This window comes from Cupriavidus sp. FW306-01-F10A (assembly GCF_058782785.1).
Genome location: NZ_JBYSYA010000025.1, coordinates 681 through 90,053, shown reverse-complemented (window position 1 = coordinate 90,053; position 89,373 = coordinate 681). Strand labels below are relative to the sequence as shown.

Annotated in this window: 74 protein-coding genes; 35 read left to right on the top strand and 39 right to left on the bottom strand. The window is 66.9% G+C overall.

Annotated elements, in window-relative coordinates; all coding sequences use genetic code 11:
* Positions 1-522: 522 nt before the first annotated feature.
* Positions 523-1,383, bottom strand: coding sequence for a LysR substrate-binding domain-containing protein (locus AC3WLF_RS26505; protein WP_492320261.1), 861 nt, complete (start codon positions 1,381-1,383; stop codon positions 523-525).
* A 107-nt stretch (positions 1,384-1,490) separates the two neighbouring features.
* Between AC3WLF_RS26505 and AC3WLF_RS26500 the strand changes: the two genes are divergently transcribed.
* On the top strand, positions 1,491-2,786 hold the full coding sequence (locus AC3WLF_RS26500; protein WP_492340326.1) for a DUF3422 family protein: 1,296 nt from the start codon (positions 1,491-1,493) through the stop codon (positions 2,784-2,786).
* A 17-nt stretch (positions 2,787-2,803) separates the two neighbouring features.
* On the opposite strand, the gene AC3WLF_RS26495 is transcribed toward AC3WLF_RS26500, so the two are convergent.
* The 11 genes from AC3WLF_RS26495 to AC3WLF_RS26445 all read right to left on the bottom strand — a co-directional run bounded on the left by AC3WLF_RS26495 (position 2,804) and on the right by AC3WLF_RS26445 (position 16,951).
* Positions 2,804-3,715, bottom strand: coding sequence for an ATP adenylyltransferase family protein (locus AC3WLF_RS26495; protein WP_492359046.1), 912 nt, complete (start codon positions 3,713-3,715; stop codon positions 2,804-2,806).
* 15 nt (positions 3,716-3,730) lie between these two features.
* Positions 3,731-5,335, bottom strand: a complete 1,605-nt coding sequence (locus tag AC3WLF_RS26490; RefSeq protein ID WP_492357597.1) for a GMC oxidoreductase — start codon at positions 5,333-5,335, stop codon at positions 3,731-3,733.
* A complete protein-coding gene (locus tag AC3WLF_RS26485) occupies positions 5,332-7,215 on the bottom strand; it encodes a preprotein translocase subunit YajC (RefSeq protein ID WP_492359045.1) in 1,884 nt (627 codons plus the stop codon). The genes AC3WLF_RS26490 and AC3WLF_RS26485 overlap by 4 nt, the downstream gene beginning before the upstream one ends.
* Positions 7,216-7,423: 208 nt before the next feature.
* Complete coding sequence (locus AC3WLF_RS26480; RefSeq protein ID WP_492320256.1) at positions 7,424-7,888, bottom strand: (2Fe-2S)-binding protein; 465 nt, start codon at positions 7,886-7,888, stop codon at positions 7,424-7,426.
* The gene (locus AC3WLF_RS26475) at positions 7,857-10,181 is read right to left on the bottom strand and encodes a xanthine dehydrogenase family protein molybdopterin-binding subunit (protein WP_492320255.1); all 2,325 of its coding nucleotides are present in this window, start codon (positions 10,179-10,181) and stop codon (positions 7,857-7,859) included. Before AC3WLF_RS26475 ends, AC3WLF_RS26480 begins: the two co-directional genes overlap by 32 nt.
* Before the next feature lie 295 nt (positions 10,182-10,476).
* On the bottom strand, positions 10,477-12,843 hold the full coding sequence (locus AC3WLF_RS26470; RefSeq protein WP_492353377.1) for a DNA polymerase II: 2,367 nt from the start codon (positions 12,841-12,843) through the stop codon (positions 10,477-10,479).
* 91 nt (positions 12,844-12,934) lie between these two features.
* Complete coding sequence (locus AC3WLF_RS26465) at positions 12,935-13,189, bottom strand: RNA-binding protein (RefSeq protein ID WP_492320253.1); 255 nt, start codon at positions 13,187-13,189, stop codon at positions 12,935-12,937.
* A gap of 80 nt (positions 13,190-13,269) precedes the next feature.
* Positions 13,270-13,761, bottom strand: a complete 492-nt coding sequence (locus AC3WLF_RS26460) for a VOC family protein (protein ID WP_492320252.1) — start codon at positions 13,759-13,761, stop codon at positions 13,270-13,272.
* Between the two features lie 253 nt (positions 13,762-14,014).
* Complete coding sequence (locus AC3WLF_RS26455) at positions 14,015-14,620, bottom strand: glutathione S-transferase family protein (protein ID WP_492357360.1); 606 nt, start codon at positions 14,618-14,620, stop codon at positions 14,015-14,017.
* 91 nt (positions 14,621-14,711) lie between these two features.
* Positions 14,712-15,923 (bottom strand): aminotransferase-like domain-containing protein, encoded by a 1,212-nt coding sequence (locus AC3WLF_RS26450; RefSeq protein WP_492359044.1) that lies wholly within the window; start codon positions 15,921-15,923, stop codon positions 14,712-14,714.
* 35 nt (positions 15,924-15,958) lie between these two features.
* Complete coding sequence (locus AC3WLF_RS26445) at positions 15,959-16,951, bottom strand: Bug family tripartite tricarboxylate transporter substrate binding protein (protein ID WP_492293480.1); 993 nt, start codon at positions 16,949-16,951, stop codon at positions 15,959-15,961.
* 166 nt (positions 16,952-17,117) lie between these two features.
* Between AC3WLF_RS26445 and AC3WLF_RS26440 the strand changes: the two genes are divergently transcribed.
* On the top strand, positions 17,118-18,047 hold the full coding sequence (locus tag AC3WLF_RS26440; RefSeq protein ID WP_492320248.1) for a LysR substrate-binding domain-containing protein: 930 nt from the start codon (positions 17,118-17,120) through the stop codon (positions 18,045-18,047).
* 17 nt (positions 18,048-18,064) lie between these two features.
* Here AC3WLF_RS26440 and AC3WLF_RS26435 read toward each other — a convergent pair whose 3' ends face one another.
* Positions 18,065-19,468: an aminotransferase-like domain-containing protein gene (locus AC3WLF_RS26435; RefSeq protein ID WP_492359043.1), complete on the bottom strand. Its 1,404-nt coding sequence runs from the start codon at positions 19,466-19,468 to the stop codon at positions 18,065-18,067.
* 158 nt (positions 19,469-19,626) lie between these two features.
* On the opposite strand from AC3WLF_RS26435, the gene cyoA reads away from it, so the two are divergent.
* From cyoA to AC3WLF_RS26400, 7 genes are read left to right on the top strand one after another with little or no spacing between them, the layout of a single operon-like run.
* Positions 19,627-20,619, top strand: a complete 993-nt coding sequence (cyoA, locus tag AC3WLF_RS26430; RefSeq protein WP_492320246.1) for a ubiquinol oxidase subunit II — start codon at positions 19,627-19,629, stop codon at positions 20,617-20,619.
* A gap of 2 nt (positions 20,620-20,621) precedes the next feature.
* Positions 20,622-22,598 carry a cytochrome o ubiquinol oxidase subunit I gene (cyoB, locus tag AC3WLF_RS26425; RefSeq protein ID WP_492340324.1) on the top strand — a complete coding sequence of 659 codons (1,977 nt, stop codon included), beginning with the start codon at positions 20,622-20,624 and terminating at the stop codon, positions 22,596-22,598.
* 2 nt (positions 22,599-22,600) lie between these two features.
* Positions 22,601-23,233 carry a cytochrome o ubiquinol oxidase subunit III gene (gene cyoC, locus AC3WLF_RS26420; RefSeq protein WP_492320244.1) on the top strand — a complete coding sequence of 211 codons (633 nt, stop codon included), beginning with the start codon at positions 22,601-22,603 and terminating at the stop codon, positions 23,231-23,233.
* Positions 23,230-23,607, top strand: a complete 378-nt coding sequence (gene cyoD / locus AC3WLF_RS26415; RefSeq protein WP_492320243.1) for a cytochrome o ubiquinol oxidase subunit IV — start codon at positions 23,230-23,232, stop codon at positions 23,605-23,607. The genes cyoC and cyoD overlap by 4 nt, the downstream gene beginning before the upstream one ends.
* 27 nt (positions 23,608-23,634) lie before the next feature.
* Entirely contained in the window at positions 23,635-25,374 is a 1,740-nt protein-coding gene (locus AC3WLF_RS26410) for a nitrite/sulfite reductase (RefSeq protein WP_492359042.1), read from the top strand.
* A complete protein-coding gene (locus AC3WLF_RS26405; protein ID WP_492320241.1) occupies positions 25,367-25,906 on the top strand; it encodes a DUF934 domain-containing protein in 540 nt (179 codons plus the stop codon). Before AC3WLF_RS26410 ends, AC3WLF_RS26405 begins: the two co-directional genes overlap by 8 nt.
* Complete coding sequence (locus tag AC3WLF_RS26400; protein ID WP_492353182.1) at positions 25,887-26,183, top strand: hypothetical protein; 297 nt, start codon at positions 25,887-25,889, stop codon at positions 26,181-26,183. Before AC3WLF_RS26405 ends, AC3WLF_RS26400 begins: the two co-directional genes overlap by 20 nt.
* Before the next feature lie 50 nt (positions 26,184-26,233).
* Here the strand turns inward: AC3WLF_RS26400 and AC3WLF_RS26395 are convergent, their stop codons facing one another.
* Positions 26,234-26,614, bottom strand: a complete 381-nt coding sequence (locus AC3WLF_RS26395) for a hypothetical protein (RefSeq protein ID WP_492320239.1) — start codon at positions 26,612-26,614, stop codon at positions 26,234-26,236.
* A gap of 361 nt (positions 26,615-26,975) precedes the next feature.
* Here AC3WLF_RS26395 and AC3WLF_RS26390 point away from each other — a divergent pair, with 361 nt between their 5' ends.
* Together AC3WLF_RS26390 and AC3WLF_RS26385 are read left to right on the top strand one after the other, a co-directional pair.
* Complete coding sequence (locus AC3WLF_RS26390) at positions 26,976-28,169, top strand: MFS transporter (protein WP_492320238.1); 1,194 nt, start codon at positions 26,976-26,978, stop codon at positions 28,167-28,169.
* 123 nt (positions 28,170-28,292) lie between these two features.
* Positions 28,293-28,868, top strand: coding sequence for a hemerythrin domain-containing protein (locus tag AC3WLF_RS26385; RefSeq protein WP_492320237.1), 576 nt, complete (start codon positions 28,293-28,295; stop codon positions 28,866-28,868).
* On the opposite strand, the gene AC3WLF_RS26380 is transcribed toward AC3WLF_RS26385, so the two are convergent.
* A complete protein-coding gene (locus tag AC3WLF_RS26380) occupies positions 28,865-29,767 on the bottom strand; it encodes a LysR family transcriptional regulator (protein ID WP_492320236.1) in 903 nt (300 codons plus the stop codon). The two genes, AC3WLF_RS26385 and AC3WLF_RS26380, sit on opposite strands and share 4 nt — an antisense overlap.
* Positions 29,768-29,881: 114 nt before the next feature.
* On the opposite strand from AC3WLF_RS26380, the gene AC3WLF_RS26375 reads away from it, so the two are divergent.
* From AC3WLF_RS26375 to AC3WLF_RS26350, 6 genes are all read left to right on the top strand, one after another.
* Positions 29,882-31,135, top strand: a complete 1,254-nt coding sequence (locus AC3WLF_RS26375) for an aromatic ring-hydroxylating dioxygenase subunit alpha (RefSeq protein WP_492320235.1) — start codon at positions 29,882-29,884, stop codon at positions 31,133-31,135.
* A 4-nt stretch (positions 31,136-31,139) separates the two neighbouring features.
* Positions 31,140-31,610 (top strand): aromatic-ring-hydroxylating dioxygenase subunit beta, encoded by a 471-nt coding sequence (locus tag AC3WLF_RS26370; protein WP_492320234.1) that lies wholly within the window; start codon positions 31,140-31,142, stop codon positions 31,608-31,610.
* 12 nt (positions 31,611-31,622) lie between these two features.
* Positions 31,623-31,937: a non-heme iron oxygenase ferredoxin subunit gene (locus AC3WLF_RS26365; protein WP_492320233.1), complete on the top strand. Its 315-nt coding sequence runs from the start codon at positions 31,623-31,625 to the stop codon at positions 31,935-31,937.
* Positions 31,938-31,968: 31 nt separating this feature from the next.
* On the top strand, positions 31,969-33,222 hold the full coding sequence (locus AC3WLF_RS26360) for an NAD(P)/FAD-dependent oxidoreductase (RefSeq protein ID WP_492353184.1): 1,254 nt from the start codon (positions 31,969-31,971) through the stop codon (positions 33,220-33,222).
* Between the two features lie 39 nt (positions 33,223-33,261).
* Positions 33,262-34,635, top strand: a complete 1,374-nt coding sequence (locus AC3WLF_RS26355) for an MFS transporter (RefSeq protein ID WP_492359041.1) — start codon at positions 33,262-33,264, stop codon at positions 34,633-34,635.
* A 69-nt stretch (positions 34,636-34,704) separates the two neighbouring features.
* Entirely contained in the window at positions 34,705-35,025 is a 321-nt protein-coding gene (locus AC3WLF_RS26350; RefSeq protein WP_492353186.1) for a hypothetical protein, read from the top strand.
* Positions 35,026-35,078: 53 nt separating this feature from the next.
* Here AC3WLF_RS26350 and AC3WLF_RS26345 read toward each other — a convergent pair whose 3' ends face one another.
* A complete protein-coding gene (locus AC3WLF_RS26345; protein ID WP_492340323.1) occupies positions 35,079-35,924 on the bottom strand; it encodes a class II glutamine amidotransferase in 846 nt (281 codons plus the stop codon).
* A gap of 327 nt (positions 35,925-36,251) precedes the next feature.
* Here AC3WLF_RS26345 and rpoD point away from each other — a divergent pair, with 327 nt between their 5' ends.
* The 7 genes from rpoD (at position 36,252) to AC3WLF_RS26310 (ending at position 47,537) form a co-directional block, all read left to right on the top strand.
* The gene (rpoD, locus tag AC3WLF_RS26340) at positions 36,252-38,222 is read left to right on the top strand and encodes an RNA polymerase sigma factor RpoD (RefSeq protein ID WP_439671651.1); all 1,971 of its coding nucleotides are present in this window, start codon (positions 36,252-36,254) and stop codon (positions 38,220-38,222) included.
* 56 nt (positions 38,223-38,278) lie between these two features.
* Positions 38,279-38,863: a DUF2760 domain-containing protein gene (locus tag AC3WLF_RS26335; RefSeq protein ID WP_492320228.1), complete on the top strand. Its 585-nt coding sequence runs from the start codon at positions 38,279-38,281 to the stop codon at positions 38,861-38,863.
* Positions 38,863-40,710, top strand: a complete 1,848-nt coding sequence (locus AC3WLF_RS26330) for an Hsp70 family protein (RefSeq protein ID WP_492359040.1) — start codon at positions 38,863-38,865, stop codon at positions 40,708-40,710. The genes AC3WLF_RS26335 and AC3WLF_RS26330 overlap by 1 nt, the downstream gene beginning before the upstream one ends.
* Entirely contained in the window at positions 40,703-43,510 is a 2,808-nt protein-coding gene (locus tag AC3WLF_RS26325; protein WP_492359039.1) for an Hsp70 family protein, read from the top strand. The genes AC3WLF_RS26330 and AC3WLF_RS26325 overlap by 8 nt, the downstream gene beginning before the upstream one ends.
* A 72-nt stretch (positions 43,511-43,582) precedes the next feature.
* A complete protein-coding gene (locus tag AC3WLF_RS26320; RefSeq protein ID WP_492359038.1) occupies positions 43,583-44,362 on the top strand; it encodes a protein-L-isoaspartate(D-aspartate) O-methyltransferase in 780 nt (259 codons plus the stop codon).
* A 32-nt stretch (positions 44,363-44,394) separates the two neighbouring features.
* Positions 44,395-46,845 (top strand): spermidine synthase, encoded by a 2,451-nt coding sequence (locus AC3WLF_RS26315; RefSeq protein ID WP_492359037.1) that lies wholly within the window; start codon positions 44,395-44,397, stop codon positions 46,843-46,845.
* Positions 46,846-46,931: 86 nt separating this feature from the next.
* A complete protein-coding gene (locus AC3WLF_RS26310) occupies positions 46,932-47,537 on the top strand; it encodes a J domain-containing protein (protein ID WP_492320223.1) in 606 nt (201 codons plus the stop codon).
* A 52-nt stretch (positions 47,538-47,589) separates the two neighbouring features.
* Here the strand turns inward: AC3WLF_RS26310 and AC3WLF_RS26305 are convergent, their stop codons facing one another.
* The 3 genes from AC3WLF_RS26305 to AC3WLF_RS26295 form a co-directional block, all read right to left on the bottom strand.
* Complete coding sequence (locus AC3WLF_RS26305) at positions 47,590-47,892, bottom strand: hypothetical protein (protein ID WP_010811581.1); 303 nt, start codon at positions 47,890-47,892, stop codon at positions 47,590-47,592.
* 30 nt (positions 47,893-47,922) lie between these two features.
* The gene (locus AC3WLF_RS26300) at positions 47,923-48,375 is read right to left on the bottom strand and encodes a PA2169 family four-helix-bundle protein (protein WP_011615190.1); all 453 of its coding nucleotides are present in this window, start codon (positions 48,373-48,375) and stop codon (positions 47,923-47,925) included.
* Between the two features lie 210 nt (positions 48,376-48,585).
* On the bottom strand, positions 48,586-49,014 hold the full coding sequence (locus tag AC3WLF_RS26295) for an ACT domain-containing protein (protein ID WP_010811579.1): 429 nt from the start codon (positions 49,012-49,014) through the stop codon (positions 48,586-48,588).
* Between the two features lie 205 nt (positions 49,015-49,219).
* Between AC3WLF_RS26295 and acs the strand changes: the two genes are divergently transcribed.
* Positions 49,220-51,277 carry an acetate--CoA ligase gene (acs, locus tag AC3WLF_RS26290; RefSeq protein WP_492359036.1) on the top strand — a complete coding sequence of 686 codons (2,058 nt, stop codon included), beginning with the start codon at positions 49,220-49,222 and terminating at the stop codon, positions 51,275-51,277.
* A 35-nt stretch (positions 51,278-51,312) separates the two neighbouring features.
* Here the strand turns inward: acs and AC3WLF_RS26285 are convergent, their stop codons facing one another.
* Positions 51,313-54,042, bottom strand: a complete 2,730-nt coding sequence (locus tag AC3WLF_RS26285) for a UPF0182 family membrane protein (protein WP_492359035.1) — start codon at positions 54,040-54,042, stop codon at positions 51,313-51,315.
* 279 nt (positions 54,043-54,321) lie between these two features.
* Between AC3WLF_RS26285 and AC3WLF_RS26280 the strand changes: the two genes are divergently transcribed.
* The 3 genes from AC3WLF_RS26280 (at position 54,322) to AC3WLF_RS26270 (ending at position 59,021) form a co-directional block, all read left to right on the top strand.
* Positions 54,322-57,738 (top strand): adenylate/guanylate cyclase domain-containing protein, encoded by a 3,417-nt coding sequence (locus AC3WLF_RS26280; RefSeq protein WP_492359048.1) that lies wholly within the window; start codon positions 54,322-54,324, stop codon positions 57,736-57,738.
* A 182-nt stretch (positions 57,739-57,920) separates the two neighbouring features.
* Positions 57,921-58,496 carry a cysteine dioxygenase family protein gene (locus AC3WLF_RS26275; protein WP_492320219.1) on the top strand — a complete coding sequence of 192 codons (576 nt, stop codon included), beginning with the start codon at positions 57,921-57,923 and terminating at the stop codon, positions 58,494-58,496.
* Between the two features lie 66 nt (positions 58,497-58,562).
* The gene (locus tag AC3WLF_RS26270; protein WP_010811575.1) at positions 58,563-59,021 is read left to right on the top strand and encodes an Lrp/AsnC family transcriptional regulator; all 459 of its coding nucleotides are present in this window, start codon (positions 58,563-58,565) and stop codon (positions 59,019-59,021) included.
* 32 nt (positions 59,022-59,053) lie between these two features.
* Here the strand turns inward: AC3WLF_RS26270 and aspT are convergent, their stop codons facing one another.
* The 13 genes from aspT to AC3WLF_RS26205 all read right to left on the bottom strand — a co-directional run bounded on the left by aspT (position 59,054) and on the right by AC3WLF_RS26205 (position 74,264).
* The gene (aspT, locus tag AC3WLF_RS26265; RefSeq protein ID WP_492359034.1) at positions 59,054-60,751 is read right to left on the bottom strand and encodes an aspartate-alanine antiporter; all 1,698 of its coding nucleotides are present in this window, start codon (positions 60,749-60,751) and stop codon (positions 59,054-59,056) included.
* A 31-nt stretch (positions 60,752-60,782) separates the two neighbouring features.
* Positions 60,783-62,168 (bottom strand): BatD family protein, encoded by a 1,386-nt coding sequence (locus AC3WLF_RS26260; protein WP_492359033.1) that lies wholly within the window; start codon positions 62,166-62,168, stop codon positions 60,783-60,785.
* Positions 62,165-63,811 (bottom strand): VWA domain-containing protein, encoded by a 1,647-nt coding sequence (locus AC3WLF_RS26255; RefSeq protein ID WP_492359032.1) that lies wholly within the window; start codon positions 63,809-63,811, stop codon positions 62,165-62,167. Before AC3WLF_RS26255 ends, AC3WLF_RS26260 begins: the two co-directional genes overlap by 4 nt.
* Positions 63,811-64,848 (bottom strand): vWA domain-containing protein, encoded by a 1,038-nt coding sequence (locus AC3WLF_RS26250; RefSeq protein ID WP_492359031.1) that lies wholly within the window; start codon positions 64,846-64,848, stop codon positions 63,811-63,813. Before AC3WLF_RS26250 ends, AC3WLF_RS26255 begins: the two co-directional genes overlap by 1 nt.
* Complete coding sequence (locus AC3WLF_RS26245; RefSeq protein ID WP_492357258.1) at positions 64,835-65,374, bottom strand: DUF4381 domain-containing protein; 540 nt, start codon at positions 65,372-65,374, stop codon at positions 64,835-64,837. The genes AC3WLF_RS26250 and AC3WLF_RS26245 overlap by 14 nt, the downstream gene beginning before the upstream one ends.
* Positions 65,371-66,393 carry a DUF58 domain-containing protein gene (locus tag AC3WLF_RS26240; protein ID WP_492359030.1) on the bottom strand — a complete coding sequence of 341 codons (1,023 nt, stop codon included), beginning with the start codon at positions 66,391-66,393 and terminating at the stop codon, positions 65,371-65,373. The genes AC3WLF_RS26245 and AC3WLF_RS26240 overlap by 4 nt, the downstream gene beginning before the upstream one ends.
* A gap of 18 nt (positions 66,394-66,411) precedes the next feature.
* Positions 66,412-67,389, bottom strand: a complete 978-nt coding sequence (locus AC3WLF_RS26235) for an AAA family ATPase (protein WP_492357256.1) — start codon at positions 67,387-67,389, stop codon at positions 66,412-66,414.
* Between the two features lie 66 nt (positions 67,390-67,455).
* Positions 67,456-69,165 (bottom strand): arylsulfatase, encoded by a 1,710-nt coding sequence (locus AC3WLF_RS26230; RefSeq protein ID WP_492357265.1) that lies wholly within the window; start codon positions 69,163-69,165, stop codon positions 67,456-67,458.
* A gap of 128 nt (positions 69,166-69,293) precedes the next feature.
* Positions 69,294-70,391: an HAD family hydrolase gene (locus AC3WLF_RS26225; RefSeq protein ID WP_492359029.1), complete on the bottom strand. Its 1,098-nt coding sequence runs from the start codon at positions 70,389-70,391 to the stop codon at positions 69,294-69,296.
* A gap of 51 nt (positions 70,392-70,442) precedes the next feature.
* Positions 70,443-71,672 carry a formylglycine-generating enzyme family protein gene (locus tag AC3WLF_RS26220; protein ID WP_492359028.1) on the bottom strand — a complete coding sequence of 410 codons (1,230 nt, stop codon included), beginning with the start codon at positions 71,670-71,672 and terminating at the stop codon, positions 70,443-70,445.
* Between the two features lie 147 nt (positions 71,673-71,819).
* Positions 71,820-72,215, bottom strand: coding sequence for a hypothetical protein (locus AC3WLF_RS26215; protein ID WP_492320207.1), 396 nt, complete (start codon positions 72,213-72,215; stop codon positions 71,820-71,822).
* A gap of 69 nt (positions 72,216-72,284) precedes the next feature.
* Entirely contained in the window at positions 72,285-73,448 is a 1,164-nt protein-coding gene (locus AC3WLF_RS26210) for a BamA/TamA family outer membrane protein (RefSeq protein WP_492352337.1), read from the bottom strand.
* A gap of 30 nt (positions 73,449-73,478) precedes the next feature.
* Positions 73,479-74,264 (bottom strand): hypothetical protein, encoded by a 786-nt coding sequence (locus AC3WLF_RS26205; protein ID WP_492357253.1) that lies wholly within the window; start codon positions 74,262-74,264, stop codon positions 73,479-73,481.
* Positions 74,265-74,576: 312 nt separating this feature from the next.
* On the opposite strand from AC3WLF_RS26205, the gene AC3WLF_RS26200 reads away from it, so the two are divergent.
* Both AC3WLF_RS26200 and yihG read left to right on the top strand, forming a co-directional pair.
* On the top strand, positions 74,577-75,533 hold the full coding sequence (locus AC3WLF_RS26200) for a SphA family protein (RefSeq protein WP_492320204.1): 957 nt from the start codon (positions 74,577-74,579) through the stop codon (positions 75,531-75,533).
* Between the two features lie 231 nt (positions 75,534-75,764).
* Entirely contained in the window at positions 75,765-76,667 is a 903-nt protein-coding gene (gene yihG / locus AC3WLF_RS26195) for a 1-acylglycerol-3-phosphate O-acyltransferase, YihG family (RefSeq protein WP_492320265.1), read from the top strand.
* A gap of 7 nt (positions 76,668-76,674) precedes the next feature.
* Here the strand turns inward: yihG and AC3WLF_RS26190 are convergent, their stop codons facing one another.
* The 3 genes from AC3WLF_RS26190 to AC3WLF_RS26180 are packed head-to-tail and all read right to left on the bottom strand — an operon-like array spanning position 76,675 to position 80,060.
* Positions 76,675-78,519: an NAD(P)/FAD-dependent oxidoreductase gene (locus AC3WLF_RS26190; RefSeq protein ID WP_492320203.1), complete on the bottom strand. Its 1,845-nt coding sequence runs from the start codon at positions 78,517-78,519 to the stop codon at positions 76,675-76,677.
* Positions 78,520-78,526: 7 nt separating this feature from the next.
* Positions 78,527-79,861: a c-type cytochrome gene (locus tag AC3WLF_RS26185; RefSeq protein WP_492359027.1), complete on the bottom strand. Its 1,335-nt coding sequence runs from the start codon at positions 79,859-79,861 to the stop codon at positions 78,527-78,529.
* A gap of 13 nt (positions 79,862-79,874) precedes the next feature.
* Entirely contained in the window at positions 79,875-80,060 is a 186-nt protein-coding gene (locus AC3WLF_RS26180; protein WP_010811552.1) for a DUF2970 domain-containing protein, read from the bottom strand.
* 152 nt (positions 80,061-80,212) lie between these two features.
* On the opposite strand from AC3WLF_RS26180, the gene AC3WLF_RS26175 reads away from it, so the two are divergent.
* Positions 80,213-81,628, top strand: coding sequence for an aminotransferase-like domain-containing protein (locus AC3WLF_RS26175; RefSeq protein ID WP_492320201.1), 1,416 nt, complete (start codon positions 80,213-80,215; stop codon positions 81,626-81,628).
* Here AC3WLF_RS26175 and AC3WLF_RS26170 read toward each other — a convergent pair.
* The gene (locus tag AC3WLF_RS26170; RefSeq protein ID WP_492359047.1) at positions 81,625-83,079 is read right to left on the bottom strand and encodes a glycine betaine ABC transporter substrate-binding protein; all 1,455 of its coding nucleotides are present in this window, start codon (positions 83,077-83,079) and stop codon (positions 81,625-81,627) included. The two genes, AC3WLF_RS26175 and AC3WLF_RS26170, sit on opposite strands and share 4 nt — an antisense overlap.
* A gap of 247 nt (positions 83,080-83,326) precedes the next feature.
* Between AC3WLF_RS26170 and AC3WLF_RS26165 the strand changes: the two genes are divergently transcribed.
* Genes AC3WLF_RS26165 through AC3WLF_RS26150 form a run of 4 tightly spaced genes read left to right on the top strand, consistent with a single transcriptional unit; the run spans position 83,327 to position 86,965 of the window.
* Entirely contained in the window at positions 83,327-84,337 is a 1,011-nt protein-coding gene (locus tag AC3WLF_RS26165) for a LysR family transcriptional regulator (RefSeq protein ID WP_492352344.1), read from the top strand.
* Positions 84,330-85,805: an FAD-dependent oxidoreductase gene (locus AC3WLF_RS26160; RefSeq protein WP_492359026.1), complete on the top strand. Its 1,476-nt coding sequence runs from the start codon at positions 84,330-84,332 to the stop codon at positions 85,803-85,805. Before AC3WLF_RS26165 ends, AC3WLF_RS26160 begins: the two co-directional genes overlap by 8 nt.
* Before the next feature lie 30 nt (positions 85,806-85,835).
* On the top strand, positions 85,836-86,372 hold the full coding sequence (locus AC3WLF_RS26155) for a CMD domain protein (protein ID WP_492320198.1): 537 nt from the start codon (positions 85,836-85,838) through the stop codon (positions 86,370-86,372).
* Positions 86,369-86,965, top strand: coding sequence for a peroxidase-related enzyme (locus AC3WLF_RS26150; RefSeq protein WP_492359025.1), 597 nt, complete (start codon positions 86,369-86,371; stop codon positions 86,963-86,965). Before AC3WLF_RS26155 ends, AC3WLF_RS26150 begins: the two co-directional genes overlap by 4 nt.
* Before the next feature lie 34 nt (positions 86,966-86,999).
* Here the strand turns inward: AC3WLF_RS26150 and AC3WLF_RS26145 are convergent, their stop codons facing one another.
* Together AC3WLF_RS26145 and AC3WLF_RS26140 are read right to left on the bottom strand one after the other, a co-directional pair.
* Positions 87,000-87,335: a cupin domain-containing protein gene (locus tag AC3WLF_RS26145; RefSeq protein ID WP_492359024.1), complete on the bottom strand. Its 336-nt coding sequence runs from the start codon at positions 87,333-87,335 to the stop codon at positions 87,000-87,002.
* A 33-nt stretch (positions 87,336-87,368) separates the two neighbouring features.
* On the bottom strand, positions 87,369-89,373 hold a 2,005-nt coding region (locus tag AC3WLF_RS26140), incomplete at its 5' end, for a DNA translocase FtsK (RefSeq protein ID WP_492359023.1).

Sequence of the window (89,373 nt, the reverse complement as noted above, 5' to 3'; positions counted from 1 at the left end):
GTGTGGAAGCCTCGCGGCTCCCTCGCTCTTTCGAGCGGTCGCTCACTCTCAGAAAACTGACTGACCAGATCCAAAGATCCAGTCACGTTTTGCTGTGCGAGCACTGTATAACTTGTAAAGCTAAAAGACCGAAGTCTTCCGCATCCGTTATCAAGCGCCCACACTTATCGGTTGTTTGATTGTTAAAGAGCCCGCCCTTTCGGGCCGCATCCGGCTTTGCCGTTTGCGTTGCTGCGTTTTGTCTGCAGCGGAGAAACGAGACTATAAAGAAGTTTCTGCGATTAATCAATCATTTTCGAGAAATTCTTTATCCTGGGAGGCTCACTCTTGCGAGTCGAGTTAATCCTGGCAAGTCTCCTTGCCAGTCTTTCCCAGCCCCGCTGCGCGGTGCCTTGCGAACGAGGGGGCGAATATTAATGCCTGGATGCCTGCCTTGCAAGCGTTTTTGAAAAGAACCTCGAAGAGCCTCTTTTGTCACTTGATCACGCCGACCAAGACCTGCCGACGAGGGCAATCGCCACATTAAGCTTGCCAGCGCTGCAACTCGGACAGGATCTGTTCAGCGAGGAAGTCGCAAGGCGGCCGCTTCGACTTTGCACTGCGCGCCAGCACCAGTTCCAGCCCGGCTAGCTCGGGCAGCCCGTGGGCCTGGCCAAGGATGGTGAAATGCGCCGGGACTGCACATCGCGCGAGCGGCGCCACTGCCAGTCCCGCTTCGACCATGCTGAGCAGGCCGAGCAGGCTGGGACTTTCATAGGACATGCGATAGGCGATCCTGGCCTGCTCCAGGCTGCGGATCGCAATGTCGCGGGCGACGCTGCCCGACTGGAACACGGCAATGGGCAGCGGCCGCTCGTTCCAGATTTCGTGCGCCCCCGGCGATGCGGCCCACACCATCGGTTCCAACCGGATGAACTCGCCGGACAACCCCTTCACTCGCGTTGCGCAGACCAGGTCGACCGATCCGTCCTTGACCATGGGCGCCAGGGCCACGCTCGGCAAGCCAATGACCTGGATCTCGACCTTGGGGTAGGTCGCCGAGAACTTCTTCAGGATCGCGGGCAGCAGGGATGAGGCATAGTCGTCCGGCATGCCGAGCACCACGCGCCCGGTCACGTCGGGGCGGACCACGGCCGCCCAGGCCTCGTCGCGCAGGGCCAGCATGCGGCGCGCGAAGCCCAGCAGTACTTCGCCTTCCAGGGTCAGCACCACGTTTCTCGGCTTGCGCACAAACAGTGGCTTGCCCAAAGCCTGTTCGAGCGCCTTGATCTGCATGCTGACCGCCGACTGCGACCGGTGCACGAGTTCCGCTGCACGGGAAATATTGCCCGTATCGGCAACCGCCACCATCATGGCCAGCACATCGAGGTCAAGCGCTTTCATTGGTATCAGAAAAACTGAAGCAACAGATCAATATTACGCGTTTTTCTTAATTATTGGCCCTCGGGCATACTGGCCAAAAACGTTGACGACCTATGCCACAGCCGATCATGGACCACCCCTTGCGCGACAGCCTTGCGCGCGAACTGCATGCCCGCCCCTTCCTGCGCATCGGCGGCTCCGCCTCGCTGACGCACTTCGCCATCTATGCCGACGGCGATACCGCCGTTCACCATGCCTTGCTGGCCTCCTTGTGCCGGCTGACCGGGCTGGAAGACCCGGCCGACGGCGTGACCCACTATTCAGGACGATGGGGCGATGACAAGCAACTGAAGTGGGAGCGGCACACCGAGTTCTCCACCTTCACGTTCGTGGCGCGCCGTGGTGACGCGGACTACTTCTCCGACCTGGCCACCTCCCATATCCCGGCCGACTGGTTCGACAGCTTCGCCGGCAAACGCCTGGTGGCGCTGCGCATGGAACTGGTCTCGGGCGAGGCCGCGGCCCATGCCCGCGACAACGTGAGGCAATGGATCGACGGCCCCATCCTGGCGGGCAGCCACGTGCTGGGCGGCGGTGAGGTGTTCTGCGACTGGACCATCCCGCCCGACGGCTTTTCGCGCTTCCTGGTCATCGACAACGGCTTCCGCGAAGTGCAAGGCGGACGGCTGCTGCAGCGGCTGTATGAAATCGAGACCTACCGGATGATGGCGCTGCTGGCCTTGCCGGTGGCGCGTGACCTGGGCCGCAGCGTGGACAACCTGCAGCGTTCGCTCGCGCCGCTGATGCGCAGCATGGACACCAGCCAGGGCGGCCGCCACGATGCCGAGTTGCTGGGGCGGCTGACGCACCTGGCGGTCCGCATCGAGGCACTGGCGGAATCCGGCAACCGCTTCAGCGCGTCGCGCGCCTACGAGAAGCTGGTGCTGGCGCGCATCCAGGAATTGCGTGAAGAGCGCATCGAAGGCATACCGACCATCGCCGAATTCATGGAGCGCCGCTTCGCGCCTGCCATGGAGACGTGCAGGTCGGTCTGGGCGCGGCACGAGCAGTTTGCCGGCCGCGTGGCGCGCGCGCTCGACCTGCTGCGCACGCGCGTCAACCTGGCGCAGGAGCAGGACACCACGCGCCTGCTCGAAGGCATGGACCAGACCGCGCGCAGCCAGCTGCGGCTGCAGCACGCGGTCGAAGGCCTGTCGGTCGCGGCCATTTCCTATTACGTGCTGTCGCTGGCGGGTACGGGGCTCAAGGCGCTGCATGCGGTGCACCTCCCGCTGGACCCGGAACTGATCAAGGGCGTGCTGATCCTGCCAGTGGTGCTGCTGGTGCTGCGTGCAACCCGGCGCAGCAAGCATGCCGGGCAGAAAGCGGCCGCGCGGCAGCCGGCTGCGAATCAGGCCGCGTAGGGTCGCGTCAGGGGCAGCTAGGCGGCTGCCCCGCCCTGCCCTGCGGCTGCCGCCGCTCGCCGCAGGAGACGCATCGGGCCAAGGCCCTCAATGGTCCGCATCTGCGCTGCATCCCGGACAAAAAGCGAACCGGCGAACGCCAGGGCATTGACCGATATGCCTTCCACGCACTCCCCGGATCTCGGCACCAGCAACAGCCCTGCGGACATGACCAGCAGGTTGTACGGCGCCGACTGGTGCAGCCCGCCCTCGACACCGACCGCCCGCACCCCAACCGCATCAAGCAGCGCGCGGTAGCGCTCGCACGCCGTGCGCGCCACCTCTTCGACGGGTGCCGCAAACAGATCCAGCGGCGCGAACGCATGCGCGAATGCCAGGCCGGGAATGGTACCGATGGCGCCGGCGATCCGCGCCGACGCCAGCAAGGGGTCAATTGGCAGCGCCGGGCCACCCTCGGCGAACGGCAACGGCACGATCTGCAGATGTTTGTGGGCCTGGCTCGCTCCCGCGGCGGCCCCGCCGTTGTAGAAACCCAGGCTCGGGAACTCCGCCATGCAAGCCAGCAGCGCTTCAAAGTCAGCCACGGTCAGCAGGCATTCCTGCGGTTCGAAGCGCCGGGTGACGATGAGCAGATGATGCGCGATGACATTGAACTTGTTGAGCAAGGCCACATGGGTGTCGGAGATATCCGCAACAAACAGTTCCGGGTCATAGGGCAGGAATGGATTGCCCCCGGCGCTGCTCGTCGTGTATGCCTTGTCCTTGCGAGCCAGGCTCGATACCTGGCGGACCAGAAACCGCATGCCGCCGTCCTCGATCGCCACCTGGGCAGTTTCGATCGGGCACAATGCCCCGCTCTGCAGGGCGTGCGCCGTCCGGTGCAAGACAGCCGGCCACAGCGTGCCGGGTTGAAGGTGTCGATGGTCCATGGTCGGCGAAGAGATTCAATCCTGCTCGCGCAAGAGCATCGCCACATTGCGCTCCGCGAGCGCCGCAATGGTGCGCGAAGGGTTCAGGCCGAGCGGACGCGGGACGATCGCACCGTCCATGACATACAGTCCCTCGCAGCCAAATACCCGGCCCCATGCATCGACGACCCCGTCTGCAGCGGACGTCCCCATATTGCAGCCGCCCAGCGGGTGCGGCGTGATCAGGTTGTGCCACCGTCGCCAGGTGAGCGGCACCCACGGATCTCCGCCAGTCGCTGCCGAGAGCTGCGTATGGGCTGCAATCATGGCCTCGATGACGGCCACCGAGGCCTGATAAGACCAGTCGAGCCGCAGCACACGGCGCCACGGTGCGTACCACGTGCGGCCCAGCCTCAGTTGGCCATCGCCAGGGTCCACGCCTTGCCCGAACCAGGGCATCATCTGCTCGACCGGGTCGCCGTCGTCAAACAGTCCCCCGACCTCCTTCCACACGGCGCGCAGCTTGCGGGAACGCGTTCGCTTCATATGGCGCCGAATGAAGTTGCCTGCGAGATTAGGGATTCCACCGTCCTCCACGAAGAGCGCCTGTCCGTTCGGGCCGCTGTGGTCCAGCAGGTCGATCGCTGCGGAGATGGTTACGCCATGAGACGGAGAGATCGTCCTGTGGGCATAGTAGGCCGGCGTCACGAAGTCGCCATTGTGCGCCCAGCCATGTCCCAACCGCGGCGAAAGCCCGGGCAGGGTGCGATGTTCGTCCCGACAGCGCAGCAGAAGCTCGGTGCTGCCGATAGAGCCGGCGGCCAGTATCACCCTGGCGGCCGTGACTGTGCCAGGGCTCGTCGTTTCGTTTGCCGGGTCGATCTTCCTGAAGCAAACGCGCCAGCCCTGCTGCAGCGGTTCGAGCCGGTCTACCAGGTGCAACGGAAGAATCTCGGCGCCATTGTCTTCAGCCACCGCCAGGTAATTCAGGTCCAGCGTATTCCTGGCCGATACCTGGCACCCCACGTCACAGTTGCCGCAGTGAACGCAAGTGCCTTGCAACCTGCCGTGCTGGTTCAGGAATGTCTGTGAATGACGGTCATCGCGGGGGTCTTGCCGTGTGGGATCCCAATGCTCGGAAAACGTCACCGCCAGCGGCAACTTGCGGAAGCGCCCGCCCCATCCGCAGGCTTCCGCGCCCTCGCGCAACAGCCGGGTCCGCTCGCTCAACTGGTTATCCGGCACTTCGCTCACCGCGAGCATGCGCCCGACCTCCTCATAGTGGGCCTGCAGGCCGGCATAGGTAACCTCTTTCGGCCAGCCCTGCTGGAACGCTTCCGGCTTGGCTTCCACGGAAACGTTGGCATAGATCAGCGAGCCGCCGCCGACCCCGGCCCCGGCGATGACCCATACGTCGGAGAAGGTCCGGATATCGGCCCAGCCATTGAAGCGGTTGGCGCGCTCCTGGTTCCACAGCCAGGGGTCGCTCTCGTCGCGCGGGTAAGTCGCGGGGCTCCAGCGCCGGCCGCGTTCCAGCACCAGCACTTTGCGGCCGGCCTGCGCGAGCCGGCAGGCCGAGACCGCGCCACCGAAGCCGCTGCCGATGACGACGACGTCGTAGGCAAGCGTATTGCCCATCATGACGCTCCCTGTCGTTGGATGATGATTGGCTTCTCTTCGATCATCCGCACCGCCTCCGGCGGCGATACCTGGCCGTCTGCAGGCACGAAGCGAGGGCCGGCCGCGCCGGGTTGCGCGCGCACGCGCCAGGTGCTGTTGACCTTCGCCAGTTGCTTGACGCCCTCGCCCAGCTTCCAATGCCGGCAGACCTTCTCCAGCTTGAGCGGGTAGATCGTCAATTGCCCACCCTCGAACCGCATCCGCAGGAAGCATTTGTAATCGGCGATGCGCTGGGAGGAGAACACCTCCTCGGGGTGCAGACGCCACAGGGCATTGCCCAACACCATCCAGACCCCAAACAGCAGGCCGCCGAGGGCGCCGCCCAGCAGCATGGCCTCGACCAGAAACAGCAACACGGGGGGCGCGTTGTCCGCGCCAAAGACATGGAAGTTGAGGCGCAAGACGAGCCATAGCAGCGCGACCGCCAGTGCCAGGTGCAGCAGCCCGTGCAACGCGCCGACAACGCACGCGAGCCGGACGCCGCGCCTGACATCCCTGGTCGACAGCGCAGCGCAAGTAAAGACAATGGCCGCTGCGAACACCACCGACGCCGGACTGTGCGCCATGACCCGGAACAGTTGATGGAACACCTCGCCGGTATTCCCGAATGTCATTTCGAGGCCGGCCAGCCTGTCGACGAAGCTGCGTTGATCGCGCCCGGGAACAGATACCAGGCTCGCGCTTTGAATGATCCAATCGAACAGCAAGTACAGGACCGCCACCAGCGCACAGAACGAGAGGTTGCGCGCAGGCAGCTGCCACGCACGATTGCGCAATTGCCGGGAGACCGCCTGTTCCGGATACGCTGACTTCAGCTCGTAGAACTGTCTGGCCGGGCCCACGACGATAGGCCTCGGCGGATCTGGCAGCAGGTGCGTGCCGTGAAGAAATGCGCCGCCGCCTCCGCAGGTGATGCGATGCGGTCCCGCCGTGCCCGCTCGCGGCACGTAATGCGCGTAGTGGTGCGAGTTGCCGGCCAGCACCAGCGCGAGCCGGTCGCCCAGCATCCCCTCGATCTCGCTCAGGCTCCGGAAGCGCGGCGTCTTGGCCTCGATCGAAGGCACGGCCCGCCGCTCGCCGCGGCGCACGCGCTCCATCTCGTCAATCCAGCTGGCCTCCGGCGCGCACAATACGACGCGGTCGCCAGGCTGCAGCGCCGTGTGTATCTTCTGGAAGTACTCGCGCTGCGGTCGGTCGATTTCCGATTCCAGTTGCAGGTCCAGGCCCCAGATCCACCAGCCGTCGGGCAACTGCAAGGCATAGTAGCCAGTGCGCTGGCGTGTCTCCCAGCCGCCCACTGGCTTGCCGCTGCAGAACAGGCGGGCAAAGCCACGCAGGCCATCGTACCAGTCGTGATTGCCAGGCGTGGCGACCATCCACGGCGCATCCGGCAACTTGATCGGCTGGTCACTGTATACGGGGTGTGCGGTCTCGACCGGCGCAGGGAATGCCGCCCGGAAGGGATCGACGAAGCGGGTCCGATAGCCCTCATGGGCAGGGGTCGGATACACCTGGTCGCCACCCAGCAGCAGCACCTTTGCCCGCGGCAGCGTCACGCCTTGGTCGCGCAGCGTCACCGCGTGACTGACGCACAACGCCATGGAGTAGGTCGAGTCCCAACCGTCGCCGGTGTCGGCCAGATAGTCGACCCAGACACCGCCGTGTTCGTCAGCGGGCACCGGCAGCGGTGGATTCGGATTCAGCGTGGTGAGTGCCGCCTGCACCATGCGCTGGTCGGCAAAGGCGCCGATTGCCATCGCCACGGCAACGCGCATGGCGGTGAACGGCAGCTGTAGCGGGCTCAGCCAGTTCACCATGGTTCTCTGGGTGTAGAGTTCCATGCGCCCGGTCGCGGCAGGCGCGGAAGCGATCGTCGCGGAGCCGGCAGCATCGGCCGCAGCTTGCGAACCACCCGGATATAGCGACTCTGGTGCTGACCCGGAATGTTTCATCGCCTTCCCCCTAAGACTTCCAGCTCGCCAGCAAGGATCGGGGCACTCGCGCATGTTTGCGCGAGTGCCAGCCGTTTCCAATGCCCCCCCTACGCCCTCACCCCCTCAACATCCCCATCGCTTCCGCAATCGCCCTTCTGATCCGTGTGTACGTGCCGCACCGGCAGATCACGCAGCTCATCTGGTCGGCGATCTCCGCCTCCTTCGGATTCCGGGTGCGCTTGAGCAGCGCGCTCGCCGCCATCAGTTGCGCGCTCTGGCAGTAGCCGCACTGCACCACCTCGTGCTTCAGCCAGGCCGCCCGCAGGGCGCTGGCCTCGGGGCCGTCGAGTCCTTCGATGGTGACGATCTTCTTCCCTTCCATCTCGCTCGCCTGGTGCTGGCACGACAGCAGCATCTTGCCGTTGACATGCACCGCGCAGGCGCCGCACACCCCCACGCCGCAGCCGAACTTGGTGCCCGTCAGCTTGAGCTCGCAGCGCAGCACCCACAACAGCGGCGTGCAGCCGTCCGAGCGGACGTCGACACTCTTACCGTTGACACTGATCTGATGGTCTGGCATCGCAGGCTCCGGAAGGCGGCAGGGTCTTCATTAGCGGCAGGTCGCGCAGGCGCTCGCCGGTCGCATGGAACAAGGCGTTCGCCACCGCCGGGGCGATCGGCGGCGTGGTGGATTCGCCCACGCCCTGTGGCGGGCGCGTCGAAGGCATCACGTGTACCTGGATGTCCGGGCAGTCTCGCAGGCGCATGGCCGGAAAGGCGGTGTAGTAGTCCTCCTTCACCTTGCCTCGCTCCAGCGTGATCTTCTGCCACAGCGCTGCCGACAGCCCGAACACAATGCCGCCCTCGACCTGCTGCTCGATCAGGGTCGGGTTGACCGGCATGCCGCAATCGATGGCGCAGAACACGCGATCCACGCGGACCTGCCCCATGTTGCCTACCGACACCTCGGCGACCTGCGCCACCACGCTGCCGAACGACTCGTGCAGGGCCACGCCGCGCCCCACCTTCACCACGCCAGGTTGCTTGCGCAAGGGCTGGCCCCAGCCCGACATCTTTCTTGCCTGCTCCAGCACCGCGCGCTGGCGCTCGCCCCTGAGCAGGCTCATGCGGTAGTCGAGCGGGTCCACCCCGACTGCCACCGCCAGTTCATCGACAAAACTCTCCATGAAGAAGGCGTGGTGCGAATGCCCCACCGAGCGCCAGTAGCCCACGGGGATGGCGAGGTCCACGGTCTGGTGGCCGACCCACACGTCCGGCCAGTCATAAGCCTGGTCGAAGGCGCCCTCCGCCGTGGACTTGTCCAGCCGCGACAGGAAGATGTCGGGCAGGCCGAAGTTGCGCTTCGCGACGCCCTCCAGCACTGACTGGCTGGCCGAGATATTGCGCACGGCGATGACCTTGCGTTTTTCGTCGAGCCAGGCCTCGAAGCGCGACACGCTGGCCGGACGGTAGAAGTCATGCCGCATGTCCTCGGGGCGCGACCAGATCGTCTGCACCGGCACGCCCTTGCGCTTGGCGGCAATGGCGGCCGCCTGGCAGATGAAGTCGACTTCGAGCCGGCGCCCGAAGGCACCGCCGATGAACTGCTGGCGCAGCTCGACCTTGTCCGTGTCCAGCCTGAGCGTCTTCGCCACGCAGCGGCGAGCCAGCCCGGGCATCTGCGTGGCAGCCCACACGATGGCGCGGTCCTCCTGGACCAGCACCGTGCAGTTGACCGGCTCCAGCGCGGCGTGAGCGAGATAAGGCGCCGAGTACAAGACCTGGATGGCGGGCTTGCCCTGCTTCATGGCGCGCCCGTTGCCATGCTCGTGCCAGACACGTGGGCCGGAAGCGTCGAGCGCCTTCACCAGCGTATCGCGGATGCCGTCGCTCGACAGCTTCGCCGCCTCACCCTCGTCCCACTTGCACTGGACCTTCTCCACCGCCTGCATCGCGATCCACGCATCGCTGGCGATCACCGCCACGCCGCCGCTGCCGCCATGCAGCGGAGCGAGCGTGACCAGGTCGAGCACGCCGGGCAACTTCTTTACGTCGTCGGGCGGGGATCCCTGCAGCGTGCCGCCCAGCGTCGGACACATCTGCACGCTGGCGTAGACCATCGCGTCCGCCACCACGTCGATACCGAAACTGGCTCTGCCGTGGAGCTTGGCAGGGGCATCAAGGCGCGCCGCGCGGGTGCCGATGAGCCTGTAGCTGGCAGGGTCCTTCAGTTCGACCTTGCGTGGCAAGGGCTCACGCGCGGCTGCGGCGGCCAGTTCGCCGAAGGTGGCACTGCGCCCCGACGGATGCACCACCTTGCCGGCCTGCGCGCGGCACGCTTCGGCCTTGACGTCCCACTGCTTCGCCGCTGCCGCGCACAGCATCATGCGCGCGGCGGCGCCGGCCTCGCGCATCGGATTCCACAGGTCCCTGATGCTGGTGGAGCCGCCGGTGAACATCAAGCCCACCTCGCGCACGCCCTTGCGCGTGAACCATTCGGCGGCGCGCCTGGGCCACCCCTTGTCGTCCGGCCGGAACGGCAGGTTGGCGACCACGCCCTCGATGTTGTTGTACAGGTTATCGATAAGCGACGGCTCGACCCGGATCTGCGACCAGTCGGCCTCCATCTCCTCGGCCAGCAGCATCGCCGCGCCGGTATGCACGCCCTGCCCCATCTCGGCCTTGTTCATGACCACCGTGACGGTGTTGTCGGACGCCACCTTGACCCAGCCGTTCAGCGCAAACTGCCCGTCGCGCGCTGCCAGCGGCTCGCCGCCCGCCAGGCGCTGGCGCGGCGGCAGCCAGGCCCATCCGATCACCAGCGCACCGGCAGCGCCCGCACCGCCGAGCAGGAAGGCTCTGCGCGTCAACATGGCAAGACTGGCGGATCGATCATCATGGAAGGCCCCGTGCCGCCGATGGCATGGCCTATATTAGGTCGGGAAGTGCCGCAGCGCGAATGCGAGCACGTGGCTGGCGCTATCGCGCAACACCCGACATGGCCATGCTGCGCTGATACCCCCAGCAGTCGCAGGTCGAACTGCTCCGTGACGGGTGCCCGCGTTCCGGCAGATCCTTGAGCTTGAGAACAAGCACCTGATCGACTTCAACGGACCGTGCCGCAGCCCCATCCATCAAGCAATTCCCCATTAGAATCAGCAGCTTATGCTACTGCGGGAAGAGTGCCATCTGCCCAGCCAGCAGCGTCTCGAAATCGTCGTCCAGGAACGGCAGGATCGCATCGGCGATCGGCTGCAACTGCTTGTTGACGTAGTGGCCATAGTCAATCGGCGCCGACCGGGTCTCAAGCGGCTCCGGCCCTGAAACGGTCATCACGTAGCTGATCCAGCCGCCATGCTGATACTGGCGCGGACGTCCCTGGCGCTCGTTATAGGCATCGGCGATACGGGCGGCGCGGACGTGCGGCGGCACGTTGCGCTGGTAATCATCGAGCTTGCGGCGCAGCCGCTTGCGATAGACCAGTTGCTCGTCGAGCTCGCCGGCCAGGGTGCGGCGCACGATGTCGCGCACATAATCCGCGTACGGCTCGCGGTTGAAGATCTTTTCGTAAAGGGTCTGCTGGAAGCGCTGGGCGAGCGGCGACCAGTCCGTACGCACCGTTTCAAGCCCCTTGAACACCATCGCGGCCTTCCCGTCGGGCCGTTCCACCTGGCCGGCATAGCGCTTCTTGCTGCCAAGGTCTGTGCCGCGGATGGTCGGCATCAGGAAGCGCCGGAAGTGCGTTTCCAACTGGAGTTCCAGCGCGCTTTCCAGTCCATGGGTCTGCCAGAGGTGGTCGCGCCACCAGTCGTTGACGTAGGCGACCAGGCTGCGGCCGATCTGCCTGGCATCGGCTTCCGTGCGCGCGCGGCGCAGCCAGACGAATGTGGAATCCGTGTCGCCATAGATCACCTCGTAGCCGCGGGCCTCGATCAGCGCGCGGGTCTGCCGCATGATCTCGTGCCCGCGCATGGTGATCGACGACGCCAGCCGCGCATCGAAGAACCGGCAGCCGCTGGACCCGAGCACGCCGTAGAACGCGTTCATGATGATCTTGAGCGCCTGGGACAGCGGCTTGTTCCGGTCACGCTTGGCGGCCTCGCGGCCTTGCCAGACCTTGGCGACGATCGCCGGCAGGCAGTGCTTGGTCCGGGAAAACCGCGCACCGCGGAAGCCAGGCACCGAATCGGCATCGTCGGGATGCGCCAGGCCCTCGACCAGGCCGATCGGGTCGATCAGGAAGGTGCGGATGATGGACGGGTAGAGGCTCTTGTAGTCCAGCACCAGCACCGATTCGTAGAGCCCCGGCCGCGAGTCCATGACGAAGCCGCCGGGGCTGGCCTCGGGCGCGTTCTCGCCGAGGTTGGGCGCGACATACCCCTGGCGGTGCATCAGCGGCATGTAGAGATGCGTGAAGGCGGCGACCGAGCCGCCGTTCCGGTCGGCCGGCAGGCCCGTGACCGTGGCGCGCTCCAGCAGGAACGGCAACAGCTCCGTCTTTTCGAAGATCCGCGTCACCAGTTCGCAATCGCGCAGGTTATAGCGGGCCAGCGCCGGCTTGTCCTGCTCGAACATGCGGTCGATGGCGTCCATGCGGTCGTACGGGTTGTCGACCGCCTTGCCCTCGCCCAGCAGCGTCTGCGCCACCGATTCCAGGCTGAACGACGGGAAGCTCCACGTGGCGGAACGCAGTGCCTCGATGCCGTCGATGATCAACCGGCCCGGTGCGCTGGCGAAATAGTGCTGCTGGGCGTTGTGCTCGCGCCATTCCATCTCGGCTCCGCCGCGGCCGAGGCGCAGCGGAAGCTGGAACTTGCGCGCATGTTCGTGCAGCACGCGCAGGTCGAACTGGACCAGATTCCAGCCGATGATCGCGTCGGGATCGTGATCGGCCAGCCACTGGTTCAGCTTTTCCAGCAACTCGGGCCGCGTGGCGCAGTACTCGAGCGAGAAATCGACCTCGGCGGGCATTTGCGGCGCCGCACCCAGCATGTAGACCTGGCGCTGGCCGCAGCCTTCGAGCGCAATCGAATAGAGTTCGCCGAACGCGTTGGTCTCGATATCGAGCGAGACCAGGCGCAACTTGGGCCGGTAGCCCTCCGACGGCTTCATCTGGGCATTGCGCAGCGCGCCGCCGGGGTCCGGCTCGCCGTCGAACCAGACCGGGGCGGTGATGAAGCGCTCCATCAGGTAGCGTTCGGGCGGGCGGATATCGGCTTCGTAGACATCCACGCCGGCGTCGCGCAATGAGCGGCCGAGCTGGATCAGTTGCCGATGCTGGCGGCAGTACAGGCCCAGTACGGGCCGGCGCTGGAAATCCTGGAGCTTGAGCGGGCGCAGTTCGACCTCGCGCTCGCGGCGCAGCAGCGCCTCGGCACGCTCGCGCTGCGACTCGGGGATAAACGCGACTGACGGCTGACGGGACAGGTGCAGGTGGCGCGGACCATTATCGGTCGCCAGCCAGAATTCGACTTCGGTGCCGGCCGGCGTATCGCGCCAATGTCGGGTCAGGATGAAACCCTGCTGAAGTGCCACGTTAGGAACATTGGGAAACGGCTACCGGTCGGGATTCTAGCGGATGGGCCGGGTGCGTGAGCCGCGTAAGCCACCCCGAGGCTTCTTCAGCTCACGCAAAGCGGTCGTGCAGGATAGCAGCGGTCAATTCGCGCTTCTTCCAGTACATATGGTGGATGCGCTCCTGCAATTTGCCCAGCACCATGGGGTCGAGGGTGCCATAGGTCAGCAGCACGGCAGGCTGCGAGCCATCGCCTTCCTCATGTTCGAGACTGTCGAACGGGGGAAATCCGTACTTTTCCAGGAAGGCCGCGATTTCCTCGTCCGAGGTGCCAGGTTCGATGTTGCCTAGCAGCAAACGACTCATGATGGTCTCTCCCAGTCGATGAAGGAGCGGCCCTGCCCCAGCCCCCTTTGCGGTTGGCACTGAGACGCCCTACCTTAATTCTAGGATGGGCTTTTGCCCTGCTGTGCCGCCTCGATCGCGGCGATATCAATCTTTTTCATCGTCATCATGGCGTCGAATGCGCGCTTGGCCGCCGCACGGTCGGGGTCGGTGATCGCCGCGCTGAGCGCGCGCGGGGTGATCTGCCATGACAGTCCCCACCGGTCCTTGCACCAGCCGCATTCGCTTTCCTGGCCGCCATTGCCGACGATCGCATTCCACAAGCGGTCGGTTTCGGCCTGGTCGTCCGTCGCAATCTGAAAAGAGAAGGCCTCGCTGTGCTTGAAATGCGGGCCGCCGTTCAGCCCGAGGCAGGGAATGCCGGCGACGGTGAACTCGACCGTCAGGACATCGCCCTGCCTGCCGTCGGGATAGTCGCCCGGCGCGCGGTGGACGGCGCTGACTGCGCTGTCGGGGAATGTCTCGGCATAGAAGTTTGCGGCATCAAGGGCGTCGCGGTCGTACCACAAGCAGATCGTGTTCTTGCTTTGCATGATGTGTCTCCTGGAAAGTCGAGCACCGGGAATCCGCCACCGGGACTCCAATGTCTCATATTCCGGTGGCGGGCGCAGGCCGCGCAAGGGGTGGGCTGAGGAGCCGCGAGCGGCCTCTGTCCAAGGGGCGTCGCCGCTGCCCGGCGCCAGTGCCGACTATGCCAGGCTGGTGCGCTTCGAGACCCAGCGCTGGGGCGAGGTGATCAGCAAGGCGAACATCGCGCTGGACTGATGCCGCAGGACTTCTCGCGTCTCACTGGGCTTCCGCCGCGCGCACGAACGCGTCGCGCGCGGTGATCCGCTTGACGTAGTCCTGGATGCACGGGCTCTCACCAATGCGCGGCGCACCGAATCGGCCCGCCCAGGCCAGCGAGGCACCGAGATAGATGTCCGCCGCGCTGAAGGTCGCGCCGAGCACGAAGGGGCCGGGAGTCAGGGCTTTCTCGATGGCGTCGATCACATCGTCATAGTCGCCCCAGCCGACCGCCTGCTTCGGCAGCGGCGCCTCCTTGCGCATCATGCGGTCAGTCAGCGCGGGTTCGAAGCAACTGCCGCAGAAGAACAGCCACCGCAGCACCGTGCCGCGCGCGGACGAGCCTGCAGGCGGCATCAACCCGGCCTGCGGAAAGGCATCCGCCAGCCAGGCGATGATCGCGCCGTTCTCGGTCAGGACCGTGCCGTCCTGCAAGACCAGCGTTGGAATCTTCCCCATCGGGTTTATCGCCAGGAACTCCGGCGCGCGGCTCTCGCCCTTGGTGAAATCGATGTGCTGCAGCTTGTACTCAGCCCCGACCTCCTCCAGCATCCAGCGCGCCACCGAGGCGCGGCTTTGGGGGTTGTAGTAGAGCGTCATGGTCATACTGTCCTCCTGCCGCGTTCGGCCGTAATGTTTCGACCGCAGCAGGATAGCATCCGCCGGCTGCCACGAACCGCTTCCGTTGTGAAAGCCCTCACCCGGCCCGCTCGACCGCCCGCGCGAGCCGTGCGACGCCCTCCCCGATCTGCGCCAGGTTCGTGCTCGCGAACGACAGCCGGAATGTGGCGCGCTGGCGCTGCTCCACATAGAATCCGGCACCCGGCACGAACAGCACCTTTTCCGCGATCGCGTGCGGCAGCAGTGCGGCAGCATCGTCGATGCCATCCAGCGCGGCCCAGAGGAACATCCCTCCCGCCGGCGATGCGAAGCTGATGCGGTCACCAAAGGCCTGGCGCAGCGCCGCCGCGAGCTGGTCGCGCTTGTCGCGATAGGCCGCGACTTCCCGCGCGACCTGTGCCGGCAGCCGGCCCGCTTCCAGATACTGCGCCGCGGCCAGCTGGATCCATGGCGGCGTGCACAGGTCGGATACCTGCTTGGCAATCACCGCGCGGCGCACGATCCCGGGCGCGGCGACCATCCAGCCGATCCTCAGGCCGGGGGCCAGCGTCTTCGACAGGCTGGCCAGGTGCACGAGCCACGGCCGCGCCTCGGATACCGACGCGCACAGCGCCAGCAGCGAAGGCGGCGGCGCGCCATCGAAGCTGAGCGCCCCGTAGGGATCGTCCTCGACCAGCACCACGCGGTGCCGCGCCACCAGCGTCAGCAGCTGCAGCCGGCGTGCGGGCGACAGCGTGGCGCCGGTGGGGTTGGCGAAGGTTGGCACCGTATAGATCAGCCGGGGGCGCAACGACGGGTCGGCCAGCATGGCTTCGAGTGCAGCCACGTCCATGCCGTCGTGATCAGACGGCACGCCGCGTACGTCGGCGCCGGCGAGCCGCAAGGCCTGCAGCGTCGCGGAATAGGTCGGCTCCTCGACCAGCACCACGCTGCCGGGCTCGACCAGCGCGCGCACGAGGAAATCGAAGCCCTGCTGCGAGCCGCTGGTCACGAGCAGTTCGTCCTGGGTCACACGCGCGCCGCGCCCGGCCATCAACGACGCCAGCGCCTGGCGCAGCGCCGGCGCGCCTTCAGTGGCGCCGTACTGCAGGCACTCGGCGGGCCGCTCGCGCAGCACCGCCGCCGAGGCCGCGCCAATGCCTTCGACATCGAACAGCGCGGCGGACGGGTAGCCCCCGGCGAACGAGATCATCCCGGGGTCGGTCAGGTACTTGAACAGTTCCCGGATCGGAGAACCTGCCGGGTTGCGCAGCGCGGGGACGAAGGGATAAGCGGCGTCGGAAGTCATGAGCGGATGCAGAGCGTGCTGGACATGGGCGTGCTTCAGTCCACCGAAGCACCGGACAGGCGAACGATCTCGCCCCACTTCTGGCGGTCCTTCTTCAACACGTCGGCAAATGCCTCCGGCGAGCTGGGCGCCGGTTCCGCGCCCAGTTCGCGCATTTTCGCCTGCACGCCTGGCTCGTTGAGCACGCGCGTCAGGTCCTGGCTGATCTTCTGCGCCACCGCGGTAGGCACCCCGCGCGGCGCAAGCAGGCCGAACCAAGGGCTGGCATCAAAGCCGGGGACCGGGCCCGCGGCGGCGACCGTCGGCACGTTCGGAAGCGCCGACGAGCGCGCCGGCGTGGTCACGGCCAGCGGCTTGAGCTTGCCCGAGCGGATAAACGGCAGCGATGCCGGCAGGTTGTCGAACATCACGTCGACGCTGCCGCCCATCAGGTCGGCGATGGCCGGGCTGCTGCCCTTGTAGGCGACGTGGCTCATCTCCGTGCTGGTCATGCGCTGGAACAGCTCGCCCGCGAGGTGCGTGGACGTGCCGTTTCCGGCCGACGCCATGTTGACGCGCTTGGGATTGGCTTTCAGGTAGGCGATGAACTCGGGCAGCGTCTGCACGCGCGCGCGTTCCGCAAACGCCGGCGACAGCACCACCACGTTGGGTACGCGCGCCACCATCGCGACCGGCGCGAAGTCGGCGTCGGCATCATAGGGCAGCTTCTTGTACAAGGCCGGGTTGATGCCGAACTCGCCCACCGAGCCCATCAGCAGGGTGTAGCCGTCCGCCGTGGACTTGGCGGCCGTGCCGGTGCCGACGATGCCGCCCGCGCCGGGGCGGTTGTCGACCACCACCGACTGCTTCCATTGCGTGGCCAGTTGCTCGCCGATCAGCCGGGCCACCATGTCGGTGGTGCCGCCCGGCGGGTACGGCACGATGATGCGCACCGGCTTGGCCGGGAACTCGAGCGCGCCGGCGATGCCGGGCATGGTCGCGCCGAATGCAAGGGTGCCGGCGGCGAGCGCGCTGAACAAGTGTTTCATGCAGTCTCCTGTCTACCTGATGGTTGTCGTTATGAGGTTGTCGTGATGACGATGCCGGGAGGAGGCGGCAACGCAAGGAGCGAATGATTTCTCATCAACTCCAAGCTTTCAAGCGAGATTTCCGTATAGGATGATGACCTAAAATCATCAACTCAGCCCTTCCCCGATGCGGCAACGACTTCCCAGCCTGTCCAGCCTGCGCGCCTTCGAGGCCGCCGCGCTGCACCTGAACCTGCGCCGCGCGGCGGCGGACCTGTTTATCACCGAGAGCGCGGTGTCGCGCCAGATTGCGTCGCTGGAAGCGCTGCTGGGCGTGCAGCTGTTCCACCGCGCCAACCAGCGCATCACGCTGACGGCGGCCGGCACGCTCTACAGCGGACAGGTGCGGGAGTTGCTGCGCAAGCTGCAGCGCGACACGCTCGACCTGATGGCGCACGAGGGCGCGGGCGGCACTGTCGAGCTCGCCTGCGTGCCCACGCTGGCGGTCGAGTGGCTGATTCCGCGGCTGCCGGCCTTCTATGCGCGGCATCCGGGGATCGTGGTCAATATCAGCGCGCAGTCAGACATCTTCCTGTTCGACGGCACCCCCTACGACGCGGCGATTCACTTTGGCGAGGCGGTCTATCCCGGCGCGCGTGCCGACCGGATGTTCGACGAAGAGTCGGTGGCGGTCTGCCATCCGGACTTCTTCGGCGGCAGGAAGCGGATCAGCCCGCATGACATCGCCCGGTCGCCGCTGCTGCACCTCGCCACACGCATTCTCGGCTGGAAGCAATGGATGGAAGCGGCCGGCATCGACGACGTCAACGCCATGCGCGGCGCACGCTTCGACCACCATTCCATGGTCATCGCCGCCGCACGCGCCAGGCTGGGCGTTGGCCTGGTGCCGCGCTTCCTCGTGGGGGAATACCTGGCAAACTGCCAGCTGGTCATGCCCGTCGCCCATTCGCAGCGCTCCACGAGCGCGTATCACCTGGTCTCGCCGGATACCCGGCCGATGAGCGAGGCGATGCAGCGGCTGCGCGAGTGGCTGCTGGAGGCCGCGGGCGAGTTTGCGACAAGGCAGTCCGCGCCTGCGGACGAGGCTGGCAAGTAGCCGACCCACGCCGCAACTCACACCACCATTTCCAGCCCCGGCGTGGGCCGGCGCTCCAGCAATGCGGCCAGCCTGCGCAGCGCAGCCGATAGTTGCGCGCGGTCCTCCACGCCACCGAGCGAGATGCGGATGGCATTCGGCGCGTTTGGCCCCTCCCAGAACGCGTCGGACGGCGTCACGCGCAGGTCCTCCGCCAGCGCGGCCCGGGTGAGCTGCTGCGCCGACCAGTGCTCGGGCAAGCGGTGCCATGCGTGGATGGCGCTGGGCGGGAGCTGGCCGATCCCGCTCAGCCATCGGCTTGCCAGCGCGCATCTGGCCAACGCTTCGGTCCTGATGCCGTCGAGCAGCTGCATGGCCGAGCCATCGTGGATCCATTGGGTCGCCAGGGCGGCGGTCATCGGTGCCGCCATCAGCGCGAAGGCCCGCAGCGATGCCAGCAGATCGTCACCGCGCCTGCCCTCCGGCAGCATGACATACGCGGTCCGCAGCCCCGGACTGAGGGTCTTGGACAGGGTCGAGACATAGTACGTGCGCTCGGGAGCGAAGCTGGACAGCGGCGGCGGCGCTGACGGCGTCAGCAGCCAGTAGGGGTCATCCTCCAGCAAGGTGACATCACAGTGCGCCGCGGCCCTGGCGATAGCCTCCCGGCGTGAGGCCGGCATGGTGTGCGTAGTGGGATTCTGGGCGGTCGGATTGAGGTAGGCCAGCGTTGCACCGTCGGCACAGGCCACCTCGAGGGCGTCGGGGAGCATCCCGTCGGCATCGACCGGCGCGATGATCACGCGCCGCCCCAGTTGTGCCGCGGCCGCGCGAATGCCGGGGTAGGCCAGCGGCTCGCTCACGATCGCGTCACCCGGCCGGGTCCGGGCCAGGATCACGGCGGACAAGGCTGCCTGGGCGCCCGGGCACACCACCAGCCGTGCAGTGGCGACCTGGCCGAATATCTGCGCGAGCCAGAGGGTGCCGGCCGACCGGTCGGCAGCACTGCCGCCGCCGAGCTGGTAGGTCATCAGCAGGTGCGGGTCGCTGTGCAGCAGCACCTGCGACAGGCCGCGCCGCAACAGGTCCTGGAAATCCAGCCCCGCCGGTGGCGGCGGCACGTTCATGCTCATGTCGATCACCCGCGCCAGCTCCGCCCGCGGCGCGGCAATGAAAGTGCCGAGGGCCCCGCGGGCATCGATCAGATGCCGCCGCTTGGCCTCGTTGTAGGCACGCGTCACGGTGGTCAGGTCCACGCGGAGGGTCTTGGCCAGGCTGCGCTGCGGCGGTACGCGGTCGCCGGCTACCAGTCGGCCTTCGCCGATCGCCCGCTCGATGAAGTCCACGATCTGCAAGTAGCGCGCGCCGCCACCCGTTGTGATCTCAAGATCCCATTTGGTACTGACTTCGGCGCGGATATCGGTTCCTTGCATGGATTTCATCCGGTAGATTTCTTCGATGTATGGGTTTTGTCTTGCATTAGCATGCCAGACATCACCGAGGGAATCCATACAAACCACGCCCGCGCGGGGCTGAGCCAGCACTTGAATCGGAGCGCGTGGCCGGGAGCCTTCGGTGATCCGTAACCAAGGTGTCCGAAATGCTCAAACCTATTGCCGGGCCGGCAGACAAGAATCGACAAGGCCCGCTCCCCCGCCCATCCCCCGGCCCGCAGCGCCGTCTTCCCACACTGTTGCTGAGCGCCTGCCTGAGCGCGCTGCTGAGCGGCTGCAACCTCGAACTTCTCAATCCCAAGGGCAGCATCGGGGAACAGGAAAAGTCACTGATCCTGATCTCCCTGTTCGTCATGCTGATGGTCGTCATCCCCGTGATCGTCCTGACCCTGTGGTTCGCGTGGCGCTACCGCGAAACCAATACGAGCGCCACCTATGCCCCCAAATGGGCGCACTCCACCAGGATCGAGGTCGTGGTCTGGGGCATCCCCTGCGTCATCGTGGCCTGCCTGGCCGTGCTGATCTGGGATTCGACGCACAAGCTCGATCCCTATCGGCCGCTGGAATCGCAGGTCAAGCCGGTCCAGGTCGATGTGATCGCGCTGAACTGGAAATGGCTGTTCATTTACCCGGAATACGGCGTCGCCTCGCTGAACCAGCTTGCGATCCCGGTCGGCACGCCGATCAATTTCCGGCTGACCGCGGAATCGATGATGAACTCGTTCTTCATCCCGCAACTGGGCAGCATGGTCTACACCATGGCGGGGATGCAGACACGCCTGCACCTGATCGCCGACACGCCGGGCGTCTATCTCGGCCAGTCCGCCGCCTACAGCGGCCCCGGCTTCTCGGACATGCACTTCAAGACGCTGGCCACCTCGCGCGAGGAGTTCGATGCCTGGATCCAGGCTGCCCGCGCTTCGTCCCAGGCGCTGGACCTGAAGACCTACCGCACGCTTGAACTGCCCAGCAGCAAGGACCCCGTGACGCTGTACGCCGCCGTCGCGCCGAAGCTGTTCGACCAGGTCGTCGACAAATACATGCTGGCAAACGGCCAGATCTGCCGCGCGGACACCCCGGAATCTCTGCAGGCCTTCCAGCGCGTCCCGCCGGCGCCCGCTGGCCGCATGGAGCAATAAGAATGCTTGGAAAACTCAACCTGGACGCCATCCCTCTCCATGAGCCGATCATCATGGGGACGCTGGCCGTCGTGATCGTGCTGGGCATCGCACTGATGGGCGCCATCACGTACTACGGCAAATGGAAATACCTGTGGAACGAATGGATCTGCTCGGTCGACCACAAGAAGGTCGGCGTGATGTACATCATCCTGGCGCTGGTGATGCTGCTGCGCGGCTTTGCCGATGCCATCATGATGCGCGCCCAGCAGGCGATTGCCTATGGCGATGCCGCGGGCTACCTGCCGCCGCACCACTACGACCAGATCTTCACGGCCCACGGCGTGATCATGATCTTCTTTGTCGCGACGCCGCTGGTGCTCGGGCTGATGAACGTGATCGTGCCGCTGCAGATCGGCGCGCGCGACGTCGCCTTCCCGTTCGTCAATTCGCTGAGCTTCTGGATGTCGGCAATGGGCGCGGTGCTGGTGATGATGTCGATGTTCGTCGGCGACTTCGCGGCCACCGGCTGGGTCGCCTACCCGCCGCTGTCCGAGCTCGGCTACAGCCCCACGCCAGGGGTTGACTACTACATCTGGTCACTGCAGATATCCGGGCTTGGCACCACGCTGACGGGCATCAACTTCATCGTCACGATCCTGCGCATGCGCGCGCCGGGCCTGAACCTGATGAAGATGCCGGTCTTCACCTGGACCGCGCTGATCACCAATATCCTGATCGTGGCGATCTTCCCGGTCCTGACCGCCACGCTGGCCCTGCTCACCGCCGACCGCTACCTCGGCATGCATTTCTTCACCAACGAGCTCGGCGGCAACGCCATGATGTACGTGAACCTGATCTGGATCTGGGGCCACCCGGAAGTCTACGTGCTGATCCTGCCGGCGTTCGGCGCCTTCTCCGAGATCATCGCCACGTTCTCGCGCAAGCCCCTGTTCGGCTACAAGTCGATGGTGTACGCCACCTCCTCGATCGGCGTGCTGTCGTTCTTCGTCTGGCTGCACCACTTCTTCACCATGGGCTCGGGCGCGAACGTCAATGCCTTCTTCGGCATCATGACCTCAATCATCTCGATCCCGACCGGCGTGAAGCTGTTCAACTGGCTGTTCACCATGTACCGGGGCCGGATCCGCTTCCATACCTCGACCATGTGGACCATCGGCTTTATGGTGACGTTCGCGGTCGGCGGCATGACCGGCGTGCTGCTCGCCATCCCCGGGGCGGACTTCGTGCTGCACAACAGCCTGTTCCTGGTTGCGCATTTCCATAACGTGATCATCGGCGGCGTGCTCTTCGGCTGCCTGGCCGCAATCACTTTCTGGTTCCCGAAGGTGTTCGGCTTCAGGCTCAATGAGTTCTGGGGCAAGGTGTCGTTCTGGTGCTGGCTGGCCGGCTTCTTCCTGGCCTTCATGCCGCTCTACGTGCTCGGCTTCAAGGGCATGACCCGCCGGATGAACCACTATGCCAACGTCGACTGGCATCCCTACCTGGTGGTGGCGCTGGTCGGTGCCTTCGTCATCGGCGCCGGCATCCTGGCGATGTTGGTGCAGTTCGCGGTCAGTATCCGCGACCGCGAGCAGAACCGCGACCTGACTGGCGATCCGTGGGATGGCCGCAGCCTGGAGTGGTCGACGGCCTCGCCCGCGCCGTTCTACAACTTCGCCCACGTGCCGCATATCACCTCGCTGGAACAGCACTGGGACGACAAGGAAGCCGGCCGCGCGTGGCGCCAGCCCGCGCGCTACGAGGACATCCATATGCCCCGCAACACCTCGGCAGGCTTCATCGTGTCGGCGTTCGGTCTGCTGTGCTGCTTCGCGCTGGTCTGGCACATGTGGCTGGTCGCCGCCGTCGGCCTGGTCGGCGCCATCGCGACCTTCATCGTGCGCAGCTATGACCGCGACGTCGACTATTACGTGCCGGCGGCCGAAGTCGAGCGGATCGAGCGCGCGCGCTTTGCACAACTGCAGGAAGCTGCCTGACCATGACTCCGACTCTCTCCCCTACCCTGCACCATCCCGGGCACGAGGCCGCCCACGACGCGGCGCACCACCATCACGAAGCCGGGGCGCACACGCCGCTGGGGTTCTGGCTCTACCTGATGAGCGACTGCCTGATCTTCGCGGTGCTGTTCGCCACCTTCGGCGTGCTGTCCGGAAACACCGCCGGCGGCCCCGGCGGGCGGCAACTGTTCGAGCTGCCGTTCGTGTTCGCCGAGACCATGGTGCTGCTGCTGAGCAGCTATACCTTCGGCCTGGCCATGCTCAGGCATGGCGCCGACGACGCGCCGCGGATGATCCGCTGGCTCGCGGTGACCTTCGCGCTCGGCGCCCTCTTCATCGCCATGGAGGTCTACGAGTTCGCGCACCTGCTGCACCAGGGCGCGGGCCCCGGCGTCAGCGCCTACCTGTCGGCCTTCTTCACGCTGGTGGGCACGCACGGGCTGCATGTCACGTCGGGCCTGCTGTGGCTGGCGGTGATGATCCACCAGATCAGGCATTTCGGGCTGGACGATATCGTGCGCCGCCGCCTGGCCTGCCTGAGCCTGTTCTGGCATTTCCTGGACCTGATCTGGATCTGTGTTTTCACCTTTGTCTACCTGCGGGAGTTCGCATGAAATCGTCCCATCTTCATTCGGTGCATGCGGACCAGACGGCCGTGCACGGCAGCGTGCGCAGCTACACCATCGGACTGCTGCTGTCGGTCGCGCTGACGATGGCGTCGTTCGCGGCCGTGATGACCGGATCCCTGCAGACGCAAAGCGCGATCGCGCTGGTCGTCGGCCTTTGCGTCGCGCAATTGCTGGTGCAGCTGGTGTACTTCCTGCACCTGGGCACCGGTCCCGGCCGGCGCGGCAACACCGCCATCTTTGCCTGTACCGGCTTCCTGATCGTCATCGTCGTGGCCGGCTCGCTGTGGGTGATGCACAACGCCGATATCAACATGATGCCGACCGACATGTCCATCGAACGGGCACGGGCAAAAGATTAGGGCTTGCGCGCAAGGAGAGTTTCCACCATGTATGTCTATGACGCCATTGACCAGCAGCTCGTCGACGAACGCGTCGTGCAGTTCGCCGACCAGACCCGCCGCTTCCTGAGCGGCGAACTGACCGAGGATGAGTTCCGCGTGCTGCGGCTGCAGAACGGCCTCTATATCCAGCGCCATGCGCCCATGCTGCGCGTGGCGATCCCGTACGGCATGCTGGCATCGCGGCAGTTGCGCAAGCTCGCGGAGGTCGCGCGCCGCTGGGATCGCGGCTACGGGCATTTCAGCACGCGCCAGAACCTGCAGTTCAACTGGCCGCGGCTCGAGGATGCCCCTGCCATTCTCGCGGAGCTGGCCACGGTGCAGATGCACGCGATCCAGACCAGCGGCAACTGCATCCGCAATACCACCACCGACCACTTTGCCGGCATCGCGCCCGACGAACTGGTGAACCCGCTGGTGTGGTGCGAGATCGTCAGGCAATGGTCGATGCTGCATCCCGAGTTCGCCTTCCTGCCGCGCAAGTTCAAGATTGCCATCAGCGGCGCGCAGACGGACCGGGCCGCGGTCGGTGTCCATGACATCGGGCTGCAGGCGGTTGAACAGGACGGCCAGGCCGGCTTCAAGGTCTGGGTCGGCGGCGGCATGGGCCGCACGCCGATGGTGGGCAAGCTGATCAACCCCTTCGTCCCCTGGCAGGACCTGCTGACCTACCTGCAGGCCACGCTGCGCGTCTACAACCTGCACGGCCGCCGCGACAACAAGTACAAGGCGCGCATCAAGATCCTGGTGAAGGACCTGACGCCGGAGGTGTTCCGGGCGCAGGTGGACGAGCAGTGGCAAGGCATCCGCGGGGGCCCGGACACCGTGTCTGAAGGCTTTGTTGCGTCCATCGCCGAGCGCTTCACGATCCCGCCGTATGAAGCCGCTGCCGCCGACGAGCCGGACCAGTCAGCCGAACTGGCGAAGACCGACCGCGCCTTCCGCCTCTGGCTGAAAAGCAATGTGCACCGGCACCGGGTGCCTGGCTACGCCGCCGTCACGGCATCGCTGAAAGCCGCGGGCCAGGCGCCCGGCGACATCACTGCCGAGCAGATGGAAATCATGGCCGACCTGGCCGAGCGCCACGGCTTCGGCGAGCTGCGCGTATCGCATGAGCAGAACCTGATCCTCGCCGATGTCCGCCGCAGCGGGCTGCACGCCTTGTGGCAGGCGCTGGACGCCGCCGGGCTGGCCACGCCGAACGTGGGCCTGATCACCAACATCATCGCCTGCCCCGGGGGCGACTTCTGCTCGCTGGCCAATGCAGTCTCGATCCCGCTTGCGCAGGCCATCCAGGAGCGCTTCGACGACCTCGACCACGTGCACGACATCGGCGAGCTGGACCTGAACATCTCCGGCTGCATCAACTCCTGCGGCCATCATCATATCGGCCACATCGGCATCCTCGGCGTCGACAAGGCCGGCGAGGCCTGGTACCAGATCACCATCGGCGGCCGGCAGAACGGCGCCGACGGCCTGGGCCGCCCGGATGGCGTGGCGGCCGGCGGCGCAGCCATCGGCCGCATCATCGGGCCGTCCTTTGCCCAGGAGCAGGTTCCGGATGTGGTGGAGCGGCTGATCGCGACCTATTTGCTGCATCGGGACAGCGAAGCCGAACGCTTTGTCGACGTGGTTGGCCGTATCGGCATCGAACCCTTCCAGCGCGCCGTGTATCCGGACTCTGACAGCGGCGCGCGGCGCGCTCGCCAGGAGGTGGTGAATGCCTGACCATGACCATTCCCCGGGGCAGGACCGGCATAACGTCATCCGTGACGGACGACTGATCGCGGACAACTGGCTCGCCCACATCGGGGATGCGCACGGCGCCGACAACACATGCCCCCCCGACGCGCCCGGCTACCTGGTGACACTGGCAAACTGGACCGCCCACCGCCAACGGTATCGGCTTCGACAGTATCCGCTCGCGGTCTACCTGTCCCCGGATGCGGAGCCTCAGGCCCTGCTGGAACCAGGTGCCACGGCCGTTGATCCGACAGGCATCGCGATGATTGCCATCGATTTCCCGGTCTACACGGATGGCCGTGGCTATTCGATCGCACAGCTGCTCCGGCACCAGCTAGGCTGGACCGGAGAGCTGCGCGCCGTGGGTGACGTGATGATCGACACCGTGCACTACCTGGCGCGTTGCGGCTTCAACAGCTTTGCGCTCAAGCCCGGGCACGACCCGGCAGCGGCATTGCGCGCGCTGGCCACGTTCTCGTCGTCGTACCAGCGCAGCTATGGACCCGCAAGCCGATAGCAAGCGCCGCCAGGCGCCGATACGAAACATGCCCGTCCAGCCCTGCGCAAGGCCTGATAGCTTGTGGTCCGCTGTCGCCGAACTCACGGGCGAGCAGCTGCATACGATCATCGATATCGCGCAGCTGTCACCGAAGGCGACGACGGATATGGCTTCGTTCAGGGCGCGCATTCTCGGTGTCTTCGGAAACGTCGCCGGTTTTGACATCACACCGCCTTCGGAGTCCATGCTGCAAGAGCTCTGGGAAAGGTATCGCTCGACACTCTCCTCGTTCTAGCTGCGCGGATCATTCGAAAGCGAGGCCCGGCCTGGAGCGATGCCGCGCGCTCAGAAGTTGGCTTCGATGGCCATCCTGGCACCCTCTGGCACTTCGTTCGGAATGACCCGGTGCGCGAGGATCGCGTAGCTTCGTGCAGCCGCTACTGCCGTGGGATTCACCAGCCGCTTGGGGCCTCCCAGCCACGCGAAATGGTCTTTCCCATCGTCACTGCTGAACCACGCGAAGTCGCCGATGGCGTCCAGGCCGCGCTTCACCAGCTTCAGCAGCGCCAGGGCTTCCTCTGAAACCCCCAGGTGCCGCCCTGTGTCATGAATGACCGTGGCCAGGTTGCGAAGCTTGTTGGTGGAGGTGGCCTCGCCGTTCGCCTGGTCAGGTAACAGCTCGACGACCAGAATCCCCCTGTGCGCAGTGATGCGTGCGTGCTGCATAGATCCTCCCAGCGGATGGCTGTCGCCTTGCGACCCATACGCATTGACCAAGCAAGTTCCTGGCCAGGCGATGCCAAAAGTGCAGCTTACCGCCCGTTTATGACATTACGCCCCGGCATTGGCTGCGCGAGCGGCAGTTGAGCGCGGGCGCCGGTGCGGCGCTAATAGTCCGGTGTTGGTACCGGCCCGGCACATCCCGTGGACTGTTGGACCGAAGGCGACTCGCGAGACCCAATCGCACCTGCACAACCCGCCACTCCCATGGCAAGACGCTGCCCTATCCTCTATTGGAGGCTCCGCGCGGCAATCCGGCCGTCGGGCACTGGAATAAGCTGTTGGTCAATCCAGGCGGGTGGGCGGCATGCGCGCGTTGGTCTTCTGCTCTGTGCAGTTCCTGTTGGCGGTGACGTGGACCCTCTATGTGGCCTTCCTGCCGCAGCTGGCCGCACAGGCCGGCATCGCGCGCGCGCACGTCGCCTTGATCCTGCTGATGGACCAGTTGATCTTTGTCGCCATGGATTTCACGGTGGGCGTCGCGGCTGACCGTGTCGCCAACGCAATGCGCAGGCTGGGAGGCTGGATGCTGGGGCTGTCGGTCATCTCCGCGCTGGCCTTCGCGCTGCTGCCCCGGGTAACTTCACCGGCGCTGCTGCTGGGCCTGACCGCGCTCTGGGCGGCCACCTCTTCGGCGTTGCGCGCGCCGCCCATGGTGATCATTGCCCGGCGGCTGCCTGCGACCGCGTCGTCGTTCCTGGTGGGATGCTCGCTGCTCGGCGTCGGCCTTGCCGGAGCCGTGGCGCCGCTGCTGACCGTCCGGCTGCGCGATGCGTCGCCCATGCTGCCGTTCCTGGCAGCCAGTGCGGGGCTGGTGGTAGCCGTGGCCGCGCTGCGATGGATGGAATCCGGCCCGGCGCGCCACGATGCCGATGCCGCGCCCGCGCCGGCCGCCGGCGTTTCGCTCAAGCGCGTCTGGCTGCTGTTTGCCGCGGTCTGGGTGCTTGCGCTCGGCTTCCAGATCCACACCACCGTCAACTCCGCGCCGGCGTACCTGCGCTTTGTCACGGCTGCCGAGCTGGGGCGCGTGACGCCGGTGTTCTGGATTGGCTTCGCGCTGGGCGCGCTGCTGCCCGCGACGTCGTTGCTGCGGCGATATCCGCCCTATACGCTGCTGTTGACCGCCGCGGCCCTTGGCGCGCTGTCGTTGTTCGGCTTCACCGTCGCGGGCTCGCTCCGGGCCATCCTCGCCGTGCAGTGCCTTGCCGGCGGCCTGTGGGGAATCATGTTCGCCGCAACGGCCAGTGCGGCGCTCGACGCCGGTCACGTCGGCCGCGAAGGGAAGTACACCGGGCTGGTATTTGCCGCTTTGGCGGTTGCCGCGTTCATGCGCATTGCCCTGGTGTCATCGGGCGCCAGCAAGACCGCCATGCTGGCAAACCTGCTGCCATGGCTGCCGGCCGTGGCCTGGAGTGCCGGTGCCTTGCTGCTGGCGGCTTTCCTGTCAGGGAACCTGAGCTGCCTGATGACGCGCAGACAGGTGCTGCACCAGCATCCGTGAACTGATCTCTTGATCTATATCAGACCTACTCGGAAATTGGAGACTACTGTCCTACTTAAGGCTGACTGAAATCAATCGGCCTTCGAACAAGCCCTGTACTTGCCCATTCCCAAGGAGCGCGCCATGTCCAACCAACTTGCCGTATGGCATGCCGAGCACCTCAATTTCTCTCGTCTGCTCGACCTACTGGAAGAGCAGGTATGCGTATTCCACCAGGGAGGGCGACCGAACTATGAACTGATGGGTACTATCGTTTATTACATGCGGAATTTTGGCGATGGCATCCATCATCCTCGCGAGGACGTTGCCTATGCACGCCTCGTTGAGCGAGACCCCGGCATGCAGGTTGTGGTTAACCGGCTGCAGCAAGAGCATCGAGTGATTGCCACGGTAGGCGAAGAGCTCGTAAGCCGTCTCCACGAAGCGGAGGGAGACGCTATAAGTTCGCGAGCGGCGCTGGAGGCAGCCGCAGCCATGTACCTTGTGTACTACCGTAACCATCTCTCTACCGAGGAGAGACAGGCAATGCCGCGCGCTGCCCAGTTGCTGACACAAGAGGACTGGGCAGCCATTGCCGACGCGGCTCCCGAAAGCTCTGATCCTCTGTTCGGGCAAGAAGTGCAGGCGCGCTTCGCGACACTACGCAAGCAGATCGCGGCTGAGGCGAGCGTATCTACGCAGCAGCAGTGCTGCGCCTAATCCGAAAACAAGCCGATGAACTGCTCGCGCAGCCACTGATTCGCCGGATCGCGGTGATACCGGGCATGCCAGAACAGGTTGATCTGGATTTCCGGCAACGCGAACGGATGCTTGACGTACCTGAGCCCGAAGTACCTGGCGCATCGCTCCGCAAACGTCCAGGTCACCGTGGCGACCAGGTCGGTGGTGGCAATGATGTCCGCCAGTGCGACGAAATGGGGGACACGCAGCCGGATCTTCCGCTGCACGCCGTGCTGGGCGAGGATCTCGTCGACCCGGGCATGCCCCGTCCCCGCCGCCGTGACCACGATGTGCTCCGCCGCCTCGAAGTCGCGCATGCTGACCGTCTTCTTGTCCATGGCATGACCGGGCCGGAACAGGCAAACGTATTGCTGGCGAAATAGCCGCCGATGAAAGAACGTAGTGCCGAGTTCAGGAAGATGGCCAACCGCCAGGTCGATCTTTCCCTGGCTCATCTCTGCCGCAAGGTCCACTGCCGTATTACGCACTGTCGTTACCGTGACACCCGGGGCGCGGTCGCCAAGCGCGCCCATCAACGGCGGGATGAAGTGCACCTCGCCAATATCCGTCATGGCGATGCGGAATGCGCGCACGCTGCGCAGCGGATCGAACGACACCTTGTGGCTGAGCGCCGCCTGCAGCGACTCCAGCGCATAGGCAACCGGTTCCGCCAGTTCCTCCGCAAGCGGAGTCGGCAGCATGCCCTTGCTGCTTCGCACAAACAACGGGTCACCGAACAAGGTGCGCAGGCGGGCCAGCGCATTGCTGACCGCTGGCTGGCTGAGATTCAGGGTCTTCGCAGCACCGGAAACGGTGCCCTGCCGCAGCAGGTTATCGAACACGACCAGCAGGTTCAGATCGACGTCCTTGAGCTCCATCGCGCCGCCTCTTATTGATTTTATGAATATTCGCTATAGCCAGGATTCTATTGGTTAATTTTCCTCCGTGCACCATGATCCTTCCCATACCAAGAGACATAGCCGGAGACAAGCATGGCAACCGATTCCCTGCAAGCCGGCCCGGTGTGGGCCGACGACAGCATCAGCCGCATCCCGTTCCGCGTGTATACGGATGCGCAGCTATATCAGCGTGAACTCGAACGCTGCTTCTACCGCGGTCATTGGAACTACGTCGGGCTCGAGGCGGAGATCCCGAATCCCGGTGACTTCAAGCGCACCACGCTTGGCGAGCGTTCCGTGATCCTGGTGCGCGACCAGGACGGCGAGATCAACGTCGTCGAAAACGTGTGCGCCCATCGCGGCATGAAGTTCTGCCGGGAACGCAGCGGCAACCGGAAGGACTTCCACTGCCCCTACCACCAGTGGAACTATGACCTGAAGGGCAACCTGCAAGGCGTGCCGCTGCGCCGCGGGGTCAAGCAGGACGGCAAGGTCAACGGCGGCATGCCCGCCGACTTCACGCCGCAGGAGCACGGGCTCACGCAACTGAAGGTCGCGACACGCGGTGGTGTCGTGTTTGCCTCGTTCGACCATGAGGTTCCATCACTCGAGGAATACCTCGGGCCGGATATCCTGGGCTACTTCGACCGGCTCTTCAATGGCCGCAAGCTGAAGGTCCTCGGCTACAACAAGCAGCGCATTCCGGGCAACTGGAAGCTCATGCAGGAGAACATCAAGGACCCCTACCACCCCGGCCTGCTGCATACCTGGTTTGTCACGTTCGGCCTCTGGCGCGCCGACAACAAGGCACGCCTGGTGATGGACCCGCACTTCCGGCATGCCGCGATGGTGTCGACCCGCGGCCAGGGCGGCAAGAGCGACGTGACCTCCGGTGTATCCAGCTTCAAGGACCAGATGGCGCTGCACGACGACCGGATCCTCGACATCGTCCACGAACCGTGGTGGGGAGAGCCTACCGCCGTGATGCTGACGGTGTTCCCGAGCGTGATCTTCCAGCAGCAGGTCAACTCGGTCTCCACGCGCCATATCCAGCCCCATGGCCCGGATTCCTTCGATTTCGTCTGGACGCACTTCGGCTTCGAGGACGACACCGAGGAGATGACACGGCGCCGCCTGCGCCAGGCCAATCTCTTCGGCCCCGCCGGCTTCGTGTCGGCCGACGATGGCGAAGCCATCGAATGCTCGCAGGAAGGCTTCTCCCAGAAGCCCTGGCATCGCGTGATCGCCGAACTGGGCGGCAAGACCGCCGAGAACACGGACCACATGGTGACCGAGACCCTGATCCGCGGCATGTACGCCTACTGGCGCAACGTGATGGAGGTCTGACGCCTTGAACTTCTCTGACTACTACGCCCTGCTCTGCCTGTTCGCCGACTACACCAGCGCCGTGGACAACGGCGACTGGGACCGCTGGCCGGAATTCTTCACCGAAGACTGCCTCTACCGGGTCCAGCCCCGCGAGAACCACGAGCGTGGCCTGCCGCTGGCAACGCTCTCGCTCGAAAGCAAGGGCATGCTCAAGGACCGCATCTACGGCATTCGCGAGACCCTGTTCCACGATCCCTACTACCAGCGCCACATCGTCGGCGCGCCGCTGATCAGGGAGGCCGACGGCAACAGGATCGTGGCCGAGACCAACTACGCGGTGCTGCGCACCAAGCCGGACCAGATGACCGATGTCTACAACGTTGGCCGCTACCTCGACACCATCGTCCGGACGCCGGCGGGCTTGCGCTTCGCCTCGCGCATCTGCGTATTCGATAGCGAGATGATCCCCAACTCGCTGATCTACCCCATCTAGCAGGAGTGATTCATGACCGAAATCTGGATCGAGGCAGCGCTGCTGTCCGACGTCCCGCAGGACGATGTCATCGCCGTGGCCGTGCAAGGCCAGGAGATCGCCTTGTACGGCGTGGACGGCGACGTCTACGCGACCGACAACATCTGCACCCATGGCCATGCGCGCCTGTGCGAAGGCTTCCTGGAGGGACATGAGATCGAGTGCCCGCTCCACCAGGGCAGGTTCGATATCCGCAACGGCGCGGCGAAATGCGCCCCGCTGACCGAGAACATTCGTACCTACCCGGTCCGGATCGACGGCGACAAGGTGTACCTCGACCTCGGCTGAGAGGCCGCGTCACCAACCAGAGGAGACAGGCATGGATTCCAAGCGCTCAGACACCGCGACTGCCCTATCGCCAACCGCCACCATCGTCATCATCGGCGCCGGGCAGGCTGGCGGCTGGGCCGCCCAGACGCTGCGCAACGAGGGCTTCACCGGACGGCTCGTGCTGATCGGCGACGAGGCCCATCCACCGCATGAGCGGCCGCCCTTGTCCAAGGCCGTTCTGGCCGGCGAGGCCGCGCCCGCCAGCACGTGGCTGCTCAAGCCCGAAGCGTTCGCGGCGCTCGGGCTGGAGTGGTGGCTGGACACGCGGGTCACCCGCATAGACCGGGCCGCGAAGCAACTGGAGATAGCCAACGGAGAGATGCTGTCTTACGACAAGCTGATCCTGTGCACCGGCGGCAGGGCCCGCGCGCTCAACCTCCCGGGCGCTGGCACGGCACCCGTGCATACATTGCGCACGATCGGCGACGCCCTGGCCCTGGCGCCGGAGTTGCGGCCCGGGCGCAGCATCGTGGTGATCGGCGGTGGCTGGATCGGCCTCGAAGTCGCCGCCACGGCGCGCCGCAAAGGTGCCGAGGTGACCGTGCTCGAAGCCCAGAGCCGGCTGTGCGAGCGCACCGTGCCGCCGGAAGTCTCGGAACACCTGCTCGGGCTGCATGCCTCGCATGGCACCCGCGTCAGGCTCGGCGCCAACATCACCGGCATCACCCCCGGTACCGGCGGCCGGTCCGTCGTGACGCTGGCCGATGGCGGCACGCTGGCTTGCCACGCCATCGTCGCGGGTGTCGGTCTCGTGCCGAACGACGAGCTCGCGCGGGAAGCCGGGTTGGAGTGCGACGGCGGCGTGGTCGTCGACGCAAGTTGCCGCACGTCCGACCCCGACATCTTCGCCGCGGGCGACGTCGCGGTCACGACCAACCCGTGGGCCGGCCGGCGCCTGCGGCTGGAATCCTGGCAGAACGCCCAGGAACAGGGCATTGCCGCCGCGCGCGCGGCGCTCGGTCTCGCGGTCGACTATCAGCCGCTGCCTTGGTTCTGGTCAGACCAGTACGGCATGAACCTGCAGATCCATGGCATCCCCCTTCCCTCGCACCGCGTGGTGGCACGCGGCACGCCCGGCACGGACAGCTTCGTGCTGTTCTACCTCGACGGCGATGTGGTCAAGGCCGCGCTAGGGTCCAACGCCGCGCGCGACCTGCGCTTCGCGCGCCGCCACATCGAGCAGTGCAAGCCGGTCGATGCCAGCCGCCTGGCTGACCCGAACGTGCCGATGTCCAGGCAGTAAGCCCAACCATAAGAACAGACCGACCGGAGACAAGCCCCCATGCAGCAAATCGACATCCACAAGCTGGCCGACACGGCCCGCTTCAACCGCTTCCATGCGCTCGTGCTGTTCTGGTGCGCACTCATCGTCATCTTCGACGGCTATGACCTCGCGGTCGTGGGCATCGCGCTGCCTTCGATCATGAAGGACCTCGGCGTCGCCCCGACCCAGGCGGGGCTCATGGTCAGCTCCGCGCTGTTCGGCATGGTGTTCGGCGCGATCTTCCTCGGCACCATGGCCGACAGGATCGGCCGCCGCTGGACGATCGCGATCTGCGTCGCCCTGTTCAGCGTCTTCACCGCCGCGGCCGGGCTGGTCAAGGACCCGCTGCTGTTCAGCATGGCCCGCTTCCTGGCGGGGCTCGGCATCGGCGGCGTGATGCCGAATGTGGTCGCGCAAATGACCGAGTACGCGCCGAAGAAAATCCGGGCGACCCTGGTCACCGTGATGTTCAGCGGCTATGCCGTGGGCGGGGTCCTGGCGGCGCTGCTCGGCAAGAGCCTGATCGAGGCCTACGGCTGGCAGTCGGTCTTCCTGGCGGCCGGCCTGCCCGTGCTCCTCATTCCTGTCATTCTCAGGTCGCTGCCCGAGTCGATGCCGTTCCTGCTGGCCAGGGGCGACCACGAAGCGTTGCGGCGCATCGTCTCCAGGCTAGCGCCGGAGCAACGGTGGTCGGCCACCGACCGCTTCGCCGTGCCGGCGCAGGACAAGGCCGCCAGCGCGCCGATCCGGCACCTGTTCCACGAGGGCCGTGGCTTCAGCACCATCATGTTCTGGATCGCGTTCTTCATGTGCCTGTTCATGGTGTACGCGCTCAGTTCATGGCTGACCAGGCTGATGGCGGGCGCCGGCTACAGCCTGGGTTCCGCGCTGACGTTCGTGCTGGTCCTCAACCTCGGCGCGATGATCGGCGCCGTGGGTGGCGGCTGGCTTGCCGACCGATACCACATCAAGTACGTGCTCGCCGCCATGTACGTGCTGGCCGCGGTCTCGATCACGCTGCTCGGATTCAGGATGCCGACTGAACTGCTGTTCGTGGTGGTGGGCCTGGCCGGTGCGTCGACGATCGGCACGCAGATCGTCGCCAATGCCTACACCGGGCAGTTCTACCCGACCGCCATCCGTTCCACCGGCCTTGGCTGGGCACTGGGCATCGGCCGCAGCGGGGCCATCCTCGCGCCAATCGTCATCGGGGTGCTCGTCGCCATGGAACTCCCGCTGCAGCAGAACTTCATCGCGATCGCCATTCCGGCCGTGATTGGCATGGGCGCGGTCCTGCTGATCGATCACAGGCGCTCGGCATCGGCCCGCTACGACGAAATGAGCGGGCTGCCGGCGTCGCCGGTCGGGCTGTCCATCGCGGACCGGAACTGATTGCCCAGGCCGGCGCGGCCCGGCGGGCAGCGCTCCGGGGACAGGCGCGGGCACGGCTAGAATGTAGTCATGGGAACCACGTCGGGATCACTTCCAGGCCCCGACCCCGGTTCAGTCAGAATCGAAGAGGTTGTCGCGATGAAGGCAAGAGCCTCGGTCATTGCATTCGTATTGGTGACCCTGGCCACCCCGATGGCGCATGCGGGCGTGGCCGAGGACGCGCGCGGGCTCAAGAACGGCGTCAAGTCGGCTGGCAAGCAGGCCGGGCATGCGGTGCGCGACGGCGCGCATGCCATTGGCCGCGGCGCAAAGGCGGCCGGCCATGCGATTGCCGATACCACCAAACAGGGCTATCGCGCGACCAAGAAGGCCGTGAAGGGTCACGAGTAAGGACTTGTTCCGCGGAGCTGGATCCTGCCACGCTCCCTTGCTCCTTTACGCCCTCAGGCCGGCTGGGAAGGCAGCCGCGGCACGAAGCAGCTGCGCGCGATCTCGCCACCGCGGGCCACCAGGGTGGTCGCCTCTGGAATTTCCTCCCACACCCCCTGCACCTCGATCAGCGGCTCGGACAGCACCAGGAAGGCATTGTCGCCGGCGGCGATGATGCGCGGATCGTCCGGGTAAAGCGCGCGCAATTGCCGGAACGAGGTGCTGTGGAACAGCGAGCGCGAGTCCGTCTCGCTCGAATAGCGCACCGCCACGATCTGCTGGCCGTCGGTCACGCAGACGGTCATGTTGAGCGGAAACTGCACGTCGTAGCGGTGGCCCACGTCCTCGATCAGCCCGGCCATCTGCTCCAGCGCGCCGCCCGGGTCGCGCTCCAGGCCGAAACTCAGGGCCAGGAAGAACATCACCTCGGAATCGGTCGATCCCTCGATCCAGCGGAACAGGTGCGGCGCCACGGCCATCATCAGGTCGCGCCGCAACAGCGGGAATTCGCGGATCAGGCCGTTGTGGACGAACAGCCAGCGGCCGAAGCGGAACGGATGGCAGTTGGTCTCCTGCGTCGGGGTGCCGGTGGCTGCGCGCACGTGGGCAACGAAAAGTGGCGCTCTCACCGCCCGTGCAGTCTCGCGCAAGTTGGTGTCGCTCCATGCCGGGTGCAGGCAGCGGTAGCGGAACGGCACCTCCGAGTGACGTCCATACCACCCGACGCCGAACCCGTCGCCATTGGTCGTGGTATGACCCAGCCGCGAATTCAGGCTCTGGTCGATCAGCGAGTGTTCCGGCTGGAACAGCACCGTTTCCAGCGGAACGGATTTGCCCGAGTAAGCCAGCCAGCGGCACATGATGCTTCCTCCTTGACCGGTGCGGCCCGGTGGCTTCCGGCCCACACTTCCAGTTGTAGGACGACAACGCGCGAACGCAAAGCACGCGCAGGCAGTGGCGCACCGGCTACCCTCAACTGTGCGCCGGCTCCACCGGGATACGGCGAGTTGACGCTGCGAAGCAGCAATGGCTGTAGAATACGCGTCCTCCCCGATTCCAATGGTCACGGCGTCCGATATCGGCCCGCGCCGCACCGGTACCTCACGAGCCTTGACAGCAGGCCCGATAGCGCACGCACAGCGTGCGCGCTGCTGTCGAAACGCGATTCACGAAGGAAACAGTAGTAAATGACAAGCGGCGTACAACGAACGGCAGCTAAAACACGAGAAGCAGGCGCAATCAAGGACCCTGGCCAGACCAGCGCAGGGTCGACGGCGCAGCCTGATCCATCGACGGAAGCCGCCGCGCGTAGCCAGCAATTGCGTGCGCTGATCCAGCTGGGCAGGCAGCGCGGCTACCTGACCCACGCGGATATCAGCGACCACCTGCCGGAGAACTTCACTGACACGGCGGCGATGGAAAGCATCGTCAGCACGTTCGCCGAGATGGGCGTGAAGATCTATGAGCAGACGCCGGATGCCGAGACGCTGCTCCTCAGCGATGGCCCGGTGGTGGCCTCGGACGACCAGGCCGATGAAGAGGCCGAGGTAGCGCTTGCGACCGTGGACTCCGAGTTCGGCCGGACCACCGACCCGGTGCGCATGTACATGCGCGAAATGAGCTCGGCAACGCTGCTCACGCGCAAGCAGGAAGTCGAGATCGCCAAGCGCATCGAGGAAGGCCTGAACAATATGGTGCATGCCATCTCGGCCTGCCCGTTCACCATCGCCGCGATTCTCGAGCTGTCGGGCAAGGTCGCCAGCAATGAAATCAGCATCGACGACCTGGTCGATGGCCTGAGCGACGAGAGTATTGCCGAAGCAGCCGTGGCGGCGGCAGCTGACGAGACCGACGACAGCGTCGATAGTGCCGACGAGGCCGATGACGACTCCGAAGACTCCGACGACGAAGGCTCGACCCAGCAAAGCAATGAAAAGGCCCTGGCCCAGCTGCGTGAGGAATGCCTGAAGCGGTTCGCGCGCGTCACCGCGCAATTCGAGCTGATGTGCCAGGAAAGCGCCGCAAATGGCGCGGGCTCGGCAGCCTTCCTGGCCGCAAGGGATGCGGTGCGCGAAGAACTGCGCACGATCCGCTTTACCGCAAAAACCATCGAGCGCCTGTGCGCCAACGTCCAGGCCATGGTCGACGAGGTGCGCACGGTCGAGCGCCAGGTGGTCCAGCTGCTGGTCGAGCGCTGCGGGATGGAGCGCGAGGAGGTCATCGCCCGCTTCCCCGGCAATGAAACCAACCTGGCCTGGGGGCAGGAGCTGGTCGCCCAGTCCCGTCCGTACAGCGCGGCGGTCGCGCGGGCCCTGCCGGACCTCGAGGCGCACCAGCAGAAGCTGATCGACATCCAGGCCCGGGCGGCGCTGTCGCTGCCCGACCTGAAGGGCGTCAACCGCAAGATGCTGGCAGCCGAGCGGCAGATGCGGCAGGCCAAGCACGAGATGACGCAGGCCAACCTGCGGCTGGTGATCTCGATTGCCAAGAAGTACACCAACCGCGGGATGCTGTTCCTGGATCTGATCCAGGAAGGCAACATCGGCCTGATGAAGGCGGTCGACAAGTTCGAATACCGCCGCGGCTGGAAATTCTCCACCTACGCGACGTGGTGGGTGCGCCAGGCCGTGACGCGGGCGATTGCCGACCAGGCCCGCACCATCCGCGTCCCGGTGCACATGATCGAGCAGATCAACAAGCTCAATCGCCTGTCGCGCGAGATCATGCAGCAGACCGGCAAGGAACCCGATCCGGCGGTGCTGGCCGAGCGCCTGGACATGACCGAAGACAAGGTTCGCTCGATCATGAAGATCGCGAAAGAGCCGGTCTCGATGGAAACCCCGGTCGGCGAGGATGGCGATACCAGCCTGGGCGACATGATTGCCGACTCGGACACGGCCACGCCCGCCGACGCCGCATTGCAGGCGGGCCTGCGTGCCGTCGTGCGCGAGATGCTCGACGAGCTCACGCCGCGTGAAGCCAAGGTGCTGCGGATGCGCTTTGGCATCGATATGTCCACCGACTACACGCTGGAAGAAGTCGGCAAGCAGTTCGATGTCACGCGCGAGCGGATCCGCCAGATTGAAAGCAAGGCGATGAAGAAGCTGAGGCATCCCAGCCGTGCAGACCAGCTGATCACCTATCTGCGCGACGCCTGATACTCGCCGGCAACAGCCGCTTGGCCGACTGACACAGAGCAGACAGGAGCTTTCGGATGACTGACTCGAACCTATCTTTCTTCGGCAGGGTCTCGCTTGCCATGGGCACCTTCTTCGCCATCCTTGGCAACCGCGAACTCGCGGCCGGCGTCAGGCGCCTGCGTGACGGCGAGGGATTCGCCGCGGCGCCGGCGCCCGCGCCTGTATCGGCACCTGCTCCCGCCCCGGTGGCGGAGGCTGCCGCACCCGTGCTGAAGGAAGCCAGCCCGGTGGCGGCGCTGCAGTTGCTCGGACTGCTCCAGCGCGATGCACGCTTCATCGACTTCGTCGAGGAAGATATCGCGCGCTATTCCGACACGGAGATTGGTGCCGCCGCGCGCCTGGTGCACGATGGCTGCCGCGGCGTGCTGCGCGAGCACTTCACCATCCGGCCGGTGCGCGAGGAAGCCGAGGGCAGCCGCGTCACGCTGGCCGACGGCTTCGATGCCACCGCCATCCGCCTGACCGGCAACGTGGTAGGCAGCGCGCCGTTCCATGGCAGCATCAGCCACCGCGGCTGGAAGGTCGAGGAAGTCCGCCTGCCGCGCGTGGCCGAACGCCATGACGCCACCGTGATTGCCCCCGCCGAGGTGGAGCTTTGATGAGCGAAGCACGCTATGCCATCGGCATCGACCTGGGCACCACCCATAGCGCGGTCTCCTACGTCGACCTGGCCGCCAGCGATGGCGAGAAGACCAGCCAGCGCGTCCTGCCCATCACGCAGCTGACCGCGCCGGGGGCCGTCGAAGACCTGGACCTGCTGCCCTCCTTCCTGTACCTGCCGCACGCCAGCGAACTCGCCCCGGGCGACCTGGCGCTGCCGTGGAACGCCGCGCGCGACTTCGCCGTGGGCGAACTGGCGCGCAGCCGCGGCGCGGCCACGCCGATCCGCCTGGTGTCGAGCGCGAAGAGCTGGCTGTGCCATCCCGGCATCGACCGCCGCGCGCCGGTCCTGCCCAACGACGCACCGCCCGAGGTGACGCGCGTGTCGCCGCTGGAGGCTTCCGTGCGCTATCTCGCGCATCTGCGTGAAGCCTGGGACCAGGCCCACCCCGAAGCGCCGTTTGGCGAGCAGGACGTCACCGTGACGATTCCCGCATCGTTCGACCCAGCCGCACGGGAACTGACGGCCGAGGCGGCCGCCGCGGCCGGCTATGCCCGCATGACCCTGCTCGAGGAACCCCAGGCCGCGCTCTATAGCTGGATCCAGAAAAGCGCCGGCCAATGGCGCAAGCAGGTCAAGGTCGGGGACATCATCCTCGTCGTCGATGTGGGTGGCGGCACCACCGACCTTTCGCTGATCGCCGTGATCGAGCGCGACGGCAACCTTGAGCTGCACCGTATCGCAGTCGGCGACCATATCCTGCTCGGCGGCGACAACATGGACCTGGCGCTGGCCCACGTGGTGGCGCGCAAGCTGGCGGCCCAGGGCACCCAGGCGGATCCGTGGCAACTGCGCGCGCTGACCTATGCCTGCCGCGCGGCCAAGGAAACGCTGCTGACCGACCCGGATACCGATACCGTGCCGCTGGTGGTGCCCAGCCGCGGCTCCAAGCTGATCGGCGGCTCGATCCGCACGGACCTGACCCGCGCCGAGCTGACCCAGACCATCCTGGAAGGCTTCTTCCCGCAAGTCGAGGCCTCGGCCCGCCCGGTGAGCCGGGCACGCGCCGGCCTGACGCAGCTTGGCCTGCCCTATGCGCAGGATGCTGCCATCACGCGGCACCTGGCCGCATTCCTGGGCCGGCAGGTGGCGGCGCTGGCCGAAATCGAAGGCTTGCAGGGCGCACAGCCGGAAGGCGCGACCTTCCTGCACCCGACCGCCGTCCTGTTCAACGGCGGCGTGTTCAAGTCCGGCCTGCTGGCGGACCGCATCCTGCAGACGCTGAACGGCTGGCTCGCCGCGGAAGGCGCGGCCCCTGCCCGCCTGCTTGACGGCGCCGAGCTGGACCTGGCCGTGGCACGCGGCGCCGCTTACTACGGCTACGTGCGGCGCGGCAAGGGGGTGCGGATTCGTGGCGGCACCGCGCGCGCCTACTATATCGCCGTGGAATCGTCGATGCCCGCCGTGCCTGGCTTCGAACCGCCGATCCAGGCCCTGTGCGTGGCACCGTTCGGCATGGAGGAAGGCACCGAGGCCGCACTGCCGCCGCAGGAATTCGGCCTGGTGGTGGGCGAACCCGTGCACTTCCGCTTCTTTGGCTCGTCGGTGCGCCGCCAGGACCAGGTCGGCACCCTGCTGGACTACTGGGGGCCGGAGGAACTGCAGGAGCTGGAAGAAATCCAGGCGACCCTGCCGGCCGAAGGCCGCACCGCGGGCGAAGTGGTACCGGTCAGGCTGCATGCGCGGGTGACCGAGGCCGGCACCCTGGAACTCGAAGCCGTGCCCGGCGGCAGCGCTGAGCGCTGGAAGGTCGAGTTCGACGTGCGCGGCAGCGCCGATGCCTGAGCAAGCGGCCGGGCCGGCGACGAAGCAATACGTCGTCGGCATCGACCTCGGCACCAGCAACACCGTCGTCGCCTACGCGAAGGCCGGGTCCGACGAGATCCGCGTCTTCGATATCGACCAGCTGGTCAGCCCGGGCGAGGTCGCGGCCCGTCCCCTGCTGCCCTCGGTGCGCTACCACGCGGCACCGGGCGAGCTCAGCGGCGACGACCTGCAATTGCCCTGGCAATCCGCCGCCAGCGCCGCCGCGCGCCGGACCGTGTTCGGGCGCCTGGCGGCCACGCTCGGCGCGCAGGTGCCCGGCAGGCTCGTAGCCAGCGCAAAGAGCTGGCTGTCGCATGCTTCGGTCGACCGCACCGCGGCCATCCTGCCATGGGGCGGCGACGACGATCTCGACAAGATCTCGCCGGTGGTCGCCAGCGCCAGCTACCTGGGCTATGTGTGCGCGGCGTGGAACCACCGTTTTCCCGATGCGCGGCTCGAGGACCAGGACGTGGTCCTCACCGTGCCCGCCTCGTTCGACGAAGGCGCGCGCGCGCTGACGCTTGAGGCGGCGCGCCTGGCCGGTCTGCCCGCCCTGCGCCTGCTCGAGGAGCCGCAAGCCGCGCTCTACGACTGGCTGTTCCATCATCGCCAGAGCCTGGACACCGACCTGGCGCAAACCCGCCTGGTGCTGATCTGCGACGTGGGCGGCGGCACCACCGACCTCACCCTGATCCGGGTGGAGATGCAGGACGGGCAGCCGCAGCTGACCCGCATCGGCGTGGGCAACCACCTGATGCTCGGCGGCGACAACATGGATCTTGGCCTGGCGCACCTGGTCGAGGCGCGCCTCGGGGCCGGCGGGCCCGCGCAGCCGCGGCTGTCGGCGGCCGGCCTGTCGCAACTGGTCGCGCGCTGCCGTGCCGCCAAGGAGCAGCTGCTCGGCGCGCAGGCGCCGGACTCGGTCACGGTGACGCTGTTGGGCGCGGGCGCCAGGCTGGTCGGCGGCGCACGCTCGGTGGAAGTGAGGCGGCAGGAGGTCGAACAGCTGATCGTCGACGGCTTCTTCCCCAAGGTGCCGGCCAGTGAAAGGCCGGGGCGCGCACGGGGCGCGATTGTCGAGTTCGGCCTGCCATATGCGTCCGACCCCGCCGTGACCCGGCACGTTGCGGCGTTCCTGAGCCAGCACGCGGCGCAGTCGCGGGCGGCACTGGACGCACCACAGGCGCCGGCCGATGCCTTGCCGATGCCCGATACCCTGCTCCTCAACGGCGGCGTATTCAGGGCGCAGGCGCTGGCCGGCCGCATCGCCGACACGCTGGGCACGTGGCGCGGCGCGCCGCTGCAGGTCCTGCACAACGACAATCCCGACGTTGCCGTGGCCCGGGGCGCGGTCGCGTATGCCCGGGCCCGTGCCGGGCAGGCCCCGCGCATCGGCGGCGGCTCGCCGCGCAGCTACTTTCTGGTTCTCGATGATGGCGCGTCGGGGCAGCAAGGGATCTGCCTGCTGCCGCGCGGCACTGAGGAAGGCCACGAAATCCACCTCAGCGACCGCACCTTCGCCTTGCGGCTCGGCCATCCGGTGCAATTCCACCTGGCGTCCTCCGTCGCCGACACGGCCTATCAGCCCGGTCAGCTGACCGACCTGTCGGCGGGCGACTTCATCCGCCTGCCGCCGATCGCCACCGTCGTGCCGCCGCGCGGCGCCAGCGGCCCGCGGGAAACGCCGGTGCAGATCACCGCCTCGCTGACCGAGGTCGGCACGCTCGAGGTCCACTGCATCGACATTGCGGATGCCTCGCAGCGATGGCGCCTTGAGTTCCAGTTGCGTGGCAATGACACCCAGGCGGCACCGGCGCCCGATACGGCACACCCGTCCCTGCCCCAGGCCCTGGAGGCGATCGACCGCACCTTTGGCGCGCGCTCGCAGGACGTCGGCCCCAAGGAGGTCAAGCGGCTGCGTGCGCAGCTGGAACAGTTGCTGGGTGCGCGCGAGCAATGGGACAGCGCCGTGCTGCGCGAGCTGTTCGGCGCCTTCTGGGAACGCGCCCGGCGCAGGCGGCGCACTGCCGACCATGAACGCCTGTGGCTGAACCTGGCCGGCTATTGCGTGCGCCCGGGATTCGGCTATCCGCTCGACGAATGGCGCGTCGAGCAACTCTGGTCGCAGTACGACCAGGGCATCCAGTACGTCAACGAAAGCCAGAACTGGTCCGAGTGGTGGACGCTGTGGCGGCGCGCGGCAGGCGGGCTGGACGAAAGCGCGCAACTGCGCCTGCTGGAAGACATGGCCTTCTACCTGCAGCCACCCGGCAGCACCCGCTACAAGAAGCCCGCCGGGCCCGCCAGGGGCGGCTATGCCGATATGGTGCGCCTTGCCGGCTCGCTCGAGCGCATTCCCGCCGACGCCAAGATCGAACTGGCCGATTGGCTGCTGGCCCGGCTGCGCAAGCCATCCGAAAACAGCCAGGGCTGGTGGGCCGTGGGCCGCATCGGCGCGCGCCGGCCGTTCTACGGCAGCGCGCACAGCGTGGTGCCGGCCGGGACCGCCGCCCAATGGCTGGACGCGATCCTGGCCCTCGACTGGAAAAAGGTCGAGCCGGCAGCGTTCGCCGCCGTGCAGATCGCGCGCATGACCGGCGATCGCAGCCGGGACCTGCCCGACGAGATCCGGGCAACCGTGGTGCGCCGGCTGGAAGCCGCCAACGCGCCGCCAAGCTGGATTGCCATGGTGCGCGAAGTGGTGGAACTCAATACCGCGGACGAGGGGCGGGTGTTTGGGGAGGCGCTGCCCGCCGGGCTCAAGCTGATTGCGGGGTAGCGGACCAGCGCGAAGCGACTTGCAGGCGCCTCATTTGCCACTTATCTGCGCCAGCCAGACCGATGATCTACGATGACGGTAGGCTCCTTGCCTGCCCCACTCGTGAAGCCATCAGCGCCCCGCCCACCCCTCCCAATCCTGGTTGCCGCCATCGCGCTGGCCTTGCCCTGCTCGATCACCGCCGCCGACGACGCCCTTGCCCCGCAGCGCGCCGACATGGTCAGCGAGATCGCCGCGGTCGCGGCAGGGGCCGCCGCCCAGAGCGGCAGGCATGCCATCGACCCGCGCGTCATGGCCGTGATGGGCCAAGTGCCTCGCCACGAGTTTGTGCCGGACGCGCAGAAGCCGCACGCCTACGAGAACCGGCCGCTGCCGATTGGCCATGGCCAGACCATTTCGCAGCCGTATATCGTCGCCCTGATGACCGACCTGATGATGGTCAAGCCTGGCGACACCGTGCTGGAGATCGGCACCGGCTCCGGCTACCAGGCCGCGGTGCTGACCGGGCTGGCGCGCGCGGTCTATACCATCGAGATCATCGAGCCGCTGGGACGGCAGGCATGCGACCGCCTGAAGCGGCTGGCCTACCGGCAGGTGGCGTGCAAGGTGGGCGACGGCTACTACGGCTGGGACGAGCACGCGCCCTATGACGCCATCGTCGTCACCGCGGCGGCCAGCCACGTGCCGCCGCCGCTGATCCGGCAACTGAAGCCAGGCGGGCGCATGGTGATCCCGGTGGGCGCCCAGTTCCTGACGCAGTACCTGCTGCTGGTCGAAAAGGCCGCGGACGGCACCGTTTCCACCAGGCAGATCCTGCCGGTCAGGTTCGTGCCGCTGGTTGGCAAGCACTGAAGCGCGGCACATCAGCCCGGCCAGCTGACGCCATGCCACGCCCCCCGCTGTTCGCCCTGGCCTTGCTCTCCGCCACCGCGCTGGGCTACGAGATCCTGCTGATGCGGCTGCTTTCCATCATCCAGTGGCATCACTTCGCCTACATGATGATCAGCGTGGCACTGCTGGGCTATGGCGCGGCCGGTGCGCTGGTGGCGCTGGCGCAGCGAACGCTGGTCCGCCATTTCGTGCCAGTGTTCGCGGGCGGGGCCCTGCTGTTCGGCGTCAGCGCGATGGGTTGCTTCGCCCTGGCCCAGCACGTGGCGTTCAACCCCCTGGAGATCCTGTGGGAGCCATCGCAGCCGCTGCGCCTGTTGCTGATCTACCTGCTGCTGTTCGTGCCGTTCCTTTGCGCCGCCACCAGTATCTGCCTGAGCTTTTCCCGCTTCACCGGGCAGGTTCCCCGCATCTACAGCTTCGACATCCTTGGCGCCGGGCTGGGCTGCCTGGGCATCATCGTGGCGCTGTTCGTGCTGCATCCGGTCGATGCGCTGCGGCTGGTCGGCATGGCAGGCATGGCGGCGGCGGCGCTGGCATGCGTGGAATGCCGCTGGCACCGGCCCTGGCTGCCGGCGCTGCTGCTGTTGGCGGCAATCGCGCCGGCCGGCGTGCCAGGTGACTGGATTGCGCTGCGGCCGTCCGAGTACAAGGAGCTGAGCCAGGCCCTGCGCATCGGCAACGCGCGCGTGGTGGCGCAGCGCTCGAGTCCGCTCGGCCTGGTCACGGTGGTCGAGAGCCCTTCGATCCCGTTGCGGCATGCGCCCGGGCTGAGCCTCAATGCCAGCCAGGAGCCGCCAGCACAACTGGCCGTATTTACCGATGGCGACGGGCTCAGTGCGCTCAACCGCCATGACGGCCGGCGCGAACCGCTTGCCTACCTGGGCGACCTCACCTCTGCCGTGCCTTACCACTTGCTGCGCAATCCGAAGGTACTGGTGCTGGGCAGCGGTGCGGGGGCGGACGTGTTGCAGGCGGTCTATCACCAGGCCAGCGCGGTCGATGCCGTGGAACTGAATCCGCAGGTGATCGACCTGGTGCAGGGCCGCTTCGCTGCGTTTTCCGGCAAGCCGTACAGTGCCGCCGGCGTGCGTGTCTTTGCCGGCGAGGCGCGCGGCTTCCTGGCGGCCAGCACGGCACGCTACGACCTCATCCAGGTGGCCCTGCTCGATTCGTTCAGCACCTCATCGGCCGGACTGTACGCGCTCTCCGAGAGCTATCTCTATACCGTGGAGGCCTTCCAGGGCTACCTGCGCCATCTTCGGCCCGGCGGCCTGCTTGCGATCACGCGCTGGGTCACGCTGCCGCCGCGCGACATACCCAAACTGCTCGCCACCGCCGTGGCCGCCATGGAAGGCGCGGGCGTGCCCGAGCCGTCCCGGCGGCTGGCGCTGGTCCGTGGCTGGAAGACGGCCACGCTGGTGGTCAAGAACGGGGAATTCAGTGCAGCGGAGCTTGCCGCCCTCGCCGACTTCTGCCGCGCCCGTTCCTTCGACGTCGAATACTATCCCGGCATCCAGCCCGGCCAGGCGAATCGCTACAACGTGCTGGACCAGCCCTACTTCTTCGACGCCGCGCAGGCCCTGCTCGGCCCGGAACGCGACCGGTTCCTGTCCCGCTACAAGTTCGATGTGCGGCCCGCCACCGACGACAGGCCGTATTTCTTCCACTTCTTCAAATGGCGCACGCTGCCTGAACTGCTGTCGCTCAAGGCGCAGGGTGGCCTGCCCTTGCTGGAATGGGGCTATCCGGTGCTGGTGGCCACGCTGCTGCAGGCCACCGCCCTGGCATTGCTGCTGATCGTGGTCCCGCTCTGGATCCTGCGGCGGCGCCCCCGGCCGCAGCCCGCCGCGGGGCCTGGCGGCAATGGCGCAGCCGTGCGGCGCTTGCCCGAATGGCGAGCCGGCTTCTACTTCCTGGCGGTCGGCCTCGGCTTCATGTTCGTGGAGATCGCCTTTATCCAGAAATTCATCCTGTTCCTGAGCCACCCGCTCTATGCGGTCGCGGTGGTGCTGTGCGCCTTTCTCTGCTTTGCGGGACTGGGTAGCCGATACGCCCAGCGCATGCCCGCGCGCGCTGGCGATGACCGCGGCAGGCGGCAGGCGGCGCTGGCCGTCAGCGGCATCTGCGTGGCCGCGCTGGTCTACCTGGCGGCGCTGCCGACGGTCTTCAGGCTGTTGATCGGGTTGCCGGACCCGGCCAGGATAGGCGTCTCCGTGCTGCTGATCGCGCCGCTGGCGTTCCTGATGGGAATGCCGTTCCCGCTCGGCCTGGCCCGGGTCGAGGCGCGCGACGAAACGCTGGTGCCCTGGGCATGGGGCATCAACGCCTGCGCCTCGGTGGTGGCGGCGGTCCTTGCCACGCTGGTCGCGATCCACGTCGGATTCACCGCGGTGGTGCTGCTGGCGCTGCTACTGTACGCTGCCGCGGCGCTTGCGTGCCCTTGAACCGGGGCCGCTCTCCCATGCCATGGCTGCGGGTCACCCCGTGCTAGGATAAATGCCCGCCCGGAAGAACGACGCCCAATCGGCCCATGACCACCCTCTACACAACCCTCGGCGTGGCACCGGACGCCACCCTGGACGAGATCAAGCGCGCCTATCGCCGCGCCGCGATGAAGTGGCACCCCGACCGCAACCTTGGCCGCGAAACTGAGGCGCATGCGGCATTCCAGGAAATCCGCGACGCCTACACCATTCTCTCCGATGCCGGGCAGCGCCAGATCTACGACGAGGTATTCGAGCGGGAAATGCAGCGCTGGCAGGCCGAGCGCGAGGCTCAGGAAGAGCAGGAGCGCGAGGCGCAACGCGAGAGCCAGCGCATCGCGCAGGAACACTACGAGAAAATGCTCGGTATCGCGATGCGCTTTGCCGACGACGGCCACAACCGCGACGTCATCTTCGGCGTGCTGCTCGGCCGCGACTGCGAGGCGGAACTGGCGTCACGCATCGCGGACAGTATATGGGCGCTGCAGGAGTCGCGGCGGGCAAGTGCGCGGGCCGCGCACGCGCCGGACACCGAGGCCGCCCAGGCGCCCGACGGGGCGGCAGCGTCAAACCCCGACGAGGAAACGCGGCCCAGGCGTCATGCCGGCGCCTTCGATTCGTTCTGGCACGGCTTGTTCGGCATCCGCTCGTAGCGGCGGTGTTTTCAGGACTGCCCCCGCGGGCGCACAAGCCGGTACAAAAGCACTAGATGTCGGGTGCGACCAGGAGCCCGCTTTTCACCGTGTGGATCAGCGCAAGGCGGTCTTCCACCGCCTTGCGCAGGACCTCGCGTCCCCTGAACGGATCCGTCAGGTAACTGGCGTACTGGCTTGCCCGAATCTGCACCTTGAGATGCATCGTCGTCGGTCCGCTCTCCGGCCATGTCACCAGGAACGCCGGATGGCTGTCCGCGCACTCAACGAAAGCAGCGTCAGGGGACGGGAAACAGGAGTCGGCGCCCTGGGCAAGGAACTGTAGATCCTTGTCCTTGAACTCGTAGGTTGCCATGGCTTACTCCCATCGCGCGAAGCCGGGCCCTCAGTGAATCTGCATCCCGCGCATGGCATGAATCCGGCCATGATGCTGCGTCAACGCCTCATACTGGCGCTGCAGCGCCGCGCTGGCCTCTGGCGGCAGCGGCTTCATCATGACGGACTGATACTCGCGCCTGGCGGCATCTTCCTCGTGCTCGCACATGCCCAGCACGGCGTCGTCATTGTTCGGCGACAGCATGTGGCGGAATGCCATCCAGCGGCGGTACAGCATGCCATTCATGCTGCCCCGGTCAGCTGGCGCGCCGCCCATGGCGCTGACCATCGACTGCAGTTCCTTTACCGACGCCCGGTACGATTCCGCGGTGCTGGTCAGAATGTCGCGCAGCGCTGCATCGCGCACTTCGCTGGCTCCGCTCATGCAGGCCAGTTCGCTGTCCTTGCCAGCCTCGATCAGCTGGTTCAGCGCCAAGACAGCTTGTTGCTGGTTGTTGCCCATGGAATTCTCCCAATTTGCATGCCAGCGATGCGCAACTTCGGCGCAAGTCGCCAGGTCTCGCCAACGGACGGACCGCCACGGCGCAACCGGCCGCGAGGGGAACGTCGGAGACGCCATCAACATGAATCAGCCGGTTCGCGCCGGGCCCCATCTGCCTGCCCGTTCAGAGGCAAGGCGTGATTCCATGATAGGAGATGGCTGAACCTCGCTTCAGCCCTTGCCCAGGATTGCCATTGCCTTGTTCGCATCGTCGAGCGAGTCCACCGACACGTACGCGACAAACTGTATCCCGATGACGGAGGCAGAGAATCCGCGCAGGTTGATTCCGCCTTCCGCCAGCTTTCGGGTCAGTTCCGCCACGATGCCGGGCCGGTCCCCGCCCATGATTCGCACCGAATGCAGGCTGTGCGTGACGTTGAAGCCGACCTGGGCAGCTGCACGGATTTCCCTGTCATTCTGCAGCGGTGTCACGAACACGACACCCTTGCCGGGGTCCTCCGGCGTGCGGCGCGCAATCGCGAATTGCAGGTCCGCACCGGCATCGCGCAAGGTCTCCAGTACCTCGGCGAGGCCGCCGGGACGGTCCGGTATGGTTGCCGCCCACACGTCCACGCGTTCCACGAGAAGATCGTTGGTCATTGCTCATTCCTCCAATGCCCTCCTACGAATCTAGCTTATGGCGGCCGCCAGGCAAGCTCCGGGCTCGGCGGACAGCGGCAGGGCGAATTCCTGGAAACTCCCCGTGCCCGGACTTAATATGGACTAGTCGTTTCAGGCAGCTATCGCAGGATAGTGGCACCGACCATACCTGGATGGATGCCATGGAAAGTGAAGGGGGATCGTCATGTCTGAAGGCAAATCGCCACGCCATGCTGCCCAGCAGGAATTGGCCGATGTGTCCGAGGCCGAAATCGCGGTCCATTGGCCCGAGGAGGACTATGTCCCGCCGGCCGGCCAGTTCATTGCGCAGGCCAATCTGACCGATCCCCATATTTTCGAGCGCTTCTCCCTCGAACGTTTCCCCGAGTGCTTCAAGGAGTTCGCAGACCTGCTGGACTGGTACAAATACTGGGAAACGACCCTGGATACCAGCAACCCGCCTTTCTGGCGCTGGTTCGTCGGCGGCAGGATCAACGCCTGCCACAATTGCGTGGATCGCCACCTCGCTGCATACAGGAACAAGACCGCGATTCATTTCGTGCCCGAGCCGGAGGATGAGGCGGTGCATCACCTCACCTACCAGGAACTCTTTGTTCGCGTCAATGAGCTGGCCGCCCTGCTGCGCGAGTTCTGCGGCCTGAAGGCCGGCGACCGCGTCACGCTGCATATGCCGATGGTGGCCGAACTGCCCATCACCATGCTCGCCTGCGCCCGCATCGGCGTGATTCATTCGCAGGTATTCAGCGGCTTCAGCGGCAAGGCCTGCGCCGAGCGCATCGCGGACTCCGAGAGCCGGCTGCTGATCACCATGGACGCCTATCACCGCGGCGGTGAATTGCTCGATCACAAGGAAAAGGCCGACATCGCCGTGGCAGAAGCCGCCAGCGCCGGTCAGCAGGTCGAGAAGGTCCTGATCTGGCAGCGCTACCCGGGCAAGTATTCCAGTGCCGCCCTACTGGTGAAGGGCCGCGATGTCATTCTCAATGACGTGCTCGCCGGGTTCCGCGGCAGGCGTGTCGAGCCCGAGCCGATGCCGGCGGAGGCGCCGCTGTTCCTGATGTACACGAGCGGCACGACGGGCCGGCCCAAGGGCTGCCAGCATTCCACTGGCGGCTATCTGTCCTATGTGGCGTGGACCTCTAAGTACATCCAGGATATCCACCCCGAGGACGTCTACTGGTGCATGGCCGATATTGGCTGGATCACCGGGCATTCCTACATCGTCTATGGCCCGCTCGCGCTCGCCGCTTCGTCTGTCGTCTATGAAGGCGTGCCGACCTGGCCCGACGCCGGCCGGCCCTGGCGTATTGCGGAGAGCCTTGGCGTCAATATCTTCCACACCTCGCCCACCGCAATCCGCGCGCTGCGGCGCAACGGGCCCGACGAGCCGGCGAAGTACGACTGCCATTTCAAGCACATGACCACGGTGGGCGAGCCGATCGAGCCCGAAGTCTGGAAGTGGTACCACCGTGAAGTCGGCAAGGGCGAGGCGGTGATCGTGGACACCTGGTGGCAAACCGAGAATGGCGGCTTCCTCTGCAGCACGCTGCCGGGCATCCACCCGATGAAGCCCGGCAGCACTGGCCCGGGGATCCCTGGCATTCATCCGGTGATCTTTGACGAGGAAGGCAATGAGGTCCCGGCCGGCTCGGGCAAGGCGGGCAACATCTGCATCCGCAATCCCTGGCCGGGCATATTCCAGACCGTCTGGAAGGATCCGGACCGCTACGTGCGCCAGTACTATGCGCGCTATTGCAAGAATCCCGACAGCAAGGACTGGCACGACTGGCCGTATATGGCGGGCGATGGCGCAATGCAAGCGGCGGACGGCTACTTTCGCATCCTTGGCCGCATCGACGACGTGATCAATGTTTCCGGCCATCGCCTCGGCACCAAGGAGATCGAATCCGCAGCACTGCTGGTGCCGGACGTCGCCGAGGCGGCGGTGGTGCCGGTGGCCGACGAGGTCAAGGGCAAGGTGCCTGATCTCTATGTATCGCTCAAGCCGGGACTGTCGCCTTCCACCAAGATCGCGAACAAGGTCTCGGCCGCGGTGGTATCCCAGATTGGCGCGATTGCGCGTCCGCATCGGGTCGTGATTGTTCCCGACATGCCCAAGACACGCTCGGGCAAGATCATGCGCCGCGTGCTGGCGGCAATCTCCAACCACCAGGAGCCTGGCGACGTATCCACGCTTGCCAATCCGGAGGTCGTCGAGAAGATCAGGGAGCTGGCGACATAGGACGGCGCTCCTGCCGGCGGCTCCCGGCACGCCGCTCACTTCCGCTCATCGGCACCCCCTGCCCCGAGCGCCTCGAGCAGCGGCCGCAAGGCATCGAGTTCCGCGCCAAAGCCGCTCCAGTCCCCCGCCTTCAAACGCTCGACGGCGCGGTCATAGTGCGCGAGTGCTTCGCGCGCGCGGGCGTTCGCTGCGCCCTGCGCCGGAATCGCCGCCGGCGCGGATTCCTTGAACAGGGCCGCAAGCGCTGCGCCCAGGGTGTCCTCCATGACCACGCGATCGCCATAGGCGGCGATCACCCGCTTGAGTTCGGGCAACTGGCCGGACTCCGCACGCAGGTAGAGCGGCGAGACATAGAGGATGGAGTTCTCGATCGGCACGACCTGCAGATGGCCGCGGATGACGCGCGAGCCCATCTGGTTCCACAGCGAAATCTGCTGCGAGATCTCGGTATTCTGCTGGATGCGCGCCTCGATCTGGAACGGCCCGTAGACCAGCTTTTCCTTGGGGAAGGTGTAGGCGACGAGCTTGCCGTAGTTGGGGGGATCGGAGCGCGCAGCCAGCCAGGCGATCATGTTCTCGCGCTGGCTCGGCACCATCGGCAGCATCAGGACGAACTCGGCGCGCGGTTCGTCCGGCAGCCGCAGGATCATGTAGTAGGGCATCATCCGCGCGGCGGGCGTGTTCCCTGTGCTCATGCCGGTCAGCTGGCGAGGAAACTCCCACAGATCCTCGCGGTTATAGAAGACTTCTGCCGCTTCCATGTGGTAGGCGCGGTAGATCCGCGCCTGGATCAGGAACAGGTCCTCAGGGTAGCGGATATGCCGCTGCAGGTCCTGCGACATGGCGCCCAGCGGCCTGAACATGCCCGGGAAGATGCGCTGGTACACCTGCACGATCGGATCGGCCGGGTCGCTGGTGTAGAAGTCGACCGTGCCGTTGTACGCATCGATCACGACCTTGACGGCGTTGCGGATGTAGTTGGCGCCGCCACCGGTGCCGGGCTGCGAATAAGGGAACCAGCGGCTGGTGGTGTAGGCGTCCTGGATCCAGTAGAGGCGACCGTCGCTCACGACCACATAGGGGTCATGGTCGAGGCTGAGGAACGGCGCAATCGTGCGCACGCGGTCCCGGATATTGCGATGGAGCAGGATGCGGCTTTCCTGCGTGATGTAGCCGCTCAGCAGGATATTGGGATCGCCGAGATGCCAGGCGAACAGGGTCCGGCGCGCGATGCCGCCGATTCCGATGCCGTCGCGCCCGCGGTAGGCCGTATAGACGTTGTCCTTGCCCTTGGGGTAGTCGAACTCGGGCACGCTGCCTTTGACGATGACATAGCCTTTGCCGCCTTCACCGAAATAGAGGCGCGGCTCCTGGATGACCGGGCCGCCGTCGGAGAGCGGGGGAATGTCATGCAGATAGAGCGAGGGCAGGCCTTCGGCGGATTTCTCGGTGACCGGCGACATCACCACGCCATTGCCATGGGTGAACAACAGATGCAGGTTCACCCAAGTCTGGGCATTGGCCGGAATCAGTGCCGGCTCAAGCTCCCGCGCCGACAGCATGACCTGCTGGTAGCCTGCGCCGAGCTGGTAGCGGTCGATGTCCGTCGCGAGGAACTTGTAATAGGTCCTGATCTCCTGCAGCTGCGCATAGGTATCGCGCAGCGGCTGCAGGTCCCACAGGCGGATGTTGTCGATGGTCGGCCGATTGGCCTGGAGCGCGGCGAGATTCAGGTTCTGTTCGACCGGAAACGGCTTTACCTCGATCTGCGTCAAGCCATAGGCCTCGCGCGTCAGCGCAATATTGTGTTGGAGATACGGTGTCTCGAGTTGCAGCTCGTTCGGCTTGACATAGAAACGCTGGAACAGTGCCGGCCAGATCGTGCCGAGCACGATTGCGCTGCCGACCACCAGCAGCGCCGCGGCCGCAGGCACCCGGTAGTCCCGCCAGCGCATATTGGCCCACGAAGCGGCGGCAGCCGCGGCAGCCAGGCCGAATTGCAGCCACAGGAGCGGCAGCCCGACATGGACATCGGTATAGCTCGCGCCGACCACGACCCCGTTGTCGCCGTAGAGCAGCATGAAGCGGTCGAGCCAGTAGGACCACGCCTGCAGCGCGAAGAACAAGCCGAGCAATGCCGATCCATGGGTAGCGGCCGCCGGCGAAAGCCCGCGCGGCGACCGGACCAGCGCGATGTCGCCGCGCAAGCCGTAGACCACGCCGGCAACTACTGCGCTGCAGCACAGCAGCAGGAGCAGCCAGTTCCTCAGTGCAAGATACGCCGGCAGCGTGAAGAAGTAGAAACCGATGTCCTTGGCGAAGATCGGATCGGTCTTGCCGAAAGGCACCTGATGGAAATAGCGCAGCGCAATGGCCCAGCTCGACAGTTCACCGACTGCCATGAGCAGCCCCACCAGGACGGCGACGCCGGCAATGGCGGCGCGCCAGGGGACGCGCGCCGCAATCTCGCCAACCGGCTGGCCCAGGACCTCCGGCCTCCAGGCCTGCGCCTGGCTCGCGCTGCGGTGCGCCAGCCAGCCCGATAGCCAGAGCGCGCCTGCCGAAACGGCGAATACGGCAAGGAACAGAAGCGCCTGGGTGGCGAATATCGTGCGGAACACCCCGGCGTAGCCAACCGAGGCAAACCACAGCCAGTCAACGATGAGGCCGGCGACGCGGCCGACAGCGATCAGCGCGACGATGGCGGCAACAACCCAGGTCGCAAGGCGTCTCAGGCGCGTGGCGTCCCTCGCTGGCGAGCGCATCGATCAAGCTCCTTTGCGGCACCGTCGCCCGAGCTGCCGCGCAGCCATGCATGGGTCCGGGGCAAATCGTGCAGCCTGAATCATTGTAGGCGAGGCAATCAGGCCGGGTTGATGCTGCGTCTCACCGCCGCGGGGGCAATTCATCAAGTATCTTTCCCGGCAGGTCGACTTGCTTTTCGTGACGACGATTTCAGCTCAGTCGTCGGGCCAAAGGAGACCGCGTCGTTTGATAAAATTCAATCGTTGAGTCTTGCAAGTCCCGGAAAGGGGACAAGCCCTATGCGCTGCGCAAGCTGCGGGTTCGAGAATCCGGCAGGCGCCAAGTTCTGCGAGGAATGTGGCGCCAGGCTTGTGCGTGCCTGCCCGGCCTGCGGGCAAGAGGCTAGCGCGAGCGCCAAGTTCTGCAGCGAATGCGGCGCGCCGCTGACTCCGTCAAGCGCGACGCCCCCGATCACCACACTTGCGCCCAGCGCCCCCGTCGACTACACACCTTCCTACCTGGCCGAGCGCATCCGGGCGGCGCAGGCGGACCTGGAAGCCCGCGGCGAGGCGGACGGCGAGCGCAAGACGGTGACCGCGCTGTTCGCCGACATGGCCGGCTCGACCGCGCTAATCCATGACCTCGATCCCGAAGACGCGCGCCGCCTGATCGACCCGGTGCTGGCGCTGATGATGGAGGCCGTGCATCACTATGAAGGTTATGTGGCCAGGTCGATGGGCGATGGCATCCTGGCGCTGTTCGGCGCGCCGATCGCGAACGAAGACCATCCGCAGCGGGCCTTGCTGGCGGCGCTGCGCATGCAGGAGGCCATGCGCCGCTACGCCGATGGGGTGCGTCTGGCCCAGGGGATCGCGCTGCAGATCCGCGTCGGCGTCAACTCCGGCGAAGTGGTGGTGCGCGCGATCCGCACCGAGGATTTGCACACCGACTACGACCCGGTGGGCAATTCGATCCACATTGCTTCGCGCATGGAGGGCATTGCGGTGCCCGGCTCGATTGTCGCGAGCGAACACACCCACAACCTGACCGAAGGCTATTTCGCCTTCAAGGCGCTCGGCGCGACGGCGATCAGGGGGCTGCCCGAGCCGCTCGCGGTGTTCGAAGTCCTCGGCCTCGGCCCGCTGCGCACCCGGCTGCAGGTGTCGGCCAGCCGCGGGCTGGCGCGCTTTGTCGGCCGCGCTCGCGAGCTCGAGCAGCTGCGCGAAGCGCGCGCGCGGGCGCAAGCCGGACACGGCCAGATCGTCGGCGTGGTCGGCGAGCCGGGGGTCGGCAAGTCGCGGCTATGCCTCGAGTTCAAGCAGCTCGCGCCGCGCCAATGCCTGGTGCTGGAAACCTTCTCGGTATCACACGGCAAGGCCTATCCGTATCTGCCGCTGATCGAGCTGCTGCGGAACTACTGCGAGATCACGGCGCAAGACGATGAGCGCCGGCGGCGCGAGAAGCTGACCGGCAAGGTCCTGACCCTGGATCGCGCGTTGGAAGACACCCTGCCCTATCTGTTCCACCTGCTTGGTGCCGCCGAGCCGAACTCGGTGCTGGCGCAGATGGACGCCCAGGTCCGCCGGCAGCGTACTTTCGAGGCAATCAAGCGGCTGCTGGTGCGCGAGAGCCTGGCCCAGCCGCTGGAGCTGATCGTCGAGGATCTGCAGTGGCTCGACAGCGAGACCGAGGCCTTCCTTGGTTTTCTCGGCGAGAGCGTGGCCAGCGCCCGCATCCTGCTGCTGGTCAATTACCGGCCCGAGTACCGGCACGACTGGGGCCGCAAGAGCTACTACACCCAGCTGCGGCTGGATCCCCTGGACGAAGCCGACGCCCGGGAACTGCTGCGGGCCTTGCTGGGCGACTCCGCCGGACTCGCACCGCTCGAGCACCGGATCCTGGAACAGACCGAAGGCAACCCCTTCTTCATCGAGGAAGTAGTGCAGACGCTGATCGAGGAGAACGTGCTGCGCGGCGAGCGCGGTCATTACCGTCTCGAGCAGATCCCGACCATGCTGCACATCCCGACCACCGTGCAGGGGGTGCTCGCCGCCCGCATCGACCGCCTGCAGCCGGCCGAGAAAGCGCTGCTGCAGACCCTGGCGGTGGTCGGCAAGGTATTTCCCTGGAGCCTGCTCGCACGCGTCATCGAGCAGCCCGAGGACACAATCAAGAACCTGCTGACGCGGCTGCAAGCCGGGGAATTTATCTACGAGCAGCCGGCGTTTCCGGAGGTGGAGTACAGCTTCAAGCATGCGCTGACCCAGGAAGTGACCTACGGCTCGCTGCTGAGCGAGCGGCGCCGTGCGCTGCATGAGCGCACCGCCCAGGCGATCGAGGCCCTGTTTGAGGCCCGGCTCGAAGAACACTGCAGCGATCTGGCGCATCATTTCAGCCGCAGCGGCAACGCGCCGAAGGCAGTGGAATACTTGCATTGCGCCGGGCGGCAGGCGGCGCAGCGCTCTGCCAATGCCGAAGCGGTCGCCCACCTGACCAAGGCCCTCGCCTTGCTCAAGACGTTGCCTGATGGTCCCGAACGCGCACGGCAGGAACTTGCACTGCAGATCACGCTCGGTCCGGCCTGGATGTCCACCCATGGACTCGCTGCCCCGGAAGTCGAGGCGACTTACACCCGCGCGCTGGCACTGTGTCGACAACTCGGGGAAGCGAATCAGCTCTTCCCCGCCTTGATGGGGCTGCGCACGTCGCTCATCGTCCGCGGGGAGCTGTCGACCGCACACGAGTTGGGCAAACAACTCCTGACGCTGGCCCAGGAGGCGCAGGACCCGGCGTTGCTGGTACAAGCCTATCGGGCGGTGGGCGTCAGCTTGCTCGCTCTCGGCGAACTGGGCGCTGCCCGCACGCAGCTGGAACAGGCCCTGGTGCTCTATGACTCGGGCAAGTGCCAGTCGCCTGCCTTCTTCCTGGAGCCCGGTGTGCTGGCGCTGGCCTGCCTGGCCCTGGACCTGTGGCTGCTCGGCTATCCGGACCAGGCCCTCGCGCGCAGCCAGGAGATGCTCGCGCTGGCCCGGACCTTGTCCCACCCTCCTGACTCGGCCAATGCCCTGACCTTCGCCGCCATGCTTCGCCTGTACCGCGGCGAGACGCAGCCGATGCATGAACTGGTTGAAGCACTTCTCGCCCTCTCGACCGAGCACGGCTTCCCGTTCTGGCTGACTTCCGGAACCATCCTCTCGGGCTGGACGCTGGTCGCGCAGGGACGCACGGCGGAAGGCATCGAGACGATGCAGCAGGGCCTGAGCGCCTACCGGGCCACCGGGGCAGCGATTTGGCAGACACATTTCCTGGCGCTGCTGGCCGAAGCCCACGGGAAAGCGGGACAGGCCGAGGCAGGGCTGCAGATGCTGGCCGAGGCGCTGGCCGTGGCGGACCGAACCCACGAGCGCCTGTACGAGGCGGAGCTGTATCGGCTCAAGGGGGAACTGACGCTGCTGCAGCCAGGCTGCGCGGGCGCGGCGGGCACCGGCCGGGACGAGGCCGAGGCCTGCTTCCAGCAGGCGATTGCGATCGCGCGCCGCCAGGGCGCCCTGTCGCTGGAGCTGCGCGCGGTGATGTCCCTGAGCCGGCTGTGGCGGCAACACGGCAAGGAGGTCGACGCCCGCGAGATGCTGGCCGAGGGCTACGGCCGGTTCACCGAAGGCTTCGACACCGCGGACCTGCAGCAGGCCAAGGCGTTGCTCGCCGAGCTGGACTGAAGATCATGAGGGAGCTGTCCAACCACCTGCCCCAACCTGATTCGAGCATCTGATTCTAAGGATATACTGATCTGAGGAATAGAATTACAATTCCTGTCGATTTTGAACGACAGTTCGCACGCCTGTGCTCCTGCCCGCAAATATCATGGACACGTACCCAGAACAAGACCAAGGTGCCTGCCATGCCGACCGGATCTCCCCTGACTGCCGCCCCTCCGGCAACTCTCCCGCATCTCCCCTCGCCAGCCGCGCCGCTCGACCAGCTGGCGCTCAATCTCGAGGCCACCTTCGCCCACAGCGCGCGCATGGTGGCCGGCCACATCGCCATGCACCTGCCGGACACCGACACGCTGCTTGCAACACTGCCGCCAGGCGCCCTGCTCGGCAAGCCGGATACCTATGCCCGCCACCTGGTCCATGCCGACCCGCTGGAGCGCTTCTCGGCGATGGTGCTGGTCTGGCGCCCGGGCCAGGCCAGCCCCGTGCACGGCCATCGCACCTGGTGTGCCTACCGCGTGCTGCGCGGCACGCTGAGCGAGCAGCACTACCGGTGGGATCCCGCCAGCCGGCAGGCGCGCCATGCCAACACCGTCACGCGCATGGCCGGCGATACCTTCAGCGTGCCGGCCGGGCTGCAGCATATCCATGCGCTGGGCAATGCCAGCGACGAGATCGCCGTGTCCCTGCACCTCTACGGCGTGCACCGCGACCACATTGCCACCGGCGTGAACCTGCTGGTGGCGACCGCCGACGCCTAGCTTTTTCCGCGCGTAGCCGCGCCGCATGCGCGCGCCTGCCCACCCTCACCTGAACCGCTACGCGCCATGGACCGCTACGACAAACAGATTCTCGCCATCCTGCAGGAAGACGCCACCGTGCCGGTGGCAGAGATCGGCGAACGCGTCGGCCTGACCTCGACGCCATGCTGGCGCCGGATCCAGCGGCTGGAAGACGCCGGTCTGATCCGCAAACGCGTGGCACTGCTCGACGCCGACAAGCTCAATGCCGGGGTCACGGTCTTTGTCTCGGTCCGCACCAGCCAGCACAACGTGAAATGGCTGGCGCAGTTCCACGGGCTGGTGGCATCGATCCCGGAAGTGACCGAGTTCTACCGCATGGCCGGCGATACCGACTACCTGCTGCGCGTGGTGGTGCCGGATATTGCCGCCTACGACCGCGTCTACAAGAAGCTGATCCAGGGCGCCGAGCTGGCAGACGTCAGTTCCAGCTTTGCGATGGAGCAGATCAAGTACACCACGGCGCTGCCGCTCGATTATGCGTAGGCCGGCACCGGCCCTTCATGCGTACATGTCAGCTAAGTGAACTTGAACGCCAGCGAAATAATGATCGGCCCCAGCACCGGCAGCAGCACGTTGGCAATGGCATAGGTAATGGTGTAGCCCAGCAACGGCACCGAGCTGTGGCTGGCGGCCAGGATGGCGCTGATCGCCGGGGTGCTCACGTGCTGCCCGGCAATCGCGCCAACCAGCAGCGGGCCTTCGATCTTCAGGATCTTGTGCCCGATCCACAAGGACAGGCACGCCGGCCCCAGCGACACGGCCAGCCCGATCAGCGGCAGCACCGCGCCGTGCGCCCGGATCAGGGAGATCGCATCCGGCCCGGCGGACAAGCCGACGCATGCGACAAAGACCGCCAGGCCCAGGTCCTTCAGGATCTGCACGGCCGACCTCGGGAAGGTGCCGCGCGACGGCCTTCTTGAATTGATCCATCCGAACACCAGGCCGCTGAGCAGCGCCCCGCCCCCGCTGCCAAGCGAAATATGCATCCCGCCAAGGCTCAGGCTCAGGGTTCCCACCAGCAGGCCTGCCAGGATGCCCAAGCACAGGAAGACCAGGTCGGTGACCTCGGTTGCCTTCGCTTCCACGCCGATTCCGGCAATGGCTTCGGACAGCGACGGCTCCAGGCCGACGATGGTGACCACATCCCCATGCTGCAGCGGCGTGGAACGCGTAATCGGCAGCGACATCCCCGAGCGCCGCACCTGCAGGATCCAGACTTCACGCAGGCGGCGTGCGCCGGCCAGGCGGGCCAGTTCGCCGATGGTCTTGCCGTTGACCCTGGGCTTGTTCACGATGACCTGCTTTTCGACCAGCTGGATGGCATCCGTGTGGGCCTCGGGCAGCAGGACTTCGGGCCCGATCAGGGCTGCCGCCTTCAGCAGGTTGCTGCGGATCCCGACCATGGCCAGGATATCGCTGGCCTGGACCTTGTCGTCATCGCCAAGCTCGATGCTGGTGCCATCACGCAGCACCGTGACGATGGACGCCCGGCCACCCACCTGTTGCTGCAGCTCGCTCACCGTCATGCCGGCGGCCTGGTGCACGGAATAGGCGCGCCCGATCAGGCGCGGCAGCGCGGGTTGCGTCGCGACGTCGTCCTCGGACGCGGCATCCATCTTCGCGGCGACTTCCCTGGCGGCCTTGCGCAGATCGATGCCCAGCAAGGCCGGCGCGATCTGGCTGGTGAAGAACACAATGCTGATCAGGCCGACCAGGTAGGTCAGCGTATACGCCGTGGCGATATTGGCCTCGTAGCGGCTCACGGTGGCGGCGTCCAGCCCCAGGTGCTTCAGCGCTTCGGCGGCGGTGCCGACCACGGCCGATTCCGTCGCCGCACCGGCGGCCAGGCCGGCGGCGGTGCCGGGATCGAAGCCCAGGTAGGCGGCCGCACCGATGGCAATGGCGAGCACGACGATGGCTTCCACCACCGGCAGGACCATATAGCGCAGGCTCGACCGGTTCAGGTTGGCAAAGAACTGCGGCCCGCCGGAGTAGCCCATGGCGAAGATAAACAACGCGAAGGCCATGTCCTTGAGCTCGCCGTGCATCTGGCAACCGGTCTGCCCCATGAACAGCGCGACGATCAGCGTGCCGCAGACTCCCCCTAGCTGGATCGGGCCCACGCGTGCCTTGCCGATGAAGTAACCCAGGCCCACGGTGATGAAGAGCACCATCAACGGGTTGCCTGCAAACAGATCAACGGAGCATTTCATAGAGGGGGCGTCGTTTATGGGAACTTGATGGTCAGGGATTGAGCGGAGGCAGTGCGCGTATGGCTTGCCGGTGCCGGCGCACCGGCGCCCTGGCGGCATGGCGGCGCAGGGCCTGGGCCAACGGGGTGCCATTCCAGGCGGCCTGGGCCGGCAACGCGCCGTAGAGGTGGCGTTGCAGGCCGGTCACGGCATCGGCAAGGGCGGCATCGCCGAGCGACTCTGCCCACACTGCGGGGGTGGTGCCATGGGCGGCGCGCGTCCATGCCCCCAGCGCCTGGCTGGCGGCAGCGGCATTGCCTGCCTGGCAGGCTTGCAGCGTTGCTTCCAGCTGCGCGTCGGCACCTTCGGCGCGGGCGCGCTTGCGCTCGGCCAGCCGCTGGCGCAGCCGGGCCAGCGCCGGCCGCATACGCCACCACGACAGCCCGGCTGCCAGCACAGCCAGCAGCCCCACTGCCCCCCACAGCAACGTCCGCCAGGGCAAGCCGCCCTCGCCCGGAAGCGCGCCGGCAGACGGACCGCCCGGGGCCAGCGCGCTGCCCGCGCGCGCGGCAGCCACTACCACCTTGATCGCGGGCGCTTCGGACTTTGCCGGCTTGCGTGTGGTCGGATCGACCCAATCCACTGTCACCGCCGGCAGCGTGTAGGTACCGGTCCGCTCGAACACGTAGGTGATGGCATCCACGCGCATGCCGCCCGGCCCGGGCGCGTCCTGGGCGTGATCGGACAGCCGCGCATCGGCGCTGAAGACCCGCACCCCGCGCGGCGCCGCGGCGTGCGGTGGATGGATCATCATGGCCTGGGTCTGCGGCGCAAAGGTGGTGACGGTGCGCACCAGGGCATCGCCCGCGCGCAGCCGCACGGTGCCTTCGTCGGAGGCGTGGTCCAGCGCCTGCGTCACGGTGAGCCGGGCCACCGGCAGCAAGGGCCCTCCGGTTCCGGCGCCGGCCTTCACCGCGCCGCCGGCTCCCGCGCTGATCCGCGTGGGCGGGAAGGTCACGCTGCCCTCGCGCGGCGCGCCGTCGTCGCCTGCATAAGTGAAGCGCACGGTCGCGGATGGCAGCTCGAAGTCGCCCTCCTGCTCGGCGGTAAAGGCATAGGTCTTGCGGATGCCGGCGTAGGCAACGCCATCGATGGTTTCGATCGAGTTCAGCGCGCGCTGGTCAGGCATGGTGACGACGGCGCCCGGCACCTGGAGCACCGGGAAGGCCGGCGCCGACATGAAGAAGTTGGGCGCCAGGATGGTGACATCGATGCTGACCTGCTGGCCGACCAGCACCGGCTGCTTCGCGCCCACTTCCACGCGCACGATGGGCTCGGCGGCACGCGCCAGCAAGGGCAGCAGCAATGCCGCCATCAGCAAGACCAGCGGCGCAAGCTGCCGCAGCCACGCGCGCTGACACACGGCGCGGCCGCTCATGGCTGCCCCTGCTGCGGTGCGGCCTGCCCGCGCTGCAGCGCGAACTTGCGCCGCAGCAGGTCGGTCGGCGTGCTCTGGATCGCGCGCATCCACATCTCGGCGTCCTGCGTCAGGCCGATATGCATGGACTGGCCGCCCTGCTCCGGCGGCTTCGCGGCGTCGTACTTGATTTCATCCGGCGGCACGTCGGGGGGCTCTTCCTGGTCGTCGGGCTCTGGCTTGTCTTTCGGCTTCTGCTGCGCCAGCAGCTTTTCCATCAGTGCCAGGTTGGCCGTGGCCGCCGGCCATTGCGGCTGGCGCCTGAGGGCCTGGCGGTAGCGCGCGGCGGCTTGCTGGTACTGACCCTGCCGCGCCAGCGCATTACCCTGGTTGTAGTCGGCCTGCGGTGAATCGACCAGCGCGAAGCTCTGCACCGCCTGCGCGTACTGGCCGGCGCGATACTGGGCGACGCCGCGCCACATCGCATCGTCGAACAGCGTCGCGGCGCGCGCGAAGTCGCCCTGCTCGAAGGCGCGGCGGCCTTGCTGGTCATGCGTCAGCCACAGGTCGGCAAAGCGCCACGGCCGCGCGGCATCGGCCTGCTGTGCGCGCAAGCCCGGCTGCGGTGCGGCGAGCGCCAGCGCCAGCAGCAGGCCGGCGCTCCAGCGCACGGTCCAGCCCTTGCGGAACCACAGCATGGCCAGCAGCGTGACCGGCAGCACCAGCCACCAGCCTTCATCCTTCCAGCGCGTGCGGTCGCCAGCCTGCATCTGTTCGAGGTGCGACTGCACATGGCGCTGCACCCACGCCACGTCGTCGTCGCTGCCGGGCGTGAAGGTGGCGAGCGGTGCGCCGCTGTCGTCGCCGAAGCGCTTGAACGCCGCCACGTCCAGCCGCGCGAACACGCGCGCGCCGTCCTGTTCGACATAGCCGCCCTCTGCATTGCGCAGCGGCCCGCCCGGTTCCGTGCCGATGGCCAGCACCACCGGCTGGCTGCGGCCGCTGTCCGCCTGCGTGCGGAAGGCCCTGGCGGCGGCGGGGTCCACGCCGTCGGTCAGGAACAGGATGGTGCCGGGCACCGGCTCATGCGCCAGGTCGGCGTCGATGGTGCGCAGCGCCTGTGCCATGTCGCGCCCCGGCACCGGCATGATGCGGGTCTGCAGCGCATCGACAAAGGTCTGCAGCAGGTTGGTGTCGTCCGTCAGCGGCAGCACCAGGTGGGTGGAGCCGGCATAGGCATAGATCGCCGTGCGGCCGCCGTCGCGGCGCGCCAGCAGCGCCTTGATCTTGAGCTTGGCGCGCTCCAGCCGCGTGGGCGTGACGTCCACTGCGTCCATGGTGCGCGACAGGTCCACGGCGATCGCCAGCGGCGCCTTGTCGTCCAGGAACGGCGGGCGCTCCTGCCGACAGCTCGGCCCTGCCAGCGCGATGGCGCCGAGTGCCAGCAGCAGCGCGGTCAGGTGGACCGGGCGCAGCGCCACGCGGCGGCGTTCGCTGATCATCAGCGCGTCGAGCAGGTGCGGCGCGATGGTCTGGCGCCAGCGCCGCCGCACGTCGCCGCGGCGCTGCACCGCCCACACCAGCAGGGCTGCCGGCACCAGTACCAGCAGCCACCACGGGCGCAGGAAATGGAAGTGCGCAAGCGTGTCGAGCAGGGCTTGCATCAGCGCCCCTCCCCGCCGGCATTCACCATCTCGTCGGCGCTTTCAGCCGAATGGCGCGGGCGCGACAACCACGCCGAGTAGCCGAACATCAGCAACTGGTACGCCAGCACCAGCGCCAGCGCTGCCCCCAGCGGCCACATGAACAGCTCGCGCCGCGGCCGCCATGACAAGGTCTTCTGGTTGTGCGGCGTGATCCGGTCCAGCGTCGCGTAGATGGTCTCCAGCCCGGCCTGGTCGGCGCCGAAGAAGTAGCGCCCGCCGGTCTGCGCGGCCAGCCGCTGCAGTACGCCGAGATCGACCTTCTCCTCGCCCGAAGCATTGGGATCGCCGATGCCGATGGTATGCACCACCACCTTGCGCTCCCTGGCGATCCCCCCCGCGCGCTCGGGCGGCATCCGGCTGGCGGTGTCGTTGCCGTCGGTCAGCACGACCAGCACTTTCTCGGGCGCTTCGCTGTGCTCGAACATCTTGATGCCGAGCCCGATGGCATCGCCCAGCGCCGTGCTCGGCCCGGCCATGCCCGGCAGCAGGCCGGTGATCAGCGTCTGCACCAGCTGGTGATCCAGCGTGAACGGTGCCAGCGGGTACGGCGCGTCGCCAAACACGATCAGGCCGATGCGGTCGCCCGGGCGCCTGGCGACAAAACCGCTCACCACCTGCCGCACCGCCTGCACGCGCGGGATCAGCGCGCCGGACGGGTCGCGGAAGTCGCGCGTGTCCATCGACTGCGACAGGTCCAGCGCGATCAGCAGGTCGCGCGCCGGCTGCACCTTCTGGATCGGCGCCTCCAGGAACTGCGGCCGCGCCAGCGCCGTCACCACCAGCGCCCACGCCAGCGGCGCCAGCACCCATTGCAGCCGGTTGCGGCGCGGCACCACGGCCCCGGTGGCCGGGGTCAGGCCGGCGGCGCTGGCCACCTCGCCAAAGAACGGCAGGCGCACCGACGGGCTTTCCTCGCGGTACGGCGGCAGCCACCACCACAGCAGCAACGGCAGCGGCAGCAGCACGAAGAGCCAGGGGTATTCAAACTGGTACATGGTGCTCCGCAATCCAGCGCCGGCACGCGCCGGCCACCGCCTGCACCTGCGTCTCGGGCCATTGCGCCAGCACCGCGTCGTCGCGGTATTCGGCGTCCTGCACCAGCGCAGCCAGCAGCGGCGCGGCATCCTGGGCGCGCCCGGCGTGTGCCTGCAGGAATTCGGCCCAGCCGGCGCCGGCCAGGCTGGCAACCTGGGCGCGCGGCCACGCGGCCAGCGCCGTGCGCTTGAGCAGCGCCGCCATCTGCCGCAGCGCTGCGACGCGGTGCGCGGGGTCAGCGCCCAGCGGCAGTCCTGCCAGTTCGGCCAGCGCCTCGCGCCGGTAGCGGTTGGCGCGGTAGCGCCGCCACGCGCGCCAGCCGGCCCAGGCCAGGACCAGCAGCAGCAAGCCGCCGGCGATCGGCCAGCCGATGGTTTGCGGCACCCACGATGGGGGCGGCGGCACGGCTACGTCGGCAAGGGTGGCCAGCGTAGCGACGCCCGTGCTGTCTTCGACGCCCGCTGCGGTGCTGTGCGTGAGGCTCATCGCGCCGCTCCTGCGCGTTGCCGCACCGGCGTCTGCTGCAGCGGGCGGCCCAGCAGCCGGCGCAGCTGCAGCGCCGTTTCCTCTGCCGCCGACAGCGGCAGCAGCGGCACGCCGATGGCGTGGTGCCAGTCCAGCAGCGCCTTGGCGTGCGTATCGACAAACTCCGCAATGCTGCGTCGCGTGGCCGCATGGCCGAAGCCCAGCTCCACCTGCAGTTCGCCGTCGCTGACCACCAGCTGGCCGGACTCCGGCAACTCGCTCAGGAAGGGATCGTGGACCAGGATGGTCAGCACGTCGTTGCGCGCGGCCATTTCCAGCATCAGGTCGCGGGTGCGGTCGTCATGGCCGTCGAAATCGCTGATGACGATGACCAGGCAGTCGTGGCGCGCCATGCGCGCGGCGCGCTCCAGCGCCGCGTTCAGCTGCCCCGCGGCGCGCCGCGATGGTGCGTCGGCGCGCAGGGCCTGGTTGAAGCGCGCGATGCCGCCCAGCAGCTGCTGCACGGCTTCGCGGCTGCGGCGCGGGGGAAACTCCTCGGCCTTCGCATCGCCGAACACCACGCCGCCGACGCGGTCGCCTTCGGCCAGCACGCGCCAGGCGGCCAGCGCCGCGGCCTCGGCGGCGCTGACCGACTTCATCGCGCGCCGGCTGCCGAAGAACATATTGATGCGCTGGTCCACCACCAGCAGCACTGGGCGGTCCTTTTCCTCGGTGTAGACGCGCACGTGCGGCTGGCCGGTGCGCGCGGTCACGCGCCAGTCCATGCTGCGGATATCGTCGCCGGGCAGGTACAGGCGCAGTTCCTCGAAGGTCAGCCCGCGTCCGCGCACCTTGGAGGCGTGGCGGCCGGCCAGCACGCTGTGCACCGGCTGGCGCGGCAGGAAGTGGAAGTCGCGCGCGGCCACTTCCAGCGCGGCCAGTGCCGCTGCATCCACGCTGACGCCCGGCGTGGCGCGGCTGGCCGCGTCATGGGCGTCCGGCACGGGCGAGCGGGTCCGGGATCGAAGGTTGGCGCGCATGCGGTCGCCTCCGGCGGATCAGGCTACGGCGACCTGCTGCACCAGGCGGTCGATGACAGCGTCAGCCGTGATGCCGGCGGCATGCGCTTCGTACGACAGGATCAGCCGGTGGCGAAAAACTTCGTGCACGATGGCCTGCACGTCTTCCGGCGTGACGAAGTCCCGCCCGCGCAGCCACGCATGCGCCCGCGCCACCTTGTCGAGCCCGATCGACCCGCGCGGGCTGACTCCGATCTGGATCCAATTGTCGAGATCGTCGTCGACCTGCTTGGGCTCGCGCGTGGCGTGCACCAGTGCCACCACATAGCGCGCCACGGCATCGCTCACGTGAATCGCATGAATCTCGGCACGGGCCGCGAAGATGATGTCCTGCGCAAGCTTGTGCGCCTGCGTCGCCGTACCTGCAGCACCGTCGGCAACTTCCTCGCCGCGCGCCAGCCTGACGATCTCGCCTTCAGCATCCGCCTCCGGATAGCCAACGTTGACGTGCATCAGGAAGCGGTCCATCTGCGCCTCAGGCAGCGGATAGGTGCCTTCCTGCTCGATGGGGTTCTGCGTGGCCATGACCAGGAACAGCCGATCGAGCTTGTGCGTGGCGCCGCCGACGGTAACCTGCCGCTCTTCCATGGCCTCGAGCAAGGCCGCCTGCACCTTGGCCGGCGAGCGATTGACCTCGTCGGCCAGGATCAGGTTGGCAAAGACCGGCCCGGGCTGGAAGCGGAACTCGCCCTTGCCGGCCTCGCTGAAATAGACCTCCGAACCGGTAATATCGGCCGGCAGCAGGTCGGGGGTGAACTGAATGCGTGACAGCCGCGCATCCAGGTTTTTTGCCAGCATCTTGATGGCGCGGGTCTTGGCCAGCCCGGGCAGGCCCTCGACCAGCAGATGGCCGTCGGCGAGCAGGCCGAGCAGCAGCCGCTCGATCATGCGTTGCTGGCCGACGATGGATTCGCCCATGCGCTGTTGCAGGGCCAGTACGTCGTCGCGAATGCTCATCAGTAAGTCCCTGGGCTGTGGATGACCGTCGGCGGCCATGCAAGGCCGCCGACGGATCTTCTTTGCTTACTTCGCTTTGGAGGGCTGGTCCAGGCTCTTGGTCAGGGCCTCCATCATCTGGTCGATGCTGAAGCTCGCCGGACGCTGGGACGGCGGATAATCCTTGAAGGTCTGGAGGAACGGTGCCACCCGCCATACGCCGTACTGAATCAGATAGGCATTCTTGCCAAGCCAGTCATAGTACTGGTCGGACACGACGTCGGCGCGCTCGTAAGGATCCATGCGCAGATTGAAGACCTTCGGCGCCCGCAGGCAGGTGAAGGGATTGGACCATACCTCGAACCCGCCAGGCTTGCGCTGCTCGCAGAAGACAATCTTGAAGTCGTTGTAGCGATAGGCGACCAGCATGCCGTCGTCATTGAAGTAGTAGAAATCGCTACGCGGTCCGGTCTTGGACTGCCCGGTGAGGTACGGCACGAAGTTGTAGCCGTCCAGATGCACCTTGAAGGACTTGCCGCCAACGCTGGTCCCCTTCAACAGGCGCTCCTTGATGTCGGTATCGCCGGCCGCTGCGAGCAGCGTGGGGAACCAGTCAAGGCCCGAGATCATCGTGGTAGATACCGTGCCAGGCTGGATGCGTCCCGGCCAGCGAACCATGGCCGGCACGCGGAACGCGCCTTCCCAGTTGGTGTCCTTTTCACTGCGGAACGGCGTGGTGGCGGCATCCGGCCATGACCACTGGTTCGGGCCGTTATCGGTGGTGTAGATGACGATGGTATTTTCGGCCAGCTTCAGGTCATCCAGCGTCTTGAGCAGTTTGCCGACGTGGCCGTCATGTTCGATCATGCCATCGGCGTAATCGTTGCCGGCCATGCCGCTCTGGCCCTTCATGGAAGGCCGCACGTGGGTGAACAGGTGCATGCGCGTGGTGTTCATCCACACAAAGAAGGGCTTGTCGGCCTTCGCCTGCTTGGTGATGAAGTCGGCTGCCGCCTGCGTGGTTTCGTCGTCGATCGTCTCCATCCGCTTCCTGTTCAGTGGGCCGGTATCTTCGATCTTGCCATCCGCAAAGGAGTGAAGCACACCACGCGGAGAGTTCCCCTTGGTGAAGTTGGTGTCGTTCTTGGGATAGTAGGGTTGCTCCGGCTCCTCTTCCGCATTCAGGTGGTAGAGATTGCCGAAGAACTCGTCAAAGCCATGCGCCGTCGGCAGGTATTCGTCGCGGTCGCCGAGGTGGTTCTTGCCGAACTGGCCAGTTGCATAGCCAAGCGGCTTCAGCGCCTGGGCGATCGTCACGTTCTGCGCCTGCAGGCCGACCTTCGCGCCGGGAATGCCAACCTTCAGCAGGCCGGTGCGCAGGCCCACTTCACCAGTGATGAAGGTGGAACGGCCCGCCGTGCAGCTGTTTTCGGCGTAGTAGTCCGTGAACATCATGCCTTCGCGGGCAATGCGGTCGATGTTTGGCGTGCGATAGCCCACAACGCCGTGACTGTAGGCGCTGATATTGGTCTGCCCGACGTCGTCACCGAAAATCACCAGGATATTGGGCTTCTTGCCTGAGGCAGCTCCGGCCGGGGCCGCCGGCGCGGAGCCGGTGCCCGCGGGAGTCGGGGCTTCCAGGGCAACAGGCGGATTCTCTTTGGCCGGTGCCGGCGCCGCCGCGGTGGGCGGTGCACCGGACGGCTGCGCCGCAGCCGGCGCCTCCGCAGGCGCCTTGGCTTCCTCAGCCTTTTTGCAGCCCGCAATGGTCAGAATGGCGACTGCCATCACGGCCATAGCAAAGCGGCACCCCTGCCTCTTCCCGTTTGCTTCCTTCGCTTGACTCATTTCCGCCTCCAATTGACAGGCCAACCATCACTTTGCTTTCCGTGCGCGCGAATGCCTGCCGGGCAGGCAAACCCTGCTCACTGCGGCTTGTTCCCGGGATAAATCCGCTGCCAGTCCTGCTTCATGCTGACCACCGTCCAGCCCTTTGCCGCGGCGGCATCGAGCGCCTTGTCGAGCTTGCCGACCTTCGATTCGCGGTCGTAGGCGAACTCGCGTTCGGCGTCGTCGTGGCGCACCAGCACCGCCATGCGCGGCCCATCGCCGCTGGTGGTGTACTCCAGCATCTGCAGGTCGCCGTCGGAATTGCCGACGGCGAGGATCGGGCGGCGGCCGATATTGCGGTAGATGCCGACCGGCTTGCCCGGACCGTCATCGACGAAATCCATCTTCGGGTCGCGCACCAGCGCCCCTTTGCCGCCTCGCGTCACATAGCGGATCGCCTGGGAGGAGCCGATCACCTGCTCGGGCGGAATGCCGTAGGTCTTCGCGGTCCAGGGCCGCATGAATTCGATCGTGCCGCCGGAGACGATGTAGGTCTTGAATCCGTTTGCACGCAGGAAGGCGAGCAGTTCCAGCTGCGGCTGATAGACCAGTTCCGTGAAGGGACGCTTGAACTTCGGGTGCTGCGCCTTCGCCAGCCAGTCACGGATGGTGCGGTCGTACTCTTCCACCGTCATGCCGCTGTTGGCAGTCATGATCAGCGCGGTGAGTTGCTTTTCATTGCGCATCAGGCCCTGCATGTCGTTGGCCATCAGCGCCTTGAAGGCGGGGTTGTTCTTCCATTCCGGGTGCTGGGGCGCCGCCGCCCTGACCTGGTCGAGCAGGAAGAAGAACTGGAAGTACAGCGGCTGCTCGCTCCACAGCGTGCCATCGTTGTCGAAGACGGCAACGCGCGCTTCTGGCGGGACAAAGGCGGGCGAGCCCGGCCGCGTGACATCGCTGACGAACTTGACGATCGACTGCCTGACCGGACCGTCGCGCCACGACGGCAAGGCCTCGGCGGCGCTGATTTCGGGCGCCGGCGCATAGGCGGACTGCCTGTCACCAGCGGCCGCAGGCGGCGTCGTGCAGCCAGTGAGGCTCGCGCCGGAGACGGTCAGCGCCAGCGCCAGGGCGGCCAGCGCCGGCCGTGGCAGCCACGCGCGGCGAGGCAGGGCAAGGGTGGGATGGTCCATGACGCGAGTTCCTGTCGTTGCTCGGATACGGTTGCGGAAGTCCCGGCAGCGCTACGGCTGCCGCGCCATCGCCACGGCTTGCTGCTGGCGCATTTCCGCCCAACGGCTGTCATCCATCACCAGCCGGAAGCCCAGGTGGGACATGCTGTTGTACGGGTCGGTCCCGCGCCGCGCGCTGGGCCGGTAGCTCAGGCAGTAGTCCTCGTTGCAGAGGAAGGAGCCGCCGCGCGTCACGCGCTTTGGCGCATCGACGGGTATGCCGGGCTCGCCCGGGTCCCAGGAGACGGCCGGGCCGGTCGGGTTCTCGACCAGGCGATTCGCGCTGGCCTCGCGCCGGAACTGGTCGGCGCGATACCAGTCGGCCACCCATTGCCAGGCGTTGCCGGTCATGTCGGCCAGGCCATAACCATTGGGCGGGAAGGTGCCGACCGGGCTGGTGCCCAGCGCGCCGCCAGCCTTGGGGCTGACAACCGGGAACGGCTGGTTCTGCTGGCCCTGCCAGACATTGGCCATCTGCTTGCCCTCAGGCGTGAATTGCTCGCCCCAGGCATAGGTGGCCTGCTCCAGGCCGCCGCGGGCGGCGAACTCCCATTCGGCTTCAGTCGGCAGGCGCTTGCCGGCCCATTTGGCGTAGGCTTCGGCATCCTCATAGGAGACCTGCACCACCGGGTGGTCGTCCTTGCCTTCGATCGAGGTGCCCGGGCCGCCCGGATGGCGCCAGTCCGCGCCCGGGACATAGCGCCACCAGCGCGAGTAATCCCGCAACGGCACGGGACGCGGCGTCCCGACGAACACCATGCCACCCGCAACCATGGCGCTGGCGGGCGGCCTGGGCGTGCCCGGGGGCAGCTGGACTCTCAGGGTTTCCCACTCGGGCGGCTTCTCGGCGGTGCTCACGTAGCCAGTGGCTTCGACGAACTTGCGGAATTCCGCATTGGTGACGTGGTGCTGGTCCATCCAGAAGGCGTGTACACGCACCTTGTGTGCCGGCTTCTCGTTGACCTGGGCCATCTTGCTGTCGCTGCCCATCAGGAATTCGCCGCCGGGCACGCGCACCATGCCAGCGGGTCCGCGCTTGCCATCGCCGATGACGATGGCGGGCGCCGTTGGCGTCCGCCCCTGCATGTACCAGTAGCTGGCGCCGAGGCCTGCTGCGACCCCGAGACCCAGCAGCACCAGGATCAGTGCCTTCTGCCCGCTGCGCCGTCCCGCGGCAAGCGCAACTGAGCCGGAACGCCCCGCGCCCGCGCCGGGATTGCTGCCTTTACGTCGTCCGCTCATTCACTCCGCCTCTTTGTATACAAGAATCATGCTGACTCAGCGCAAACCATGATCTCAGATGGCTACGGCTATCAGAAGTCAGCTTTTTCTCGTTCGGAGGCCAAGTGAATTAAGTTTTTCTTGCGCGCACTGCCACTGGCGCCCTGCTCATCGCTCGCTATCTGCCCTTGGCACCATCTTCGTCAGGGCCGCCGGATCTTCCTCACCCTCATTGAGGATGCCGTAGTCCGCCGGAAACAGCGCTGCCAGCGGTGGCGGATACTGAAAGGCGTGCAGCGGCTCCAGGTTTTCGCCAGCGTCGATCACGAACACCTCGATCAAGCGGCTGCGGCCGCCGTTCTCCTGGCCGGCCACATAGTAGTGAACGCGGTTTTGCCAGACGAAGTGCCCGCCGAAGTAAGGCCTGGAGACATCCGGCAGCCCGGCCAGATGCGTTTCGCAGAGCAGCACCGCTTCGCGCAGGTAGTTCCGGCTGGCCGTCTCATCGGGGGCAGACAGCCTGGCGATCATGCCCCTCCTGTCCTTGATCTTCTTGGCTGCCATAGCGTAGCGAGCAGGTTGAGCGCGTGGGCGCCAGGACACCCTACCGGCACATGGAGCGGTTCCGGCAACTCAGTGCCATGCGCTCCCCACCTGGATATAGAAGGCGTTCTGGCCCTTGCTGTGGGCCACGTCAAGACCGATCGAGACACCGAGCTTGCGCGCAATCATGTAGCGAAAGCCCGCACCGACGCTGTAGACGGTCGAGGCATCGGAAAAATCATGCCAGCGCCCGTATGCCTTGCCGACACCGGTGAAGCCCAGCAGCGACCAGCGCGGCGTCACGTCCCAACGCAGCTCCATTTCAGCCGCCAGCGCATTGCGGTCCTGGTAGCGCCCCTTCTGCACCCCGCGCAAGTCCACGAACGGCTGCGCGTAGAACGGCACGTCGCCGGTGGAAAAGCGCGTATCGGCGCGCAGCCCCAGGATCACGGTGCGCGCCAGCGGCAGCCAGGTGAAGCCGCGCGCGTTGTACATATTGAATGACTGCGTGCTGCCAAAGCCGCCGCGCGCAAACTGCGCCTCCAGCTCGGCATAGCTGCCGCGGCTGGGATAGAAGATGTTGTCGCGCGAGTCGTAGTCCACCACCAGCCCGGCCTTGCCGATGCGCTGGGTCTTGTCGAAGCTGCCGAGTTCACCCGCATCGCCAACCTTGAAGGTCGCGGTCGAATCGAAATACACGTAGCGCGGCCCCACGTACCAACGCGTATCGGCAACCCGCACGAGCAGTTGTTGCACCAATGCCACGCCTCTGAGTTCGTAGGCACGGGGCTGGTTCAGCAAGCCGAAGTAGTCCAGGTTTGCATTGACCTTGGCGATGCCCCCAAGATAACGGTAGCGGTCGCCGTCCCAGGTGTGGAAGTGCGCCACGCCGGCGCCCCAGGTGCCGTTTTCCGTATACGCACCGCCGATGGCAGTAATGTTCGGCGGTGCGGGCCCCTTTCCACTGGCCTTGGCGCTGGCCGCCGCATCCGCCATGGATTCGGAGAAAAACATCAGCCCCAGCCCGCCGCCGTAGCCAACGGCTGGTTCCGTGATAACGACCGGCACCGGCAGCGCGCCCTTGTGATTGAGCAGGAAGTCGCTCATGTCCAGCTTGCCGTCCTCAGGATCGAAGAACGACAGCGGTTTCTTTTCAGCCGGCGCTTCAGCCTGGCCGAAGGCGGCGCCGCACCAGAGCAAGGCCAGTGCGCCTAGCAGCGATGCAATGCGCTGGCTTGCCTGGGAGCGGGTCATCAGCAAGTTATGAAAGGTCCCTGTTTATGGCTACAGCGGGAACTGGATATTCAAGCCCATGAACACCTGGAATTTGGGCACCCCGACTCCCTCGTGCCCCACCGTCCATTGCGGCTCGGCAAACAGGTTGTAGGTTTCCTTGCCGATTTTCCAGATCTTGCCCGCGCCGATACCGAGGGGGATGTAATAATTCCCACGCTTGAGGTCGAAATTCCAGGTCGCGCTGCTGCGCAGGTACCAGCCTTGCGGCAGGTTATAGATCACGAACGGCTGCGCGGTCAGGTTATCCTGGGTAGGCCGGTCGCTTTCCCCGGCAAAGGAATGCTGCCAGGTCACGAGCCCGCCGATCATGCCCCATTTCTGCGGGGAGATTGCCACGCCAGCCAGGCCGGCTTGCCATTTCCCGGTGCCGGTCTGGTCGCGCGATGCCGTCGGGATGGTCAGCTGGGGCCCGATGCCCCATTCCACCCCCATCCCCTTGAGCAGGACCAGGTTGAACAGGTTCAGGTCGCCCAGCCCGGTCTTGCTGCCGTCCGGCGCCACGTTCGGCGTGGTCACGACCGGCATCGTAAACCGGACGATCTGCGGCAACCCGAACAGCTTGTGTGGAATGGTGCCGCGCAACAAGACGCTGTTGCCGTCCTCGTCGCCGAGTCCGTAATAGCGCCCCACATACTGGTCCTGCAGATTCAGGGTAATAGTCGGGCTAAGCGGATTGTTTGACGAATTCATGTCCTCTGTCGATGGCCCGGCCGCACTGGCAAGCAGCGGCAAGATCACCGCAACGCTACCCGCAGCTAGCCGTAGTTTCTGCATGACTGAATTCATTTCGAAAGGCCGCCCTGAACGAAATTGGTAACACCCGCCATTGAATATGGCGTTTCCATCATCGCAGAGCGTCTCAGGGCTTGTGAAGTAAATATTTACGATGCCGTGATGAAGATTTTCATCGGTTTGCGCGCTGGCAGTGACGGCGGTCTTTGCTGGTAGTATGCAATTTCGCAAAAATATAAGGGTTGGGCATTGCCTTACCGTGTGATTTCACTGTAGCTGGCGCTGGCAGGCATGCGCCAGGGTCCGGCATTCCGGCAAGCGCCGGGCCGGCCTTGCACTTCATATTCCGTGAATATGTCAAAGACCATCGCAAACCGGCTCGCCGTTGCTGCCCCCTTCCTCTTTGCCTGTGCAGGTGCGCACGCGACTGAAGGCGCCCTGGGGCGACCCGTGACCGGCACCAGCGTGCTTCCCAATGTAGGGGTCGTGTCGCCGGAGCCGGCGCTGATCGTAAACGTCGGCGAGATCTACCTGGATGGCTCGATCAGCGGCAGCCGCAGCGTGCCCATCGCGGGCAAGGCAGCGCTGGGCGTGGACGGCAAAGTCGCGTTCACCCTGGCAACGGTGATGAAAGTCTGGGACACCGACACCGGCCCCTGGAACTTTGCCTCCAGCTTCACGCTGCCCTATGTCTGGACCAAGGTGACCGCCAACCTCAGCGTGGGCGGGCTGGGGGGCAAGACGCAGGACACCGCATCGAACCTGTTCGACATTACCTTCGCACCGATCATCGCGGGCTACCATTTCTCGAAGACCGAGCACGTGGCGCTGAGCCTGAACGTGTGGGCGCCGACCGGCAAGTACGACCCCAACGCCCTGGCCAACCCCAGCCTGAACAACTGGACCTTCATTCCGCAGGTGGCCTACACCAAGCTGTTTCCCGAACAAGGGCTTGAGTTCGATGCCGTGGCCGGGATCCAGTTCTACACCCGCAACAACGCCACCGATTACCAGAACGCGCCGCTGTTCACGCTCGACACCATGCTGCTCAAGCGCTTTGCCAACGGTGCCGGCCTCGGGCTGATCGCGGGCACGACGCAGCAGCTCGGCGACGACAGCGGCCCGCTCGCCGACCGCCTGAACGGCTTCCGCGGACATGACTGGGCGGTGGGCCCGATCGTCACCTACGACACCAAGATCGGCGCCAAGAGTCTGCTCTCGCTTGGCCTGCGCTGGGTGCCGACCGTCGCCAGCAAGAACCGCCTGAAGAGTACGAACACATTCATGGGGACGGCGACTATCGTGTTCTGAGGCCTGTGCGTTCCCCCGCGGCAAGGCAGAATGCATGCCATGCACCCCTTTGGGCAAGTTGAAGTACGCACGCAATAGTGCCTGCCTTGATCACGCGCAAGCCCTCAACCTTTTCAAGCCTGCAAACTGGCATCCATGACCTCAGTTCCCTCCCCTTCAACCGGTGCCACCGGCACCAATGCCTCAACCAGTCAGCCCTCCCCACCGCCAACTCGCCGCCGTCCGGCTCCGGTGCCGCGCGGCCGCTTCGCGTGGCTCACCGGCACGCTCAGCTGGACGCTGCTGAGCGGCAGCACGCTGTTCTGGTGCGCGCTGCTGTTCCCGCTCGCGCTGCTCAAGCTGGTGCTGCCGTTTGCCGCCGTCAGGCGGCGCATCGATCCGATGCTCAACGGCATCGCCACCGCCTGGATCTCCGGCAACACCGGCTGGTTCGCGTGGATCCAGCGTGAGCCGTGGGACGTCCAGGGCAATGAGGGACTGCGCTATGCCGACTGGTACCTGGTCAACTGCAACCACCAGTCGTGGGCCGATATCTTCGTGCTGCAGCGCTCGCTGAACCGGCGCATCCCGCTGCTGAAGTTTTTCCTGAAGCAGCAGCTGATCTATGTGCCGGTGATCGGGCTGGCGTGGTGGGCGCTGGACTTTCCGTTCATGAAGCGCCACGGCAAGGCGCAGCTGCGGCGCAATCCGGCGTTGCGGCGCCAGGACCAGGAAACGGCCAAGCGCGCCTGCGCGAAGTTTTCGCTGGTGCCGACCAGCGTGATGGTATTTGCCGAAGGGACCCGCTTCACCGAGGCCAAGCGCGCGGCCCAGGACTCACCGTACCGCCATCTGCTCAAGCCCAAGGCCGGCGGGCTGGCGGTGGCGCTGAATGCGATGGGCAACAAGTTCCGCTCCCTGCTCGACGTCACCATCGTGTACCCGGAAGGCGCGCCAGGCTTCTGGGACCTGGCCTGCGGACGCGCCGGCCCGGTGCTGGTGCGCATGCGGCAGTTGCCGGTGCCGCCGGCCTTCTGCGAGGCCGACTACGGCAGCGACAAGGCCTTCCGCACGGAATTCCACAACTGGCTGGCACGCCAGTGGGAAGCCAAGGACGCCGAGATCGATGCGCTGACGCCGCCGCGCGAAGGCTGAAGCCCTGCTACCCGGGCAGCCGCTCGACTGCCCGCTTCCCCTGTCCCACCGCCGCGGTCAGCGAAGGGCTGCCGGCATTGTCGCTGTTGGCGATGCTGATATTGCCCACGCCGGCCAGCCCTGGCCACACCGCGTCGGGCGCCACGTTCTCAGCGGCCAGGCTGTCGGGCATATAGCTGTAGCCATGCGCCCAGCGGTTGACGGTGATGCCGCGGATCACGTCCTTCGAAGCAAAGCCCTTGTGCCCGAGCATGCGGTCAAGCTGCGCGCGGATGTCGCGCTCCAGCGTGTCGAACGGCGTGCCCAGCAGCAAGGCGCGGCCCGCGCGGAAGCGGTCGCGCGCCTGCATGCCGCTGTCAGGCACGGTCGGCACATAGAGCATGTGCAGCACGGCCGGATCGGAGGGCTGCCTGCCCGCCGGCGGCTCCAGCCACAGGTCGGTATAGGCCATGGCCGGCGCGTGGATGCGGCGCGTGCGCAGCGCGGCGAACGCCTGCCAGTGGTCGAGCGCCACCTTGGTGTAGACCAGCGGCGCCTTGGCCTCGTTGTGCAGCACCTCTTTCTGCTTGGCCGGCAGCGACGGCAGCAGGTACGGGATCATCATGTTGTAGCCGGCCAGCACCACGTGGCGCGCCTCGACGCGATGCAGGTTGCCGCTGAACCCGTAGGTCACGCGCGTGATATTGCCGTCGGGCTCGACCGCGATCGCGGTGCTGTTCAGGCGCAGGCGCACCGGCTGCCCGTCGCGGTCCAGCCGGCTGTAGTCGAACGCGGCCGACACCACATCGGCCGGCCGCGCGATCGACGCCGCGCCCGGGATCAGGCTCTGCACCAGCAGCCGTGCCAGCGAGGCATTGCCATCCGGAAACCACAGGCGCGATGCCGGCGACTTGCCAAGCCGCGCATTGCCCGCCGGCGCGGGCATGTTGGCGCCGGCAGGCAGGCCGATGGCAATGGCGTCGGCAACCGAAATCCCATCGGCATCGAGCGCATAGGCATCGTTGCTGCGGCTGCGCAGGAAGCGCTGCCCGGCCAGGCCGATGCCGGCCTTGTCACGCAGGAAGCTGGCGTAACGCATGGAGCGCAGCGCTGCCGCGCGCTCGGCCCCGGACAGCGCCGGCAGGTAATCAGTGGTGCCGGCGGCCAGCCGCGCCAGCGCAGCGCGGTCCGCGGCAGGCAAAGGCGTGTTGTCCAGGAAGCGCGACAGGGCAGCCGCATCCGGGGCACCGGCCTGCTGCCCGCTGCGGGAATCGATCAGCTCGCCGAACGGATCGCCAGCCACCCACTGGTCGCGCCCGAAATGCTCGGCATCGAAGAACACGGCGCGGCCCATGCCGAGCGCGGCATAGGGATCCGCAGGCACAGTGCCAGGCGGGCGCGTGGCATCGAGCCCGATCCCCGCCAGCAGTTCGCGCACCGCGGCGTCGCTGGCAGCGCCTGCCGGCATTTCTGCGCTGCCGCCATAGGTCACCAGCCGCTTGCCGCGCACCGTGAACTCGTTGCGCTTGGCATGGCCGCCGAAGTCGTCGTGGTTGTCCAGGATCAGGATGCGCCGGTTGGCGCCGAAACGGCGCCGGTAGAACCACGCCGCCGCCAGCCCGCTCAGGCCGCCGCCGACCACCACCAGGTCGAAAGCCTCGCGCGCCATTACGACCGGGTATTTCGCGCCCTCGCGCGCCAGGCTGTGCGCCAGCGTGTAGGTGCCGGCATGGTTGCCGCGCAGGCCGGTCAGCGCGGGCGGATACGCCACGCCTGCCCCGCCCTGCTGCGCGTGCAGCAACTGCACGGGCGCAAGGCCGGCGGCAATGGTCAGGGCGGTGCCGTTGAGGAAGTCTCTGCGCGTAATCGTCATCGGGTGCTCATCGGGATGCGTCGCCTGCCGCGGCCGGGTGCTGCGCGGCCAGCGCATTGCGCCGTGCCGCCACGGCGGCTTCCGGCACCGGCGCCGCGCGGTTGCCCCAGCTGCCGCGGATAAAGGTCAGCACATTGGCCAGTTCCTGGTCGTCCAGCGTCCAGCCATAGCCGGGCATGTGGTAATCCGCCGGCGCGGTGCCCACGCGCGCGGTCACGGCGCCGTCGAGCAGCAGGTTCACCAGCGAGGCCGGGTCGGGATCGGCCACGGTGGGGTTGCCGGCCAGCGGCGGGAACACGCGGGCAAAGCCCTTGCCGTCGGCGCCATGGCAAGGCATGCAGAACACCGCGTACTGGCGCGCACCGGGCACATCGAAGCGGCCCTGCCGCAGCTGCTGCGCGGTGGCGGCATCGTGCCGGAACGGCTTGTCCTCGCCGCGCGCGCCGGGCAGGGATTTCAGGTAGGCGGCCACGGCATCGAGGTCGGGCGCGCTCATGTACTGGGTGGCGGTGGAAATTACCGTGGACATCGGCCCGAACGAGGTCGCGTGCCCGTTGCGCCCGGTGCGCAGGAATTCGGCGATATCCGCGCGCGACCACGCGCCCAGGCCGGTGACCTGGTCGCCGGTCAGGTTGGTGGCGGACCAGCCCTCCACGCTCGCCCCGGACAGGAAATGGCGGCTGCGCTCGTCCAGCCCCTTCTCGGCGAACAGGTTGCCGCGCGGCGTATGGCAGGCGCCGCAGTGCGCCACCGCCTGCACCAGGTAGGCACCGCGGTTCCAGGCTGCGCCGCGCGCGGGGTCGGTGCGGACCGGGTCGTCATCGACGAACAGGACGTTCCACACCGCCAGCAGGCTGCGCACGCTGAACGGCCAGCGCATCTGCGGCGCGGGATTGTGCTGGGTGACCGGCGCCACCTCGGCACGCAGGTAGGCGTACAGCGCCGCCACGTCCTCGGCGCGCATGCGCGCGTACGAGGGATACGGCATCGCCGGATAGAGCCGCTTGCCGTCGCGCGCCACGCCGTGGCGCAAGGCGCGGTCGAACTCGGCCAGGGTATAGGCGCCGATGCCGCTGCCGGTATCGGGCGTGATATTGGTCGAATGGATCGTGCCGACCGCCGTGCGGATCGGCAGGCCGCCGGCGAAAGGCTTGCCGCCTGCGCTGGTATGGCAGGCGGCGCAGTTGGCGATGCGCGCCAGGTAGCGGCCGCGTTCGATCTGTTGCGTGTCGGTGGCGGCCAGCGCCATGCCCATGGTCAGCAGCACCGCCAGCGTCAGGCTGGCCAGCTTGCGCAGCGCGCGGGATGTGGCGATATCAAGTCCTTGGGGCAAGAGAAGCATGGGGGCAGTCAGTTCACGCAGCCGACACCGCCCAGTTTGCCGCCAGCACCAGGCACACCACCAGCCCCGCGGCCACGGCTACGCCGGTCAGGATCAGCGGCACCGGGCGCAAGGTGTCCAGGTCGCGCTGGTGCTCCTGCCCCTGGCGCAGGCCAAAGAAGCCCCACAGCACGGTCCGCAACAGCCTCAACGGGTTCATGGCATCTCCTTGCACAACGCCTTTGTGTACGAGATGCCGATTATGGGCTGTGCGCGCCATCCATAACAGCATCAGATACCAGGAAAATCTACGTATCAGTTTGCCTGGCGGGGAGATAATGCGCTGACCCGCCAAGCCCCCGCCAAGCCGCCATGAAACGCTACGAAGCCCTTGCCGAAACCCTGGCCGCCGATATCCGCAATGGCAGCCTGCCGCCGGGCACGCGCCTGCCGTCGATCCGCAAGACCGTGGCCCAGTATGGCGTCAGCCCCTCGACCGCGTTCCAGGCCTATTACCGGCTGGAAGAGCGCGGACTGGTGCGGGCGCGCGAGCGCTCCGGCTACTACGTGGCGGGACCGGCGCGGCGCGAGCTGCCCCAGCCGCAGGCGCGGCCGTCGCGCCAGGTGTCGACGCAGGTGGACATCTCCAAGCTGGTGTTCGCCGTGCTGGAAGGCGCGCGCGACCGCGAGCTGGTGCAGTTCGGCTCGGCCTTTCCGTCGCCCGAGCTGTTCCCGTGGGAGCGGCTGGGCAAGTCGCTGGCGCGCGCCGGCCGCGCGCTCGACCCGTGGTACTCGGTCAACGACCTGCCGCCGGGCAATGCCGCGCTGCGCCGCCAGATCGCACTGCGCTACCTGGGCGCGGGCGCGCCGCAGCCGGCCGAGGACCTGATCGTCACCAACGGCGCGCTCGAGGCGCTCAACCTGTGCCTGATGGCGGTGACGCAGCCGGGCGACGTGGTGGCAATCGAATCGCCCGGCTTCTATGCCTCGCTGCAGGCGCTGGAGCGGCTGCGGCTCAAGGCCGTGGAGATCCCGGTCGACCCCGCCGAAGGCATCGACCTGGGCGCGCTCGACACCGCACTGTCACGGCACCCGGTCAAGGCGTGCTGGTTCATGACGCAGTTCCAGAATCCGCTCGGCGCCAGCATGTCGGAAGACAAGAAGAAGGCGCTGGTGGCCTTGCTGGCGCGCCACCAGGTGCCGCTGATCGAGGACGATGTCTATGGCGAGCTCTACTTCGGCAACCGCTGCCCGCTGCCGGCCAAGGCCTTCGACACGCAGGGGCTGGTGATGCACTGCAGCTCGTTCTCGAAGACGCTGGCGCCGGGCTTCCGCATCGGCTGGGTGGCGCCGGGCCGCTTTGGCGAGGCCATCCAGCGGCTCAAGCTGATGACCACGCTGTCGGCCGGCGTGCCCACGCAGGTGGCGCTGGCCGAATACCTGCAGCACGGCGGCTACGACAAGCACCTGCGCAAGCTGCGCCACATGCTGGAGACGCAGCAGGGCCGCATGATCGATGCCATCGGCCAGCATTTCCCGGAAGACGTGTGCGTGTCACGGCCGGAGGGCGGGTATTTCCTGTGGGTCGAGTTTGCGCCGGGCTTCGATGCGCTGGCGCTGCACCATGCCGCGCTCGACGCCGGCATCGGCATTGCGCCGGGTCCGATCTTCTCCGCGCGGCAGGGCTACCGCAACTGCATCCGGCTCAACTACGGGCACCTGTGGAGCGACGAGGCCGAGGCCGCCGTCGCCACCCTCGGGCGGCTGATCGCGCAGCAAGGCAGCTAGCGCGCATCGCGATGGCGGCGCAGCGCCCACTCCAGGGTTTCGAACGCGGCCTGCACCACCAGTGCCAGCACCGCTGCCGGGATCGCGCCCGCGAGCAGCAGCGTGGTGTCGTTGAGCGCCAGCCCGGTGGCAATGCGCTCGCCGAAACCACCGGCGCCGACAAAGGCCGCGATGGTCGCAGTGCCCACGCTGATGATGGCCGCGGTCTTGATGCCCGCCAGCAGCACCGGCAAGGCCAGCGGCAGCTCCACGTAGCGCAGCACCTGCCCGCCGCGCAGCCCGAGCGCACGCGCCGCGTCGCGCATACCCTGCGGCACCTGTTCCAGCCCGGTCGCGGTATTGCGCACGATCGGCAGCAAGGCATAGAGAAACAGCGCCACCATGGCCGGCCAGACGCCGATGCGGCCCAGCAGCGGAATCAGCATCGCCAACAGCGCCAGCGACGGCACCGTCTGCAGCACGCTGACCACGCCAAGCACCGCCTGTCCGGTGCGGCGCCGCCGCGCCGCCAGCATCCCCAGCGGCACGCCGACCAGCGTGGCGGCACCGACCGCCCCCGCCACCAGGCCGACATGGCGCCGCGCCAGGCGCGTGGTGTCGGGCCCGAACAGCGCGGCAAACAGCCGGCCGCGCGGCCCGGCACCGTCATGCGCTGCCTTTTGCCCCGCAGTGCCGGCCAGGAACGCGCGCGCGATCGCGTCGAATGACTGGCCATCGATCTCCGCCGCCGCATTCATGGCGATCATGTCGTCGGCGCTGACGCGCCCGGCCAGCCGCTCCAATGCCTGCCAGGCCTGCGGGAAGCGCTGCGGAACGTCGAGGCGGTAGACCACTACCGCGTCGTAGCGCGGGAAGTAATGCCGGTCGTCCTCCAGCACGCGCAGCTTGTACTTGCGGATCTTGGCGTCGGTGGAATAGATGTCGATGGCATCGACCTGTCCCGCGGCCAAGGCCTCGTAGGCGACGCCGTGATCCAGCCCGAGCGGGCGTTGCGGCAGCCCATAGCGGCTGGCCAGCCCCGGCCAGCCGTCGGCGCGCCCCAGGAACTCGTGGGACAGGCCGAGCCTGAACTGCGGCTGCGCGGCGAGGTCGCTCAGCCGGCGCAGCGCGCCGGCGCGGGCATCGGACACGGCCAGCGCGTAGGTGTTCTCGAAACCAAGCGGAATTGCCGCGCCCAGCCCCATCGGCGCCAGTGCCCGCTGGATGGCATCGAGGCCGGCCCCGGGGGGCTGCTTGAGGATTTCGGCGGCGAGCGTGCCGGTGTAGTCGGGATAGAGGTCGATGCTGCCGGCCTTCAGCGCCTCGAAGACGATCGCGGTATTGCCCAGCCCTGGCTGGTGCTGCGCGGCGCCGGGCGGCCCCGCGGCCTGGGTCAGCAGTTCGCCAAGGATGTACGACTCGGTGAAGCGCTTGGAGCCGATGCGCAGCGGATCTGCCGCGCGCGCCGGCATCGCGCCCGCGAGTGCGGCAGCCAGCACCCACGCCACTGCCCGCCACAGCGCGCGCCCTGTTCTCCCGATCTCCCGACTGCCGTGGATCCAAGCCAAAACGTCTGTCCCGATATGGGGCCGGTGTGCGCCCGGCATCGCTACATCATAGCTGCCGCATGTCCTTATCCCGAAATTGTATTTGCCATTTGCATGATGAAGGCGTCAGAATCCGGATTACACATACATTAATCCCGAGACCCGGCCCGCCATGGAAATCCGGCAACTGGAAGCCTTCGCCGCAGTCGTCACCACCGGCAGCGTCACCGCCGCCGGGCGCCTGCTCGGCCGCTCGCAGCCGGCCATCACGCGGCTGATCCAGGAGCTGGAGGCCGAGCTGGGCTTTGCCCTGTTCACCCGCAGCGGCCCGCGCGTCAGCCCGACCGAGCAAGGCTTCCTGCTCTATGACGAAGTCGAGCAGACGCTGGCCGGCATGCAGCAGATCCGCACCCGCGCCGCGGCGCTGGCGCGCGGCGATGGCCGGCCCCTGCGCATTGCCGCGACCCCAGCGCTGGCGGCCGGCCTGCTGCCGCCGGCGCTGGCGCTGGCCTTTGAGCGCGGGCTGTGCGCGCCGGAACGTGTCGCGGTGCAGAGTGTGTCGCCCGAACAGGTGGTGCACGCGGTGCTGACCGGCGCCGCCGACATCGGCCTGAACAGCCTGCCGCTGGAACACCGCGGCGTGACCGTGCACTGGATCGGCCAGTCCGCATGCGTCGCAGCCGTGCGTGCTGACGACACACTGGCCGCGCAGCCTGCGATCGCGCTGCAGGACTGCCGCCGGCGCCGCATCGTCACCATGCAGAACCCGTACCGGCTGCGCCGCCGCGTCGACCGGGCCCTGGCTGGCGCCGGCGTGCCCAAAGCGGGCGTGATCGACACCAACACCTCGATCAGCGCGCTGACCCTGGTGCGCGCCGGGCTGGGCATCGCCGTGCTGGAGCCGGTGACCGCCCGCGGCCTGCCGCTGGCCGATATCGCCGTGCGGCCCATCGATGCCGATATCCCTTTCTACTTCGGCGTGATCACGCCACAGGCCCGCCCGGCCAGCACGGCGGTGCTGGGGCTGGTGCAGGCCGTGGCCGACGCCGCCGCCGCGCTGTTGCCCGACCTGGTGCGGCGCGATCCCGCCGAACACGGCGCGCTGCTGCAATCGCTCTATGGCAATGCCAGCGACGACGCTGACACGCTCACGCAAGATGCCGGACTTCCAAGCCATGACTGACCTATCCGCTCCCGCCCTTACCCCCGCCGCCGGCCTGGCCGCGCTTGAAGCGCGCCTGCGCCGGGACCTGTCCTGGCTGGACCTGCCCGCCAAGGCCTGGACCATGCCGCGCAGCCACGATGGCCAGGACGTGCTCGACGCCGCCGTCATCGGCGGCGGCATGGCGGGACTCGCAGCCTGCGCCACGCTGACGCACCTGGGCATCCGCGTGCGCGCCTTTGACCGCGCCCCGGCGGGCTTCGAAGGCCCGTGGGCCACCACCGCGCGCATGGAGACGCTGCGCTCGCCCAAGCAGCTGACCGGCCCCGCGCTGGGCCTGCCGGCCCTGACCTTCCGCGCCTGGTTCGAGGCGCAGTTCGGCGAGGCCGCCTGGCAAACGCTGGACAAGATCCCGCGCCTGCAATGGATGGACTACCTGCGCTGGTACCGAGAGGTGCTGGCGCTGGATATCCGCAACCAGCACCAGGTCGATGCCATCATGCCGCGCGCGGACGGCCTGGTGGCACTGTCGATGCAGACCCCGGACGGCCCGCACACCGTGCTGGCGCGCCGCGTGGTGCTGGCCACCGGCCGTGACGGCCTGGGCGGTGCCTACGTGCCGCCGGTCGCGGACACGCTGCCGCGCCACCTGTGGGCGCATTCTTCGGACGAGATGGACTACGCCAAGCTGCGCGGCAAGCGCGTGGGCGTGGTCGGCGCAGGCGCCTCGGGCATGGACAGCGCCGCGACCGCGCTGGAGGCGGGCGCCGCCAGCGTCGAAATGCTGATCCGCCGCCCGGACATTCCGCGCGTCAACAAGAGCAAGGGCGCCGGCAATCCGGGCCTGACTTTCGGCCACTACGGGCTGTCCGATGCCTGGAAATGGCGGCTGCGCCATTACATCAACACCCAGCAGGTGCCGCCGCCGCGCGGCAGCACGCTGCGCGTGTCGCGCCATGCCAATGCCTACTTCAACCTGGGCGCAGCGCTGGAAGCGATCGAGGCGCAAGGCGATGTCCTGTACGTGCAGACACCGCAGGGCACGTTCGAGCTGGACTTCCTGATCTTCTCGACGGGCTTTCGCATCGCGCTGGAAACACGGCCGGAGTTCGCCGCCTTCGCCCCGCATATCCGCTTCTGGCGCGACCGCCATGCGCCGCCCGCGGGCCAGGAAGACCGCGAGTTGTCCGATTCTCCCGATCTCGGCGCAGCCTTCGAATTCCAGGAGAAGACGCCCGGCGCCTGCCCCGGCGTCACGCGCATCCACTGCTTCTGCTATCCGGCGGCGCTGTCGCATGGCACCGTGTCCGGCGACATCCCGGCGATCAGCGACGGCGCACGCCGGCTCGGCCAGGGCATTGCCGCGCTGCTGTACCAGGAAGACGTTGAGCTGCACTACGCCGCGCTGCAGGCCTATGCCGAACCCGAAGTCTTCGGCGACGAATGGGTGCCGGCCCCGCCGCCGGCGCTGCGCACCGCCAAGGCCTGAATCCCACCCGACCTGAACCTAGAGAGTCCGATGACCCAGCCCCCGACTTCCACGGTCGACCTGATCGACCAGCTCACCGGCCTCGCGCCGGGTAGCGCCACGCACGCGCTGCGCCACCAGCGCAACAAGGTCGTGGCCGCCACGCAAGGCAGCTACGACGCCCTGTTCGACCCCGCCCTGCCTGGCCTGTCGCTGGCAGAGCGCCTGCTGGTTGCGCTGTACGCGGCACGCCTGACGCCGTCGACGGCACTGGCCGCACACTATCGCGCGCGCCTTGAGCAAGCCGGCGCAGATGCCAGCCAGGTCCGCGCCGCGGCCGAAGGCCAGCCGGAGGATATTGCCGACACGCGCCTGCGCGCCATGCTGGAGTTCACCCGCAAGCTGATCGAAAAGCCCGTTGAGGGCGACAAGGCCGCGCTGCAGGCCCTGCCCGCCGCCGGCCTGAGCACCCCGGCAGTGGTCACGCTGGCGCAACTGGTCGCCTTCCTGTCGTACCAGGTCCGGCTGGTGGCCGGCCTGGATGCGCTGAAAGCACTGAACGACAACGCCGCAGGAGCCCAGGCATGAGCGAGATCATCAAATCCCACGGCTTCACTAATGAAGTCCTCGACTGGAAGGCCTGGCTGGACGTGGTCGAACTCGACCAGGCCACGCCCGAGCAGGTCGCCGTACTCGAAGAGAGCCATCCCAAGGCCAAGGTCCAGGATTACTACCGCTTCCTGGTGCACCAGCCCGAAATCCTGCGCCAGCGCTCCACCGCCTTCAACGCCATCATGTACGCCCCCGGCGGCATGCCGCGCGCCGAACGCGAGCTCTCCACCACGGTGGTGTCGCGCATCAATGGCTGCGTCTACTGCGCATCGGTCCATGCCCAGCGCTTCGAACAACTGGCCAAGCGCAACGACGTGATCCGCCAGGTGTTCGACGATCCCCATACCGCCGGCACGACTGCGCGCGAGCGGGCAATCGCGAAGTTCTCGATCGAACTGACCGAGCGGCCCGCCGAAGTCACTGCCGACCAACTCAAGCCGTTGCGGGAAGCGGGCGTCACGGATGCGGAAATCCTGGACCTGATCCACTCGATCGCCATCTTTGCCTGGGCGAACCGGCTGATGCTGAACCTGGGCGAGCCGGTGTTTCCGGAGCAATCCGGGGAGTAAGCCGTCAGGCGCCAGCCGCAATGCGCGCGGGCGCTCAGCCCGCGCCGTGATGCACCGCCAGCCAGACACTGGGCTGGCTGGCATCGGTCCACGCCACCCGGTGGCGGCAGTGGGCCGGAAGGTGCAGCCAGTCACCCGGCTTCATGGGATGCTGGCCGGACTGGCCTTCGATCTCGATGGCGGCGCTGCCGCTGACCAGCAGCACCCATTCCGCCTCTGCACTGTCGTACCAGAAGCCCTCAGGACTGGTCTGCCCGTTGGAGACGATGCGCTCGATCCGCAGCCCGGGCCGTTCCAGCAGCGGCTGGAAGAGTTCCTGCACCGCGCCGGCCGGGACGTCCGCCAGCAGGTTTCCGTGTTCAGGCTGCATGCTGCCTCCGGGAAGTCGTGGTTGCCGAACCCGTCAGTTGCCCGGCCCCGGCGCCAGTACGTCGCGCGCGCCGTTGCGGCCCATCGGCGACACCAATCCAGCTACCTCCATCTGCTCGATCAGGCGTGCCGCGCGGTTGTAGCCGATGCGCAACTGGCGCTGCACGGCGGAGATCGATGCACGGCGGCTGGTCAGCACAAAGCTGGCGGCTTCGTCGTAGAGCGGGTCGGCCTCGCCCTCGCCGCCGCCGTCACCGAACAGGTCGGTGCTGCCGGCCTCGGCCGGGTCGCCGGCGAGGATGGTTTCATCGTAGTCCGGTTCGCCGAATTGCTTCCAGTGCTCCACCACGCGGTGCACTTCGTCGTCGGCAACAAAGGCGCCATGCACGCGCTGCGGGTAGCCGGTGCCGGGCGGCAGGAACAGCATGTCGCCCTGGCCGAGCAGGCTCTCGGCGCCCATCTGGTCGAGGATGGTGCGCGAATCGATCTTGGACGAGACCTGGAACGCCACGCGCGTCGGGATATTGGCCTTGATCAGGCCGGTGATCACGTCCACCGAGGGGCGCTGCGTGGCCAGGATCAGGTGGATGCCGGCGGCGCGCGCCTTCTGTGCCAGGCGCGCGATCAGTTCTTCGATCTTCTTGCCGGCGACCATCATCAGGTCGGCCAGTTCGTCGATCACCACCACGATCATCGGCAGGCGCGACAGTGGCTCGGGCGCGTCCGGCGTCAGCGAGAACGGGTTCGGCACTTTGCGCTCGGCGGCCTCCGCGGCGCGGATCTTCTGGTTGTAGCCGGCCAGGTTGCGCACGCCCAGCGCGGACATCAGCTTGTAGCGCTTTTCCATCTCGCCGACGCACCAGTTGAGCGCGTGCGCGGCCTGCTTCATGTCGGTGACCACCGGCGCCAGCAGGTGGGGGATGCCTTCGTAGACCGACAGCTCCAGCATCTTGGGGTCGATCATGATCATGCGCACATCTTCGGGCGTGGCCTTGTACAGCATCGACAGGATCATGGCGTTGACCGCCACCGACTTGCCCGAGCCGGTGGTGCCGGCCACCAGCAGGTGCGGCGCGCGGGCCAGGTCGGTCACCACCGGATTGCCGGTGATGTCCTTGCCCATGGCCAGCACCAGCCGCGAATGGTGGGCCTGGAACGAGGCCGCGTTGACGATCTCCGACAGCCGGATCATCTGCCGGCGCGCATTGGGCAGCTCCAGCCCCATGCAGGTCTTGCCGGGAATGGTCTCGACCACGCGGATCGAGGTCACGCCCAGCGCGCGCGCCAGGTCCTTCATCAGCCCGACCACCTGGGCGCCGCGCACGCCCATGGCGGGCTCGACCTCGAAGCGGGTGATCACCGGGCCGGCACCGGCGCCAACCACGGCCACTGGCACCTTGAACTCGGCCAGCCGCTGGGCGATCAGCTCGCCGGTTTCGCGCAGGCGCTCTTCCGATACCTGTTCGGCGCTGTCGACGCCGGTCTCCAGCAGTTCGGCCGGTGGCAGGCGGTAGTCGACGACGGGGCGCGGCGGCGGCGCGACCGGCACCGGCACGGGCACAGGCTGGGCGGCAGCGAGCGGCACGGTGCGGCCGACCACGGCGGGCAGCACGATGCGCGGCTTGGCGGCCGGGGTCGGCGCCTGGTTCAGTGCAGGTGTCTCAGCAGGCTCAGGGACCTCCGGGGCTTCCGTCGCTTCAGGTGCTTCTGCTGTTCCAGCAGGCTCGGCCGCATCCGCTTCCGCGTCCTCGGCGATCAGGCCATTGCCGTCCATCAATCCGCCGGGTTCGTTGTCCTCCGCGGGTGCCGGGATGCTGGCATCGAGAGCGCTGCTCTCTTCCATCGCGGAGCTTGCCACGGCCTGGGCTACGGCCTCGGCACCGGTGACATCCAGTTCGGGCTCGGCAGCTGCCAGCGCTTCGGATTCCCCAATGACAACGGCGTGATCTCCGCTCTCGGCTTCGGCTTCGGCTTCGGCTTCGGCTTCGGCTTCGGCTTCGGCTTCGGCTTCGGCTTCGGCTTCGGCTTCGGCTTCGGCT

Coding starts and splice junctions, on each gene's coding strand:
- AC3WLF_RS26445 (WP_492293480.1), bottom strand. CDS start 16,951: ATGAAACACTTGTTCAGCGCGCTCGCCGCCGGCACCCTTGCATTCGGC.
- AC3WLF_RS26350 (WP_492353186.1), top strand. CDS start 34,705: ATGGGAACCACGTCGGGATCACTTCCAGGCCCCGACCCCGGTTCAGTC.
- AC3WLF_RS26185 (WP_492359027.1), bottom strand. CDS start 79,861: ATGCTTCTCTTGCCCCAAGGACTTGATATCGCCACATCCCGCGCGCTG.
- AC3WLF_RS26330 (WP_492359040.1), top strand. CDS start 38,863: ATGAGCGAAGCACGCTATGCCATCGGCATCGACCTGGGCACCACCCAT.
- AC3WLF_RS26215 (WP_492320207.1), bottom strand. CDS start 72,215: ATGGCAGCCAAGAAGATCAAGGACAGGAGGGGCATGATCGCCAGGCTG.
- AC3WLF_RS26210 (WP_492352337.1), bottom strand. CDS start 73,448: ATGACCCGCTCCCAGGCAAGCCAGCGCATTGCATCGCTGCTAGGCGCA.
- AC3WLF_RS26480 (WP_492320256.1), bottom strand. CDS start 7,888: ATGCCAGACCATCAGATCAGTGTCAACGGTAAGAGTGTCGACGTCCGC.
- AC3WLF_RS26435 (WP_492359043.1), bottom strand. CDS start 19,468: ATGAAATCCATGCAAGGAACCGATATCCGCGCCGAAGTCAGTACCAAA.
- AC3WLF_RS26150 (WP_492359025.1), top strand. CDS start 86,369: ATGAGCGAGATCATCAAATCCCACGGCTTCACTAATGAAGTCCTCGAC.
- AC3WLF_RS26455 (WP_492357360.1), bottom strand. CDS start 14,620: ATGACCATGACGCTCTACTACAACCCCCAAAGCCGCGCCTCGGTGGCG.
- AC3WLF_RS26505 (WP_492320261.1), bottom strand. CDS start 1,383: ATGAAAGCGCTTGACCTCGATGTGCTGGCCATGATGGTGGCGGTTGCC.
- AC3WLF_RS26405 (WP_492320241.1), top strand. CDS start 25,367: ATGCCTGACCATGACCATTCCCCGGGGCAGGACCGGCATAACGTCATC.
- AC3WLF_RS26320 (WP_492359038.1), top strand. CDS start 43,583: ATGACGGTAGGCTCCTTGCCTGCCCCACTCGTGAAGCCATCAGCGCCC.
- cyoC (WP_492320244.1), top strand. CDS start 22,601: ATGACTCCGACTCTCTCCCCTACCCTGCACCATCCCGGGCACGAGGCC.
- AC3WLF_RS26400 (WP_492353182.1), top strand. CDS start 25,887: ATGGACCCGCAAGCCGATAGCAAGCGCCGCCAGGCGCCGATACGAAAC.
- AC3WLF_RS26240 (WP_492359030.1), bottom strand. CDS start 66,393: ATGCGCGCCAACCTTCGATCCCGGACCCGCTCGCCCGTGCCGGACGCC.
- rpoD (WP_439671651.1), top strand. CDS start 36,252: ATGACAAGCGGCGTACAACGAACGGCAGCTAAAACACGAGAAGCAGGC.
- AC3WLF_RS26365 (WP_492320233.1), top strand. CDS start 31,623: ATGACCGAAATCTGGATCGAGGCAGCGCTGCTGTCCGACGTCCCGCAG.
- AC3WLF_RS26305 (WP_010811581.1), bottom strand. CDS start 47,892: ATGGCAACCTACGAGTTCAAGGACAAGGATCTACAGTTCCTTGCCCAG.
- AC3WLF_RS26165 (WP_492352344.1), top strand. CDS start 83,327: ATGGAAATCCGGCAACTGGAAGCCTTCGCCGCAGTCGTCACCACCGGC.
- AC3WLF_RS26280 (WP_492359048.1), top strand. CDS start 54,322: ATGCGCTGCGCAAGCTGCGGGTTCGAGAATCCGGCAGGCGCCAAGTTC.
- aspT (WP_492359034.1), bottom strand. CDS start 60,751: ATGAAATGCTCCGTTGATCTGTTTGCAGGCAACCCGTTGATGGTGCTC.
- AC3WLF_RS26160 (WP_492359026.1), top strand. CDS start 84,330: ATGACTGACCTATCCGCTCCCGCCCTTACCCCCGCCGCCGGCCTGGCC.
- AC3WLF_RS26285 (WP_492359035.1), bottom strand. CDS start 54,042: ATGCGCTCGCCAGCGAGGGACGCCACGCGCCTGAGACGCCTTGCGACC.
- AC3WLF_RS26490 (WP_492357597.1), bottom strand. CDS start 5,335: ATGATGGGCAATACGCTTGCCTACGACGTCGTCGTCATCGGCAGCGGC.
- AC3WLF_RS26170 (WP_492359047.1), bottom strand. CDS start 83,079: ATGCCGGCGCGCGCGGCAGATCCGCTGCGCATCGGCTCCAAGCGCTTC.
- AC3WLF_RS26155 (WP_492320198.1), top strand. CDS start 85,836: ATGACCCAGCCCCCGACTTCCACGGTCGACCTGATCGACCAGCTCACC.
- cyoA (WP_492320246.1), top strand. CDS start 19,627: ATGCTCAAACCTATTGCCGGGCCGGCAGACAAGAATCGACAAGGCCCG.
- AC3WLF_RS26260 (WP_492359033.1), bottom strand. CDS start 62,168: ATGAGCGGCCGCGCCGTGTGTCAGCGCGCGTGGCTGCGGCAGCTTGCG.
- AC3WLF_RS26145 (WP_492359024.1), bottom strand. CDS start 87,335: ATGCAGCCTGAACACGGAAACCTGCTGGCGGACGTCCCGGCCGGCGCG.
- AC3WLF_RS26200 (WP_492320204.1), top strand. CDS start 74,577: ATGTCAAAGACCATCGCAAACCGGCTCGCCGTTGCTGCCCCCTTCCTC.
- acs (WP_492359036.1), top strand. CDS start 49,220: ATGTCTGAAGGCAAATCGCCACGCCATGCTGCCCAGCAGGAATTGGCC.
- AC3WLF_RS26190 (WP_492320203.1), bottom strand. CDS start 78,519: ATGACGATTACGCGCAGAGACTTCCTCAACGGCACCGCCCTGACCATT.
- AC3WLF_RS26250 (WP_492359031.1), bottom strand. CDS start 64,848: ATGTACCAGTTTGAATACCCCTGGCTCTTCGTGCTGCTGCCGCTGCCG.
- AC3WLF_RS26500 (WP_492340326.1), top strand. CDS start 1,491: ATGGACCACCCCTTGCGCGACAGCCTTGCGCGCGAACTGCATGCCCGC.
- AC3WLF_RS26410 (WP_492359042.1), top strand. CDS start 23,635: ATGTATGTCTATGACGCCATTGACCAGCAGCTCGTCGACGAACGCGTC.
- AC3WLF_RS26345 (WP_492340323.1), bottom strand. CDS start 35,924: ATGTGCCGCTGGCTGGCTTACTCGGGCAAATCCGTTCCGCTGGAAACG.
- AC3WLF_RS26375 (WP_492320235.1), top strand. CDS start 29,882: ATGGCAACCGATTCCCTGCAAGCCGGCCCGGTGTGGGCCGACGACAGC.
- AC3WLF_RS26295 (WP_010811579.1), bottom strand. CDS start 49,014: ATGACCAACGATCTTCTCGTGGAACGCGTGGACGTGTGGGCGGCAACC.
- AC3WLF_RS26315 (WP_492359037.1), top strand. CDS start 44,395: ATGCCACGCCCCCCGCTGTTCGCCCTGGCCTTGCTCTCCGCCACCGCG.
- AC3WLF_RS26175 (WP_492320201.1), top strand. CDS start 80,213: ATGAAACGCTACGAAGCCCTTGCCGAAACCCTGGCCGCCGATATCCGC.
- AC3WLF_RS26335 (WP_492320228.1), top strand. CDS start 38,279: ATGACTGACTCGAACCTATCTTTCTTCGGCAGGGTCTCGCTTGCCATG.
- AC3WLF_RS26385 (WP_492320237.1), top strand. CDS start 28,293: ATGTCCAACCAACTTGCCGTATGGCATGCCGAGCACCTCAATTTCTCT.
- AC3WLF_RS26225 (WP_492359029.1), bottom strand. CDS start 70,391: ATGGACCATCCCACCCTTGCCCTGCCTCGCCGCGCGTGGCTGCCACGG.
- AC3WLF_RS26275 (WP_492320219.1), top strand. CDS start 57,921: ATGCCGACCGGATCTCCCCTGACTGCCGCCCCTCCGGCAACTCTCCCG.
- AC3WLF_RS26495 (WP_492359046.1), bottom strand. CDS start 3,715: ATGGACCATCGACACCTTCAACCCGGCACGCTGTGGCCGGCTGTCTTG.
- AC3WLF_RS26180 (WP_010811552.1), bottom strand. CDS start 80,060: ATGAACCCGTTGAGGCTGTTGCGGACCGTGCTGTGGGGCTTCTTTGGC.
- AC3WLF_RS26485 (WP_492359045.1), bottom strand. CDS start 7,215: ATGGAACTCTACACCCAGAGAACCATGGTGAACTGGCTGAGCCCGCTA.
- AC3WLF_RS26230 (WP_492357265.1), bottom strand. CDS start 69,165: ATGGCCGTGATGGCAGTCGCCATTCTGACCATTGCGGGCTGCAAAAAG.
- AC3WLF_RS26220 (WP_492359028.1), bottom strand. CDS start 71,672: ATGAGCGGACGACGTAAAGGCAGCAATCCCGGCGCGGGCGCGGGGCGT.
- AC3WLF_RS26205 (WP_492357253.1), bottom strand. CDS start 74,264: ATGCAGAAACTACGGCTAGCTGCGGGTAGCGTTGCGGTGATCTTGCCG.
- AC3WLF_RS26360 (WP_492353184.1), top strand. CDS start 31,969: ATGGATTCCAAGCGCTCAGACACCGCGACTGCCCTATCGCCAACCGCC.
- AC3WLF_RS26255 (WP_492359032.1), bottom strand. CDS start 63,811: ATGCAAGCCCTGCTCGACACGCTTGCGCACTTCCATTTCCTGCGCCCG.
- AC3WLF_RS26450 (WP_492359044.1), bottom strand. CDS start 15,923: ATGACTTCCGACGCCGCTTATCCCTTCGTCCCCGCGCTGCGCAACCCG.
- AC3WLF_RS26465 (WP_492320253.1), bottom strand. CDS start 13,189: ATGAGTCGTTTGCTGCTAGGCAACATCGAACCTGGCACCTCGGACGAG.
- AC3WLF_RS26460 (WP_492320252.1), bottom strand. CDS start 13,761: ATGCAAAGCAAGAACACGATCTGCTTGTGGTACGACCGCGACGCCCTT.
- AC3WLF_RS26270 (WP_010811575.1), top strand. CDS start 58,563: ATGGACCGCTACGACAAACAGATTCTCGCCATCCTGCAGGAAGACGCC.
- AC3WLF_RS26475 (WP_492320255.1), bottom strand. CDS start 10,181: ATGTTGACGCGCAGAGCCTTCCTGCTCGGCGGTGCGGGCGCTGCCGGT.
- AC3WLF_RS26245 (WP_492357258.1), bottom strand. CDS start 65,374: ATGAGCCTCACGCACAGCACCGCAGCGGGCGTCGAAGACAGCACGGGC.
- AC3WLF_RS26380 (WP_492320236.1), bottom strand. CDS start 29,767: ATGGAGCTCAAGGACGTCGATCTGAACCTGCTGGTCGTGTTCGATAAC.
- cyoB (WP_492340324.1), top strand. CDS start 20,622: ATGCTTGGAAAACTCAACCTGGACGCCATCCCTCTCCATGAGCCGATC.
- AC3WLF_RS26395 (WP_492320239.1), bottom strand. CDS start 26,614: ATGCAGCACGCACGCATCACTGCGCACAGGGGGATTCTGGTCGTCGAG.
- AC3WLF_RS26300 (WP_011615190.1), bottom strand. CDS start 48,375: ATGGGCAACAACCAGCAACAAGCTGTCTTGGCGCTGAACCAGCTGATC.
- AC3WLF_RS26310 (WP_492320223.1), top strand. CDS start 46,932: ATGACCACCCTCTACACAACCCTCGGCGTGGCACCGGACGCCACCCTG.
- AC3WLF_RS26355 (WP_492359041.1), top strand. CDS start 33,262: ATGCAGCAAATCGACATCCACAAGCTGGCCGACACGGCCCGCTTCAAC.
- AC3WLF_RS26390 (WP_492320238.1), top strand. CDS start 26,976: ATGCGCGCGTTGGTCTTCTGCTCTGTGCAGTTCCTGTTGGCGGTGACG.
- AC3WLF_RS26440 (WP_492320248.1), top strand. CDS start 17,118: ATGCGGCAACGACTTCCCAGCCTGTCCAGCCTGCGCGCCTTCGAGGCC.
- AC3WLF_RS26325 (WP_492359039.1), top strand. CDS start 40,703: ATGCCTGAGCAAGCGGCCGGGCCGGCGACGAAGCAATACGTCGTCGGC.
- cyoD (WP_492320243.1), top strand. CDS start 23,230: ATGAAATCGTCCCATCTTCATTCGGTGCATGCGGACCAGACGGCCGTG.
- AC3WLF_RS26235 (WP_492357256.1), bottom strand. CDS start 67,389: ATGAGCATTCGCGACGACGTACTGGCCCTGCAACAGCGCATGGGCGAA.